General features: G+C 64.3%; 104 protein-coding genes and 1 pseudogene (2 of these 105 only partly in view). 47 read left to right on the top strand and 58 right to left on the bottom strand.

All coding sequences use genetic code 11. From position 1 onward, the window contains the following. Positions 1 to 129: the start of a hypothetical protein gene (locus HGB41_RS00575; RefSeq protein ID WP_171079995.1), read on the bottom strand. Its footprint begins 129 nt before the window's first position; the window shows 129 of its 258 coding nt (coding positions 1-129); its start codon is at positions 127 to 129; its stop codon lies off the left edge, out of view. Between the two features lie 14 nt (positions 130 to 143). Next, positions 144 to 920: a DNA/RNA non-specific endonuclease gene (locus HGB41_RS00580; protein ID WP_171079997.1), complete on the bottom strand. Its 777-nt coding sequence runs from the start codon at positions 918 to 920 to the stop codon at positions 144 to 146. Positions 921 to 1,149: 229 nt separating this feature from the next. Here HGB41_RS00580 and HGB41_RS00585 point away from each other — a divergent pair, with 229 nt between their 5' ends. The 4 genes from HGB41_RS00585 (at position 1,150) to HGB41_RS00600 (ending at position 2,384) form a co-directional block, all read left to right on the top strand. Continuing rightward, positions 1,150 to 1,503, top strand: a complete 354-nt coding sequence (locus tag HGB41_RS00585) for a hypothetical protein (RefSeq protein ID WP_371868400.1) — start codon at positions 1,150 to 1,152, stop codon at positions 1,501 to 1,503. Beyond that, positions 1,503 to 1,760: a DUF5985 family protein gene (locus HGB41_RS00590; RefSeq protein ID WP_171080001.1), complete on the top strand. Its 258-nt coding sequence runs from the start codon at positions 1,503 to 1,505 to the stop codon at positions 1,758 to 1,760. Before HGB41_RS00585 ends, HGB41_RS00590 begins: the two co-directional genes overlap by 1 nt. A gap of 4 nt (positions 1,761 to 1,764) precedes the next feature. Then, positions 1,765 to 2,046 (top strand): DUF5985 family protein, encoded by a 282-nt coding sequence (locus tag HGB41_RS00595; protein ID WP_171080003.1) that lies wholly within the window; start codon positions 1,765 to 1,767, stop codon positions 2,044 to 2,046. Positions 2,047 to 2,111: 65 nt separating this feature from the next. Beyond that, complete coding sequence (locus tag HGB41_RS00600; protein WP_171080006.1) at positions 2,112 to 2,384, top strand: hypothetical protein; 273 nt, start codon at positions 2,112 to 2,114, stop codon at positions 2,382 to 2,384. 51 nt (positions 2,385 to 2,435) lie between these two features. On the opposite strand, the gene HGB41_RS00605 is transcribed toward HGB41_RS00600, so the two are convergent. Together HGB41_RS00605 and HGB41_RS00610 are read right to left on the bottom strand one after the other, a co-directional pair. Next, positions 2,436 to 3,269 (bottom strand): phytanoyl-CoA dioxygenase family protein, encoded by an 834-nt coding sequence (locus HGB41_RS00605; RefSeq protein WP_171080013.1) that lies wholly within the window; start codon positions 3,267 to 3,269, stop codon positions 2,436 to 2,438. A gap of 126 nt (positions 3,270 to 3,395) precedes the next feature. Then, the gene (locus tag HGB41_RS00610) at positions 3,396 to 3,821 is read right to left on the bottom strand and encodes an NUDIX hydrolase (protein ID WP_171080015.1); all 426 of its coding nucleotides are present in this window, start codon (positions 3,819 to 3,821) and stop codon (positions 3,396 to 3,398) included. Positions 3,822 to 4,021: 200 nt separating this feature from the next. On the opposite strand from HGB41_RS00610, the gene HGB41_RS00615 reads away from it, so the two are divergent. Both HGB41_RS00615 and HGB41_RS00620 read left to right on the top strand, forming a co-directional pair. Then, positions 4,022 to 4,261 (top strand): hypothetical protein, encoded by a 240-nt coding sequence (locus HGB41_RS00615; RefSeq protein ID WP_171080017.1) that lies wholly within the window; start codon positions 4,022 to 4,024, stop codon positions 4,259 to 4,261. Positions 4,262 to 4,279: 18 nt separating this feature from the next. After that, on the top strand, positions 4,280 to 4,582 hold the full coding sequence (locus tag HGB41_RS00620; protein ID WP_171080019.1) for a hypothetical protein: 303 nt from the start codon (positions 4,280 to 4,282) through the stop codon (positions 4,580 to 4,582). A gap of 142 nt (positions 4,583 to 4,724) precedes the next feature. On the opposite strand, the gene HGB41_RS00625 is transcribed toward HGB41_RS00620, so the two are convergent. Both HGB41_RS00625 and HGB41_RS00630 read right to left on the bottom strand, forming a co-directional pair. Then, complete coding sequence (locus HGB41_RS00625; protein ID WP_171080021.1) at positions 4,725 to 5,918, bottom strand: glycosyltransferase; 1,194 nt, start codon at positions 5,916 to 5,918, stop codon at positions 4,725 to 4,727. Between the two features lie 441 nt (positions 5,919 to 6,359). Further along, positions 6,360 to 7,583, bottom strand: a complete 1,224-nt coding sequence (locus HGB41_RS00630) for a DUF2863 family protein (protein ID WP_171080023.1) — start codon at positions 7,581 to 7,583, stop codon at positions 6,360 to 6,362. Positions 7,584 to 7,745: 162 nt separating this feature from the next. Between HGB41_RS00630 and HGB41_RS00635 the strand changes: the two genes are divergently transcribed. Beyond that, positions 7,746 to 9,038 carry an NCS2 family permease gene (locus HGB41_RS00635; RefSeq protein WP_171080025.1) on the top strand — a complete coding sequence of 431 codons (1,293 nt, stop codon included), beginning with the start codon at positions 7,746 to 7,748 and terminating at the stop codon, positions 9,036 to 9,038. A gap of 133 nt (positions 9,039 to 9,171) precedes the next feature. Further along, a complete protein-coding gene (locus tag HGB41_RS00640) occupies positions 9,172 to 9,981 on the top strand; it encodes a DUF481 domain-containing protein (protein WP_308788903.1) in 810 nt (269 codons plus the stop codon). A 17-nt stretch (positions 9,982 to 9,998) separates the two neighbouring features. Here HGB41_RS00640 and HGB41_RS00645 read toward each other — a convergent pair whose 3' ends face one another. From HGB41_RS00645 to HGB41_RS00655, 3 genes are all read right to left on the bottom strand, one after another. Then, a complete protein-coding gene (locus HGB41_RS00645; protein ID WP_371868402.1) occupies positions 9,999 to 11,303 on the bottom strand; it encodes an aspartyl/asparaginyl beta-hydroxylase domain-containing protein in 1,305 nt (434 codons plus the stop codon). 73 nt (positions 11,304 to 11,376) lie between these two features. Then, positions 11,377 to 12,681 (bottom strand): MFS transporter, encoded by a 1,305-nt coding sequence (locus HGB41_RS00650; RefSeq protein ID WP_171080031.1) that lies wholly within the window; start codon positions 12,679 to 12,681, stop codon positions 11,377 to 11,379. Next, entirely contained in the window at positions 12,678 to 12,992 is a 315-nt protein-coding gene (locus HGB41_RS00655) for a thioredoxin family protein (protein WP_171080033.1), read from the bottom strand. The genes HGB41_RS00650 and HGB41_RS00655 overlap by 4 nt, the downstream gene beginning before the upstream one ends. A 193-nt stretch (positions 12,993 to 13,185) precedes the next feature. On the opposite strand from HGB41_RS00655, the gene HGB41_RS00660 reads away from it, so the two are divergent. The 4 genes from HGB41_RS00660 (at position 13,186) to HGB41_RS00675 (ending at position 17,361) form a co-directional block, all read left to right on the top strand. Beyond that, positions 13,186 to 13,365 carry a DUF3606 domain-containing protein gene (locus HGB41_RS00660; RefSeq protein ID WP_171080036.1) on the top strand — a complete coding sequence of 60 codons (180 nt, stop codon included), beginning with the start codon at positions 13,186 to 13,188 and terminating at the stop codon, positions 13,363 to 13,365. A 203-nt stretch (positions 13,366 to 13,568) separates the two neighbouring features. Beyond that, positions 13,569 to 14,720: a mechanosensitive ion channel family protein gene (locus HGB41_RS00665; protein ID WP_229422635.1), complete on the top strand. Its 1,152-nt coding sequence runs from the start codon at positions 13,569 to 13,571 to the stop codon at positions 14,718 to 14,720. A 170-nt stretch (positions 14,721 to 14,890) separates the two neighbouring features. Further along, complete coding sequence (locus tag HGB41_RS00670; RefSeq protein WP_171080041.1) at positions 14,891 to 16,741, top strand: sensor histidine kinase; 1,851 nt, start codon at positions 14,891 to 14,893, stop codon at positions 16,739 to 16,741. Positions 16,742 to 16,812: 71 nt separating this feature from the next. After that, entirely contained in the window at positions 16,813 to 17,361 is a 549-nt protein-coding gene (locus tag HGB41_RS00675) for a M23 family metallopeptidase (protein ID WP_171080043.1), read from the top strand. Positions 17,362 to 17,749: 388 nt separating this feature from the next. Here HGB41_RS00675 and HGB41_RS00680 read toward each other — a convergent pair whose 3' ends face one another. Together HGB41_RS00680 and HGB41_RS00685 are read right to left on the bottom strand one after the other, a co-directional pair. Continuing rightward, the gene (locus tag HGB41_RS00680; protein WP_171080052.1) at positions 17,750 to 20,209 is read right to left on the bottom strand and encodes a penicillin-binding protein 1A; all 2,460 of its coding nucleotides are present in this window, start codon (positions 20,207 to 20,209) and stop codon (positions 17,750 to 17,752) included. A 141-nt stretch (positions 20,210 to 20,350) separates the two neighbouring features. After that, complete coding sequence (locus HGB41_RS00685) at positions 20,351 to 23,170, bottom strand: bifunctional diguanylate cyclase/phosphodiesterase (RefSeq protein WP_229422636.1); 2,820 nt, start codon at positions 23,168 to 23,170, stop codon at positions 20,351 to 20,353. Between the two features lie 107 nt (positions 23,171 to 23,277). On the opposite strand from HGB41_RS00685, the gene HGB41_RS00690 reads away from it, so the two are divergent. After that, on the top strand, positions 23,278 to 23,793 hold the full coding sequence (locus HGB41_RS00690; RefSeq protein ID WP_229422638.1) for a MarR family winged helix-turn-helix transcriptional regulator: 516 nt from the start codon (positions 23,278 to 23,280) through the stop codon (positions 23,791 to 23,793). A gap of 7 nt (positions 23,794 to 23,800) precedes the next feature. Here the strand turns inward: HGB41_RS00690 and HGB41_RS00695 are convergent, their stop codons facing one another. Next, positions 23,801 to 24,232 carry a hypothetical protein gene (locus HGB41_RS00695; RefSeq protein WP_171080054.1) on the bottom strand — a complete coding sequence of 144 codons (432 nt, stop codon included), beginning with the start codon at positions 24,230 to 24,232 and terminating at the stop codon, positions 23,801 to 23,803. Between the two features lie 111 nt (positions 24,233 to 24,343). Further along, a complete protein-coding gene (locus HGB41_RS00700; protein WP_171080056.1) occupies positions 24,344 to 25,210 on the bottom strand; it encodes a YbdK family carboxylate-amine ligase in 867 nt (288 codons plus the stop codon). 191 nt (positions 25,211 to 25,401) lie between these two features. Here HGB41_RS00700 and HGB41_RS00705 point away from each other — a divergent pair, with 191 nt between their 5' ends. After that, a complete protein-coding gene (locus HGB41_RS00705; protein ID WP_171080058.1) occupies positions 25,402 to 26,160 on the top strand; it encodes a ZIP family metal transporter in 759 nt (252 codons plus the stop codon). Between the two features lie 6 nt (positions 26,161 to 26,166). Here the strand turns inward: HGB41_RS00705 and HGB41_RS00710 are convergent, their stop codons facing one another. From HGB41_RS00710 to cyoA, 12 genes are all read right to left on the bottom strand, one after another. Next, positions 26,167 to 26,640: a helix-turn-helix domain-containing protein gene (locus HGB41_RS00710; RefSeq protein WP_171080060.1), complete on the bottom strand. Its 474-nt coding sequence runs from the start codon at positions 26,638 to 26,640 to the stop codon at positions 26,167 to 26,169. A 136-nt stretch (positions 26,641 to 26,776) separates the two neighbouring features. Beyond that, the gene (locus HGB41_RS00715; RefSeq protein WP_229422640.1) at positions 26,777 to 27,442 is read right to left on the bottom strand and encodes an MOSC domain-containing protein; all 666 of its coding nucleotides are present in this window, start codon (positions 27,440 to 27,442) and stop codon (positions 26,777 to 26,779) included. Further along, positions 27,423 to 27,797, bottom strand: coding sequence for a DUF6404 family protein (locus HGB41_RS00720; RefSeq protein WP_171080062.1), 375 nt, complete (start codon positions 27,795 to 27,797; stop codon positions 27,423 to 27,425). The genes HGB41_RS00715 and HGB41_RS00720 overlap by 20 nt, the downstream gene beginning before the upstream one ends. A gap of 57 nt (positions 27,798 to 27,854) precedes the next feature. Further along, complete coding sequence (locus tag HGB41_RS00725) at positions 27,855 to 29,891, bottom strand: LTA synthase family protein (protein ID WP_171080064.1); 2,037 nt, start codon at positions 29,889 to 29,891, stop codon at positions 27,855 to 27,857. 110 nt (positions 29,892 to 30,001) lie between these two features. After that, on the bottom strand, positions 30,002 to 30,379 hold the full coding sequence (locus HGB41_RS00730) for a c-type cytochrome (protein ID WP_171080066.1): 378 nt from the start codon (positions 30,377 to 30,379) through the stop codon (positions 30,002 to 30,004). 2 nt (positions 30,380 to 30,381) lie between these two features. Continuing rightward, complete coding sequence (locus tag HGB41_RS00735; protein WP_171080068.1) at positions 30,382 to 30,924, bottom strand: response regulator transcription factor; 543 nt, start codon at positions 30,922 to 30,924, stop codon at positions 30,382 to 30,384. After that, complete coding sequence (locus HGB41_RS00740) at positions 30,921 to 32,258, bottom strand: ATP-binding protein (protein WP_171080070.1); 1,338 nt, start codon at positions 32,256 to 32,258, stop codon at positions 30,921 to 30,923. The genes HGB41_RS00735 and HGB41_RS00740 overlap by 4 nt, the downstream gene beginning before the upstream one ends. Before the next feature lie 17 nt (positions 32,259 to 32,275). Continuing rightward, complete coding sequence (locus HGB41_RS00745) at positions 32,276 to 33,049, bottom strand: SURF1 family protein (RefSeq protein ID WP_229422642.1); 774 nt, start codon at positions 33,047 to 33,049, stop codon at positions 32,276 to 32,278. Between the two features lie 29 nt (positions 33,050 to 33,078). Continuing rightward, positions 33,079 to 33,480 carry a cytochrome o ubiquinol oxidase subunit IV gene (gene cyoD, locus HGB41_RS00750; protein WP_171080072.1) on the bottom strand — a complete coding sequence of 134 codons (402 nt, stop codon included), beginning with the start codon at positions 33,478 to 33,480 and terminating at the stop codon, positions 33,079 to 33,081. Further along, positions 33,477 to 34,115: a cytochrome o ubiquinol oxidase subunit III gene (gene cyoC / locus HGB41_RS00755; protein WP_171080074.1), complete on the bottom strand. Its 639-nt coding sequence runs from the start codon at positions 34,113 to 34,115 to the stop codon at positions 33,477 to 33,479. The genes cyoD and cyoC overlap by 4 nt, the downstream gene beginning before the upstream one ends. After that, on the bottom strand, positions 34,108 to 36,111 hold the full coding sequence (cyoB, locus tag HGB41_RS00760) for a cytochrome o ubiquinol oxidase subunit I (protein WP_171080076.1): 2,004 nt from the start codon (positions 36,109 to 36,111) through the stop codon (positions 34,108 to 34,110). Before cyoB ends, cyoC begins: the two co-directional genes overlap by 8 nt. Positions 36,112 to 36,113: 2 nt before the next feature. Then, the gene (gene cyoA / locus HGB41_RS00765; RefSeq protein ID WP_171080077.1) at positions 36,114 to 37,136 is read right to left on the bottom strand and encodes a ubiquinol oxidase subunit II; all 1,023 of its coding nucleotides are present in this window, start codon (positions 37,134 to 37,136) and stop codon (positions 36,114 to 36,116) included. A 186-nt stretch (positions 37,137 to 37,322) separates the two neighbouring features. Between cyoA and HGB41_RS00770 the strand changes: the two genes are divergently transcribed. Together HGB41_RS00770 and HGB41_RS00775 are read left to right on the top strand one after the other, a co-directional pair. Next, positions 37,323 to 38,666: an MFS transporter gene (locus HGB41_RS00770; RefSeq protein WP_171080079.1), complete on the top strand. Its 1,344-nt coding sequence runs from the start codon at positions 37,323 to 37,325 to the stop codon at positions 38,664 to 38,666. A gap of 561 nt (positions 38,667 to 39,227) precedes the next feature. Further along, positions 39,228 to 40,478, top strand: a complete 1,251-nt coding sequence (locus HGB41_RS00775; RefSeq protein WP_171080081.1) for a lipopolysaccharide biosynthesis protein — start codon at positions 39,228 to 39,230, stop codon at positions 40,476 to 40,478. A 14-nt stretch (positions 40,479 to 40,492) separates the two neighbouring features. Here HGB41_RS00775 and HGB41_RS00780 read toward each other — a convergent pair whose 3' ends face one another. Both HGB41_RS00780 and HGB41_RS00785 read right to left on the bottom strand, forming a co-directional pair. Then, on the bottom strand, positions 40,493 to 41,416 hold the full coding sequence (locus HGB41_RS00780) for a ZIP family metal transporter (protein WP_171080083.1): 924 nt from the start codon (positions 41,414 to 41,416) through the stop codon (positions 40,493 to 40,495). Between the two features lie 64 nt (positions 41,417 to 41,480). Beyond that, positions 41,481 to 42,503, bottom strand: coding sequence for a manganese catalase family protein (locus HGB41_RS00785; RefSeq protein ID WP_171080085.1), 1,023 nt, complete (start codon positions 42,501 to 42,503; stop codon positions 41,481 to 41,483). A gap of 325 nt (positions 42,504 to 42,828) precedes the next feature. On the opposite strand from HGB41_RS00785, the gene HGB41_RS00790 reads away from it, so the two are divergent. Then, positions 42,829 to 43,425, top strand: a complete 597-nt coding sequence (locus tag HGB41_RS00790) for a hemerythrin domain-containing protein (RefSeq protein ID WP_171080088.1) — start codon at positions 42,829 to 42,831, stop codon at positions 43,423 to 43,425. A gap of 336 nt (positions 43,426 to 43,761) precedes the next feature. On the opposite strand, the gene HGB41_RS00795 is transcribed toward HGB41_RS00790, so the two are convergent. From HGB41_RS00795 to HGB41_RS00815, 5 genes are all read right to left on the bottom strand, one after another. Next, positions 43,762 to 44,631, bottom strand: coding sequence for a patatin-like phospholipase family protein (locus HGB41_RS00795; RefSeq protein WP_229422644.1), 870 nt, complete (start codon positions 44,629 to 44,631; stop codon positions 43,762 to 43,764). 239 nt (positions 44,632 to 44,870) lie between these two features. Beyond that, entirely contained in the window at positions 44,871 to 45,608 is a 738-nt protein-coding gene (locus HGB41_RS00800) for an LrgB family protein (RefSeq protein ID WP_171081838.1), read from the bottom strand. Continuing rightward, on the bottom strand, positions 45,601 to 45,951 hold the full coding sequence (locus HGB41_RS00805) for a CidA/LrgA family protein (protein ID WP_171080090.1): 351 nt from the start codon (positions 45,949 to 45,951) through the stop codon (positions 45,601 to 45,603). Before HGB41_RS00805 ends, HGB41_RS00800 begins: the two co-directional genes overlap by 8 nt. A gap of 258 nt (positions 45,952 to 46,209) precedes the next feature. Continuing rightward, complete coding sequence (gene hppD / locus HGB41_RS00810; protein ID WP_171080092.1) at positions 46,210 to 47,298, bottom strand: 4-hydroxyphenylpyruvate dioxygenase; 1,089 nt, start codon at positions 47,296 to 47,298, stop codon at positions 46,210 to 46,212. Between the two features lie 64 nt (positions 47,299 to 47,362). Further along, positions 47,363 to 48,268 (bottom strand): LysR family transcriptional regulator, encoded by a 906-nt coding sequence (locus tag HGB41_RS00815; protein WP_171080095.1) that lies wholly within the window; start codon positions 48,266 to 48,268, stop codon positions 47,363 to 47,365. 162 nt (positions 48,269 to 48,430) lie between these two features. Between HGB41_RS00815 and hmgA the strand changes: the two genes are divergently transcribed. Next, positions 48,431 to 49,738 (top strand): homogentisate 1,2-dioxygenase, encoded by a 1,308-nt coding sequence (gene hmgA / locus HGB41_RS00820; protein WP_171080097.1) that lies wholly within the window; start codon positions 48,431 to 48,433, stop codon positions 49,736 to 49,738. Positions 49,739 to 49,761: 23 nt separating this feature from the next. On the opposite strand, the gene HGB41_RS00825 is transcribed toward hmgA, so the two are convergent. Beyond that, positions 49,762 to 51,705 (bottom strand): metallophosphoesterase family protein, encoded by a 1,944-nt coding sequence (locus HGB41_RS00825; protein ID WP_171081840.1) that lies wholly within the window; start codon positions 51,703 to 51,705, stop codon positions 49,762 to 49,764. Between the two features lie 326 nt (positions 51,706 to 52,031). On the opposite strand from HGB41_RS00825, the gene HGB41_RS00830 reads away from it, so the two are divergent. The 7 genes from HGB41_RS00830 to HGB41_RS00860 all read left to right on the top strand — a co-directional run bounded on the left by HGB41_RS00830 (position 52,032) and on the right by HGB41_RS00860 (position 61,301). Beyond that, complete coding sequence (locus HGB41_RS00830; protein ID WP_171080100.1) at positions 52,032 to 53,204, top strand: FIST signal transduction protein; 1,173 nt, start codon at positions 52,032 to 52,034, stop codon at positions 53,202 to 53,204. A 7-nt stretch (positions 53,205 to 53,211) separates the two neighbouring features. Then, positions 53,212 to 54,891 (top strand): hybrid sensor histidine kinase/response regulator, encoded by a 1,680-nt coding sequence (locus HGB41_RS00835; protein WP_171080102.1) that lies wholly within the window; start codon positions 53,212 to 53,214, stop codon positions 54,889 to 54,891. Between the two features lie 414 nt (positions 54,892 to 55,305). Next, a complete protein-coding gene (locus HGB41_RS00840) occupies positions 55,306 to 55,548 on the top strand; it encodes a hypothetical protein (protein ID WP_171080104.1) in 243 nt (80 codons plus the stop codon). 200 nt (positions 55,549 to 55,748) lie between these two features. After that, positions 55,749 to 57,071: a hemolysin family protein gene (locus HGB41_RS00845; protein ID WP_267874151.1), complete on the top strand. Its 1,323-nt coding sequence runs from the start codon at positions 55,749 to 55,751 to the stop codon at positions 57,069 to 57,071. A 56-nt stretch (positions 57,072 to 57,127) separates the two neighbouring features. Then, positions 57,128 to 57,934, top strand: a complete 807-nt coding sequence (locus tag HGB41_RS00850; RefSeq protein ID WP_171080108.1) for a redoxin family protein — start codon at positions 57,128 to 57,130, stop codon at positions 57,932 to 57,934. A 72-nt stretch (positions 57,935 to 58,006) separates the two neighbouring features. Next, positions 58,007 to 58,708, top strand: a complete 702-nt coding sequence (locus HGB41_RS00855) for an MBL fold metallo-hydrolase (RefSeq protein WP_171080111.1) — start codon at positions 58,007 to 58,009, stop codon at positions 58,706 to 58,708. A 301-nt stretch (positions 58,709 to 59,009) separates the two neighbouring features. Next, the gene (locus HGB41_RS00860) at positions 59,010 to 61,301 is read left to right on the top strand and encodes a putative bifunctional diguanylate cyclase/phosphodiesterase (RefSeq protein ID WP_171080113.1); all 2,292 of its coding nucleotides are present in this window, start codon (positions 59,010 to 59,012) and stop codon (positions 61,299 to 61,301) included. Between the two features lie 9 nt (positions 61,302 to 61,310). Here HGB41_RS00860 and HGB41_RS00865 read toward each other — a convergent pair whose 3' ends face one another. The 3 genes from HGB41_RS00865 to HGB41_RS00875 all read right to left on the bottom strand — a co-directional run bounded on the left by HGB41_RS00865 (position 61,311) and on the right by HGB41_RS00875 (position 62,260). Continuing rightward, positions 61,311 to 61,598 (bottom strand): hypothetical protein, encoded by a 288-nt coding sequence (locus tag HGB41_RS00865; protein ID WP_171080116.1) that lies wholly within the window; start codon positions 61,596 to 61,598, stop codon positions 61,311 to 61,313. Positions 61,599 to 61,613: 15 nt separating this feature from the next. Beyond that, positions 61,614 to 61,823 carry a hypothetical protein gene (locus tag HGB41_RS00870; RefSeq protein WP_171080118.1) on the bottom strand — a complete coding sequence of 70 codons (210 nt, stop codon included), beginning with the start codon at positions 61,821 to 61,823 and terminating at the stop codon, positions 61,614 to 61,616. Between the two features lie 101 nt (positions 61,824 to 61,924). Further along, positions 61,925 to 62,260, bottom strand: coding sequence for a hypothetical protein (locus HGB41_RS00875; protein ID WP_229422648.1), 336 nt, complete (start codon positions 62,258 to 62,260; stop codon positions 61,925 to 61,927). A 106-nt stretch (positions 62,261 to 62,366) separates the two neighbouring features. Here HGB41_RS00875 and HGB41_RS00880 point away from each other — a divergent pair, with 106 nt between their 5' ends. Then, the gene (locus HGB41_RS00880) at positions 62,367 to 62,807 is read left to right on the top strand and encodes a secondary thiamine-phosphate synthase enzyme YjbQ (protein ID WP_212760784.1); all 441 of its coding nucleotides are present in this window, start codon (positions 62,367 to 62,369) and stop codon (positions 62,805 to 62,807) included. Positions 62,808 to 63,157: 350 nt separating this feature from the next. Here HGB41_RS00880 and HGB41_RS00885 read toward each other — a convergent pair whose 3' ends face one another. The 4 genes from HGB41_RS00885 to HGB41_RS00900 form a co-directional block, all read right to left on the bottom strand. After that, the gene (locus HGB41_RS00885) at positions 63,158 to 63,340 is read right to left on the bottom strand and encodes a hypothetical protein (protein WP_171080120.1); all 183 of its coding nucleotides are present in this window, start codon (positions 63,338 to 63,340) and stop codon (positions 63,158 to 63,160) included. After that, positions 63,337 to 65,760: a heavy metal translocating P-type ATPase gene (locus HGB41_RS00890; protein WP_171080122.1), complete on the bottom strand. Its 2,424-nt coding sequence runs from the start codon at positions 65,758 to 65,760 to the stop codon at positions 63,337 to 63,339. The genes HGB41_RS00885 and HGB41_RS00890 overlap by 4 nt, the downstream gene beginning before the upstream one ends. 75 nt (positions 65,761 to 65,835) lie before the next feature. Further along, the gene (gene fdx / locus HGB41_RS00895) at positions 65,836 to 66,174 is read right to left on the bottom strand and encodes an ISC system 2Fe-2S type ferredoxin (RefSeq protein WP_171080123.1); all 339 of its coding nucleotides are present in this window, start codon (positions 66,172 to 66,174) and stop codon (positions 65,836 to 65,838) included. 521 nt (positions 66,175 to 66,695) lie between these two features. Further along, the gene (locus HGB41_RS00900; RefSeq protein ID WP_229422650.1) at positions 66,696 to 67,112 is read right to left on the bottom strand and encodes a DUF305 domain-containing protein; all 417 of its coding nucleotides are present in this window, start codon (positions 67,110 to 67,112) and stop codon (positions 66,696 to 66,698) included. Between the two features lie 1,142 nt (positions 67,113 to 68,254). Between HGB41_RS00900 and HGB41_RS00905 the strand changes: the two genes are divergently transcribed. The 9 genes from HGB41_RS00905 (at position 68,255) to cueR (ending at position 76,781) form a co-directional block, all read left to right on the top strand. Next, entirely contained in the window at positions 68,255 to 69,673 is a 1,419-nt protein-coding gene (locus tag HGB41_RS00905) for a TolC family protein (protein WP_229422652.1), read from the top strand. Between the two features lie 18 nt (positions 69,674 to 69,691). Further along, on the top strand, positions 69,692 to 71,083 hold the full coding sequence (locus HGB41_RS00910; RefSeq protein WP_171080125.1) for a multicopper oxidase family protein: 1,392 nt from the start codon (positions 69,692 to 69,694) through the stop codon (positions 71,081 to 71,083). A gap of 22 nt (positions 71,084 to 71,105) precedes the next feature. Continuing rightward, complete coding sequence (locus HGB41_RS00915; protein WP_171080127.1) at positions 71,106 to 71,549, top strand: DUF411 domain-containing protein; 444 nt, start codon at positions 71,106 to 71,108, stop codon at positions 71,547 to 71,549. Between the two features lie 32 nt (positions 71,550 to 71,581). Beyond that, the gene (locus HGB41_RS00920; RefSeq protein WP_171080129.1) at positions 71,582 to 71,938 is read left to right on the top strand and encodes a copper-binding protein; all 357 of its coding nucleotides are present in this window, start codon (positions 71,582 to 71,584) and stop codon (positions 71,936 to 71,938) included. Between the two features lie 66 nt (positions 71,939 to 72,004). Next, the gene (gene copC, locus HGB41_RS00925; RefSeq protein ID WP_171080131.1) at positions 72,005 to 72,370 is read left to right on the top strand and encodes a copper homeostasis periplasmic binding protein CopC; all 366 of its coding nucleotides are present in this window, start codon (positions 72,005 to 72,007) and stop codon (positions 72,368 to 72,370) included. 1 nt (position 72,371) lies between these two features. Then, positions 72,372 to 73,310, top strand: coding sequence for a CopD family protein (locus tag HGB41_RS00930; RefSeq protein ID WP_171080133.1), 939 nt, complete (start codon positions 72,372 to 72,374; stop codon positions 73,308 to 73,310). A 25-nt stretch (positions 73,311 to 73,335) separates the two neighbouring features. Next, the gene (locus HGB41_RS00935; protein ID WP_171080136.1) at positions 73,336 to 73,779 is read left to right on the top strand and encodes a YybH family protein; all 444 of its coding nucleotides are present in this window, start codon (positions 73,336 to 73,338) and stop codon (positions 73,777 to 73,779) included. Between the two features lie 177 nt (positions 73,780 to 73,956). Beyond that, positions 73,957 to 76,383 carry a heavy metal translocating P-type ATPase gene (locus tag HGB41_RS00940; protein WP_171080138.1) on the top strand — a complete coding sequence of 809 codons (2,427 nt, stop codon included), beginning with the start codon at positions 73,957 to 73,959 and terminating at the stop codon, positions 76,381 to 76,383. Beyond that, entirely contained in the window at positions 76,380 to 76,781 is a 402-nt protein-coding gene (gene cueR, locus HGB41_RS00945; protein WP_171080140.1) for a Cu(I)-responsive transcriptional regulator, read from the top strand. Before HGB41_RS00940 ends, cueR begins: the two co-directional genes overlap by 4 nt. A 165-nt stretch (positions 76,782 to 76,946) precedes the next feature. Here the strand turns inward: cueR and arsH are convergent, their stop codons facing one another. The 10 genes from arsH to HGB41_RS00995 form a co-directional block, all read right to left on the bottom strand. Then, positions 76,947 to 77,660 carry an arsenical resistance protein ArsH gene (arsH, locus tag HGB41_RS00950; protein WP_171080142.1) on the bottom strand — a complete coding sequence of 238 codons (714 nt, stop codon included), beginning with the start codon at positions 77,658 to 77,660 and terminating at the stop codon, positions 76,947 to 76,949. Positions 77,661 to 77,663: 3 nt separating this feature from the next. Continuing rightward, on the bottom strand, positions 77,664 to 78,386 hold the full coding sequence (locus tag HGB41_RS00955; protein ID WP_171080144.1) for an MIP/aquaporin family protein: 723 nt from the start codon (positions 78,384 to 78,386) through the stop codon (positions 77,664 to 77,666). A gap of 10 nt (positions 78,387 to 78,396) precedes the next feature. Further along, positions 78,397 to 78,876 (bottom strand): arsenate reductase ArsC, encoded by a 480-nt coding sequence (locus HGB41_RS00960; protein ID WP_171080146.1) that lies wholly within the window; start codon positions 78,874 to 78,876, stop codon positions 78,397 to 78,399. A gap of 25 nt (positions 78,877 to 78,901) precedes the next feature. Next, positions 78,902 to 79,246 (bottom strand): ArsR/SmtB family transcription factor, encoded by a 345-nt coding sequence (locus HGB41_RS00965; protein WP_171080148.1) that lies wholly within the window; start codon positions 79,244 to 79,246, stop codon positions 78,902 to 78,904. An 89-nt stretch (positions 79,247 to 79,335) separates the two neighbouring features. Further along, positions 79,336 to 79,845, bottom strand: a complete 510-nt coding sequence (locus HGB41_RS00970; RefSeq protein WP_171080150.1) for an arsenate reductase ArsC — start codon at positions 79,843 to 79,845, stop codon at positions 79,336 to 79,338. 10 nt (positions 79,846 to 79,855) lie between these two features. Then, positions 79,856 to 80,380, bottom strand: a complete 525-nt coding sequence (locus tag HGB41_RS00975; RefSeq protein ID WP_171080152.1) for an arsenate reductase ArsC — start codon at positions 80,378 to 80,380, stop codon at positions 79,856 to 79,858. A gap of 520 nt (positions 80,381 to 80,900) precedes the next feature. After that, positions 80,901 to 81,107, bottom strand: a complete 207-nt coding sequence (locus HGB41_RS00980; RefSeq protein WP_171080154.1) for a heavy-metal-associated domain-containing protein — start codon at positions 81,105 to 81,107, stop codon at positions 80,901 to 80,903. 118 nt (positions 81,108 to 81,225) lie between these two features. Next, on the bottom strand, positions 81,226 to 83,028 hold the full coding sequence (locus HGB41_RS00985; RefSeq protein ID WP_171080157.1) for a 2Fe-2S iron-sulfur cluster-binding protein: 1,803 nt from the start codon (positions 83,026 to 83,028) through the stop codon (positions 81,226 to 81,228). Continuing rightward, complete coding sequence (locus tag HGB41_RS00990) at positions 83,025 to 83,717, bottom strand: PepSY domain-containing protein (protein WP_171080160.1); 693 nt, start codon at positions 83,715 to 83,717, stop codon at positions 83,025 to 83,027. Before HGB41_RS00990 ends, HGB41_RS00985 begins: the two co-directional genes overlap by 4 nt. A 91-nt stretch (positions 83,718 to 83,808) precedes the next feature. Beyond that, positions 83,809 to 86,517 (bottom strand): TonB-dependent receptor, encoded by a 2,709-nt coding sequence (locus HGB41_RS00995; RefSeq protein WP_171080162.1) that lies wholly within the window; start codon positions 86,515 to 86,517, stop codon positions 83,809 to 83,811. A 1,319-nt stretch (positions 86,518 to 87,836) separates the two neighbouring features. Between HGB41_RS00995 and HGB41_RS01000 the strand changes: the two genes are divergently transcribed. The 3 genes from HGB41_RS01000 to HGB41_RS01010 all read left to right on the top strand — a co-directional run bounded on the left by HGB41_RS01000 (position 87,837) and on the right by HGB41_RS01010 (position 91,486). Continuing rightward, the gene (locus tag HGB41_RS01000; protein ID WP_171080164.1) at positions 87,837 to 88,202 is read left to right on the top strand and encodes a hypothetical protein; all 366 of its coding nucleotides are present in this window, start codon (positions 87,837 to 87,839) and stop codon (positions 88,200 to 88,202) included. A 101-nt stretch (positions 88,203 to 88,303) separates the two neighbouring features. Further along, positions 88,304 to 89,269, top strand: coding sequence for a retroviral-like aspartic protease family protein (locus tag HGB41_RS01005; RefSeq protein ID WP_171080166.1), 966 nt, complete (start codon positions 88,304 to 88,306; stop codon positions 89,267 to 89,269). 834 nt (positions 89,270 to 90,103) lie between these two features. Then, entirely contained in the window at positions 90,104 to 91,486 is a 1,383-nt protein-coding gene (locus tag HGB41_RS01010) for an amino acid permease (protein ID WP_171080168.1), read from the top strand. 6 nt (positions 91,487 to 91,492) lie between these two features. On the opposite strand, the gene HGB41_RS01015 is transcribed toward HGB41_RS01010, so the two are convergent. Continuing rightward, positions 91,493 to 93,082, bottom strand: coding sequence for an EAL domain-containing protein (locus HGB41_RS01015; RefSeq protein ID WP_171080170.1), 1,590 nt, complete (start codon positions 93,080 to 93,082; stop codon positions 91,493 to 91,495). Between the two features lie 231 nt (positions 93,083 to 93,313). Here HGB41_RS01015 and HGB41_RS01020 point away from each other — a divergent pair, with 231 nt between their 5' ends. The 5 genes from HGB41_RS01020 (at position 93,314) to HGB41_RS01040 (ending at position 99,128) form a co-directional block, all read left to right on the top strand. Further along, complete coding sequence (locus HGB41_RS01020; RefSeq protein WP_171080172.1) at positions 93,314 to 94,546, top strand: 3-methyl-2-oxobutanoate dehydrogenase (2-methylpropanoyl-transferring) subunit alpha; 1,233 nt, start codon at positions 93,314 to 93,316, stop codon at positions 94,544 to 94,546. A 38-nt stretch (positions 94,547 to 94,584) separates the two neighbouring features. Next, positions 94,585 to 95,598, top strand: coding sequence for an alpha-ketoacid dehydrogenase subunit beta (locus HGB41_RS01025; RefSeq protein ID WP_212760819.1), 1,014 nt, complete (start codon positions 94,585 to 94,587; stop codon positions 95,596 to 95,598). A gap of 2 nt (positions 95,599 to 95,600) precedes the next feature. Then, entirely contained in the window at positions 95,601 to 96,941 is a 1,341-nt protein-coding gene (locus tag HGB41_RS01030) for a dihydrolipoamide acetyltransferase family protein (protein ID WP_171080177.1), read from the top strand. A gap of 7 nt (positions 96,942 to 96,948) precedes the next feature. Then, on the top strand, positions 96,949 to 98,361 hold the full coding sequence (lpdA, locus tag HGB41_RS01035; RefSeq protein ID WP_171080181.1) for a dihydrolipoyl dehydrogenase: 1,413 nt from the start codon (positions 96,949 to 96,951) through the stop codon (positions 98,359 to 98,361). A gap of 260 nt (positions 98,362 to 98,621) precedes the next feature. Further along, complete coding sequence (locus HGB41_RS01040; RefSeq protein ID WP_171080183.1) at positions 98,622 to 99,128, top strand: outer membrane beta-barrel protein; 507 nt, start codon at positions 98,622 to 98,624, stop codon at positions 99,126 to 99,128. 74 nt (positions 99,129 to 99,202) lie between these two features. On the opposite strand, the gene HGB41_RS01045 is transcribed toward HGB41_RS01040, so the two are convergent. From HGB41_RS01045 to HGB41_RS24000, 4 genes and pseudogenes are all read right to left on the bottom strand, one after another. After that, positions 99,203 to 99,844, bottom strand: coding sequence for a TetR/AcrR family transcriptional regulator (locus HGB41_RS01045; protein ID WP_171080185.1), 642 nt, complete (start codon positions 99,842 to 99,844; stop codon positions 99,203 to 99,205). Between the two features lie 252 nt (positions 99,845 to 100,096). Then, positions 100,097 to 100,468 (bottom strand): hypothetical protein, encoded by a 372-nt coding sequence (locus tag HGB41_RS01050; protein WP_171080187.1) that lies wholly within the window; start codon positions 100,466 to 100,468, stop codon positions 100,097 to 100,099. A gap of 91 nt (positions 100,469 to 100,559) precedes the next feature. Continuing rightward, positions 100,560 to 100,691: a hypothetical protein gene (locus HGB41_RS23685; RefSeq protein ID WP_267874153.1), complete on the bottom strand. Its 132-nt coding sequence runs from the start codon at positions 100,689 to 100,691 to the stop codon at positions 100,560 to 100,562. Positions 100,692 to 100,824: 133 nt separating this feature from the next. Continuing rightward, a pseudogene (locus HGB41_RS24000) lies at positions 100,825 to 101,076 on the bottom strand (response regulator); the annotation flags it as partial. A gap of 102 nt (positions 101,077 to 101,178) precedes the next feature. On the opposite strand from HGB41_RS24000, the gene HGB41_RS01055 reads away from it, so the two are divergent. Next, on the top strand, positions 101,179 to 101,751 hold the full coding sequence (locus HGB41_RS01055; protein ID WP_171080189.1) for an NAD(P)H-dependent oxidoreductase: 573 nt from the start codon (positions 101,179 to 101,181) through the stop codon (positions 101,749 to 101,751). Next, on the top strand, positions 101,741 to 103,540 hold the full coding sequence (gene kefC / locus HGB41_RS01060) for a glutathione-regulated potassium-efflux system protein KefC (RefSeq protein WP_171080192.1): 1,800 nt from the start codon (positions 101,741 to 101,743) through the stop codon (positions 103,538 to 103,540). The genes HGB41_RS01055 and kefC overlap by 11 nt, the downstream gene beginning before the upstream one ends. Positions 103,541 to 103,567: 27 nt before the next feature. Here kefC and HGB41_RS01065 read toward each other — a convergent pair whose 3' ends face one another. Then, a complete protein-coding gene (locus tag HGB41_RS01065; protein ID WP_171080194.1) occupies positions 103,568 to 104,746 on the bottom strand; it encodes a GGDEF domain-containing protein in 1,179 nt (392 codons plus the stop codon). 295 nt (positions 104,747 to 105,041) lie between these two features. Here HGB41_RS01065 and HGB41_RS01070 point away from each other — a divergent pair, with 295 nt between their 5' ends. After that, the gene (locus tag HGB41_RS01070; RefSeq protein ID WP_171080197.1) at positions 105,042 to 107,846 is read left to right on the top strand and encodes a bifunctional diguanylate cyclase/phosphodiesterase; all 2,805 of its coding nucleotides are present in this window, start codon (positions 105,042 to 105,044) and stop codon (positions 107,844 to 107,846) included. Positions 107,847 to 108,408: 562 nt separating this feature from the next. Beyond that, a complete protein-coding gene (locus tag HGB41_RS01075) occupies positions 108,409 to 109,398 on the top strand; it encodes an alpha/beta hydrolase (protein ID WP_171080199.1) in 990 nt (329 codons plus the stop codon). A gap of 3 nt (positions 109,399 to 109,401) precedes the next feature. Here the strand turns inward: HGB41_RS01075 and HGB41_RS01080 are convergent, their stop codons facing one another. Then, positions 109,402 to 110,367 carry a glycoside hydrolase family 43 protein gene (locus HGB41_RS01080; protein ID WP_171080201.1) on the bottom strand — a complete coding sequence of 322 codons (966 nt, stop codon included), beginning with the start codon at positions 110,365 to 110,367 and terminating at the stop codon, positions 109,402 to 109,404. A 203-nt stretch (positions 110,368 to 110,570) separates the two neighbouring features. Next, positions 110,571 to 113,222: the 3' portion of a TonB-dependent receptor gene (locus HGB41_RS01085; protein WP_171080205.1), read on the bottom strand. The gene runs 165 nt beyond the window's last position; 2,652 of the gene's 2,817 nt are visible here — the last part of the coding sequence; its start codon lies off the right edge, out of view; its stop codon occupies positions 110,571 to 110,573.

Below are 113,222 nucleotides of genomic sequence, written 5' to 3' on the forward strand. Positions count from 1 at the left end.
CTTATCGGCGGTCAGGTCGACGTCGCCCGACACCGTGATGCGGTCGATGCGGTTCTCCAGCATCAGGTTGCCGATCTCGAGGACATCGGCTTCATTGGCATAGGGAGTAAAGTTTTTTTTGCGGGTCATCTCGGCTCCATGGGTCAGTGTCGGTTCTTGCGCTGGCGGATTTTCGGCAGCGCAAGCATACGCTCCTTCTGCCGCTGCGTCAGCGAGGGCAGCAGCTCGATGCCGACGATGCGCTCCAGCTCGGCCACTGGAATCACCTGGATCGGCGCGTCGCCCCGGTTCTCGACGAACCAGGCAGCCGCCGCTTTCTGACGCGGGCTGTACACCACCTTGTAGAGGTGGCTCGGCACCAGCACGTTGCCGACCTTGCGCAAATTCGCCCCCAGGAAAGCGGGGCCGGTGATCACGTAGAGCGCGCCCTCCTTCTTTGCCATCTTGCGCACCGCGCCTTCGATCGGCGCCCAGATGTGGCGGTTATGATCGCGGTCTTGCGGCACCATGTTCGCGAGCGAAAAGCTCTCGCGCTGGGCGCGGCGGTCGGGCATGTCGCCGTTCGGCGCCAGGTGGCCGCGGTCCAGCCCGCTGCGCGCATAGTCGGACAGCTCGGCGCGCTGGGCGCGCGGAAGGCGCGGCTCGGCATGGAAGGCATTGTCGCGCTCGAGCCCCTGGGCGGCTTCGAGGTTATCGGCCTGCAGGTATTCCGCGGACCAGAGCGCGGTGCGCGTGACGCCGGAATGCATGACGCCGAACACGTCGTAGCACAGCTCGCGTGTCGCAACCGCCAGCTTCTGGTTGCGGATCTCGGGCACGCGGCCGTCGAGGTAATGGGAGGGGCAGCCGGCGCCATGGGCGGCGGCGGAGAGCAGCAAGGCCGCGGCGAGGCCAACGCGGGCCAGGAAAGAACGAAGCATGATGTGCGAAAGACAGGGAAACAAGCCGCATTGTATCCGAGTGCCTTTGAGGGGCGTCAAACAGCTGGTTGCGGTTAATCCACCGACGCGCGCACAATTGAATGCCTTTCCGCTAAGAATGGTCTAGAATCCTGACTCCTTCGCTAAAGATTCCTTTGGGAAATTACATTGCACCCGAATGGACCGCCCACCAATCCCTGAGGACCTGCGCCGTTTCGTTCTGACGAGCGTGCCCTCCGTGCCCTTCCTGGAAGCGCTGCTCTTATTGCGCGCCAGCCCCGACCAGCGGTGGACCGGGGAGACGCTGGCTGGGCGCCTATACATCAGCGAACGCACGGCCCAGGCCTTGCTCGACGACCTGTGCCGGGCCGCGATGGCCCAGCCGTGCGGATCCCGGGATGCGCACAAGCGGATGCATACTTACTGCTATGCGCCGGCCTCGGAGGCGCTGCGCGAACGTATCGACGTGCTCGCCGACCTGTATGCCCGGCACCTGGTCGACATTACCCACCTGATCCACTCCACCCTCGACCGCAAGGCGCAGCAATTTGCCGACGCGTTCCGCTTGCGCAAGGAACCTTAATGGGCGCACTCATCTATACCCTGTGTATGCTGACCTCGCTGGCCTGTACCTGGCTGCTGTTTGCCAGTTACCGCCGCACCCGCTACCGCCTCCTGTTCTGGAGCGGCCTGTGTTTCGCGGTCATGACCTTCAATAACCTGTTCCTGGTATTCGACAAGATTATCTTCCCGAATGTCGATTTCATGCCGCTGCGCCTGGGCAGCGCCCTGGTGGCCTGCCTGCTGCTGTTGTACGGCCTGATCTACGAAAAGGAGTGAGCCGATGAGCCAGATGATGTACGGCGCGATCTCGATGGCATCGCTGACCATCGCCCTGTTCTTCCTGCGCTTCTGGCGCAGCTCGGGCGACCGTTTCTTCATGTATTTCGCCCTGTCCTTCTTCATCGAGGGCCTGCACCGGATCTATTCGGCGGTGCTGAACGAGACCGGCGAGGATTCGCCGCTGCACTACCTGATCCGCCTGCTTGCTTACGGCCTGATCCTGTGGGCGATCCTGGAAAAGAACCTGCCGCAGAAGGACCGGCGCAAGGATGACGGGAGCTAGCGTGCGCCCGGCGGCCGGGTGCGGCGCGATAATGGGTCATGAAAAACCGTCAACAGGAGGACAGCATGGCCACACCGAACCAGCCGCAAGACAAACAGGACCCGGCAGTTACCAACCCCGTCGCAGGCGGCGGTCAGGAGATGCGCTCCGATAACCTGCTCCCGGGCGAAGAAGGCGCCGAAGACGGCCGCTTCGACGTCGCCGAAGAAGTCAGCCTCGACCAGCATTCCGACGAAGCGCGCCGGGTTGGCCAGGCGCCGGCAAACGGCATCGCCGATTCGCTTCCCGACGCCCTCAAGACGCCCGTCCCTTCGCAGCAAGTTCCCGACAAGTCCTGAACCCGCCGGCGCCGTCGATCCGGCGCCGCCCCTCATCCCGCTACCTAGGGCTCACGACATCGTCACGCCCATCTTCAGTCCTTCGATGGTGTGGGCCTGCTGGATCGGCTCGAGCCGCTCCACCACCCTGCAGCTCAGGTGTTCGCGCACCACGGGCGGCAGGCTGTCGTGGAAGGCACGCGATATCTGCAGGTCGTGGCGGATGGCGTTGGTCGCATCCGGCGCATCGGCTCCCACCACCAGCACCGGGCGCGAGCGGTTCGACTGGTTGGCGGTGCCGCGGTGGATGGTCAGTGCCGAGCGGGCCGAAATATCGCCCATCTTCGGCATCTTGCGCTCTGCCAGCGCATCGTAGCGCGGCCACAGCGACGGGTCCGGGAACATCGGGTCGCCGCCGAACAGGTCCCACTGGGTGCCCGGTGCGATCTCGAACGGACCCATGTCCTCGGTGACGTCGACGGTGGTGATGTTGAAGGCGAGCGAACTCAGGCGCCGGCCGCGCGCGGTCTCGGGCGGCGAAGCGAAGTCGCGGTGCCAGGGCTGGTGCATGGCGCCCGGCCCTGGCACGTCGAAGCCGACTTCGACCAGCCGGTAGTCCGGCCCCAGCACCGCGCTGCACACCGCCACCACCCATGGATGGCTGGCGATGGCGACGAAACCGCGCAGGCGTTCCGGATGCACTTCGACGTAGAAGCGGTTCGGGCCGCGGTTGAGCGCCCCGCCAGGCCGCGCCTGGGCTTCGCGGAACAGCAGGTCGATATCCGCCCCGAGCTCTTCGATCAGGCTCCGCTCGAAGGCGCCGCGACAGGCAATGATGCCGTCGCCGTAGATGCCGCGCATGATGTCGGCTAGGTCGTAGCCGGTGGCGGGCAGTAAGCTAGTCATTGTTCTTCCTCCAGTACAGGGTTGCGGTGCGCGCGCCGCAGGATGTCGTCCACAGCACGATTACAGCGGGCCATACTAGCGGCATTCGCCGGCCGGTGGCGCGAGGCCGCGAGAACCTGTCCGGCCCTACCAGGCGATCCCCATCAGTACCTCTCCCATGCGCGGCCAGCACAGGCCGCGCACCTCGTCTCGCGACGCCCAGCGGTAGCCGTCCATCTCCGGCGTCGGCACGCCCGTCACGTGGTGCGGGAAGGTGGTGCTGCAATGCAGGTGCGCCAGGCTTTCGAGCCCGGGGCCGGATTCCACCATGAACAGGTGCAGCCGCTTGTCGCGCCGGTAGGAGAAGGGACCGAGGTCGCGGAAGTGCGACGGCGCGAAAGCCAGCCCGGCCTCCTCGCGTAGCTCGCGCATCGCCGCCTCCAGCTCGGTTTCGCCCGGGTCGAGCATGCCTTTCGGGATGTCCCATTTGTGCGTGTGCGTCACGTGGCACAGCAGCAGCTCGCGGCGCGGGTTGATGACCAGGGTGCCACAGGACAGGGTGTGCTTCGCCATGCAAGGGTGCCCTCGGAGGGCGCTGGTTGAGGCCGCGGGTGCCGGTGCGTGCCGATGGGCCAATGTATCGGCGCATGTGCCTGACTGTCAACTGTGCGCGGCGTGCGCGCCCCGGACCGCACACTGTCCGATGTCGTCGTGCCGGAACGGGAGCAAGGGATGGAGTTTTTTACTGAACAATAACGAGCCGGAAAGCTGGGATGCTGGCGCCGGGCGTCTGTTTCGGCGCGACGGCCGCCATGTATTTCGTCCGGACCCTGGCCCTGCGCCGCCTGGGCGACCTGTCGCGCCGCACCGTAAGGCGAGTTGACGACCTGGTGGTCAGGATGCTGCACAAGACCTACCTGGTTTGCCTGCTGGCGATCGGCGTCTACCTGGGCAGCATCTTCGTGGCGATGCCGGAGCACTGGCGCCTCGTGGTGTCGCGGGTGGTCGCCTAAGGGACCAACGAAGCACGGGTGACGGCGATTCCCGGCATCGTGCGCGAGATCATCGCGGCGCGCAGCGACGTCGGCTTCGGGCGCGCGCATTTCTTCCGCTACGGCGACTGGTCGCTCGATTTCGAAGTCATCTACCACTTCAAGAGCCCGGACTACATCCTGCACATGGATGCCAGCAGGACATCCTGCTGCAGGTCTATCGCGCCTTCCAGCGCGAGGAAATCCAGTTTGCGCATCCGTTCTCGGTGGTGCGCGTCGCCGGAGCCGGCGATCCGGCCGGCGGCTGGCCGCCGCTGCCGGCCGGAAGCGGCAGCACGCTGAGGCATTGAGCGGCCAAAAGACGAACAGCAGATGCAGGCGCAAAAAACACGGCGGCGCATCTTCGGAAGATGCGCCGCCGTGCAGTCGCCAGTCAGCGGGCACCCTGCCCCGCTGGCCGCTTACCTGGTGTGTCCGCCGAGCGTCAGGCGGTTTTCGCGACCGGCAGCGGGGCCGCCTTGGCTGCCGCGATTTCCGGCGCCACGGTTTCGGTCTTGCCCGCACGGAGGCGCTGCGCCGTGTTGCTCGGGACGGCGCTGGTGATCAGCTCGTGCATCTTGGTCGCGGTACGGTCCCACGAGGTGCCGGCCACCACTTCGCGCATGCGCCTGGCCATGGCCTGGCGCTCGGTGTCGCTCATGGCGAGCTGGCGCTCGCAGGCGGCGATGTACTGCTCCGGCGTGTCGGCGATGGCCACCACGTCGCCATACGGCACCACCACGTCGGTGATCGGGGTCGAAACCGACGGCAGTTCGGCCGCCATGTATTCGAGCACCTTGGTCGGGCTGATGAACTTGGTCGAATCGTTCATCGCGAACGGCAGCAGGCAGACATCCCAGCCGGCCAGGAACTGCGGCAGCTGGTCATAGGTGCGCTGGCCCATGTAGTGCACGTTCGGCTGCTTCGGCAGCGTCGCCGGGTCGATCTTCACGACCGGGCCGACCAGCACGATCTGCCATTCAGGATGGGCATCGGCCATGCTCGAGACCAGGTCCACGTCGAAACGCTCGTCGATCACGCCGTAGAAACCGAGGCGCGGGCCGGCGATATGGGCCTGGTCAGGGTGCGAGATGTCGCGGTCCTGGGCCTGGCGGAAGTGCTTGGCGTCGACGCTGGACGAGAAGCAATGGGCGTTCGCATGGCGGTCGCGCTTGGACTGGTACAGGCTCGGGCCGCCGGTGAAGACGACATCGGCCATGTTCAGCAGTGCACTTTCGCGTTGCAGCAGCTGTTTCGGCGAATTCTTGAACATCGCGAGTTCGTCCATGCAGTCATAGACGATCTTCGATGGGTTCAGGCCCTGCAGCAGCGGCAGCGCCATCGGGGTGTAGAACCAGACCACCGGTTGCTCGCCGCCCGGGACGAGGTCGGCCAGCATGGCCTGCAGGGTCGGGATCTGGTCGTCGTGGAAGCCCGGCGCATGGATCGGGGTATGCGGCTGGCACACGGTGATGTTCGGGGCGGCGGCGGTCTTCTTCATGAAGGCCTGGCCTTCGGTATACACCGGTTCCTCGACAAACACGATATCGTAGTGTTCCGCCAGACGGGTCATCAGGTGCTGGGGACGCTGAAAGACGAAGTCCCAACGAAGGTGGCAAAACACGATCAAGGTCGGCATATTCAATTCCTTTTCGCCTTTGTGGCGCTCTAGTTGTTTGGGAATGCCTGGCAGATTTCTCTCTCGATGCCAGTCTCGGGCCGGGCGTGGAGCCGACCGTACCCGGAGATCGTAACATGCAATTTTTCTAATTTTTTTGATTTATGCACTACAACATTTATACAGAGAAATGTTGCAGCGGGGCGCGATTCCGCCCCTCATAGGAGAGAGTCCACTGCCGGGCACACGCGTGTAGGGGCGCTCCTACAGAAAAACAGGAAATTCAACTACGATTTGTTGTCGAATTTTCTAGCGTGCCCAAGTATAAAACGCCCCCGGAGCCGCGTATCGCGACCGGGGGTTCATTCGGCAGGAGGGGTGGCAGCGGCGCCGGCATATGGCGTGTGCTGCAGAGCACAAAATAGTGTAGGAAAAAGGAGGGCCGGATGGCCACCGCCGGTATCAATCGGCGCGGTACGGGTCCGCACCTTCCGCGTGGCCATCCGGGCTGAATCCGGTCGCTACCGAGACTCCTTCCAGCCCGAAGGACAGCAGCGCATCGCAAAGGTTGTCGATTTCGGCGCCCAGGTCGGCCGCCAGGTCGACCGGCACCTCCACGCTGCCCCAAGGCGTCCCGCCATCCAGGGCATACAGGTTGACCCGCAGGACGATATGCTCGCCGGCGTCGATCGGCGCCACCGCCGCATGCACCTGGTCGGCCTCGAGCCCTTTGGCCGCCAGCGTACGCGCCACTTCCGACAGGGTGCCCAGGGTGGTCAGTTCGGCCACGCCCTGCTCCTTGGCGCCGTAGAACAGGTCCTGGTAGAGGAAATCGACGTGCAGGGCTTCCGGGTCGCCCGCGAGGCAGCGCCGCACCAATGGTGCGACCTCGACCGTCCAGGCGCGGTAGCGCTCCTGGCGCGCCGAATACCAGGCGTCGGCAGTGGCTTCGTCTTTCGGGACAGCGTAGAAGGGATCGTTCGCGCGCTTGAGCGAGAAGCCGAGCAGGAAGCGCAGCTCGATCGCCGATTCGTCGGGGGCGAAGCGCTCGCCGGTCCAGCCGCGGATGCTCGCTTCGATGGTGGGCGCCGGCTGCAGCTTCTTCTCCAGCAGCGAGGCGGCCGCCTCGCGCAGCATCTCGTGCAGGGTCGAGAACGCGATATGGTCGATCTCGGCCAGGTCGTAGGCGTGCTGGATCAGCACCACCCGGGCCTCCTTGCCTTCCAGTCCGGCGGCCTGGAAGCTCGCCGACAAGGCTTCGAAGGCGCCGGCGTCCTGGAAGGTCTGCTGCGCCACCAGTCCGCCGGTGCTGCGCACGAACAGCGGCACCAGGAAGGCGTCGATTTCGTACTCGTTGCCGTCGTCGCGGCGCAGGCGCAGGGTCGCGGCTTCTTCCTCGATGCGCCCGCGCAGCAGGCGGCAGGCTTCGGGGTCGGTATAGCGCGCATGCTCGATCGCCTCGTACAGCACGTCGTCGCGCTTCTTGCGCAGCAACTTGCGCACCGCCGCCAGCAGTTCGGCGTCGCGGTCGCCATCCGGCCCCGGCCCGGGGCCCGGCACTTCCTCCTGCTCGGCGATGGCGAGCGCCAGCTCGGCCAGTTCGTTGGCCTGGGAGCCGGCGTCCTCCTCGCGCGGATTGTGCGGATTATTCGAAGTACGGGGCAGCGGGCGCTTATTCTTTGGCATGGCGGCGTGTCGGTAATGAATGAACCGCCATGTTAGCGCATTGGCATGCAGGGCAGCAGCCATATTGGGCGCCTGGCGGGGCAAGGGAACCCATCCGCGTGCACGCCCGCCCCGGCGGGCCGGTGTTATGCTTCAGTCAAAACAACCACGGAGCCCATCGCGATGCTCGACAAATTCTTCAAGCTCACCCAGAGCGGCACGGATGTGCGCACCGAACTGCTGGCCGGGCTGACCACCTTCCTGACGATGGTCTACATCATCTTCGTGAACCCCTCGATCCTGGGCGACGCCGGCATGCCCAGGGAAGCCGTGTTCGTCGCAACCTGCCTGGTGGCCGCCCTGGGTACCGCCGTGATGGGCCTGTACGCCAACTACCCGATCGCGATGGCGCCCGGCATGGGCCTGAACGCCTATTTCGCCTATGCCGTCGTGCTGGGCATGGGGATCGCGTGGCAGGCGGCGCTGGGCGCGGTGTTCATCTCCGGCTGCCTGTTCATCCTGGTCTCGGTGCTGGGCTTGCGCGGCATGATCGTCAACGGCATCCCGCGCTCGATGCGGGTCGCTATTACCGTCGGCCTGGGCATGTTCCTGGCCCTGATCGCACTGAAGAACGCCGGCATCGTGGTGGCCAGTCCGGCCACGCTGGTGAAAGCGGGCGACCTGCACCAGCCGCCAGCCATCATGGCGGTCATCGGCTTCTTCGCCATCGTCGCCCTCGACCGCCTGCGCGTCAAAGGCGCGATCCTGATCGGCATCGTGCTGGTCACGGTGCTGTCCTTTTTCTTCGGGGGGAATACGTATAAAGGCATTTTCTCGGCGCCGCCATCGATCGACCCGACCCTGCTGCAGCTAGACATCCCGGGGGCGCTGGCCGCCGGCATCCTGAACGTGGTGCTGGTGTTCTTTTTAGTGGAGCTGTTCGACGCCACCGGCACCCTGATGGGCGTGGCGCGCCGCGCCGGCCTGCTGGTCGAGGGCAAGATGGACCGACTGAATAAGGCCCTGCTGGCCGACAGCGGCGCCATCGTGGCGGGCAGCCTGCTGGGCACCTCGAGCACCACCGCCTACCTGGAAAGCGCCTCCGGCGTCCAGGCCGGCGGGCGCACCGGCCTCACCGCGGTCACCGTGGCGGTGCTGTTCCTGGCCTGCCTGTTCATCGCGCCGCTGGCCGGGGTGGTGCCCGCCTATGCCACCGCGCCGGCCCTGCTGTTCGTGGCCTGCCTGATGCTGGGCGACCTGGGCGACGTCGACTGGAGCGACTCCACCGAGAGCATCCCGGCCGCGGTCACGGCGCTGACCATGCCCTTCACCTTCTCGATCGCCGAAGGCATCGCCTTCGGCTTCATCACCTATGCGGTGCTCAAGCTGCTGACGGGACGCGCGCGCGAAGTGGCGCCGGTGGTGTGGGTGATCGCCGCGCTGTTCACTTTCAAGATCGTCTATATCGGAACCTGAGCGGCGCCCGAGGGCGGCGTAGTGTAACGTGGCCCTTATATCGCGGCAATTGTGTCGGAAAGCATCGTTTCGCGCTGCCTTTGGGATACAATGTCGGGCATCCTGCAAGCGCCTTCAATGGCAACCGATGCCCATGAAATCATTCAACTCCCTTGCGAAAACCCTGGCGCTGGCCCTGTGCGCCGTCCACGGCGCGGCCCAGGCCGAGCCCGACCTGCCCATGGTCGGCAACGTCCACGCCCCCCTGAGCGTGGCGCTGCCCGAGATTCCCGAAGGCGGCTGGTTCACCTCGGCCGAGCTGGGCGCCATCACGACGTCCGGCAATACCAGCGGCACCTCGATCACTGGAAAGATCGACGCCCGCCACGAAACCGCCAACTGGAGCCATGAGTTCGTGGTCAGCGGCTTCTTCAAGGAAGACGAGTACGAGGACGACGAGGGGAATGTCGAAAAAAGCAAGTCGGCGGAACGCTTCGCCGCCTCGGCCAAGGCTTCGCTGAAGCTGCTCGGCGAAGGCAAGCGCGCCTTCATCCTGGGTTCGCACGTCAACGACCGCTTCGGCGCCTATACGCGCTATTCGTCGGTGTCGGTCGGCCACGGCTCGAACTGGTTCAACACCGGCGACAAATCGCTCGACGTCGAGATTGGCCCGGGTTATTTCGCGGGCGAGCGCGCCACCGGCGACGACGAGAGCGGCCTGACGGTGCGCGGCGCGGCGCAGTTCCGCTGGCGGGTCAGCCCTTCGGCGTATTTCGCCCAGAGCGTCAGCGTCGAGAAAGGCACCTCGAATACCCACTCGGTGGCCGAGACCTCGCTCAGCACCAAGATCAATTCGACGATGCAGATGAAAGCCGGCTTCAGCGCCCGCAACGACACCAGCGTCCCGGCTGGCAAGAAGAACACCGATACCCAGACCTCGCTGACGATGGTCTATTCGTTCTAGGCCCTTACAACTGCGGGTTATAGCTGAAATCCGCCGGCCGTCTGCGTGAACGCGTTGATGCCGGCGCTCATGGCCGTGACCATCGCGCGTTCGGCCTGCGACAGCCCCGGGTGCCAGATGTCGAAGATCAGGACCACGCGCATTTGCTCGCTATTGTTCCAGGCTTCGTGTTCGATGGTGTCGTCGAATACCCAGGCCTTGCCCTCCTCCCACAGCCGCGTATCGTTCCCGACCCGGAAGCCGCAATCGGCCGGCACAATCAGCGGCAAATGGGTCACCAGGCGCACGTTGCTCACGCCGGTGTGCGGCGGGATCTTAGTCCGCGGTTTCAATACCGAAAACATCGCGCTCGGCGTGCGTCCCGGCTGGTCCGGCTGCGGCGCGCCGCCCAGCACGGCCATCGTGCGCGGGCAGCGTCCGGCATTGCCGGCTACCGGCTCGCCATTGTCGATCAGGCGGAAGGCATTCCAGCTCGGCGAGCGGTTCAGTTCCGCCCATTGGGCCAGCGGCTGGTCGTCACCATAATTGATATACGGCGAGAAGCCCTCGCTGGATCCCATCACGGCCAGGAATTCGTCGCGGATGGCGCCGGTGGCGGCCTCGAAGGCATCCAGCCAGGGAAAATCCGCGCGCTCGAAGAAGCTGACCGGGGCCAGGCCCTGGTAATGGAACATGGCCGGCTGCGAGTCGTAGCGGCGCTTGCGGCCAACCATGACGTCGAGCGAATCGCGGAAACGCCCCAGGTTTTCACCATCGAGCGCCTTCAGGTGCGGCGCCAGGAAATCGTCCAGGTAGCTGCCGAATTCGCGACTGTAGGCTTCGTGCCAGGCCAGCGCCTCGCGCACGGCCGGCTGCAGGTCCGGCGCCAGCGACTGCAGCGGCGGCGCCACCGCCGCCACCGCGGCACAGGCCGCGGCCGCGGCCTGGCGCTTGCCCTGGCGGATGTACAGGCGGCTGCGCATCAGCAGCGCGACCAGGTCGTAGGCGTCGACCGTCAATGCGCCGCGAATCGCGGCTTCCTCGCCGGTGTCGTCCCCCATCGCCAGGCAGACCACCGCCAGGTTCAGCCATTGCTGGACATCGCGCCCATCGACTGCCACCAGGCGTTCGAGCAGGATGCGCGCCTGCGCCCTGTCGCCGGCCTGGAAGGCTGCATGCGACAGTGAACGCAAGGCGCGCGGATGGTCGGGCGCCTGGGCAAGGATGCTTTGCCACAAGCGGTTGGCGCGCTGGGCATCGCCTCGTGCGCCCGCCTGCAGCGCCTCGCGTTCGAGCGCCGCAACCTGGACGGCTTCTCCCTGCCTGTTATTTGCCTGCTGCACGGGACTCCCGGAATGTAAGTACGAGCCAAACATTCTGGTGCAGGCATATGCATATTGGCAAGCAGTATTTACTTCAGGCCATTTTCTGCTGAAGCTTGCCCTTGCTTCCTCCTTTGCCGATCAGCAGCAGTGCGAACAGGCTGAGCAGTGCGGCGGCGGACAGGTAGTAACCGACCCAGGGCAGGCCGTAATTGGTCGCCAGCCAGGTCGCCGCATAGGGCGCGAGCGAAGCGCCCAGGATGCCGGCCAGGTTGAAGGTGAGCGAGGCGCCGGTGTAGCGCACCTCGGGCGGGAACAGCTCGGCCAGCAGGGTTCCCAGCGGGCCGTAGGTGAAACCCACCAGGCACATCCCGAGGATCATGAAGGCGCCGACCGCCATCAAGGTGCCGGCGCCGAACAACGGACCGAATAGCAGGCCGAACAGGGCAATCGCCGCACTGACCAGTATCATCGCGGCGCGCCGGCCGTACCGGTCCGCCAGCAGCGCCGAGGGCGGGATGGTCAGGCCGAAGAACACCACCGCGACCAGCTGCATGGTCAGGAATTGCTGGCGCGAGAAGCCCAGTTTGGTCGTGCCCCAGCTCAGGGCGAACACCGTCATCAGGTAGAACACGACGAAGGTCGAGACCGCGATGATGGTGCCGAGCACCAGGGCGCGGCGGTGCTCGCCCAATACCGCCAGCACCGGCACTTTCACCCGCTCGTTACGGTCCAGCACCTTCTGGAAATCCGGGGTCTCGGTGATCTTCAGGCGCACGTACAGGCCGACGATGACCAGCAGCGCGCTGGCCAGGAAGGGAATGCGCCAGCCGTAGCTGAAGAAATCGGCGTCGCTCATCAGCTGGCCCAGCAGCAGGAAGGTGCCGCCCGACAGGAAGAAGCCGATCGGTGCGCCCAGCTGGGGGAACATGCCGTACCAGGCGCGCTTGCCGGGCGGGGCGTTCTCGGTGGCGAGCAGCACCGCCCCGCCCCACTCGCCGCCGAGGCCAAGGCCCTGGCCGAAGCGGCACAGCGCCAGCAGCAGCGGCGCCGCGGTGCCGATCGAGGCATAGGTCGGCAGCAGGCCGATCAGCACCGTCGAGATGCCCATGGTGAGCAGCGCCGCGACCAAAGTCGCTTTACGCCCGACGCGGTCGCCGAAGTGGCCGAACACGGCCGAGCCCACCGGGCGCGCGAAAAAGGCAATGGCGAAGGTCGCCAGCGACTGCAGGGTGGCGGCGGCCGGGTCGGCTGCCGGGAAGAACAGCCGCGGGAAGACCAGTACCGCGGCAGTAGCATAAATATAGAAGTCGTAGAACTCGATGGTGGTGCCGATCAGGCTCGCAAACAGGACAGTGCGCGGCTTGTTGGCGGGGACATGCGGTGCAGCTGCCGTCATGCTGCACCGGCCTGTGCCAGCGCCACGCGCACTTCGTCGCTGGAGACCGGACGCACCACGCGCGCGACTTCCTGGCCGTCTTTCAGCACGACCACGGTCGGCCAGAGCTTGACGCGGAACGAGCGCCCCAGCGCGCGGCCGGGGCCATCTTCGACCTTCACGTGGCGCAGCTCGCCACCGCGCAGGGCCTCGTCGATCAGCGGCTCTGCGGCGCGGCAGTAGCCGCACCAGTTGGTGCCGAAATCGAGCACGGTGGTGCCGGGCAGCGCATCGATGGCGCTGCGTTCGGGCTGGGCGGTGTCGTAAGTCATCAGGATGGTCCTCAATAATGCCGATATGGCAAGCGTACCTCAAAACCCCGTCGCGGAGCCAGTCCCCGGCGCAGCCCCGGCAGGCTCTCCCACCCTGGGGCGTGCAAAAAATGCAAGCAAAAGGTGAAATGCCTAACTGACCATCGCCCGGGCGGCTGGCATAGTCGGGTTGAACCCGTCAACAGGAGCCAACATGTCCGACAATCTGCAAAAAGCCGGTGCACAAGATCGCAGCCGCATCAACGTGCACGAAGAGTGGGAAGTCCGCTATTGGACCGAAGCGCTGGGCGTCAGCAAGGAGCAGCTCGAAGACGCCGTCAAGCAGGTGGGCCCGGTCGCCGACAAGGTCCGCGAGCACCTGAAACGCCGTTGATTCTCGCCTCGCGGTGACTGGCCCGGGCGTCGCCCGGGTCGATTCCCCGTAACGCCCGCCTGCGGCAAGCGCCGCAGGTGCTCCAGCAGCACTGAATCTGGTACGGCCGCCTCCGTGCGCCGCCTGCCGCCTGCCCTCGCATTGAGCCGTCTCTCGCGTCCGGCATGTGCTGCTTGCGCCGGCCCATCCGAAAGGAGCCTGGTTTGAATAGAATCACCGTCTTTTTCCAGTCCCTCGATATTTCCCTGGCCAATGGCCTGTTCGCCCTCGGCGCCGCCATCGGCAGCTTCGTGCTGATGCATGCCGCGCTGATGCTCTTCCGCAAGCGCCTCGGCAAGCTCAGCGAAGAATGCCAGCACCGCCCGTTCGCCCAGGTCCTCATCAAGACGCTGGCGCGCACCGGCACCTTCGCCATCTTCGCCACCGCCATCCTGATCGGCCTGTCCGTGCTCGACCTGCCCGAGCCCTGGAATGCGCGCATCAGCCACCTGTGGTTCTTCACGCTCGGCATCCAGATCGCAATGTTCCTGCACCGTGCCGTGAAAGTCGGCTCGCGCAGCTATTTCCTGAAGCACAAGCGCGGCGGCGTCGACCAGCAGGTGACGGTCGCGCATACCGTCGTCATCTGGCTGCTGCAGACGACCGTGTGGGTGGTGTTCGTGCTGGCACTGCTGTCCAACCTGGGCATCAATGTCACCACCTTCGTTGCCAGCCTCGGCATCGGCGGCGTGGCCATCGCGCTGGCCGTGCAAAACATCCTGGGCGATTTGTTCGCCTCGATGTCGATCGCCGTCGACAAGCCCTTCGAGGTCGGCGACTCGATCACGGTCGACAAGATTTCCGGCACCGTGGAGCACGTCGGCCTGAAGTCGACCCGGCTGCGCGCGATCGGCGGCGAACAGATCATCATCTCGAACGCGGAACTGCTGCGCCAGACGGTGTTCAACTTCCGGCGCATGACGACGCGCCGCATCCAGTTCACGCTGCGTGCCAGCCCCGGCACGCCGCGCGAACTGGCGGCCCAGGTTCCCGACCGGGTGCGCGAGATCGTCGGCAAGCACGACAAGGCCAGGTTCGACCGGGCCCACCTCAAGACCGTGGACCAGAACTGGATCGAGTACGAGATTGTCTACACCATGCTCGACACCGACTACAGCCTGTACATGGATACCCAGCAGGCGATCAACCTCGACCTCATGGTCATGTTCGACGAACTGGGGATCTCGACGGCGCCGCGCCCGCAGCACGTGCTGTTGCAGGATGCCGCGGCCCCGGGCGACGTGCGTGGCGAGCAGCAGCCCGCGGCCAACGAATATGCGTCGGCTGCGCTGCGCCCGCGCTTCGTCAACCCTTGAGCGGAAACCACGGACGGCACGCCGATTTCCTGACCCGGCCTTGCCGTACCGGAGAGCGGCGGGCGCATAAGAAATCCTTTCCGCACGGAGAAAGGAGCTGTTAAGCTTGCGTATATTGCCATTTTACAATTGCGGCAGCTTTCTTCGCGATCCGACACCGTCACGCCAGCATGAAGACCCGTACCTACCTGTTCCTGATGGCTGCCGCTATCCTGGCCCCAGTGATCCTGGTGTTCTGGATCGGCGTATCAATGCTGCTGGACTGGGAACGCGAGTCGCGCATCCACCGCGTGCAGGAAACGGCGCGCGCCACCGCCCTATTGGTGGACCGGGAGATCGCGGTGGCCGAGGCGCTGCTGCGCACGATTGCCAATTCCGAAAGCCTCGGCGAACAGAACTATCCGCGCGTCTACCGCCTGGCGCACCGGATCAATGCATCCGATCCGCTGTCGTGGACCACCATGGTCGATGAAGCGGGAGTGCCGATCTTCAATACCCTGGTGCCGTATGGCAGCGTCTTGCGCGGGTCCGGCGCCGGTTATGCCGGCGAGGTGCTCGGAAACGGGAAGACCCGTGTGTCAGGCTATTTCTTCGGCCCGATGGCGCAGCGCCCGGTGGTGTCGGTCGACGTACCCTCGCCGCCCGGCAAGGCGCGCCGCTATGTCGTCAGCCAGATTTTCGACGCCCGCTATTTCGAACGCGTGTTCACCAACCGCGCGCTGGAGCCGACCTGGCTGGTCGGAATCTTCGACGCCAAGGGAGTTACCATCGCCCGCAACCGCCACGGCGCCAGCGCGAGCGGCAAGCCGATGCATCCCGAGATGCGCGCGGCGACCCAGCATGCGGGCAACGGCGTGCTGCGCCACACGACCCACGAAGGCCTCGAGGTCTACGGCGTCTACACGCGCTCGGCGGTCAGCGGCTGGAGCGTCGTGATCGGCGTGCCGGTGGCCGACATCGAATCGGCCGCGCGCACCGCCGCCACTTACGCGACCCTGGCGCTGATCCTCCTGATGGGCCTGGCCATCTTCATCGCGGTCTTCCTCGGCAACAAACTGTCGGCCGCCTTGCAGCAGGCCGGTAGTGTCGCCAATTCGCTGGCACGCGGCGCCATCGCCAATCCGCGTCCCACCAAGGTCGAGGAAGTCGACGCCCTGCTGGAAGGCCTGCATTTCACCAGCCAGGCCCTGTCGCGCGAAAGCGCGGCGCGCCAGGCGTTGCAGGACGAACGCGAGCAGTTGCTGGTGAGCGAACAGCGTGCCCGCCGCGTGGCCGAGGCGCAGAGCAGCGCCAAGGACGGCTTCCTGGCCATGCTCGGCCATGAGCTGCGCAACCCGCTGGCGGCGATCTCCGGCGCCATGAGCGTGCTGGAGATACCCAACCTGAAACCGGAACTCGCGGCCAATGCGCGCGAGATCAGCCGCCGCCAGATGCGCCACCTGACCCGCATCGTGGACGACCTGCTGGACGTACAGCGCATCTTGTCCGGCAAGATCGTCCTGCAGAGCGCTCCGGTGGACCTGGGCGAGGTGCTGCGCAGCTGCGTCGAAGCCAAGCGCCTGGTCGATGCGGGCGAACACGACTGGGAGGTCGCCATCGAAGCCGCCTGGGTCGAAGGCGACCGCACCCGGCTCGAGCAAATCGTCGACAACCTGCTGCACAACGCCATCAAGTACACGCCGGCGGGCGGCAGCATCGGTGTGCGCTGCCGGCTTGACGCCGGACAGGTCGTCCTCGAGGTCAGCGACACCGGCATCGGCATCGCGCCCGAGCTGCTGCCGCTGATCTTCGACGTGCTGGTGCAGGGCCCGACCAGCATCGACCGCGCCCAGGGCGGCCTCGGGCTCGGCCTGGCCCTGGTCAAGGAACTGACCGCGCTGCATGGCGGCAAGGTGTCGGTGCACAGCGAGGGGCGCGGGAAGGGCTGCCGGTTTACGCTGGAGTTCCCGCTGCGCGTGTCCCCTGCGCCTGGGCAGGAACTGCCGTCACAAGCCGGCAAAACCAGCCTCGACCCCGCCTGAACCTGTAAATCCCGGGATTCGCCCTTACCTGTTGCGTATTGATTTACTCCGCGATCACGTCGCGTCGAACCATGCGGACCTTCCTGCGCAGCCTCCTGATCGCCGTTTTCCTGATCGCCGCCTGGGGCCTGCTCGGTCCCTGGCTGCGCCATGGGCTGTACGCCATGCGCCTGGCCTCGATGCCGGCGCCGACGGCCCTGGCCATGCCGGTCGACGGCGTGCGCCCGAAGGGCTTGCGGGATACCTGGCATGCGCAGCGCGGCGGTGGGCGCCGCCACGAGGGCATCGACATCTTCGCCAAGCGCGGCACGCCGGTGCTGGCGGCCACCGAAGGCATCGTGCTGCGGACCGGGACCAACCGCCTGGGCGGACAGGTGGTATGGATGCTGGGGCCGGGCGGCCAGCGCCATTACTATGCCCACCTCGACGGTTTCTCGGACGTGGTGGCCGGAATGCGGGTCGAGGAAGGCCGGGTGCTGGGCTATGTGGGCAATACGGGGAATGCGGCAAGCACCCCGCCGCACCTGCATTACGGGGTGTATGGGGTGGAGGGGGCGGTGAATCCGTATCCGTTGCTGCGGGGTGGACCTGGGCGAGGACCGGCTGACGCTACGCGCTAGCGGTGCTTACCGAACTTGGATTCCGGCCTTGGCCCAATGCTAGTCAGTTAGTACGAAATGTAGGGTGGGCAGGGTAGTTCAGTCCAGTGGACTGAACTACCCCACGCAGTGATAGTTGCAAGGTAAACCGCTGCACAGGCTGCAGCACGGCGGTTTGAACGCGTGGGCAAGGTAATTCAGGCCAATGGCCTGAATGACGAATTGCTCACCCTACGAGTCGACAGCGGGTTTTAAGTGACTGGCATTGGGCCTTGGCCGGATTGACGTGCCACTGACTGTGATATGAGAAGGCCTCACTATAACCACAAGCTGTAAAAACGTCATCCCCCCACACTGGGGGAAACGACTTCCGGCGCAGGCCGGAACCCAAGTCAAGTCAGCATCAAGATCAGATAATCTCGTTCTCGCCCGTCGGCGGAGGCGGGATCACTTCAGGCAGTGGCGGAGGCTCCTGTTCCTGGTCCTCGACCTCGATCTCCGGCTCGGGCTGCGGCTCCTGCTGCTGGTCGATGGCCGGGTCCTCGACCTCCTCGAACTGCAGGTCGCCCGGCCCTTCCTCGAATTCTTCGTCGGGCTCCTCGATTGGGCGCGGGGCCGGGGCGACGCGCGCGCCGGGCAGCAGCGCGTTCGGATCGAGCTTGCCGGCCTCGATGGCGCCGCGCATGAAGTCGCCCACCAGCAGCAGCGCGTTGTGGCCGCCCTGCCCCCAGTAGCTGCTGCGCATGGTCACGCGGTTGTCGTTGAAGCCCACCCAGGCGCCGGTCACCAGGTTCGGGTGCATCAGGATGAACCAGCCGTCGGTATTGTTCTGGGTGGTGCCGGTCTTGCCGGCCACGTCGCCATACAGGCCGAAGCGGTAGCGCACGCCGCCGCCGGTGCCGCGGTTGACCACGCCGCGCAGCATGTCGATCAGGTTCAGGGCCGAGGCCTGCGACAGCGCCCGTTCCGGTGCATCCGGCACGAAGTCGGCAACCAGCTTGCCTTCGCGGTCGGTGATGCGGCGCACGAACACCGGCTTGCGGTATTCGCCTTGCGCCGCAATGGTGCTGTAGGTGCTGACCATTTCCAGCAAGGTCACCGGGCTGGTGCCCAGCGCCAGCGAAGGCACCTGTTCCAGTTTGCTCTGGCGGATGCCCATGCCTTGGGCCAGGCTGACGATCGGGCTCAATCCGACTTCCTGCATCACCTGCGCGGTGATGGTGTTCTTAGAGAACACCAGGCCGTCGCGCATGCTCATCATGGCGCCGCTGCTGCCGTTCATGTCGGTCGGGCGCCAGGCCTTGCCCGGACCGACGCGGATGTCCTGCACCGAATCGCGATAGGTCTGGTCGGGCGAGATGCCGCGTTCCAGCGCGGCCGCGTAGACGATCGGCTTGAAGGTGGAACCCGGCTGGCGCGAGGCCTGCACCACGTGGTCGAACTGGTCGCGCTCGAAACTGCGGCTGCCGATCCAGGCGCGCACTTCGCCGGTATTCGGGTCCATCGCGACGAAGCCCGCCTCGAGGCGCGACTTGGCGCTTTTCAGTTCGGCCATGAACTTGCGGTCGCCCTTCAGGCGCTTGAGCGCCGCGGCGGGCACTTCGCCGTCTTCCACCGCGCGCCGGTAGTCGCCGGATTCGCGCACGAAGGCGTCCAGTTCGCGCGGGTGCGAGGCCCAGTAATACGAGAACGGATTGACCTCGTTGCGCATCGAGGTGTACATGCCGCTCGAGGTGGAGCGCGGCATGCTCGATGCCGCCCATTCGACGTCGGCCACCGCCTGCAGCGTGTTGGCCTGGCGTTCCACCGCGCGCTGGGCCGCCTCCTGCAAGCCCTGGTCGAGCGTGGTGTGCACCACCAGCCCGTCGAGCTGCAGGTCGTAGTCGTTTTCGTCGGCCCAGTCCTGCAGCCATTTGCGCACGTGGGCGGTGAAATGGCTGTCCTTGCCGCTGCGGTCGCTCAGGCGCGCGAAGCGCACCCGCAGCGGACGTTTCGAAAGTAGCCGGTAGCGCTCTTCGCTGAAGGCGCCGTGACGGGCCATCTGCGACAGCACCACGTTGCGGCGCAGCTTTGAGCGTTCCGGGTTGGCCACCGGGTTGTAGTAGTGGGTGCCCTTGAGCATGCCGACCAGGGTCGCCGATTCCAGCACGTCCAGCTTCAGCGCCGGCTTGCCGAAATAGGTACGCGCGGCCATCTCGATGCCGTAGGCGTTGTACAGGAAAGGGACGGTGTTGAGGTAGGCCTCGAGGATCTCGGTCTTGCTATAGGTGTTCTCGATCTTGATCGCCGTGATCAGCTCTTTCATCTTGCGGTTGATGCTGCGCGCGCGGCCGATCTCCTGCGGGAACATGTTGCGTGCCAGCTGCTGGGTGATGGTCGAGCCGCCCTGCGAATCGCCCTTCAGGGTGGCCACCAGGGCGCCGCCGATGCGCTTGAAGTCGACGCCGTGGTGGTCGTAGAAGCGGTGATCCTCGGTCGAGATCAGGGCCTTGACCACGTGCGGCGACACCTGCGACAGCTTGATGCGCTCCTGCAGGCCCTTCTCGAAGCTGCCGAGCTCCTTGCCGTCGGCGGACAGGATGATGCTCGGGCGCGCGGTACGGGCCTGGTGCAGGTCGTCGATGCCGGGCGTGAGCGGGATCAGGATAACCAGGTAGAGGAAGAAGACGCTCAGGCCGGCGGCCAGCGTCCACAGCCCGACCAGGGCGACCTGCTCGATGCGCGGCCGGTCGCGCAGCCTGGCAGCAGCCAGCGAATAGCCGCTGCGGGCGCGGTTTCCGGCTCCCTCGAACAGGCGCTGTCCATGCTGCTTGAGCCCCGCGCGCGGCGTACTGACCTGCTGGGTGTCGGTCTTCTCGTCCTGGTCCACTATATAGATCCTTGCTGCCTGTTACAGATGGTGAGCATTGCGTAGGCAGCAAGTATAGCTGACGGATGTCAAAACGCCGATGCCGGCTGTGTGGTGGGGTCTGCTTGCCCCGCCGGCAGCATGCGACGCGTCCCGCCTAGCTCAGGCGTGCTCCGGCGTCGGCTCCATCCATCCCATGCGCAGCAGGGGCTCGACGTCCTCCACCCTGCCGGGACGGCCGTAGATGTGGCCTTGGACCTCGTCGCAGCCGCAGCCGCGAAGGTAGTCGAGCTGGGCGAGGGTTTCGACGCCTTCGGCGATCACGTGCATGCGCAGTCCGTGCGCAAGCGAGATGATGGCGTCGACCATGGCCGCGCCGTCCGGGCTGCCGACGATGTCGCGCACGAAGGACTGGTCGATCTTGAGCACGTCCACCGGGAAGCGCTTGAGGTAGGCCAGGCTCGAATAGCCCGTGCCGAAATCGTCGATCGACAGGGTCACGCCCATGGCCTTCAGGCAGCGCATGGTGTCGATCGCCGATTCGACGTCGGCCATCATCATGCTCTCGGTGAGTTCGATCTCGAGCGAGTCGGCGCCCAGGCCGGTCTCGTCCAGCACCCGCTGCACGGTCTGCACCAGGTCGGGTTCGGAAAACTGGCGCGCCGACAGGTTGACGCCCACCCGCAGCGGGCCGAAGCCGGCGCGCTGCCAGTGCTGGTTTTGGCGGCAGGCGGTGCGCAGCACCCAGGCCCCGATCGGCACGATCAGGCCGGTCTCCTCGGCCAGCGCGATGAAGCGGTCGGGCCGCACCGTGCCCAGGTGCGGGTGGCGCCAGCGGATCAGGGCCTCGGTGCCGACCACGCGCCCGCTGCCCAGGTCCACCTGGGGCTGGAAATAGAGCTCGAACTGGTCGTTGCGCAGGGCCCCGCGCAAGGCGCCTTCTAGGGCCAGGCGGTCGGTGGCGTGCGCATTCATGTGCGGGGCGTAGAACTGCACGCCGTTGCGGCCGGTCTCCTTGGCGCGATACATCGCCACCTCGGCGTGCTTGACCAGGGTTTCCGGGTCCTCGCCGTCGACCGGATAGCCGGCCACCCCGGCACTGGAGCCGAACACCAGCACCTGGTCGTGGATCGGCATCGGCTCGGCGATGGCGTCGCGCACCGCCTGCACCTGGGTCGCGGCCTGGCGTTCGTCGAGGCAGCCGCACAGCACCAGCACGAAGTCGTCGCCGCCCGTGCGCGCGGCGGTGTCGGCCTGGCGCATGGCGCCGGCGATGCGGGCCGCGATGGCGCGCAGCGCATCGTCGCCGAGGCGACGCCCGAGCGTGTCGTTGATCAGCTTGAAGTGATCGATGTCGAGCGCCACCGTCCACACCGGATTGCCGTTCGCTACGGCGATAGCGCGCTCGATGCGGTCGGACAGCAGCGCGCGGTTGGCCAGGCCGGTAAGCGTGTCGTAGCGCGCCCTGTGCGCCAGCTCGGCCTCGTAGCGCTTGGCCATCGTGACGTCATAGGTGGTCACCACGAAATGCTCGGTGCGGCCGTATTCGTCATTCACCGGTGCGAGATAGACCTCGCTCACCAGTTCACGCCCGTCGCGCGCGGCCTGGCGCACCAGCGCGTGGCCCTTGCGGCATTCGTAGAGCGCCTGGCGCAGCTCTTCCAGGCCGGGCTCGTCGCTGCCCTGGCGCGCCAGCGTCGCCAGCGGCATGCCCACCAGCTCGCCCTCGCCATAGCCGAGGGTGCGTTCGCAGGACGGGTTCGCGTATTCGATCGGGTAGCCGGGCCGGGTGGCGCTGATCATGAGGATGGGGTTGGCCGCGGCCTCGATCGCGCGCTGGTGCAGGCGCAGCGCGCCGGCGGTCATGGCCAGGTCGGCGGTGCGCCGTTCGACCAGCGATTCGATGCGTCGGGTGCGCGCGCCGCGCTGCTGCACCAGCCAGCCAGCGGCGCCGCTCAGGAACAGCCCGTATCCAAGGATGGACAGCGAGCCGGCCTGGGTGTCCAGGCGACGCGTCAGGCGCTGCGTCTCCATTTCCCAGCGGGTGCCGGCCACGTCGAAGCTGCGCGTGATGGTGGCGGGCCCGCCGCCGAACCAGCGCTCCAACGGCGACAGCGGGGCCGGCGCGCCCGGATGGCGGAACACGGCCACGCGCCGGCCGTCGCCGGTGTAGCCGTACAGGGTCAGCGTGTAGTCGCCCATGCTCAGCAGGCGCCCCGCATGCAGGCTGCCGCCGACCAGCAGCGCGGCGTCGAGCACCACCGTGGTGCAGCCGAGCGTCGCCCGCCAGCGTCCGGTTTCGCTGGAAAGGTCGGCGCCGCCACGGTACACCGGCATCGTGACCAGCACGCCGCGCAGGGAGCCGTCACCCTGCACCAGGCGCAGCAAGGGGCTGGCGGTCGGCAGTCCGGTGTCGATCGCCTGCTGGGTAAACTGGCGCTGCTGCGGATTGGACCAGGCATCGTAGCCATACACCGGGGCATTGGACGCAATGGGGACGATGTAGTCGGCGACCAGGTAGCGCTCGCGCGGCGCCGCGGGAACCAGGCCGCCCGGCCCGCGCTCGCGGATGACAAAGCCGGGCCAGTAGCGCCGGCGTTCGGCTTCGAAGGCCGGGCGTTCGGCGGCGCTCACGAAGCGGTGGTATTCAAGCGCGAGCAGGTAGCCGTTGCGCGTCGTGAGCGGCTGGGCGAAGGCATCGAAGGCATCGCGCGAGATGGCGCCGCCGTTGGCGGCGAACAGCAGGTTCAGCGAACGCAGGTCGGACACGGCCTCGGAGAATGCGCGCGTGACCGCTGCGGTGCGCACCGCGGTGCGCTGGCTGAAATCGGCGCGCGCGCTGTCGGCCTCCAACTGGCGGGCCACGCCGAACAGGACGGCTGTCAACGCAAGCCCGGCCAGGAAGGTTGCCACGGCGGCGCGCGACACCATATGCCGGCGCCGCAAGAGCGGTTCTGCCAGCAGCCGATTCATGGAACCCATGCTAGCGCAAGTCGGCGCGCGACGCGCCACGATACGCGCGCGCAAACGCCGGGCCCGCTGCAACGCGGCAACAGCGTTTCCGCTATCATGCGCGGATGCCCGCCCCTATGCCAAACCTTATGCCCGACAACACGCCGGACCTGCAGGCCGCGTCCGCCGCCGACGACGCCTCATCCATGCGCGTCCTGCGCCAGTTCCGTATCGTCTTCAATGCGGTCAAGACCCATTTCCGTCAGGTCGAACGCGAGGCCGGGTTGGGCGGCGCGCAACTATGGGCATTGTCGGTCATCGAACGCCAGCCCGGCATCGGCGCCACCGGGCTGGCACGCGAGCTCGACATCCACCAGTCCACCGCCAGCAACCTGGTGCGCGGCCTGGTCGAGCGCGGCTACGTCGTCGCCGCCCGCGAAGGTGTCGACCGGCGCAATGTGGCATTGCGCGTCCTGCCTGCCGGAACGGCGGTCCTGCGCAGCGCCCCGCTGCCCTTCGCCGGCGTGCTCCCGGGCGCGCTCGCCAGCCTCGATGCGGCGACACTGGCGCGGATGGAGCAGGACCTGGACCGGCTGATCAAGGTGCTCGATGCCGATCCCGAGGGCGGCAAGGTGCCGCTGGCCCAGCTCTAGCGGTGACTCAGGCCCGGCGTGCGCCGAGCCGCCAGCCGAGCCACGCCATCGGGAAATAGGCCAGCACCAGGTCGAGCGCCTCGAACCACAGCGGCGCGGGCAGCATGGCCGCCGCGCCGACCCCGCCGGCAAAGAACATCGCCCCGATCACCATGGCGAAAGTGAACGGCCTGCTGCCCGCGATGCGCGCTGCCACCGCCGCGCCCACCAGCGTGCCGAGGGCATGCGCCAGGAACGGAATCAGGAAGTGGCGGGGCTCGAACAGATGCATCGTAGCCTGCAAGCCTTCCATGGTGGCGACGTCCCCGCCCGTGGGCGGCGGGATCAAGTGCCCGCTCAGGTTGACGAGTCCCATGTTGACGATACTGCCGATGGCGAAGCCGGCGATCACCGCCAGCAGGTTCTTCAGGACCGGAGACCGGTGTGCGCTTGCTTCCATTTGTTCTGGCTCCCATGGTGAACATGGCAGGATTGCCATCCAGCCGAGTCTACCGATCGGGCGGATTTGTGTCTACCACGCAATAATCAAGGCCGGATTCGTGCGCTGGGATCAGGAATCGCTGTCGAACAGCTCGCTGGCCACCCGCGCCAGGTCGTTCATGCCGCCGCCGGACGCAAGGTGGCTGCGCAGCCAGCCGGCCTGGCCACCGTCCTGGATCAGGGCCTCGATGACGGTACAGGCTTCGCCAAACCCGGGGTCGACCGAGCGCCGCGCCAGGCGCGCCAGGTCGGCCCGGATCACTTGCGCAATCGGCACCGGCACGCCGGTTTCGGGATCGATCCAGCTGCCTTCGACGCCGTCGCGCGCGGCATTGAAGCGGCTCCAGGCATACAGTTCACGGCTGCCGTTGGATGGCCACTGTCCCGGCTGCGCCGCGAACTCGAGGCACAGTTCGCGCGCATAGCAGGCCAGCGCCGCGGCATAGACGGGCTTGAGCGGGGTGTCGAGCACGCGCAGCTCGATGGTGCCGTATTCGGGCTTGGGCCGCACGTCCCAGTAAAAATCCTTGATGCTGTTGACGATGCCGAAACCTGCCAGCCGGTCGAAATAGGCGCGGAAATCCTGCCAGCTGCGCAGTTCGTGCGGCTGGATGCCGCTCATCGGGAAAGCGCCCACCAGGTTGCTGCGCGAACTGCAGAAGCCCGAGACCTCGCCCTGCCAGCACGGCGAGTTGCTCGACAGGGCCACGAACAGCGGCGCGCACAGCCGCACCGCCTCGTCTGCCGACCCGGCGCCGATGTGCACGTGCATGCCGAACACGGTAAACAGTTTGGCCAGGTAGCCGTACTTGCGCTCGGACTCGACATAGCGCTCCTTCGGATAGATGCGCTGCTCGTTCCAGCGCTGGAACGGGTGCGCCACGCCGCCGGAAATCGCGGCGCCGACCTCGAAGGCGGCGCGCTGCACCCGCCTCATTGCTGATCGGGCACCGCGCAGCTGCAGGCCGGCGCCACGCAACTATAATGGACTAGAAATGCCTCGAAGGAAACCATCTTTGTACCAATGTATGGACCCGTGCGCGGGGCGTGGCGCCAGCCACGGTTGCCTTTCACCCTCGTGCGGGAGGCGCCCGGGTTATCATCAAGGCAATTGACTCGGGAGATTTAATGACTGGATTGCCAGTGTGGCTGCAGGCCGGATTCTGGGGACTGGTAGCGGGTGGCGCGCTGCTGCTGGGAGCGTACGCCGGCTACCGTTTCAAGGTGCCGCAGCGCCTGATTGCCGCCATCATGGCCTTCGGCAGCGGCGTCCTGATCTCGGCGCTCTCGTTCGAGCTGATGGAGCACGCCTTCCACACCGGCGGCTTCGCCCCGACCGCCACCGGCTTCCTCGGCGGCGCCGTCGTGTACACGCTCGCGAACTGGGCGCTGTCGCACCGCGGCGCGCGTCACCGCAAGCGTTCCGGATGCCAGCCGCCCGCACACGAGAACGGCGGCAGCGCCACCGCGATCGCCGTCGGCGCCCTGCTCGACGGCATTCCCGAATCGATCGTCATCGGGCTGTCGATGCTGGGCGGGAGCGGCGTGAGCACCGTCGCCGTGGCCGCGATCTTCCTGTCGAATATTCCCGAGGGATTATCGAGTGCGGCCGGCATGAAGCAGTCCGGCCGGACGCCGCATTACATCTTCGGGATCTGGGGCGGCATTGCGCTCGCATCAAGCGTGGCCGCCCTGCTCGGCTATTCGGTATTCCGCCATTTCTCGCCGCAGGTCGTGGCGGCCACCACGGCAGTGGCGGCGGGCGGCGTGCTGGCGATGCTGGTCGACACCATGATCCCGGAAGCCTTCGAGGAAACCCACGATTTTGCCGGCCTGATTACCGTGACCGGCTTCCTCGCAGCCTTTGCACTCAGCAAGCTGGGGTGACGCGGCTCAGAGCGGGCGTTTCAGGAGTTTCTCGACATAGGCCCGTTCCCATTGTCCATCGAAATACCGGTCGAACACGAAGATCCGCAGTGTATGGGCCAGCAGCCCGATACCCCAGAATAAGCTGAGGCCGACAAACCATAATGTTTGCGGGTTGGTGAACAGGTTGATGGCGATGCATCCGGCATTTGCCGCCAGGTAGATCAAGAGGTGCAGGTAGTAGTCGCGCACGCGCCGTGCCTTCCTGAATGCGATGCGTTCCTGGCTGGACTGCGTGCTGGGGGTTTGTTCCGTCATGGCTTCCTCCGATACGAGAGTTGAGAAATCGACTTCAAAGACCGCAGCGAGCGACTTGATCGATTCCACGCTTCCGGCATGGCCGGACTCTATGCGTTGCACGGTACGCGCACTCAAGCCACTGGCATCGGCCAGTTGCTGCTGCGACCAGCCCCGTTGGAGGCGCATTTTTTGAATCGACATGGTGATCTCCTTTTGCGGAAAGCCCAGGATGGATTAACTGGACAAGCTTGCCTACGACAGGGGCAGGACACGGGCACGACAGGGACACGACAAGGGCAGGACAGGAGTGCGGCAGGAGCGCAAAGCGCGCACTCCCCTAGATAAACAGCCCGGTGCCGGCCCAACGCGGCAGCGACGGCGCCGCGCTGGCGGCAACCGCCCTGCCCGCATACACCGGACCCAGTTTCGCAAGCAGGCGCGGGAAGGCGCGGCAATAGCTGGACTGGATGCCTGCAAGCCGGGCGAGGTCGCGGTAAGCGACGGCCATACCGTCCGGCACGGCATCGAGCACCTGCACGACCCGCTCGCGCCAGTCGTCCGACCAGGCAGGCATCCGGCGGCCAAGGTCCTCGATGGCGTCGCCCGGCCGGACTGTGCCGCCGGAGAGAACGCGCGCCAGCATCCCGCGGTGCGTCCGCACGCGCGCCGCCAGGCCCGGGCGCTGCAGGTCGAGCTGGCCGCAGGCTTCGCACTGGAACATCAGGCGCAGCGTCACCTCGGGCCCGACTTGCAGGACGGTGCCGGAGGTGAGCAGCGAAGTATCGAGGTCGACCAGCAGGTTTTCGCGCAAGGCGTGCGGCGCCAGCGCGAGGGAATCGTAGATGCCTGCGCCGGCCAGCAGCAGCTGGCGCGGCGAGTGCGGGTCGGCGTGCCTGTCGCCGGCCAGTCCGGTCCCGGCAAGGGCCAGCGCGATGTCGACGCGCCGGGGAATGGACGATCCCGCCGGGCGGATGGCCAGCGCTTCAAGCGTCCCGGCCGGCATGCGGGGTAGCCAGCGACTCCCAGGTCGGCAACTTGTGCTTTTTCCGGTAGTAGACCAGGTAGCAGGCCATCGACAGGCCGAAGAACAGGCCGGTCAGGAGCGCCACGAGCACTGCCCCTGGCACGCTCAAGCCCTCGCTGCGCCAACGCCAGAACCACATCGCGAGACCCCAGCAAGGCGCGAACCAGGCAGCACTCAGGAAAATCACGCGCCAGGAGGATTCGAAAGGAAACGGCCGCAGCTTGCAGCCCAGCGCGCGCAGCACCAGGGCATACGGCGGCTCCGCGGCGCGGCGCGGCACCCCCTTGCGGTTCAATACTGCTTTGGCGCGCTGGCGTTGTTCTTCGAAGTCCATGGCGGGCGGGATTGGTAAAGAAGCACCAATCTTACCACCAGCCGCAGGCCTGGAAACTCAAGGATTTCCACCCCTGGCCAAACGCAGCCGGGTCACTGCAGGCTGCAGGCGGTAGACCTGCTCGCGATACAGCAGCGAAGGCAGCATGACATGGGCCATCGCCTTCGCGGCCTGCCTGGGGTCGGCCGCGCGGGTGCGGGGATCGAGTTCGCCGGTGGCGGCAGCGTAATCCGCCTGCACGGGCGCCTGTCCCGGCCGCAGGATCGTGGCCGATGTCCCTTCGAGCCAGGCGAACACCTGGTCGAACTGCATCATTGCCCGTCCCGGCGTCGTGCTGTCCCGCGCAAAATCGCGGCCGATCATGGGGTGTTCGCTCGACACGCCCAGCAGAGACAGCAAGGTCGGGCCCAGGTCGACCTGGCTCGCGATGGCCTTGATCTGCTTCGGCTGGATGTCCGCACCGAGGATCAGCCCGGGGATATGGAATTTCTTGATCGGCACCAGGCTGTTGCCATAGACCCGGTTATCGTGGTCGGCCACGATCAGGAAGACCGTGTCCTTCCAGTAGGGCTGCTTCTTCGCTGCGCGGATGAATTTCCCGAGCGCGAAATCGGCATACTTGACCGCGTTGTTGACCGTCTGCTTTTGCGGGTCGTGCAGGGTGATTTTCCCGTCCGGGAATTCAAACGGTTCGTGGTTGGACGAAGTGAAAATCAGGCTGAAGAAGGGCTTCTTTGCGGCGTGCAGGTCGGCCAGGCGTTCGAGCGATTTGTCGAACAGGTCTTCGTCGGATGCACCCCAGCTGCCGGTGAAGGCGGGGCGCATTTCCGCGCTGTCGACGATTTTCTTGAATCCGTTCCCGGTAAAGAAGCTGCGCATATTGTCGAAATGCGCCTCGCCGCCGTAGACGAATTCGGTGTGATAGCCCTCTTGTCCAAGGCCGGCGGCCAGCGTGTAGAAGCCCTGCTGGGCCAGCGACAGCTTGACCACGCTGCGTGCGGGCGTGGGCAGGTAACCTGCGACCACGGCTTCGATGCCGCGCACCGAGCGCGTCCCGGTGGCATACAGCTGCTCGAACCACCATCCTTCGTGCCTGAGCTTTTCGAGTTCGGGAGTAACAGGCAAGCCGCCGAGCGATTCGACGAAGGTCGCGCCCAGGCTTTCCTGCAGGATGATCACCAGGTTGAGTGGCCGGTCGCGCGTGACCGCCGCTTGCTGGCGGTGCAGCGTCGGCAAGCCCGGGGTGGAGAAGTCCGCGCCGTGCAGCCAGGGTGCGGATCGTATTTCGTCGATCACCCGCGCGCGTGGCACGCTCCCGTAGATCTCGGACGACACCGCCTCGTTGCGCATCGACCCCATGGCAGCCAGCACCGACCAGCCAGAGTTGATGACCAGGGAGTTCACCAGCGCGTCGCCGGTAAGGGCGAACATGGCAGGGTTGGCTGGGCGGTGTCCCGTCGTCGAGCGCACCTGCACCAGCAGCGCGAGGCAGAGCAGCGGCCAGGCCAGCAGGAGCTTACGCGAAGGCCACATCCGGGTCGCCGCCGCGGCATGACGCAGCAGGAGGAAGAATGCAGCGCCCAGGATGACGGTCAGGCCAATGCCGATGACCAGCGCAGCCCGGAAACCATTCCACAAGGTGGCGAACACTTCGCGCGGATAGGCCAGGTATTCGATGAACAGCCGGTTCGGGCGGACGTCGTACTGCAGGATGAACTGGGGCGACGACAGTTCCATGAACAGGACGGTGACCAGGGCAAAGCTGCCCCACGCCACCATTGCCCCGGTCCAGAACCTGGCCATCGACCGGTGGGCGGCGAAGGGCGCCAGCAACAGCGGGATCGCCGCGAAATACCCGAGCAGGATCAGGTCGGCACGCACGCCCTGGACGAAGACGGCGGCGGCCATGCCGGTCGCCTCGACCCGGTCCCACTGCCAAATGACCAGGGCAGCGCGGGACAGCGACAGCAGCACGAGGCCGATCAGCAGCACCTGCAGGATGGTGGCATAGGGCCCGGCCCACCGGGTCACGCGTGCGAGGCGCGCCGCACAGGATTGCAATGCGACGCTGGCGCCTGAAGCTGAACCGACCATATACCCCTGTGTTATTCGAAACGGCAGGGGCTGATGCTAAACGGGTAATCGTCGCCGCGACGTTAGGGCGATGTTAAGAAAGCGTTAACGCCGCGCCGCGATCCGGACCGTCAAGGCTTCCCGGTCTTGAACGAACGCAGGTAGGCCAGCAGGTCGGCAATCTGCCGCTCGTTGCCGATGCCCCAGAAGCGCATCTTGTTGCCGGGGACGACCGCGTCCGGGTCGCGCAGGAAAGCAGCCAGGTTCTGTTCGGTCCATACGAAGCCGGCCCGTTTCATCGCCGGCGAATAGGCGAAGTCCGGCACTGCGCCCGCGCGGCGGCCGACGATGCCATTGAGCTGGGGGCCGAAATTGCTGCGCGCGGTGGGGCCGACCTGGTGGCAGTTGGCGCAGCGCTTGAAGGCCAGTCTTCCAGCGGCGAGCGGATCGGCCGCCTGCGCATGCGGCATTGCAGCGAGCAAGGAGAGTGATAGCACGAGCGCGCGCATGGCTACTTCACCCGCTGCTTCTCGAGCTTGCGCGCCAGCGTGCGGCGGTGCAGCCCGAGGCGGCGCGCGGCTTCCGAAATATTGAAATCGGTTTCCGCCAGCACGGCGTGAATGCGCTCCCATTCGAGCGTCTTGATCGAGGTCGAGCGCGCGGTCAGCTCCACCTCGGCGTTGCCGGCGACATGGCCGAAGGCAGCCTCGATATCGTCGGTATTCGACGGCTTGGCCAGGTATTGCACCGCACCGAGCTTGATCGCCTCGACCGCGGTGGCGATGCTGGCAAAGCCGGTGAGCACGACAATCAGCATCTCCGGGTCGTGCTCGTGCAGCAGCTGGACGCAGGCCAGCCCCGAGGTATTTCCCTTGAGCTTGAGGTCGACCACGGCATAGCCCGGCGAATGCGAGGCCAGCAGCACGGCTGCTTCATCCAGTCCATGCGCGACCAGCACGCGGTAGCCGCGCCGCTCGAAGGAGCGGTTCAGGGTGCGCGCAAAGGCCTCGTCGTCTTCGATGATGAGCAGGAGGCGATCTGGAGTGTCGGTCAAAGGCGGTCCTTTTCGAGTTCAATGCTGGACAGCGGCAAGGTGAGCGTCACCTGCGCCCCGCCCTCCGCCCGGTTGACGGCGACCACCGAGCCGCCCAGCTTGCGCACCACGTTCACCGCCAGGAACAGGCCCAGGCCGTGGCCCGGCTGGGCCTTGGTCGACTGGTAGGGCTTGCCGATCTGGCCCAGCATGGCAGGCGCGAAGCCGGGGCCGCGGTCAGTGACGACCACGTACAGCACGCCGTCCACGATGCTGGCGTCCAGCCCGACCCAGCCGGGCGAGGCCTCGAGCGCGTTGTCGAGCAGGTTGTCGATGGTCTGCTTCAGCGCCGAATCCGAGGCCACCGGCAGGTCGTCCTGGATGCGGTTATTGTACTGGAAACTGCGCGCCGGGCGGCTCGCCTGCCACGACGCGACCAGGCCATCGAGGAAGCTCTTGACCGTCGTGCGCACCGCCGATTCGCCACGCGCCTCACCGGCCGACAGCAGGATGCCGCTGACGATCGACTTGCAGCGCTGGAGCTGGGTCTGCATCTCGGTGATTTCCTCCAGCAGGCCGGGGTCGCTGCGAAATTGCGGCATGCGCTTCCAGTCGCCCAGGATCACCGACACGGTGGCCAGCGGCGTGCCCAGTTCGTGCGCGGCGCCCGAAGCCAGCAGGCCCATACGCACGATGTGCTCTTCTTCCACCGCGTGCTGGCGCAGCGATGCCAGTTGCGCCGCCTTCTGGCGCAGGGTGTCGGAAATACGCGAGATGAACATCACCAGCAGCGCCGCATCGAGCGCGAAGCACACCAGCAGGCCCTGGATGTACAGGCTGGAGATGCCGCGCGCATGATCGAAAGGCAGTGCCAGCGGCTGCGCGTACATGGCCAGGCCGGCCATGCAGCCGATCGTGACCGCCACGATGGACCAGGTCCAGAACACCTCCAGCAGCACGGCCGACAGGATCACCTGCAGCAGGTAGAGGAAAGCGAAGGGGTTGGTGATGCCCCCCGACAGGTAGAGCAGCACGGTCAGGCTGGCCACGTCCACCAGCAGGGCCATGAACATTTCGCCGTTCGATACCGGGCGGCGTTCGTGCCAGCGCAGGTGGCTGGCGATGTTGAAGGCGATCAGGCAGGCCAGCACCTGCAGCATGTGCACCAGGGGCAGCTGGATCCCGAAGACCAGGATGGCCGCGGCGATGGTGGTGACCTGGCCGATGACGGCGATCCAGCGCAGCTCGATCAGCTGCAACATGTTCTTGTGGCCGGCCGCGAACTCCACGTTGGCGGCAGCCGCCTGCGGCGACGAGCGCGCCGCCTTGGCGAAGAAATCGAGGGGGGATTGCATCGATGCCCGTTGTTGGATCAGTCGTCGGTCAGCCTGGCGCCATGCCGGCGCACCCACCACCAGGCACCGAGCACCATCACGGCCAAAGCATACCAAGTCAGGGCATATATGAGGTGGTTATTCTGAAAAGCGATCACGGTCAGGCCCCCGACGGCGCGCTCGGGGGCGCCAGGCGGGTCCTGGTTCTTGCCGGCGTCGACGAAGTACGGTGCGACGTTTGCAAGCCCGCGCGCCTGTGCCAGCAAGGCCACGTCGCGCGAATACCAGCGGTTGCCGGCGGGGTCGTTCTCGCGCAGGAAGCCGCCGCCCGGCTCGCTGATGCGCAGCAGCCCGGTGATCGTGAGCTTCTCACCGCCCTGCCCTGCACACGGATTGGCCGAGGCACGCCTGGCCGCATAGGTCCCGGGCTTGTTGTCCGCGGCGGGAATGAAGCCGCGGTTGATGAAGACAATGTGGCCCTCGGTCGTGCAGAACGGCGTGAGCAGCCAGAAGCCCGCGCCAAGCTCGCTGAGGGCTTGCACGGGGGTGGTGAATTGGTAGAGGTAGTGGCCGACCAGGCGTACGCGCCGGTATTCGTCGGCAGCCTTGGACAGTTGCGCCCAGCGCGCCGCAGGGGGTGCGGCGGCGGGCAGCGCATGCACGCGTGCGTCGACGCGGGCAATCAGGTCAAGTTTCCATTGCAGGCGCATGACCTGCCAGGTTCCCAGGCCTGCAAACAGCACGGCCAGCAGCAGGGCCACCACGACCACCACGCGGCGCGCAAGGGCGCTGCGGGGTTGGTGGTGGGGCATTCCTGGTTGCTGGCCGCGCTGGTCCTGCATCACGGCATGTCGTGGGTGCCGTGGGTGGTATCGCTGGCGCCGCCCATGGCCGGCATCATGTTGGCGTTCATGTGGTACATGACCCAGATGGAGCCAGACATCACGATCACCAGCAGCACGATGGTCAGGATCAGCGCCATCATGTTCCAACCGTCCTCGGACTTCGAGTTCAGGTGGAGAAAGTAGATCATCTGCACGACCACCTGCACCGCGGCGAAAGCCAGGATCACGATGCGCGCCGTGTTCGGCGGCAGCACGTTGCCCATCACCAGCCAGAACGGGATCGCGGTCAGGACCAGCGACAGCACGAAGCCGATCGCGTAGTCCTTCGCGCTGTAATGGGTCACGTAGGTATCGTGGCCATCGTGGTTGTGGCCGTGTTCGTGGTGTTGCACGCTCATGGCAGCACTCCCAGCAGGTAGACAAAGGTAAACACGCCGATCCAGACGACGTCCAGGAAGTGCCAGAACAGCGACAGGCACTGCAGGCGACGGAAGTTCTCGCCGGTGAGGCCATGCTTTTTCAGCTGGACCATCAGCGTCACCAGCCACACGAAGCCGAACAGCACGTGCAGGCCGTGGGTGCCGACCAGCGCGAAGAACGAGGTCAGGAAGCCGCTGCGCTGAGGACCTGCGCCCTCGTGGATCAGGTGGTAGAACTCGTAGATCTCGAGCGACAGGAAGGCCAGGCCGAGCAGGCCGGTCACGCCCATCCAGAGGATGGTCTTGCCGGTGTTTTTCGCCTGCGCCGAGATCATCGCGAAGCCGAAGGTGATCGACGACATCAGCAGGAAGGCGGTATTCACCGCGATCAGCGATAGGTCGAACAGTTCGGCGCCGCTTGGACCGCCGGCGTAGTTACGGCCCAGCACCGCATAGGTGGCAAACAGGGACGCGAAGATGAGGCAATCGCTCATCAGGTAGATCCAGAAGCCCAGCAGGGTGCCGTTCTCCGGGTGGTGCTCGCGCACCAGGTAGCGCGCGGTCACCTCATCGGCGCTCAGGGCGCCGGGCATAGATGCTTTAAGTTCAGACATGGCTTTCCAGCAGACGGGTATGCGCTTCCTCGGTACGGGTCACTTCTTCCGCCGAGATGTAGTAATCGCGCTTGTAGTTGAAGGTGTGGACGATGATCGCGGCCATCATGGCAACAAAGGAGACCGCGGTCAGCAGCCACATGTGCCAGATGACGGCAAAGCCCACCACCATGGCCAGCGCGGAGATCACGAAACCGGCCCAGGTGTTGCTTGGCATGTGGATCGCCACATAGTCCTTCAGCGGACGCTGGTAGCCGTTCTTCTTCATGTCGGCGAAGGTGTCGTTGTCGTGCACGATCGGCGTGAATGCGAAGTTGTAGTCGGCCGGCGGCGAGGTGGTCGCCCATTCCAGCGTGCGGCCATCCCATGGGTCGCCGGTGACGTCGCGCAGCTTGGCGCGGTCTTTGTACGTGAACACGATCTGCAGGATCAGCGCGCCGATACCGCCGGCGATCATCAGGGTGCCGAAGAACGAGATCTGGAACAGCCACTGGATCGACGGATCCTCGAAATGGCTCACGCGGCGGGTCACGCCCATGAAGCCCAGGATGTACGGCGGGGTGAAGGCGACCCAGAAGCCGATCGACCACAGCCAGAACGAGACCTTGCCCCAGAACTGGTTCAGCCTCACGCCGAACATTTTTGGTGCCCAGTAGTTGAAGCCGGCGAACAGGCCGAACAGGACGCCGCCGATGATCACGTTGTGGAAGTGGGCGATCAGGAACAGCGAGTTGTGCAGCACGAAGTCGGCCGCAGGAATTGCCAGCATCACGCCGGTCATGCCGCCGACGGTGAAGGTCAGCATGAACGACACGGTCCACATCATTGGCAGCTCGAAGCGGATACGGCCGCGGTACATCGTGAACAGCCAGTTGAAGATCTTGGCGCCGGTCGGGATCGAGATGATCATCGTCGTGATGCCGAAGAACGAATTGACGCTGGCGCCCGAACCCATGGTGAAGAAGTGGTGCAGCCACACCAGGTAGGACAGGATCATGATCACGACGGTGGCGTACACCATCGAGGTATAGCCGAACAGGCGCTTGCCGCAGAAGGTCGAAACGACTTCCGAGAAGATGCCGAAGGCCGGCAGCACCAGGATGTAGACCTCGGGGTGGCCCCAGATCCAGATCAGGTTCACGTACATCATGGCGTTGCCGCCCTTGTCGTTCGTGAAGAAATTGGTGTCGAACAGGCGGTCCATGCCCAGCATGCCCAGCACGGCGGTCAGGATCGGGAAGGACATCACGATCAGGATGTTGGTGCACAGCGAGGTCCAGACGAAGACTGGCATCTTCATCAGGCCCATGCCCGGTGCGCGCATCTTGACGATGGTGACGATCAGGTTCACGCCTGACAGCAGCGTGCCGACGCCGGCAATCTGCAGCGACCAGATGTAGTAGTCCACGCCCACGCCGGGGCTGGCGAGGATGCCAGACAGCGGCGGATAGGCCAGCCAGCCGGTACGGGCGAATTCACCCACAAACAGCGAGGCCATCACGAGCACGGCGCCCATGGTGGTCATCCAGAACGAGAAGTTGTTCAGGAACGGGAAGGCCACGTCGCGCGCGCCGATCTGGAGCGGCACCACGTAGTTCATCAGGCCCGTCACGAACGGCATCGCCACGAAGAAGATCATGATCACGCCGTGGGCGGTGAAGATCTGGTCGTAGTGGTCCGGCGGCAGGAAGCCGTGGTTGGAACCGAAGGCGAACGCCTGCTGGGCGCGCATCATCAGCGCATCGGCGAAGCCGCGCAGGAACATGATCAGGCCCAGGATCATGTACATGATGCCGATTTTCTTGTGGTCGATACTGGTGATCCAGTTGTTCCACAGGCCGCCCCACTGGCGGAAGTAGGTGATCAGGGCCACCAGGCCCAGGCCACCCACGATCACGCCGGCGAAGGTCGCCAGCAGGATCGGCTCATGGAAGGGAATCGCGTCCCAGCTGAGCCGACCGAAGATAAGCTTCGTCAGGTCGAATGAGTCTTGCATGATTACTTTTTCACAATAGTGTTAAGAGCGCTGCCGGGGACCGGCGTGACGCAGACTTCCGCTTCCGCCATCTGGGCGGCGCCCGACTTCGGCAGCTGCTTGATCGCGGCGGCGACCTGGGCGCGCTTGTGGTCCTCCAGCATCTGCTCGTTCATGCAGGGAGTGCCGTCGGCCACGCAACGGTTCAGGATGCGGTTGAACAGGGCCGGCTCGACCGAGCCGTAATGACGCACCGGTTCGCGCGAGGTCGGTTTTTCGAGCTCCAGGTAGTCGGCGCGGTTCAGCGCAACTGGATTGGCCTTCATCTTTGCCACCCAGGCGTCGAACTCGGCGGCGGTGACGCCCTTGTAGCCGAATTTCATGTGCGAGAAGCCTTCGCCGCTGAAGTTGGTCGACCGGCCTTCGTAGTCGCCGGTCTTGTTCAGCACGGCGTTCAGGGTGGTCTCCATGCTCGGCATCGCGTAGATCATGCCGGCCAGGGTCGGGATGTAGAAGGCGTTCATCACGGTCGAGGCGGTGATCTTGAAGCGGATCGGGGTGTCGATCGGCGTGACCAGCTCGTTGACCGAAGCGATGCCCTGCTCCGGATAGATGAACAGCCACTTCCAGTCCAGCGCCACCACCTGCACCTCGATCGGCTTGGTCGATGCGGCGATCGGGCGATTGGCGTCGATGCGGTCGAGCGGACGGTAGGGATCGAGCTTGTGGGTCGAGACCCAGGTGATCAGGCCCAGCACGATGATGATCAGGAGCGGTGCGCCCCAGATCACCAGCTCGAGCTTGGTCGAGTGATCCCAGTCCGGCTCGTATTTGGCGTTGGCGCTCTTGCGGTAGCGCCAGGCAAACAGGACGATCAGAATCATCACCGGGACGACGATGATCAACATCAGCAGGACCGAGACCGTGATCAGGTCGGCTTGCTGTCTTGCAATATCGCCGTTGGGATTCATCACTACCGTGTTGCAGCCGGCCAGCGCTGAAAGCAGGAGTAAAGGGAGTCCGCGGCGGACAATTTTAGGAATCATGCTAGGTATCTAACGTTACATGGGAATAAGAACATGCTACTGTACTGCCAACGGCCTACGGGAACCATTGGACACTTTGTCCCACCCATGCCGTATTGCAATAAATGCATTGCGGTGAATCTGGGCGCTGCGGGCCGGGCAGAGAGCAACAAGAACGAGAATCAGATTCAGGAATCAGGAGAGAATATGCAAAGCACGACCCAGTACGGCGGCGCAGGCGCCGCTCCCATCAGCCACCCCACCAGCGGGGCCCGCAACATCAATGCCCGGGACGGTGAAATCCACCCGGCCGATATCGCCGTCGGCGTGGTCATTGGCCGGGCTTCGGAATATTTCGAATTCTTCGTCTACGCGATCGCGTCGGTGCTGGTTTTTCCAGCGGTGTTTTTCCCGTGGGCCGACCGGCTCGAAGCGACACTATACTCATTTACCGTTTTTGCGTTCGCATTCATCGCGCGCCCGATCGGCACCATCCTGTTCATGGAGATCCAGAAGCGCTACAGCCGCGAGATCAAGCTGACCATCGCCCTGTTCCTGATGGGCACCTGCACTGTTGTTATTTCGTTCATCCCGACCTATGGCCAGATCGGCGCGGCCTCGATCGTGGTGCTCTCGCTGATGCGCATCGGCCAGGGCGTGGCCCAGGGCGGTTCGTGGGACGGCCTGCCGTCGCTGCTGGCCCTCTCCGCCCCCGAAAACAAGCGCGGCTGGTACGCCATGCTGGGCCAGCTCGCCGCCCCGATCGGCTTCCTGATCGCAGCCGGCCTGTTCGCCTTCCTGCTGACCAACCTGTCGCAGGACGATTTCCTGGTCTGGGGCTGGCGCTATCCGTTCTTCTGCGCCTTCATGATCAACGTGGTGGCATTGTTCGCCAGATTGCGCCTGGTCTCCACCAGCGAATACTCGCGCCTGCTGGACTCGCACGAACTCGACCCGGCGCCGGTCGGCGAACTGGTCAAGTCGCAGGGTAGCAACATCGCCATCGGCGCCCTCGCCGCACTGGCCAGCTACGCGCTGTTCCACCTGGTGACCGTGTTCCCGCTGTCCTGGATCCAGCTGTACGACACCCGCCCGATGAACGAATTCCTGCACGTGCAGATGTGGGGCGCGGTGCTGGCCGCACTGGCGATCCTGGCTTCAGGCTATATCGCCGACAAGGTCGGCCGCCGCACCACGCTGGGCACCACGGCGGCGCTGATCGCACTGTTCTCGGCCTTTGTGCCGAGCCTGATGGATGGCGGCGAAACCGGCCAGAACATCTTTATCCTGGTCGGCTTCACCCTGCTCGGCCTGTCCTATGGCCAGGCTGCCGGCGCGGTGACCTCGAACTTCAAGCAGCAATACCGCTACACCGGCGCGGCCCTGACCTCCGACCTGGCCTGGCTGGTCGGCGCGGCCTTTGCCCCGCTGGTCGCCCTCGGCCTGTCGGCACACTATGGCCTGGGCTATGTCAGCCTCTACCTGCTGTCGGGTGCGGTCGGTTCGCTGGCGGCACTGAGCCTGAACCGCAAGCTCGAGATCAAGGACTAAACAAAAGAAAATTGCGGCGCGGCCCCGGGCCGCAGCCGTATGACGCCGGCAGTGCGCAAGCGCTGCCGGCGTTTCTTTTTGTGCAAGGATTTACCCTGCCCCCTTGGCTTTTCAGAGCGCGAATTCGTGCATTTTTTTCACCGGTTCAGGAGCAGGATTTACACGAATTTACACCGCCTCTTGGACGCGGACAAAGGACGCACGGCAGCATCCGATAGCATGTGTTGAAAGGCTGGCGATGCCGGGCAAGTACGGCTTGCTGTTCAGCGGCGCTGTCCTTTTATGCTTCCTTGATGAAACACGTTTGCGTTGCCATAAAAAGTCCTGTTCGTTAACGCCTTATCACAGGTATTCCCGCCAATTTGCACGGAGGCGACGCTGCCACATCCTGCCAGTTACCAGCACTTGCGGCCAGACTCGCCTGAACGCGGCAATGCCTTTGCGGCGACTGCCGGCGCTGCGTCCACGCGCCCGCCCTTGGCAGCGGCCGACGCTACGCAAGCGATACCCGCGACCTGCGCTGGCGCCTGTTGCCGGTAAGGATATGCAGACGGTGCCCTCATGAGCAAGCCACGGTCGGGCTTCTGGAAAAACGTCGTCACGGTGCTGGCCGGGTCGACCGGCGCCCAGGCGGTGCCCCTGCTGGTCGCCCCGCTGCTCACCCGCATGTGCACGCCGGCCGAAATGGGCGCCTTCAGCGTATGGCTCGGCGTGATTGCGGTGGCGTCGATCATCGCCACCCTGCGCCTGGAAGCCGCCATGGTGCTCGACCACGGCAAGGAGCAGCAACGCCTGTGCTTCGGCGTCGTGGCGTACTCGGCAACCCTGCTGGCCCTGATGATGACGGTGTTCACGGTGGCCGCGCGCGCCCTCGGGCTGCCGGCGGTGTGCGGCATGTCCTGGTTCGAACTGCTCACTATCGGCCTGGGCACCTGGCTCACCGCCAGCATGCAGGCGACGCTCGCCTACGCCGCTTCGCACAACCTGTTCGGCAGGGCCGCGAAGGCCAAGGTGTTGCAGGCCGGAACTATCGCACTGGCCCAGGTCGTGCTGCTGTTTACCGGCTTGAACAGCACTGCGCTGATGGCGGGCCAGCTGATCGGGCTCGGCAGTGGGCTGCTGGCGGCGCGGCTGCTGCTGGCGCCACCCCGCCCACGGATCATGCTCAGCCTCGATGAAGAGCAGCGCGCCTACCTCGTCAAGCACCAGGCCTTCTGGCGCTTTTCCCTGCCGTCCAGCCTGCTTAACACCCTGGTAGGGCAATTACCGCTGTTTATGATCGGGTTCCACCATGGCGTGCTGGAGGCCGGCCTGTTCGCGCTGGCCCAGCGCGTGATCAGCGCGCCGACCGCCCTGATCGCGGTCTCGGTGCTGGATGTCTTCAAGCGCGAGGCGGTGCACGAGTTCGAGGCGGTGGGCAACTGCCGCGACATCTACCGCGCCACCTTCAAGGCCTTGCTGGCGCTGGCGCTGGGGCCGGCGCTGGTGCTGCTGCTGTTCGCCCCGCCCTTGTTCGAGTGGATATTCGGCGCCGGCTGGCGCCCGGCGGGCGAACTGGCCCGGCTGCTCGCGCCGCTGTGCTTCCTGAATTTCATTGCCAGCCCGCTGAGCTATGTGTTCTTCATCGCGGGCAAACAGAAGGTGGAGCTGGTGTGGCAGGTCGTGCTGTTCGTCATGACCCTGGGGGTCTTCCTCGCGCCGCTATCGCTGCACGACAGCCTGTATGCGTACACGATCGGCCGCTCGCTGCTGTACCTGGTCTACCTGTTCATGTCGCACCAGTGCTCGCTGCCCAGGCGAGCCGCCGCCTGAACCGTCAGGCCGCCCTAGGCCAGGGCCGTGTCGAGCACCGTCATCAGGATGAAGCCGAACACGAGGGCGATACTGGCCCAGGTGCCGTTGCCGCTCAGGCGCGATTCTGGCACCACGTCGTTGACGATCACAAACAGCATGGCGCCACCTGCGGCAGCCAGGGCAAATGGCAGCATGCCGGCGGCAATGCCGATCAGGGCGACACCGAAGGCCGCCGCGACCGGCTCGATCAGCCCGGAGGCCACGCCCATCCCCACCGCCGTCAGGCGGCCGTAGCCGACCGTGCGCAGGGCCAGCGCCACCACCAGGCCCTCGGGCACGTCCTGGATCGAGATGCCGGTGGTCAGCGCATGGGCCTTTTCGAGGTCGATACCGGCATGGGCGACGCCGATGGCCAGGCCTTCCGGCAGGTTGTGCAGCGCAACCGCCCATACGAACAACCAGGCGCGGCGCAGCGAGATGCCGGCTTCGCCCCCTTCGAGGATGCCTTCGGTATGGATGGCGCGCCCGAGCAGAAGGATGGCGCCGGCGCCGGCCATGATGCCGGCCCCCGCCATCAGGCTGGCCTCCCAGTTGCCGGCGCCGGCCGACTTGGCCGCGGCCAGCGCCGGGATAATCAGTGAAAACGCGGTCGCGCCGAGCATGACGCCGGCGCCGAAACCGAGGAAGCAGTCGTAGGTTCGCTTCGAGAAATTTTGTGCCAGCAAGACCGGCAAGGTGCCGAGCGCGGTGGCCGCGGCGGCAATCGCGCCCCCGACCAGTGCACGGTGCATCTTGGGATTGGCGTTCATGATTTGCTCGGCGAGGCTGCCGAGCAGGACTGCGCAGCCAATGCCGCAGACGAGGAAGCCGACGACATGACGCAAGGACAGCGCGCGCAGGAAAGCGCGGGCCGAAAACAGCTTGTTGCTTGATACCTGTTCTGTACGAAAATTCATGCAATGCCCGGGTAAAAGGCCACGCGCCGCCGCCACCAGCTTCCAGGCGTCGCGCGGCGCTGCCTTACTTCTTCATTGCCTTGGTCGACTTGGCCGTGCCCTTGTCCGACGGCTTGCTCAGGCCAGCGTCATCGAGCGGGCCGCCTCTCGACGCCGTGCTCGGTTCGCCCTGCGCATTTCCGGTCGTCCCGGCCATCGTACCACCACCTGCGGACTGCATGCTCATACCCAGTTCGGCGCCGGTGCGCGGCGACGACATCGGGTCGGACATGGTGCGCATCGCCATTTGCTTGAGGATGTCGATGTCTTCGCCCGGCAGCGCCACTTCGGCCTCGCCCGAGCCTCCGTCCACCGCCTGCTGCTTCTCGCGGTCGGTGACGAAGTCCCAGTCGGCGCCCTGGTTCCAGGGGCCGCGCATCTCGCCCGGGCCCTGCGACATGTTGTAGTACACGCAGGCGTAGCGCGGGTCGGCCGGAATTTTGCCCGGTGGGAAGTTCGGCTCGATCGCGTACAGCGCCTTCTCGAACGACTTCTGGTGCGCGACTTCGCGGGTCATCAGGAAGCCGAGCGCTTCCTTCACGCCCGGGTCGTCGGTGAGGGCAATCAGGCGCTCGTAGACGATCTTGGCGCGCGATTCGGCGGCAATATTGGAACGCAGGTCGGCAGTCGGCTCGGTGATCGAGTCAATATAGGCAGCGGTCCATGGCACCCCGGCCGAATTGACCAGCGGCGTACCCGCGCCATACAGCACCTGGGTGATATGACTGTCGTTGCCGGCGCCGGTGATCGACTTGTACATCTCGGCTTCGCTGTCGACCGCTTCCGACAGGCGGCCCTTGGCGCCTTTGTTCAGCATCGCGACGATGTGGCCGATGATCTCGAGGTGGCTCAGCTCCTCGGTCGCGATATCGAACAGCATGTCCTTGCGGCCCGGATCGTCTTCCGAAACGGCCTGGGTGAAGTAGCGCATCGCCGCTGCCAGCTCGCCCTGCGGGCCGCCGAACTGTTCCAGCATCAGGTTCGCAAGCCCTGGATTCGGCCCACTGACGCGCACCGTATATTGCAGCCGTTTATTGTGTGCAAACATAGACTCATTCCTCCATGGATTGAACACCGGACCCACGCGCATGGCGTGACGCCCATCTGGTAGCTGCCGACGCGGTCGGCAGCGGTATGAGTTCATCTTGGCAGGCAAGTGCAGTCGAGGTAATCAGGTGCTGGCGCGTGCGGCTGTAGGAATAGAGTGACATCTTGTTAATAGGCGTAAAGTTAATTTTAGTCATGGCATGTGTACGTGGATAAGCACGTGCGCCCATGCGCTCCCCACCGACACGGGTACGGCACGCGCGCCTACAGTAAAGCCGGGCCAGCGCGAACTAAGATGTTGGTTGACTGACCACAGGAGACCAACAATGTTTTCTCTTAACAAGCTTAGCCCGACGATCACCAACATGATCCGCTTCGACCACTCGCACGTGATGGTCACTTTCCACCAGTACGAGCGCGACAAGCGCCCGAGCGTCAAGAAGGCCCTGGCCGACACCATCTGCGATGCCCTCGAGATCCACGCCGCACTCGAAGAAGAAATCTTCTATCCGGTGATGCGCCAGCGCGATGCCGGCGAGCCTTTCATGCACAAGGCCGAGCCGGAACACGATGAAATGCGCCGGCTTATTTCCGAACTTCGCCGCACCAGCGGTTCCGACCCGCGCCACGACAAGCTGGTCATGGAACTGATGCGCGATGTGATGCACCACGTGGCGGATGAAGAAACCACCCTGCTGCCGCACGCCGAAGCCATGCTGAGCAAGGATGCGCTGTCCGAACTGGGCGCCCAGATGACCCGTCGCCGCCTCGAACTGGTGGGGCCGAAAGCCGGCAAGCTGGCCAAGAGCCATGCCGTCGGCTTCTCCGGCAGCGGCACCGCGCTGCTGGTCGGGCTGGCCAGCGCCGTCTTCGCCGCCAAGGCCTTCGCACCGAAGAAACCCTGGAAGTCGAACCCGGCCTGAAGCGCCAGGTGGGCCGCCCCTGGCTGAACCCGGCGTGATGCGCCGGGACAGCCGCTCATGGCCGAACCCGGCCCGATGCGCTGGAGCCGCCGCTCATGGCCGAACCCGGCCCGATGCTCTGGAGCCGCCGCTCATGGCCGAACCCGGCCCGATGCTCTGGAGCCGCCGCCCATCGTAGGGTGGGCGGCTCCACCCGAACCCGCAGCACGCCGCGCCGGGTGCGCCGCCCACGCGTTCAGCCAGCTTGCGCGCAGCGGCGACGCTTGCCGTCTGCCGACACCACCTACGGAAACAAGCGACAGGGCAGCCATCCGCTGCTCCGCAACCGTCCTGCATTCACGGCTTGAATACCAGCCCCGGATCCAGCGTCGTCCGCACCCCCACATCCTCGAAATGCGCCTCCAGCCACTGCCCGGCCGCCACTACCCCGCGATCGTGCAGCATCTGCAGGAACCCCATCTCCGAATTGAATTTGCTGGAAATACTGAACTCGCGCAGCGCGTCGAGCGCGCTGATCATGTGCAGCCGCACCGGCGCGAAGCTCATCGATGCCCCCTCCTCCTCATCCGACCCTCCCTGCGTATGCAGCAGCGAATTCACCTCCCGGATAAAACTGATGTTGAAGGCGATTTCGTTTGCGGGATTGCGGATGTCGGCCATGCTGCGCGGTGTCTCCGTGCGCGCGATCGGGTTGATCTGCACCACCAGCAGGTCGGCGGCGCCGCCCTCCTGCACCAGCGGCGCCAGCGGCGGATTCGCCGTATAGCTGCCGTCCCAGTACAGCTCTCCTTCGACCTCGACCGAGGCGAACACGGTCGGCAGGCAGGCGGAGGCGATCACGCGCTGCACGTCGAGCTCCTCACGCCTGAACATCTTGCCCGCACCGCTGTGCAGGTTGGTCGCGCCGATGAAAATTCCCAGCTCTGCGCAGTCGCGCACGCGCTCGAAGTCGATCATCGCGGTCAGGAAATGCCGTAGCGGATTGGTCGTCAGGGGCTGTTCGCGCACCGGCCCGGCCATCGCGCCTGCCATTTCCATCAGCTGGTAAAACGGCGAGTGGCTCATGGTGAAGCCGCCCGCCATGTGGTCGAGCGGCGTGCGCTGCAGCGGACTGAACAAGGCGGTCTGGCCAAGCGCGCGCCAGAAACGATCGAGCGCGCGGCGCGCACCCTCGCGGCCGCCTCCACGCGCAAAGCCATCGGCCACCACGGCAGCATTGATGGCGCCGGCGCTGACGCCCGCTCGTCCTGCAGCAGGCGGTCGAGTACGCCCCAGGTAAAGGCGCCGTAGCTGCCCCCGCCCTGCAGGCCGAGGCTGATTTTTTTCGTGGGTGTTGCCGAGACGTGACTCCTGAAGCGATAGCGGCCGGAATGGCCGCGTTGATGCGTCGAGTCAAGCAATCCAAGGGAAATGACGGCGCGACGCTGCCCCCAGGCACGGCCAGATCAGGCGAGCCAGCCCATCACCAGCGGCACCAGCCAGGGCGCGAGCAGCGCCGTCATGGCGCCGTTCAGGCCCATGGCCAGCCCGGCAAAGGCGCCCATCTCCGCACTGACCTGGAAGGCGCGCGCCGTGCCGACGCCATGCGCGGCCAGCCCGAGCGCGAACCCGCGCGCGGCGTGCGAGCCGACGCCGAGCAGGTCGAACACATAGCGCGCAACGATGGCGCCGAAGATGCCGGTGCCGGCTACCAGCGCCGCCGTCAGCGCCGGGATGCCGCCCAGGCGTTCCGAGACCGCCATCGCAATCGGCGACGTGGCCGACTTGGGCCCGAGCGTGGCCGCCAGTTCCGGCGTGGCGCCCAGCACAACTGCGATCGTCACCGCCGACACGATCGCCGTCACGCAGCCGGCCAGCAGCGCGCAGGCCAGCGGCAGGAACGAGCGCCGCAGGCGAGGCAACTGGCGCACCAGCGGCACCGCCAGCGCCACAGTCGCGGGGCCCAGCAGGAAGTGGACGAACTGGGCGCCGGCAAAATAGCGCCCGTAGGACATGCCGGATACCCAGAGCACCAGTGCGATCAGGCCGATCGCAATCGCCACCGGGTTGGCCAGCGGCGAACCGCCGCACCAGGCGAAGACGCGCTGCGCCGCCAGATAGGCGCACAGGGTCATGGTCAGGCCCAGCAGCGGCGAGGCAGAAAGGTAGACCCAGAATTGGCTGAAGCCGGCGAGATCAGGCATCATGCTCCCTGGTTCCATCGAGGCCGCGCAGCAGCAGGCCGGTGACGGCCAGGGCCAGTACGGTGCTGCCGGCGAGCGAGGCCAGGATGGCGAACCAGTGGCCGCTGCCACTGGCGGCGCTGGCCACGATGCCGACGCCGGCCGGGATGAACAGCAGTGACAGATGCGACAGAAGGGTATTGGCGCCCTGCTCGACCGCGGTCAGCAACGGCGGGTAGGCGACCAGCGCCGCCATCAGCAGCAGCATGCCGGCGACCGGGCCGGGGAGCGGGATGCCGAGCATGAAGACGATGCCTTCGCCGAGGCATTGGAACAGCAGGAGGATGGTGAATGCGGGCAGCATGGGCGCTCCTTGGAAAGAGGCTCAGGATAGCAAATGGCGGAAGGTGCTGGTGTGACGGGGCCGGCGTGCGCCGGTGATGCGGTCGCGGGATGCGACAGAGTTGGGGGAAGCAATGCCAGCGGCATTGCTTCCGCCTGCGCCGGGATGACGTTGATTTATTTTTGAGCTGGGTTACAGCACGATTCTTGTGACGCACTCCAAACCGTCGCCCCGGCGCAGGCCGGCGCCCAATTTGACCTTGCTCGCACCGCCCGAAACTTACGCCTCCGCCGCCGCCCCCGCAATCGCCCCACGGCGCACCTGGTCGCGCTCGATCGACTCGAACAGCGCCTTGAAATTGCCTTCGCCGAAACCGTCGTCGCCCTTGCGCTGGATGAATTCGAAGAACACCGGCCCGAGCTGGGTGGTCGAGAAAATCTGCAGCAGCAGGCGTGGCTTGCCATCCGTGACGCTGCCATCGAGCAGCAGGCCGCGCGATTTCAGTTCGTCGGCGTTCTCGCCGTGGCCGGGAATGCGGCCTTCCAGCATCTCGTAATAGGTTTCCGGCGGGGCAGCCATCAGCGGCACGCCGGCCGCGCGCAGCGAGTCGACGGTCTTCATCAGGTCATCGCTCAGCAGCGCGATATGCTGGATGCCTTCGCCGTTGAACTGCATCAGGAATTCCTCGATCTGGCCGCCGCCCGCCTTGCCTTCTTCGTTCAGCGGGATGCGGATCATGCCGTCCGGCGCCGTCATCGCCTTCGAGGTCAGGCCGGTGTACTCGCCCTTGATGTCGAAGTAGCGGATCTCGCGGAAATTGAACAGCTTCTCGTAGAAATTCGCCCAGAAGGTCATGCGGCCCCGGTAGACATTGTGGGTCAGGTGGTCGATGATCGACAGACCATGGCCCGCCGGGTGGCGGTCGACGCCCTCGATGAATTCGAAGTCGATGTCATAGATCGACTTGCCTTCTTCGAAGCGGTCGATCAGGTAGAGCGGCGCGCCGCCGATGCCCTTGATGGCCGGCAGGCGCAGTTCCATCGGGCCGGTCGGGATCTCGACCGCCTGGGCGCCGAGTTCGAGCGCGCGCGCATAGGCCTTGTGCGCATCCTTCACGCGGAAAGCCATGCCGCAGGCCGACGGGCCGTGTTCGGCGGCGAAATAGGCGGCGTAGCTTTTCGGCTCGTTGTTGATGATGAAGTTGATGCCGCCCTGGCGATACAAGGCAACGGCTTTCGAGCGGTGATTCGCCACCTTGGTGAAACCGAGCTGCGCGAATACCGCTTCGAGCACGCCCGGCGTCGGCGACGCGAACTCGACGAACTCGAAGCCCATCAGGCCCATGGGATTCTCAAACAGGTCTGCCATTTTCTCTTCCTTGTATGTCGTTGGTCAGGCCGGCCGCGTCTCCCGCAGCCGGATCATGCAATCTTCATTCCGCAAATACCTCGGCCAGCAAGCCGCGCAGCCACTGGTTGCCCGGATCCTGGTTGTAGCGCCGGTGCCAGAACACGTTGGTCTGCAGCGGCGGCAGTTCCACCGGCGGCGTGATCCACTCCAGACCAAAGGGCGCCTGGGCCCGCTCGGCCAGCTTCTGCGGCACCGTCACCACCAGGTCGCTGCTGCCCACGATATACGGCACCGAGGTGAAATGCGGCACCCGGAAGCGCACCGATGGTCCCACGCCGGCGCGCTCGAGCAGCGCGTTGATGCGGTCATACGGGCCTTCGGTCGACGCCACCAGCACGTGCCCGGCCTGCACGAAGCGGTCAAGCGTGATCACTCCCTTGCCCAGCGGATGGCCCTTGCGGAACATCGTCACATAGGGCTGGCGGAACAACTGCCGCTGGTAGAGCGCTTCCGATATATCCTCGAACGGGCCGATCGCCAGGTCGACCCGCCCGCCTTCCATGTCTTCCTTCAGCGCCACCGCACCGGCGCGCACCGAGCTGATTTCCACCAGCGGCGAAAGCAGGCGGCAGCGTTCGATCAGCGGCGGCATGAAATATATCTCGCCCACGTCGGTCATCGCCAGCACGAAGCGCCTGCTGCTGGTGGCCGGATCGAAGCGGCTGCGCTGGTTCAGCGCCAGGGCCACCTGGGCCATTGCCACGCCGATCGGCTCGGCCATCTGCGTCGCCAGCGGCGTGGGCTGCATGCCGGTGGCGGTGCGCACGAACAGCTCGTCCCCGAAAGCGCGCCGCAACCGCGCCAGCGCATTGCTCACCGCCGACTGGCTCAACCCAAGCCGCCTGGCCGCCGCGGAGATCTGGCGCTCCCGGTAGACTTCCTGGAAGACCGACAGCAGGTTCAGGTCGATGGTGTGCGGTTCGATCATGGCTTTACCGTCCGTTGCGCATTGTGGGCGCGGGCATCGCGCAGGAATAGCAGTATTTAGCTGGTGAATAGTCTACATTTCGATATTCATCTCGTAAAGTACTGCGGATTCTTCTACAGTAGCCAGCGATACGTCACACCACTATCCCCAGGAGATACCAGCATGAGCCAGCCTACCGGCTTCCAGTCGGCTTATTTGAGTGGATTCGGCAACGAGTTCGCCACCGAGGCCTTGCCCGGCGCCCTGCCGCGGCACCGCAACTCGCCGCAGCGCGTGGCCTATGGGTTGTACGCCGAACAGATGTCCGGTACCGCTTTTACGGCGCCGCGCAGCCACAACCGCCGCTCCTGGCTGTACCGGATTCGCCCCGCCGCCGTCCACGGCGCCTTCCAGGCCATGGATGCGGGCCGCATTGTCTCCCGCTTCGACTCCCCGGCCCCGCCCGACCAGCTGCGCTGGAGCCCCCTGCCGATGCCGGATGCCCCGCTTGACTTCATCGACGGCTGGGTCACCATGGCCGGCAACGGTTCGCCCGAATCGATGAGCGGCTGCGCGATCCACCTGTACGCCGCCAACCGGTCGATGGAAGGCCGCTATTTCTACAGCGCCGACGGCGAACTGCTGGTGGTGCCCCAGCTCGGGCGCCTGGAGATCCATACCGAGCTTGGCCTCTTGGCAGTCGAGCCGCAGGAAATCGCGGTGATCCCGCGCGGGATGCGTTTCAGGGTGGCGCTGCCGGACGGCGAAGCGCGCGGCTATATCTGCGAGAACTTCGGCGCCCTGCTCCAGCTGCCGGACCTGGGCCCGCTCGGCTCGAACGGCCTGGCCAACCCGCGCGACTTCCTCACTCCCGTGGCCCGTTACGAAGACCTCGAAGGCGACTTCGAGCTGGTGGCCAAGTTCTGCGGCGGCCTGTGGAAGGCCGCTATCGACCATTCGCCGCTCGACGTGGTGGCCTGGCACGGCAACTACGCGCCGTATAAATACGACCTGCGCCATTTCAACACCATCGGCACGATCAGCTACGACCATCCGGACCCGTCGATCTTCCTGGTGCTGCATGCGCCGAGCGACACCCCGGGCGTGTCCACGCTTGATTTCGTGATCTTCCCGCCGCGCTGGCTGGCCGGCGAAGACACCTTCCGCCCGCCCTGGTTCCACCGCAACGTCGCCAGCGAGTTCATGGGCCTGGTCCACGGCGCCTACGACGCCAAGGCCGATGGCTTCAATCCCGGCGGCGCCAGTCTGCACAACTGCATGAGCGGGCACGGGCCCGATGCAGCCACCTTCGACAAGGCGAGCAGCAGCGACACCTCCCGGCCGCACAAGGTAGCGGACACCATGGCTTTCATGTTCGAGACCCGCCACGTGATCGTGCCGACGCCCTACGCGCTGGCATCCCCGCAGCGCCAGGCCGACTACCAGCAGTGCTGGGCCGGTATCCGCAAGAATTTCCGGCTGGAGCCTTAGCGCGCCAACGGAGGCTTCTGCGATCAGTGCTTCGCCACCGGCTGCTCGGCGACCGCCGCAGGGGATGCGCCCTGCTCCGGGGCCAGGAACCGGGTCGACGGCCGGCCGTCGGCGTTGTGCTGCACGATGCGGGTTGGCCGCCCTTGCGCGTCGAGCCACACCTGGCCGATGCCGGCGCCGTTCCAGACCCGCTCCCCATTCCGACGCGCGTCGGGCAGGTGCGGCGTGAAGACGAGGTCGCGGCGCTGGGTGAACCAGTTCAGCGGCGAGCGCGGGGAATACAGCCAGCGATTGAGGCGATCGAGCCAGTCGAGCAGGCGGCGCGGGAATTCGTTCTTGATGCCGCTGCTGGTGATCTGCCAGATATGCGGCCCGCGCTCCGAGTCGCGCACCTCGACATCGTAAGCAAACGAGTAGTGCACATCCCCCGACAGCACCACGTAATTGCCCGGGGTGCGTGAATGGCGGAAGATATTGAGCATGCTGCTGGCCGCGCCGCGATGCGCCATCCAGTTCTCGGCGTCGACGGTCAAGGCGAGGCCGGCGAAGGTGGCGACCCGTTGCACCACCTCGATCAGCTTGACCCCGAACATTGGCGTCGGCGAGACGATGACGGCGGCGGTTTCGTCCAGCAGCTCGTGCTGCAGCTCGGTCAGCGACTCCCAATCCATCAGGCCCGAGGGATGGCCGGGCCGGCGCCGGTTGCGCCAGCGGCGGGTGCGGGTATCGAGGACGATGATCGTGGGTTTGGTCCGGACGACGAAATGCCACTGGCGGAAAGACAGCAGGCGCTCGACCAGCGCGTCCTGCAAAGGCGCATCCAGGCCATCATCGGCAGAGGCCGTGGCAGCCAGCGCCGCCATCTCGTCCAGCGCGGAACCGAATGCATCGGGGCGGTTGCCCCAGCCCTGGCACAGCATGTAGGCGATCAGCGCATTACCCACGATGCGGCGCGAGAACGGGTGCTCGTAGACTGTGGTTTCCCACTTGGCCGACAGGTTCCAGTCGTCGGTGATGTCATGGTCGTCGAAGATCATCAGGGTCTGCACGTGCGCCAGCAGTCGCGCGCACCTGGGAAGATCGCGATGAAAGCCCGCCAGCGCCTCTGACTCGCCCCGCCAGCGTTTTGCATGCCTCGGCTCCAGAGGGGGCGCCGGCGCATCCGCCACCAGCTGCCATGGCACGGGCGACCAGACCAGCAGGTACATGGCCATCACCTCGGCCAGGGTGACCAGGTGGTTGTGGGCATTGGCCGTGGTGAAGATCGGCTTTTCGCTGCCGCCAAAAAAACGATCGCGCAGCGCATCGTTGGACCTGAACGCAGGCAGTAGCTCTTCGCGCCGGTAGTAACCGGCCGGATGGCGGAACAAAGCCTCGCTGTCTGCGACCACCGCGCCTTCGAGCGTTTCGCCATACAGCCCCAAGCGCCGGACCAGCGCGTGGATCGCCGCCAGCATCGGACCCGCCACATCGTCGGCATACACCTGGTCACCGCACAGCATGAGCATGGCGGGCCGCTCGTCGGCCCGTTCGACGAGATCCGCCACCAAGGCGTCGGCGCGCGCCAGGCCGTCAGGCGCGGGATGATGCGGCTTGCGGCAGGAACCATACAGGATATTGTCGCTGCGGCTGCGCAGCACCAGGTTCGGCCGCGCCGCCCCGTGATGCAGCAGGTGCGGCGCCCAGTGCGCGATGCCGGATTCAAGGCCATCGCCCTGCATGACGAGCAGGTCGTACTCGATGATTGTGTCCTGCGGCAGCGGCTCCGGCAGCGCGACATCGATCAGGTGCACGCAGGCGTGGCGGCCGACGCGTATCACGCGACAGCGGCCTGCGTGCAGGGGCAAGCGCCGCGGCGCGCCTGCCCTCGGCGCCAGCACCAGGGTCAGGTCGAGCGGCGCGCTGCCGACCAGCCACAGCACCAGGCGGCCCGGCTCGAGACGGCGCAGGATGGGACCGGCAAGCACGGGCGGCAGGCCATCAAGGGCAGGAGGCTGGATCAATCTGGTGCGCTGTGCTGGTTGGATGAACCGACCAGTGTAGCAGACGCGCCGGAGGGCTCGAGCACGCAAGCGGCGCATTCGCGGGCCATTTGCCTGGAATAAAGCGGCGGATTGAGCGTTGCAGCTCTACGGTCGAGCGGTGGAACTCCTTAACAATTTTAATGGCGCATGACACATATTTGCTAAAATTTCTATAATGCAGTATTTTACACAAGGGACGACGTAGGCTTTCTTATCGCTATCCTCTCCGCAAGATACTGTCCGTCGCTCATCTTCTTCATAGGTTTTACATGGCAAACACGATAGTGGCAGTCAGTCACACATCCCTCTGCGTGCCTGACGCCGCAGGCCGGGCGCTCGCCGACTCGATACTTCCGAAATTAGATGGTGGCCGTCCCGATGTGCTGATCGTGTTCGCCTCGCCCGAATTTGATTTCCAGCCACTGTTGGTCGCACTTGACACCGCATGCCAGCCGCGCCTGCTGGTTGGCTGCTCTTCAGCGGGGGAATTCTCTGGCTGCGCCACAGGAAACGCTTCGGTGTCCGTCATGGCAATCCGGTCAGACGATATCCTGTTCCGGGCTCGGCTGGGCACTGGCATTTGCAGCAATTCCAGCGGTGCAATCGACCAGGTCATGCCTGTCTTTACCGGCAGTGAGCATCCGGACTTCCCTTACCGTAACGCGCTGGTGTTGACCGATGCGCTCGCGGGCTATGTGGACGAGATCATCCATGAAATGATGGTCCGCACCAGCGGCACCTACCAGTTGTTTGGGGGTGGGGCTGCAGACGATGCCAAGTTTCATAAAACCCATGTATTCATCGGCGACGAGGCGCATACGGATGCGATCGTCGTGCTGGAAATGCTGTCGAAAAAGCCCATCGGCCTTGGCGTGCGCCATGGCTGGCAACCAAGCGGACCCGCCCTACGCGTCACCGAAGCCCAGGGCAACCGCTTGGTCAGCCTGAATGCCGCGCCTGCGGTGGAAGTGTTCGAAGAGCACGCGCAAGCAACCGGCCAGAGCTTCGATCGCGCCGACCCGCTCCCGTTCTTCCTTCACAACGTGATCGGCATCGAAACCGGCGATGGGTATAAGCTTCGTGTACCGCTTTCCCTCAACGAGGACGGCTCGATTTCATGTGCCGCCGAGGTACCGGTCGGGGCCACGGTCCATATCATGGTAACCGACGAGGCTTGCGCGTTCGACGCGGCGCGCCTGGCGTCGCAGGCGGCGCTCGACGGCCTGGAGGGTGGCCAACACGCTGGCTCCCTGCTGTTTGACTGCGCCGCGACGCGGCTTCGCCTGGGACGCAAGTTCGGGGACGAACTGGAAGCAGTGGCGGCGACGCTCGGTTCCGAGAATTTCGCAGGATGCAATACGTACGGCCAGATTGCGCGGAGCACCGGGCAATTTAGCGGGTTCCACAATTGTACTGCCGTCGTCTGCGCAATCCCGCTCTGAGTGCACGATGATTCCGTTTGAGCTGGTGTCCATCTTCATTGACCTGCAGGGGCCGGACGAGAGGCTTGCCGCAACCGACAGGCTTGCGCGTTACGCCGGCGTTGCGCAGGTCCTGGTATTCAGCAAGGACGCCGAGCTCGGGATATTCTTGCCGGCGCTGGGGCTGCCCCAGACACTCCGCTGCGGCCGGCGCTGGCAGGCCTTCCTGCAGCATTGTGCAGATGCCGGTAACGCCCACTCGTCCCTGCCTTCGGCCGGGAACGAGTCGGATCTGCCTGCCTGGGGCCATTGTGATTCCACAGGTACTGCGATCGTCGTCTTCCTCGGGACACAACCTGAAGCGCCGGTGCGCGCTGCCATCGCCGCCCTGTTGCCTCTCCTGAGCGCCAAGCTGGCCGGTGAACGGTCCGAGCTGGCCGCCGCCGGCCTCGCCGCAGCCGCGCGCGACAGCAACCGGCGCGCCAGCCAACTCAATAATGCCCTGGATGCGAGCCGCCGCGAGCTGCAGGCAGCCTACCAGCTCGTCGAAAACGAACTGGTGTCGCGGCGCGAGGCCGAGGCGAGGCTGCGCGACACGGACCGCCGCAAGGATGAATTCCTGGCGATGCTGGCGCACGAACTGCGCAACCCGTTGGCGCCAATCGGGATGGCAGCCCAGATCCTGCGGGTGGGGACGGTAACGCCTGCGCGCCTGAAGCAGACCTGCGAGATTATCGACCGCCAGATAGGCCACATGACCAGTTTGCTGGACGACCTGCTTGACGTCTCACGCGTTACGGGCGGACTGGTGGCATTGGCGCAGGAACGGCATGAGATGGGCGGGATCGTGCGCGATGCGGTGGAACAGGCGCGACCGCTGGTTGACATGCGCCGCCAGCGCTTGTCGCTCACGCTGTCCGCGCAAGCTGCGCAGGTGGTCGGTGATGGGACCCGGCTTGTCCAGATCCTCACCAACCTGCTTAACAACGCGAGCAAGTACACCCCGCAGGGCGGCGTCATCGAGCTGGAACTGACGCAGGACGCGACAATGGTGCACATTGTCGTGCGCGACAACGGAATCGGCATCGACGCCGCCCTGTTGCCCCATGTTTTCGACCTGTTCGTCCAGGGCGAGCGCTCGCCGGACCGGGCCCAGGGCGGCCTCGGGCTCGGGCTGGCCCTTGTCAGGGCCTTGGTCGAGCGGCACGGGGGCAGCGTCAGTGCGGCCAGTAGAGGGCCTGGCTCCGGCAGCGAGTTCACCCTCAGGCTGCCGCTGGCGCAAGGCGCCGAACCAGTGCCGGCAGCGCGCGAGCCGGGCGGCGCGGCCTGCGAACGCGGAATGGACATACTGATCGTCGACGACAATGCCGATGCGGCCGACATGCTGTCGATGTTCCTCAGCACGGTTGGTCACCAGCTTCGTGTGGCCTACGAAGGAAGCAGTGCGCTGGCGCTGGCGGCGCAGGCTCCGCCGGATATCCTGTTGCTTGATATTGGCTTGCCCGACATCGACGGCTACGAGGTGGCCCGGCAAGTACGCGCGCTGCCGCAGGCTGCCCACGCGACGCTGATCGCGCTGACCGGCTACGGCCAGCCGGCAGACCGCGAACGCTCGATCGCTGCTGGCTTCAACCATCACCTTACCAAACCTGTGGACGCCGCCGCGCTGCTGCGCCTGCTTGCGACCGTGTCGAAACAAACCGCCTGATCAGTCGCGTCCAGGGCAGGCCTGAGGATTCATGCGCTAACGCTGTCCAAAGAACCAGCCGATCGGGATCGAACTTGCGTTCCGATTGCAAGCTGCGTAAACGCTCGACGACATCGGGCGTTATCGACAGTTTGTAATCATTTGGTTTCAGCGATTCGTCCACTAGCGCCGGCTGCAACGCACCCGCGGTTTGCAATATACGTGGCCCTTTGTTCCCGGCCTATCGCGGCAACCAGATTGGCAAAATCTTCATCTTGTATGGTTTACAACTGGGACATTTTGTCTCGATGTATGGAGATCGCTTTTAAGTAGAATGGCTCGGCACGTGCACCAACACCATTCTTGCATGGCAGTCGCTGGCGTTTTCTCCTCTCTCATCTGCATTCAGAAAATCACCTGGAAGTACTCAACATCATGGATTGGTTCCCAATAGTCGCCGGTACGTTCAAGGCTCTCGCTTTAGGCACGGGTATGTTCTTCGCTATCAAGTGGCATTACGATCAAGGGAAGAAGTCGCAGGATAAGGAGGAAGAGTCGCGCGCGGTGCTGCGCGCGGCCGGCAAGGTGGCCGCAGTCTTCGTGCTATCGCTTCTGGGCTTGGGTCTCGTCACCTTCGTCATTATCAGCAGACTTAGCCTGGACCTGAGCTTGCCATGATGGCAAAGAATTGATCCGCTTCACAGCTGTTTCCCTGGCATGTGTAATTGCCGCTGGATGCCAGAAAATTAGCCTTTTGTCATGATCGTGCGGCGCACTTTGCTTCCCACAGGCTATGATATGCCGTGCGCCATGCCGGCGTGCCCGGACACGGCCCGGTTTGCCCGCGAAAGGCCTGTGCGCCAGTGTTGACCGACATATTGATCATCTCCGTCCTGATCCTCATGAACGGGGTGTTCGCCATGAGCGAGTTGGCGCTGGTGTCGGCCAAGCGCATGCGCCTGGAACGGCGCGCCGAAGAAGGCAGCCTCGGGGCACGCGCCGCGCTCCGGCTGGCCGACGATCCCAGCCACTTCCTGTCGACGGTGCAGGTCGGGATCACCCTGATCGGCATTTTCAACGGTGCGTTCGGCGAGGCCTCCCTGGTCAGCCACCTCGCGCCCCACCTCGACGGCCTGCCCGGCATCGGCCCGTATGCGCGCGAAGTCGCACTCGCCATCGTCGTCCTGGTCATCACGGTCGCCTCGATCATCTTCGGCGAACTCGTGCCCAAGCGGATCGCGATGGCCTACCCGGAAGTGGTGGCCACCCTGATCGCCCAGCCGCTGCGCATGCTGTCGGTGATGATGTCTCCCTTCGTCAAGTTGCTGTCCCTGAGCACCAATGCGATCGTGCGCCTGATCGGCATCCACGAGGCCAAGGAAGAAGCGCCGACCGAAGAAGACATCGCCGGCATCATCAAGGAAGGCGCCAACACCGGCGTGTTCGAGAAGACCGAATACGACATCGTTTCGCGCGCCCTGCGCCTGGACGACCAGCACCTGAAATCCCTGATGACGCCGCGCGTCGACCTGGTGATCCTCGACCTCGCCGACGAGCGCACCGCCAACCTCGAGACCATCGTGTCGCAGCCCTACAGCCGCTTCCCGGTCTGCCGCGGCGACCGTTCCCACATCCTGGGCTATGTGCTGGCGCGCGACCTGCTGGCGCAGGCGGTGCGGGTCGGTTCGATCGATGCGATCGACATCGACGGCGCGGTGCAGGAGCTGCTCTACGTGCCCGAGACGGTGGGCGCCATGGTGCTGCTCGAGATGTTCAAGAAGAACCGCGCCGAGCTGGCCCTGATCGTCGACGAATACGGCGACATCCAGGGCATGGTCACGCTCAGCGACATCATGAGCGCGCTGGTGGGCGACGTCGCGGTGGGCGGAGAAGAACACAATGCCGATGCGGTGCAGCGCCAGGACGGCAGCTGGCTGCTCGATGGCGGCGTCTCGCTCGACCGCTTCCGCGACCTGCTCGAGACCAATGCCGCGTTCCCCGGCGAAGACAGCGGCGCCTACCACACGCTGGCCGGTTTCCTGCTCTACCAGCTCGGCTACATCCCGAAGGCCGCCGACCTGGTCGACTGGGCGGGCTTCCGCTTCGAAGTGATGGACATGGACGGCAACCGGATCGACCGCATCATGGTGTCGCGCCAGGAGCCGCCATCCGGCTCGGACGCGGAGCCCGAACTGGATTAATCTTCCGATAAGATATTTGCGGTATGCTCCCGCCAACTCAACAGCGGGAGCATGTGGTGGACGTCGTCAAACTCGGACCGGTGGTACTTCCCGTCGCCACCCTGCTGGTGCTGGCATCGATCCTGCTCGCCAATGCCGTCACCGACTGGTACCGTCGGCGCCGCGGCCTCGACGCCGGCCCCCTGCTGTGGAAGATAATCATCGCCGGCTTCCTGGCTGCGCGCGCGGTGTTCGTGCTGCGCCACCACGACATCTTCCTGGCCAATCCGCTGGCCGTGCTGGATATCCGCGACGGCGGCTTCGACCGTTCGGTCGGCATCATCGTCGCCTGCGCGATCGCCGCCGAACTGACGCGCCGCCACGCCCACCTGCGCCGCCCGCTGCTGGCCGCGACCATGGCCGGCGCCGCGCTCTGGTTCGGCGGCACCATGCTCAACGCGGCCTTCGCCCCGCCGCAGGCGCCGCTCCCCGACCTGATGGTGCGCCGCCTCGACGGCAGCGAGCTTGCGCTGCGCAGCTTCCAGGGCAAGCCGCTGGTGGTCAACCTGTGGGCCACCTGGTGCCCGCCCTGCCGGCGCGAGATGCCGGCGCTGCGCGCCGCGCAGCGGGCCAATCCGGATGTGGCCTTTGTCTTCGTCAACCAGGGCGAGTCGGCGGCGGCGGTGGCGCAGTTCATGGCGGCGCAAGGCCTGGCAATGGCGAACGTGGTGACCGACCCGGCCGCACAGCTGGCGGCGCGCACCAACTCGCCGGGCTACCCGACCACGCTGTTCTACGATGCGCGCGGGGTGCTGCAGTCGCGCCATGCGGGCGAACTGTCCGAGGCGAGCCTGAGGGAGAAGCTGGACGCCATGGGGCGCTGAAGATTACGGTGCCCTGCTGCTTCCCACCGGCCCCGGCCTGTGGTAAAACATCGCGCGCACCCAGGAGCCCCCATGCAAGCCACCCCGATCCAGCTGTTCGATGCCGAGTCCTGCACCTACACCTACATCCTGTCCTCACCCGACGACCGCGATGCGGTGATCATCGACCCGGTCGACCGCCACTGGCAGCGCGACCTGGCCCATATCGAGCGCCTCGGGCTGAAGCTCACCCACATACTCGAAACCCACGCCCACGCCGACCACGTCACCTCGGCCGGCAAGCTGCGGGCGCTGACTGGCGCCAAGGCCTGCGTGCCGAGCGGCTGCGGGATTGCGCCCGCCGAAATCCAGCTCGATGACGGTGACCTGGTCCGCTTTGGGGGGCGCGAGCACATCGCGGTGATCCACACGCCGGGCCACACGGCGGGAAGCATGTGCTATCTCTGGCGCGGCAACCTGTTCACCGGCGACACCCTGCTGGTGGACGGCTGCGGGCGCACCGACTTCCAGGGCGGCAGCGCCGGTGCGCTCTACGACAGCGTCACCGGCAAACTGTTCGCGCTGGACGACGCCACCCGGGTCTGGCCAGGCCACGACTACAAGGGCCAGTCGGTGTCCTCGATCGGCTGGGAGAAGCGCCACAACGCGCGCCTGGCAGGGTGTTCGCGCCTTGAGTTCATCGCCCTGATGGCGGCGCTGGACCTGCCGCGCCCCAGGCTGATGGACGTGGCGCTGCCGGCCAACCGCACACTGGGCCTCGGCCACGGCGTGTAACCGCCAGTTAAAAAAAGTGGGCAGGCTCGCCTGAACCGGGTTATGCTTTGCCGTTCCCTGCGCCAACGCCGGGGCGATGCCGGACAGCGCCCCTGGTACACCGGGCACGACTCCCTACCTGCAAGCCCCCGTCACACGCCTGCACGCCCACGCCCCCGCACTGCGCACGAAAGCTACATAAAACAACAGCACCCGCATGCCGTATGACAAGGAACGCGTCCTTACGGTATAATATTTCCTTTAATCAATTGTTAGTGCGCAGTAGTAACTTTCATAAAGCAATGCGTACCAAGGCCGCTATATGAAACAGTTCTACGACATCGCGCAATGGCGCATCCGGATCTTCTCGTCGCTGATGTCGACCGTGCTCGTGCTCGGCACGATCGCCGCGGTTCCCAGCGCGACCCTGGCCTTGACCCAGGGCATGTGGGAAATCGCCGTGATGGACGCCGTCGCATTGAGCTGGATCTTCGCGATCTGGTGGTACGACCGCATTCCCTACACCGTGCGGGTCCTGAATTTCCTCACAGTGATGTTTATGGTGGGCATCGGCCTGATGATCACCGTCGGCGCCGTCAGCCAGATTTTTTTGATGGGCCCGCCCGTGCTGGCGGTCATCCTGCTCGGCACCCGGCAGGCGCTCGCCGCCCTCATCCTCAGTGCCGCCATCATCCTCGGCCTCAGCCTGTCCGGCCACGCCCAGCTGGTGGTCAAGGGCATGGGCGAGGACAGCCTGCTGCCCTCGCTGATCGTCACCCTGAATTACCTGTGCGTGGGCGCGCTCATCACGATCACTTGCGGCACCCTGCTCAAGGGCCTGTCGCAGACCCTGGGCGAGGTGCAGGGTTTCGCCGAGTCGCTCGAAGCCAAGCAGGAAAAGCTGCACGAACTGAACGCCGAGCTGCGCCTGACCTCGGCGGCAGTGGCGCGCCTGAACGACCTGGTGATCATTGCGCAGGCGGTCGACGAGCCCGGCGCCAACCAGCCGATCATCTTCGCCAACGAGGCCTTCGAACGCCGGACCGGCTACAGCCGCGACGAGATCGTCGGGCAGAGCATGCGCATCCTGCACGGCCCGGAAACCGATCCGCGCGAGCTCGAGCGCATCCTGAGGGCGGTGGACCGGAACGAGTCCGTCACCGCCGAACTGATCAACTATACGAAGTCCGGCGAGCCGTTCTGGGTCCAGATGGAATTGGTGCCGTTTGCCAGCGAGGCTGGCCGCTATACGCACTGGGTCGCCGTCGGCCGCGACGTCACCGAGCGCCGCAATTCGGATACGAAGATCCACCGCCTGGCCTTCTACGACGTGCTGACCGGCCTGCCGAACCGGCGCCTGCTGACCGAACGCCTCGACACCCTGGTCGCCGCACGCAATGCCACGGGCGTGCTGGGTGCGGTGCTGTTCATCGACCTCGATAACTTCAAGTACGTCAACGATGCCCGTGGCCACGCCACCGGCGACGCCCTGCTCAAGCACGCCGCCGCACGCCTCGGTTCGGTGGTCCGCAAGCGCGACACCGTGGCGCGCCTGGGCGGCGACGAATTCGTGATCCTGCTGAACGACCTGGGCGAGGACCCGGACGCCGCCACCGATTCCGCCCTGGCCGTGGCCGGCAAGGTGCTTGCCGCGCTCGGCGAAGAAGTGACCATCGATGACCACGCCTACCGCTCGACCGGCAGCGTCGGCGTGGCGCTGCCGCTGCTGGCCGGCCATACCGCCCACGACCTGCTGCGCGAAGCCGATACCGCGATGTACCAGGCCAAGGCCAGCGGGCGGAATAGCGTGGCCCTGTTCGAGACCAATATGCTGGCCGAAGCCGAACGCAAGCTGACCCTGGAGCGCGACCTCGCTTCCGCGCTCGCGAACGGCGAACTGGCGATGCACCTGCAACTGCAGGTCGACAGCAACGAGCAGCCGGTCGGGGCCGAGCTCCTGATGCGCTGGCGCCGCGCCGACGGCGTGCTGGTACCGCCGGACGTGTTCATCCCGATCGCCGAGTCGAGCGGCCTGATCGTCCCACTCGGGAACTGGGTGCTGCGCGAAGCCTGCGCGTCATGGTTCCGCCTGGAGGCGGCCGGCCACCCGATCCCGCTTTCGATCAACGTCAGCCCGGCGCAGTTCCGCCAGCCCGACTTCGTCGACGGCGTGCGCGCGATCCTGCGCGAGACCGGCACCCCGGCCACCCAGCTGATCTTCGAGGTCACCGAAGGGCTGCTGGTGCAGGACCTGGACGAGACTATCTCGCGCATGCACGAACTGGCCGCCCTCGGCATCCGCTTCTCGATCGACGATTTCGGCACCGGCTATTCGAACCTGGCCTACCTGAAGAAGATGCCGCTGTATGAACTCAAGATCGACAAGAGCTTCATCCGCGACACGCCGAACGATGTCAACGGCACTGCGATCGTGCAGTCGATCCTGGCCATGGCCGAGCACCTCGGCCTGCGCGTGGTGGCCGAAGGCATCGAGACGGCCCAGCAAGCCCAGTACCTCGCCGAAAACGGCAGCCCGTGCATGCAGGGCTATTTGTTCTCGCGCCCGGCGCCACTGGACGAAGTGCTGGCCCAGCTCGCCGACCAGGCGGCTTGAGTACAAGCCTCACCTGCAAGCCCGCAGCGTCACACCTGGGTCTTTTGCGCGCAAGGCGAGGAATTCCTTTCCCCTGTCCGTCAGCTCGATGTGTTCGGGCAGGACGCCGCCTTCCTCGAACTGCCTGAGGTCGTCCAGTCCCTCCAGCGGCGGCTTGTAGCGGATATACCCCAGGCATTCGAGGTAGGCGAGTTCACGCAGGAAGGACGACCGGACCTTTAAATGGCCATACGGCCTGCCCGAGCCCAGATTTTCCAGGTGCAGGAAGGTCTTGTCGCCCATCGACAGCAGGAACAACCGGTCGAGGCGCTCCTATTCCTCCTTGACTTTTCGCTCCAGGAACTCGATCTTCGCCCCGAACATTTCGGCGCCTTTGATATGGAAGTTCTTGACGCAGAAGGGGATCAGCCATGGCGCGGCGGCGATGAACAGGAGCACGATGAAGGATTCGCTGAAGAGATCCTCTTCGACATAATGTCCTGTCGCAATGAGCAACACGGCCAGGCTGAACAGGATCTTCATGGAAGGACTCCCTTGCGCCAGGGATGGACCGGCGATGAAGCCAGGCCAGGCCAGGCCAGGCAGGCCTCACCCTGCCCCGGCTACCGGGATTTCGACCCGATTTATCCGCCTTGGTTCGGGACGGACGGTTGCGACAGGGCTCCCGCATGCAATTGATCAGCACCCGATTTCAGGCCGTGGCCTGGCAGGAACTGGTCGGACACTGTCAGGATCGCATACAGGTTGCGCTTGAGCTCATCGGCCGGCAGTTCGCCCTCCCTGATTGCGGTCTGCAGCAAGTGCAGGGCCATGTCCGCGAGCAGGATGCGTTGCTTGTCGCTCCAGCCGGGACCACCGCGCGTGGCCGCATGCTGTCGATAGGCCGCCTCCGTCAGGTCGTGCGCCCTGCGGCCCAAGGCGCCGATCTCATTCCTGGTCGTTTCATCGATCATCGTCATTCCTGTCCAGGGGCGCCCGCGCCGGCCCATCCGGCGGCAGGAGCCCATCAGCCAAAGTGTAGCCCAGGCACCCGGACCGAAGCGAGAGGCGAATGCATGGATAATCATGGCCTCACCATCGACCGGGAACATCGCCTTGGCACACCAGACCATCCTCGAATTTTCCACCCCAGGACGCGGCACTCGCGACATCACCGATGCGGTGGCTGCGGTGGTGCGCGACTCCGGCGTGCAGTGCGGCCTGGCCCAAGTCTTCGCCCAGCACACCAGCTGCTCGCTGCTGATCACCGAAAACGCCGATCCCGACGTACCGGTGGATCTCGAAACCGTGCTGGCGCGGCTCGCGCCGGACGCCGACCCAGCCTACCGCCACGACGCCGAGGGGCCGGACGACATGGCCGCCCACGTGCGCAACATGCTCACCGGTTCCAGCCTGAGCGTGCCGGTGGGCGGCGCGCGCCTGCTGCTCGGCACCTGGCAAGGCATCTACCTGTACGAGCACCGGACCGCGCCGCACCGGCGCCGCGTGGTGGTGACGGTCATGTAGCGCCCGTTGGCATATGTATCCATTTGTCGTGGACAGCGCGGGCAGCGCTGGGCGTAAGAGCCAGTAATGCTGCGGCAAGCAATGGAGCAATAGTCCGGTTCATTGTCATCCCTACTTTAATCAGTGATTGTTCGTCCTTAGCGACGACACCGATTTTAGCCGCACCAAAAGGTAAATGGATCCAGCTTCCGACAGGACGCGCGATTCACCTGAGGAAACGTTGCTGGCGAAGGGTAATCGACTGATTCCCCCCTATTGGCTCAACCATTATCGCTGGATGAGTGGCGGAAGACCTGCGCAGTAAGTAGTGCAAAGGCAGGCATTGTCGCGATGATTCGATAAAGCAACATTCAGCGCTTGACGGCCCTTCCAGTCTTCTTTTTACGCCGGGGATTAAACCCCTTTGCCTGGGTCTTGCGACTGCGACGCTGCTGAATCTTGCCATAAGCAATGAACCCGGCTGCGACAATCCCAAAGATGACCCCGACCAGCACCGTTAAATCGACCATCTCGTCGGTAACAACGAAATTCACGTGATACTTCCCCTTAAGCGTAGTGCGTTGCCGATCACCGAAACCGAGCTCAAGCTCATGGCAAGCGCAGCAATCATTGGCGACAGAAGCTGCCCCGTGAAGGGATAAAGAAGACCTGCAGCCAGCGGAATCCCCATGGCGTTATACACGAAGGCAAAACCTAGATTCTGCCTCATGTTGCGGACGGTCTCCAGCGAAAGAAGTCGCGATCGCGCAATCGCACGCAAGTCGCCCTTGATGAGGGTGACGTGAGCGGAATTGATCGCAACGTCAGTACCGGTACCCATCGCAATCCCGACGTTTGCCTTCGCCAGGGCCGGGGCATCGTTGATGCCATCGCCGGCCATTGCCACGACCTTGCCCTGTTGCTGGAGCCGCTCGACCAGGGCCAGCTTGTCCTGCGGCTTGACCTCTCCGTAGACCTCCGAAATCCCGAGCTTCGCCGCGACGGCTTTCGCCGTGGTCACGCCATCGCCGGTCGCCATCACCACCGTCATGCCGGCGTCGCGCAGGGTCGTTAGGGCTTCCAGCGTCGTCGCCTTGATTGGGTCCGACACGGCGATCAGGCCCGCGAGCTTCCCTTGCAGCGCGAGGTAGATCACGCTTGCACCGAGATGTCGAAGCTCTTCCGCAGCCTTTTGTAGCGGCGTCCAGTCAACGTTCTCGGTATCCATGAGGGCCGTGTTGCCCAATGCAACCCGCTCGCCCTGCACGGTTCCGCGTACCCCGATTCCGCTCGACGATTCGAAGCTTTCGGGCTTGTGCAGCCCTAAACTCCGTCTGCGTGCCTCTGCGACTATCGCGTGTGCCAGCGGATGTTCGCTTCCCTGGTCGATGCTTGCTGCGATCCGTAGAACATCCTCTTCCTGATATCCAGGCGCAGCGATCGCCCGGTCGAACGCCGGCTTTCCCTCCGTGAGCGTGCCCGTTTTGTCGACGATGATCGTATCAACCTTGCGCATTGCTTCGATCGCAGCGGCGTCGCGGAACAGCACACCCTGCGTAGCGGCGCGGCCAGTGGCAGCCATGATCGACATCGGCGTTGCCAGCCCCAAGGCGCACGGGCAGGCAATGATCAATACTGCCACGGCATTCACAAAACCGTAGACCCAGCTGGGCTCCGGTCCGAACAGGCCCCACCCCAATAAAGTGAGCAGTGCAATGGCAGCAACGACGGTCACGAAATAGCCGGCGACTATGTCTGCCAGCCGCTGCATGGGCGCCCGTGAGCGCTGCGCCTGTGCGACCATCTGCACGATTTGCGACAGCATAGTTTGCGATCCTACTCTCTCGGAGCGAATAACAAGACTGCCACTCGTATTGATGGTCGCGCCGATGACCTTGTCGCCCGGCCTCTTTGTCACCGGCATCGGCTCGCCAGTAAGCATGGCTTCGTCCACGGCACTTTCGCCCTCCAGGACCACTCCATCGGCTGGCACCTTCTCACCAGGCCTGACCCGCAGCGAGTCGCCGATGTGGACATGCGAAAGCTCGATGTCTTCTTCGGTGCCGTCGGCACGAATCCGCCTGGCTGTTTTCGGCGCAAGTCCCAGCAAGGATTTGATCGCCGCCGACGTTTGCGAACGCGCGCGTAGTTCGAGGATCTGACCAAGCAGGGTTAGCGAAACGATGACGGCGGCGGCCTCGTAATAGACACCGATGCGGCCGTGCATCGCAAAGTTCGCCGGGAACAGGCCTGGCAAAAGGGTCGCAACCAGGCTGTATCCATATGCCGCAGCGACCCCAGTGCTGATCAAGGTCCACATGTTGGGGCTGCGATTTCTGAAAGACTGCGCGCCACGGACAAAGAAGGGCCATCCGGCCCACAGGACGACTGGCGTGCTGAGCACGAACTCGATCCAGCTCTGGTAGGCAAGCCCCCCTCTGAATATCCGGTGCCCTGCCATTGCCATGACGGTGACGACCACGGTCAGCGGAAGCGTCCACCAGAAACGGAGGCGGAAATCCACAAGCTCGGGGTTCTCTCCATCCTCCAGCAATGGCAACATAGGCTCAAGCGACATCCCGCATATCGGGCAATTGCCTGGCGCAGCTTGCTGGACTTCGGGATGCATTGGGCAGGTATAAATCGTCCCTGCAGGCGCCTCCAGCATGACAGCAGGAGCGCTTTTCTCTATATGGCTGGCGGGGTTGGCGCGAAACTTGTCCATGCACTTCAGGCTACAGAAGTGATACAGGACTCCTTCGTGCTCGATGCGGCGATCCGCCCGGTCGGCAACGCTCATGCCGCACACCGGATCGGTAACGGACTTTTCTAGTAATGCCGAGGCTTGATGCTCAGCTGTGCCTGCAGTGTCCATGGTAACGAGCCCGGCCGGTGCAAGGTCGTGCTCATGCGAATGGTGGCAATCGTGACCGTTGTGCTGGTGACCGGAAGGCTTTTGCCTTTCATCTTTCATGACAGCTCCAGTAAAAACGCTTGCAATTGAAGTGCGCGTTCCGCTTGTCAAATGACGCCTGCGCTCGTTCGCGGCCTAACCGTTTTCCTTCGCGTGATTCAAGGAATACCGTGGGATCTCGACGGTAAGATCCGTGTTTGCGAGAATCGCCTGACACGACAAGCGGGACAAGCGCTCGACGCCCCATGCACGGTCGAGCATATCCTCTTCGTCTTCGGTCGCTTGCTCGAGAGACGCGTATCCCTCACGCACCACGAGATGGCATGTCGTGCATGCGCCGACCTTGCCACACGCATGATCAATGTCGATTCCACTCGCCAGCAGAGCATCGCAGATGCTCGCGCCAGGAGCGGCTTCGAACGATGTTCCGTCAGGAGCACAGAGAGGATGCGGAAGTACGGTAATCCTAGGCATTCATGCCATCCTTGCCCAAGCCAGGGCTTCGGTAGCGACAAAACAGACACCCGTCAGCAGGTCCGCTCGTTCGGTAGGGCGCGCCTTGGCCAGCGCTGGCAGAGGTGGCTTCGTCTGGCCCGGCCAATGCGGTCTCCAGGGCGCCTATAGGAAGCAAGGCGCTGGGCTTGCCGCGGAATTCCGCCTCCTCCAGCGCGAGGGTTTTCTCATATTTACGGGAGTGCATGAATAAATCTCCAGTGGGTTGACAAATCCACTGTAAACCTTCCAACAATTGAAAGGTCAAGCTGATTTTTTCATGGAGCAGCGATGTGCACTTGCAGCCAGTCGCTGCTCTGATTCATCGGAGACGAAGACGTTCTCCTCCACCGTTGGGCTGTCGGCACAGCAGCGTTGAAGGAGAATTGATCTCGTGATACGCCTTAGGTAAAGCTCGGAGCCGGACCGCTTATCGAGATGGCGGACAGATGCCGCGGTACTGCCGCCGCGGCCCCGAGTAGGGTGAGTACGGATTGGGAAAGTTATTTGGCCGGTGCTGGATGCTTTGCCAGCCACTGGTCGAGCTTTTTAATTTCCTTCGTCTGGTCCGAGATGATCTTCTTGGCCATTGCCTGCATTTGCGGATCCTTGCCATGTTTGAGCTGCGCTTTTGCCATGTCGATCCCGGCCTGGTGGTGCGATCGCATCATCGTGGCGAAGTCATGGTCATGGTTGCCACTCATCTGCATGCTGGACATCTTCTGGTGCATGGCCTGCATGGACTGCATCATCTCGTGCCCAGGCATGTCATGCCCTGCATGGCCAGCCTGCGCCGTTTGGCCGGCCGCCACGCCATGTTGCGCGTGTTGCTCCGACTGCGCCATCGAATTTGCTGACACACCAAAGACAAGTGCAGCTGCACTGGCCATGAGAGCAATACGGGTTTGTATTTTCGTCATGTTCCTCTCCTTGTACTAATTGATCACTGAGCGGCGCCGAATAACGGGAGCCACGCGTCGAGTGCCGATTTTGGACGGAATCCGACGGTGCATGCTGTGCGCTGACGCACCCTGTATGTACATCTTCGCAAGTCAGCGTACCCACATTACCTTCGCATGCCGTTTTTGCTAGACCGGCGCCTGACTTTAGTCAGCCTTAAGGCAATTCCACGCCAAAATCTGTCGTGCTATACTCGCCGCACCTATGAACCGCGCACTCAAGACATTTCTGGTTTGGCTACTGTTGGCCGTGCTTCCGCTCCACGCGGTTGCAGGCAGCCGTATGTCGTGCGGCCCGGTTCACACGCAATCCGGCGGGGGTTCGGTCGTTGCTAGCGCGCAGGCCGACAAGCATGTAGCCGATGCGCACGCTCATCACGAAAACGAGCATGCAAACCAAGCGCATGACTCCGCGGTCGATACCGACTCGGCAGACTCCAAGGCCGGAAAAAAGCAACATTCCACCTGCAGCGCCTGCTCCGCGTTCTGCCTGGGCGCCGTTGCGCCACCCTCCACTCATCTCGCTGTCCCGGCTTTCGATGGCTCTAATGCAGTCATCGTTGCACCTGCGGCCTTCGCCGTAGGCTTCATCCAGGACGGCCCTCAGCGCCCTCCCAGGCACCATTCCGCCTAAATCCAGCAAGAGCTGACCCGCTGTTTCAATGCGGTTGTCATCGCTCTTGAGCACTCGAGCGTGCCCCTGCACGCCCTGTCACCGATTTTGAGGATTGACCATGACCTCCAAGCTATTGGCTGCCGCTATTGGCGCCCTGTTGGTCCTGCCGATGTACGCGCAGGCCCAGCAATCCCGACCGTTGGCAGACCCTGCCGACGCCGCTGCGGCAGTCCCGCCGACCGTGTACGAATCGGTCATCGCCAGGTCTTTGCCTGCTCCGCAGGAGGCCCAGACGCCTGACAAATCCTGGCGTGCGGCAAACAATACCGTCGCCGGCGCGCCGGGTCACGCAGGACATGCGGTTCACAGTAGCGAACCGAAGCTCCAGGGTCATGCACCAGCGACGGCACCGTCATCTCCTTCAGCGGCTTCCAAACCGGCCCCTGCTCCTGTCGACCATAGCAAACATCATTAAGGCGGACACATAATGACAATAAAGCCTTCTATCCCCACATTTCGTGCCATCGCGGCAGGCGCCATGGTCCTTGCGTTGAGTGGTTGTGCGACGTTCTCGAAGGACGGCGGCTTGGATGCGGTCTCAGCCTTGACCGCCGAGCGTACAGGCCAGGATGTTCGCCTCCCCAAGGCTAATGCTGACGGCGCGGCCATTCAGGACGAGCTGAACCAGTTGCTGAAGCAGCCGCTCAGCCCCGACAGCGCCGTACGCATTGCCCTGATCAACAACCGTGGCCTGCGCGCATCGCTCGCCGAACTGGGTGTCGCCGAGACTGACCTGGTGCAGGCCGGCCGCATGGCTAACCCCGGGTTCAGTTTCAGCCGCATGTCCGGTGGCGGCGAGACCGAGATCGAGCGCAGCGTCATGTTTGACCTCGTCGGATTGTTGACGATTCCGATCCGCCGCGATATCGAGTCGCGGCGCTTCGAGAGTGCCAAGCTGGTTGCCGCAACCGAAGCAGTCCGCCTGGCGGCGGATACCCGCAAGGCCTGGTTCAATGCCGTCGCCGCAGGGCAGTCTGCACGCTACGCAGAACAGGTGCGTGAGGCAGCCGAGGCAAGCGCCGAACTGGCGCAGCGCATGGCGAAAGTTGGAAACTTCAGTGCCCTCGACAAAGCGCGCGAGCAGGCATTCTCGGCGGAGGCCGCAACCCAGCTTGCCCGCGCCCGGCACAACGCGACGGCTGCCCGTGAGCAGCTTGCAAGGCTGATGGGCGTATGGGGAGAGAACACCGCGTTCCAACTTCCCGACCGGCTTCCAGATCTTCCGGCCGCGCCGCGTGAGGCGGGCAATATCGAGTCGCTCGCCATGCAGCAGCGTCTTGACGTCCGGATGGCGAAGCTCAGCACCGAATCGACCGCGCGCGCCTTGGGCTTGAGCAAAGCGACCGGCGTCATTAACGTCCTTGATGCGGGCTACGTCAACTCAAGCAAATCGGGTTCGCCGCGAGAAAACGGTTACGAGATCGAGCTTTCCCTGCCGATTTTCGATTGGGGAGGCGCACGTGTGGCAAAGGCCGAGGCGATCTACATGCAGTCGGTTCACCGAACCGCCAACACCGCCACGCTTGCCCGTTCGCAGGTACGCGAAGCCTACTCCGCTTACCGCACTACCTACGACGTCGCCAGGCAGCATCGCGACGAACTGGTCCCCTTGCGGAAAAAGATCTCTGAAGAAACTCTGCTCCGCTACAACGGCATGCTCATGAGCGTCTTCGAACTGCTGGCCGACGCACGCGCACAGATCGCGGGCGTGAATGCGGCAATCGACGCCCAGCGTGACTATTGGATCGCAGAAACCGACCTGCAGGCCGCCATTAGCGGAACTGGCGGTTCGTCGATCTCTACGGCTTCCACCGCCGCTTCACCCGAAGCCGCTGCAGAACATTAAACAAGGAATAGATTGACCATGAGCTCTCGTCGCGATTTTTTCACTGGTGCCGCCGCCTTGGTAGGCGCTGGATTAGTAACCCGTGCCGGCGCCGCCACCCTCCCGGAAGCGCCGATCATGACCAGCGCGGCTACGCAGCCGCCACCGCCGCCACCGAACGGCCGGCCGTATAACCCGGTCGTCACCCTGAACGGATGGTCCCTGCCGTGGCGCATGAACAATGGCGTCAAGGAGTTTCACCTGATCGCCGAACCTGTCGTGCGCGAGATTGCACCCGGCATGAAAGCCAACCTGTGGGGCTACAACGGTCAGAGTCCAGGGCCGACCATCGAGGTAGTCGAGGGTGACCGCGTGCGTATCTTCGTAACCAACAAACTGCCGGAGCACACCAGCATCCACTGGCATGGCCAGCGGCTGCCGAACGGCATGGACGGCGTCACAGGCCTGAACCAGCCGGGCATACAGCCGGGCAAGACCTTCGTCTACGAGTTCGTAGCTCGCCGGCCCGGGACTTTCATGTACCACCCACATGCCGACGAAATGGTGCAGATGGCCATGGGGATGATGGGCTTTTGGGTGACCCACCCGAAAAATCCTGCCCACCACAAGGTCGATAGGGATTTCGTCTTCCTCCTGAATGCCTACGATATCGAGCCCGGCAGCTACACGCCGCGGGTCAACGAGATGCTCGACTTTAATATCTGGACCTTCAATAGCCGCGTGTTCCCGGGCATCGACACAATGAATGTTCGCCAAGGCGACCGTGTGCGCATCCGCACCGGCAATTTGACGATGACTAACCACCCGATCCATCTGCACGGCCATGAGTTCGAGGTCACCGGGACCGACGGCGGGTGGACCCGTCCCGAGTCGCGCTGGCCGGAGGTAACAACCGACGTTGCGGTGGGCCAGATGCGCGCGATTGAATTTATCGCGGACGAGCCAGGCGACTGGGCCTTCCATTGCCACAAGTCGCACCACACGATGAACGCGATGGGCCATGACGTGCCAACGCTCATCGGGGTGGACCACCGCGGTGTGGCCGAAAAGATTACGAAGCTCGTTCCCGACTATATGGTCATGGGCGACAAGGGCGGTTCGATGGGCGACATGGAAATGCCGCTCCCGGAAAACACCCTGCCGATGATGACCGGCCAAGGACCTTTCGGTGGGGTCGAGATGGGCGGAATGTTCACCGTCCTGAAGGTGCGCAAGGACCAGAAGGCAGGCAACTACAAGGATCCTGGCTGGTACAAGCACCCTGCCGGCACTGTCGCCTACGAGTGGAAAGGCGAGCCACCGAGCGCCGTGCGAAGCAATACCGCGGGTGGTCAGGCGATGCCTGCTACGCAGGCCGCAGATGTCGAAGTAACCGTACGTAAGCCTACTGGCCACAAGGGCCATCACTAACTACAGTGCGAAAGGACTGGTCATGATCCGACGATTACTTAGCCGTGCATCGCTCGCTGTTGCCCTGGGTGTTCCAGTGGCCGCGTTGGCGGCGGCCCCTGTCATCGCCGTATTCAAAAGTGAGTCGTGCGGCTGCTGCAGCGTGTGGGTAGAGCATTTGAAAGCAAATGGCTTTGCCACCCGCGTTGCCAATGTCGACAACCCTTCCGACTACCGCGAACGTGGCGGGATTCCGAATCAACTCGGTTCGTGTCACACCGGCATGGTGCAAGGGTATGCGATCGAAGGGCACGTACCGGCCAGCGACATCAAGCGCCTGCTCAATGAAAAGCCGAAGGCAAAAGGCCTCGCAGTCCCGGCGATGCCGCTTGGTTCACCTGGCATGGAAGGACCACGCAAGGATCCGTTCGATGTCCTGCTGGTGAATGCCAACGGCAGCACCAGTGCTTACAAGCGCTACAACTGAACATTATTTCTTCACCAACGAAAGGAATCACCATGAACGCATTTTCGAAACTGACTTTCGCAATCGCACTGGCAGCGGCAGCGTCCGTCGCTACTGCCCAGAATGGTGCGCACGCCAGCCACGGCGGACACAATGCGCACGCGGGCCACCAGGCTACGGCGGCAGCCGAGCTGACGGAAGGCGAAGTCAAGAAGATCGACAAGGAGGCAGGAAAAATCACGCTGCGCCACGGCGAGCTGAAGAACCTGAACATGGCTGCGATGAGCATGGTATTCCGCGCAAAGGAGCCAGCGATGCTCGACCAGGTAAAGGTCGGTGACAAGGTGAAGTTCGCGGCTGACCGTGTCAATGGCGCCATCACGATCGTCCAGCTCCAGGCGGCCCAGTAATTTCATCCCTTTGAACCGAGGCTCTGCGCGCCGCAAGGCGTCTGCAAGCCTCAACAGGAGAATCGCATGAAAGCCAACATGCTTTGCGCCGTCGCCATGGCGGCATCTGCGCTTGTCTTCAGTTCGGCGGCGTCCGCGCACGCAAAGCTTGAATCCTCGTCGCCACAGGCAAACGCTGTTGTCAGTCCCGCGCCGACACAGGTACGGCTGCAGTTTAGCGAGCAGCTTGAGCTGCCGTTCAGCAAAGTGAAGCTGGTCGACGAGAAAGGCCTTGTCATAGAGGCTACCAGGACGGCCCTCGATAGTGCTAATCCCAAGGTACTCGTAGCAACTGTCCCGGCTTTGCACGCTGGCGCCTGGAGCGTCCAATGGTCCACCGTCACCCGCGACGGTCACAAGGTGAAGGGCCGGTACGACTTCAAGGTGAAGTGACATGGAAGCGGATCTCGCATTCGCGCAACGCCTCGTCACGGTCACCTTAAACTTGTCGGTTGCGGTTCTGGTCGGCGGGAGCGCTGCGCATATCTGGCTGCGCAGCGCGCGCTCGGCGTGGGGAACGGCCCTGGTCCCGCGCCTGCGGACGGTCTCGCTTGTCGGATTGACAGCCGCTGTGGCGGCGTATGTGGCGGTGCTCTGGCTTGAAGCGGCGTCAATGGCAGAGGTTCCGGTAAGCGAAGCCTTCCCGGCTGTGCAGTCCGTTATCACGGCCACGCACTACGGGCTAGCCTGGATGATTGGTGCGGCCGCCTTGCTTGTCGCGGGGCTTACTTTCCGAACCGGTCCTGGCGCACGGCTACGGGCTGCGACACCGCTGGTCCGCGTAGCCGCTCTCGGCATATTTCTCTACTCCCGCAGCATGGTAAGCCATGCAGGCGCTGGCGGCGATTTTACCTGGGCGGTGCTGATCGACTGGATCCATCTTGTCCTGATCAGCATGTGGGTGGGCGAGGTCATCGTCGCAGGCCTGGTTACGCTGCGCAGCCAGCCTGAGTGGGAATCGAAGAACCGTGCCGAATGTGCACGTTTTGTTGCGTCCCTTTCGACGTCGGCAACCGTCGCACTGGTCGGCATTTTCGTTACCGGGATCCTGAGTGCATGGCGGGGGCTGGGGAGCATCGGCGACGCTTTCGGCAATCCCTACGGAACCACCCTGTTCATCAAGGTCGGGCTGGTGCTGAGCGCGGCGGCGCTTGGCGGACTTAACCGTTTCGTCGTCATGCCGAAACTGCTGGCCCAACTGCGCATGCCTAAGCCGGATGGCAGCGCCGGCCGCAAGTTTGCACGCGTTCTCCAGGTCGAAGCGTGCATCCTGGTAGCAGCGCTCGTTGCAGCAGCCTTTCTCAGTTCAACCCCACCGCCTACGGCGTCGTGAGGATTTTTACCTTAAAGGAATAAGCATGAAAAAGAAAAGTGTTCCGGGTCTCTTCCTGGCAGCTGCGCTCTTCGCAGTATCCTCAACCGGCCTGGCTGCGTCACCTAAAGAGGCGCTTGCGACCTTTCACGATGCCCTTACGAGCGGCGACAAGACGAAGGCACTCAGCCTGCTAGCCCCCGACATCGCGATCTACGAGTCCGGCTACGTCGAGCGCTCACGTGACGAATACGCGCATCATCATCTCGGCGGCGACATGGAGTTCGCAAAAACCTCGACCCGCAAGGTGCTGAAGCAGACCGAGCGCATCGACGGCAACACGGCCGTGGTGTGGGAAGAAACCGAAACCACGGGTACTTCCAAGGGAAAGCCGTTGCACGTCCTTGGGACGGGAACCGCAGTCCTCGAGAGGAAGGGCGATACCTGGGCGATTGTGCACGTGCACTGGTCCTCACGAAAGGCCAAGTAGCCTGAGTCGGCGTTGCTACCGCTCCCCTGCCCCCGGCGGGTCAGCTCCTTGCTCAGTCTATTCGCCGGCCCTAGCGGTCGGCAGATCGGCGCCGCAGTCCTCTGTAGACCTTACGAATAATGCTTGACCTTGACATCGTTGGAAGGTCCATCCTGTATAACATTACTGGAGAAACCAATGAATACTGTAATCGCACCTGGACCGGTGCTAGCTGTCCATACGTTCAAAGTCGAGGGGATGACCTGCGCATCCTGCGTGGGCCGTGTTGAAAAGGCGCTGGAATCCGTCGTCCGCGTGGAGAGCGCCAGCATTAACCTGGCTACCGAAAAAGCCACTGTTCAAGCGGCGCCCGACGTCAGCATCGACATGCTGACCGCTGCTGTGGAGAAGGCGGGTTATGAAGTCCCGCGGGATACAGTCGTGCTTTCGATTTCCGGAATGACCTGTGCCTCGTGCGTCGCACGAGTAGAACGTGCGCTCATGAAGATTCCTGGTGTGACGCACGCCTCAGTGAATCTCGCTACCGAGAAAGCGCAGATAACTGCAATCAGCGTGCCGATCGAGCGGTTGATTGCCGTCGTGGAGACAGCCGGCTACGACGCGGCATTGCCTGTGGATGCCGCTGCAACGGAGAGTAAGCCTAATTCCAGGCTACCAGCATGGTGGCCCGTGGCTGTATCGGCATTGCTGAGTCTGCCACTTGTGGTCCCGATGCTGGGCATGCCGTTTGACTACCACTGGAATCTGCCCGGCTGGCTGCAGTTGGTATTGGCGACGCCCGTGCAATTCTGGCTGGGTGCCCGCTTCTACAAAGCTGGCTGGAAGGCGCTACTTGCCCGTTCGGGCAATATGGACCTGCTGGTCGCCATCGGTACCAGTGCTGCGTATGCGCTCTCAGTCTACCTGCTGGTCACACACGGTGACCACGAAGGCATGGGCCACCTCTATTTCGAATCATCGGCTGTCGTGATCACCCTGGTCCTGCTGGGTAAATGGCTGGAAGCGCGTGCCAAGCACCAGACCGTCGCCGCACTCCGGGCGCTCGAGTCCCTGCGGGCAAGCGAGGCGATCGTCCGCAGAAATGGCCAGGACCTTGTCGTTCCGGTGGCGCAGGTGCGCCTTGGGGATGAAGTCATCGTGCGCCCCGGAGACCGGGTTCCCGTGGACGGGACGGTCGTCGAAGGCAGCAGTCACCTCGACGAATCCTTGTTGACCGGCGAAAGCCTGCCCGTGACGAAAACCGTCGGCGACGCCGTGACTGGCGGCGCCGTCAACGCCGAGGGCATGCTCATCCTGCGGACAACCGCCGTCGGCAGCGACACCATGCTTTCGAATATCATCAAGCTCGTCGAGGATGCGCAGGCAGTGAAGGCGCCAATCCAGCGGCTCGTCGACAAGGTGAGTGCTGTATTCGTTCCTGTTGTCCTCGTCATCTCCGTGGTGACCTTCTTTGCCTGGGGGCTGCTGACCGGCGACTGGCAGCAAGCCTTGCTCAACGCGGTGGCGGTACAGGTCATCGCCTGCCCGTGCGCGCTTGGACTCGCGACGCCGACCTCCATCATGGCCGGTACCGGCGTCGCGGCGCGCTACGGCATCCTGATCAAGGATGCGGAAGCACTCGAGATTGCTCATGCAGTCGACATCGTCGCTTTCGATAAAACCGGGACGCTCACGGAAGGCCGCCCTGCCGTGGTGGCGATCGAAGCGATCGCGCGCTCCGAGCGCGAGGTGCTCGAGCTCGCGCAGGCTGTTCAGCAATACAGCGATCACCCGCTTGCAAAGGCTGTCCAGGCTGAGGCAACGCGCCAGGGAGTCTCGCCACGTGCGGTATCGGCAGCACAAGCGCTTCCCGGGCGCGGCGTCAGAGCAGATACCAACGGCACGACTGTGTTCCTTGGTAATCGAAGGCTGTTACACGAAATCGGACTGGAGACGACCGGCCTGGAATACGCGGCAAGACTGCACGAGAGCGCTGGACGCACCGTATCGTGGCTCGCCTTAAAGAAGGGTGATGCCTGCGAGCTGGCTGGACTCCTGTCATTCGGCGATACCCTGAAGCCCTCTGCCAAAGCGGCAGTCGAGCGTCTGCGCGAGATTGGTGTCTCGTCAGTAATGCTGACAGGCGATAATTCTGGCAGCGCGCGAGCGGTCGCTTCCGCTGTGGGCATCAGCGATTTTCACGCTGAAGTACTCCCTGCGGCGAAGGCAAATCTCGTCGCAACCCTGAAAGCCAATGGCAAAACGGTGGCGATGGTAGGCGACGGCATCAACGATGCACCGGCGCTTGCCTCGGCCGACGTCGGCATCGCGATGTCGACCGGCACGGACGTGGCCATGCATACCGCCGGGATCACGTTGATGCGTGGTGACCCTATTCTGATAGCCGATGCTATCGACATCTCCAGGAAGACTTACCGCAAGATCCAGCAGAACCTTGGCTGGGCATTCATCTACAACGTGGTTGGGATCCCACTCGCCGCCATGGGATACCTGAGCCCCGTCATCGCCGGCGCTGCCATGGCCTTCTCGAGCGTGTGCGTCGTGACAAATGCGCTCCTGCTGCGCCGTTGGAGACCCACATTGTCTAATGGAGCAAAGCCATGAACATCGGACAGACCGCGGACGCATCGGGCGTGACTGCCAAGATGATTCGCTATTATGAAAGTATCGACCTCATTCCGGCAGCCAGCCGGACTGGTTCCGGCTACCGTCAGTACACGGAAAAGGACGTGCAAACGCTCCGGTTCATCAAGCGCTCGCGGGACCTCGGGTTTTCGATCGAGCGCATCAGGAGCCTGCTCAACCTATGGCAGGATCGCGGCCGGCAGAGTGCCGATGTGAAGCGGCTGGCCTTGGGATACATCGCCGAACTGGAGGACGACATCCGGAAGCTGCAATCGATCCGCGACCAGTTACAACACGTTGCCAGCAACTGCCATGGGGACGGCACACCGGATTGTCCGATCCTTGATGACCTCGCCTGCAGCCCCACAAGTACTTGACGCGGCCTGCCCGGCCCGGCTGGCCTGCTCTTAGTTCCATTCATTAACGCGACTAAACAACGAAAAAAGGTTACTAACTCGGTCTAGGGAAGATCCTCTTCCCAATGCCGTCCGGGTACACTGTTCCGATGGACTTCCGCTTTCGGCCAAAACCGGACATTCGCGTTAAGGTTTTTGAATGTGCTGTTCTATTGCTTTTTGTGCTTGTTCGTTTCGTTCACTGTAACGATCAGTGAGATAGTCACTGCGGCCACGCATCAGTAGCGTGATTTTAAACAGCTCTTCCATCACGTCAACGACACGGTCATAGTAGGCCGAAGGGCGCATGCGTCCTTCGTCATCGAACTCCTTGTACGCCATTGGCACCGAAGACTGGTTCGGAATTGTGAACATGCGCATCCATCGTCCAAGAAGGCGTAGGGTATTTACTACATTGAACGATTGCGACCCGCCGCACACCTGCATGACCGCCAGCGTGCGGCCCTGGCTTGGACGTATCGATCCCATTTCCAATGGCACCCAGTCGATCTGGTTTTTCAATACCGCTGTGATCGCGCCGTGTCGCTCCGGACTACACCACACCTGTCCTTCCGACCAAAGGAACAGATCGCGCAACTCAGCCACTTTCGGATGTGTTTCGGACACGCTGCCGACCAGGGGCATATCCATTGGATCAAAGATTCTTACCTCGGCACCAAAGTGCTCCAGAATGCGCGCTGCTTCGTAGGTAAGAAAGCGGCTGAAGGACCGATCGCGTAGCGAACCGTACAGCATCAGGATGCGCGGTGGATGCGATAGGTCGCAGGTAGGCGTCAGCTTGTCGGCGCTGGGAATATCAAGCAACTCAGGCTTGATGTTGGGTAGGTCAGGAATGGCCATAAATCAGTTAGTTGTGCGTTGATCGGCGAAGTCACTCGGCGCGACCGTCCCGCCGACTGTGGCATTTGCAGGTGGTGCCGGATACAACCAGGTAAAGAGCAAGGTCGCGGCCACGGCGCCGGCAAGCTGGGCCAGGATGAACCCGGGTGCATCGACCGGACGGATGCCGGCAAAGGTATCGCTGGCGGCGCGCGCCAGGGTGACGGCCGGATTGGCAAACGACGTCGACGCCGTGAACCAGTAGGCAGCCGTGATATAGGAAGCTACGGCAAACGGGGTGATGCTCGGCCGGCTCCGGGAGCAGCCAATGATCACGCCAATCAGTCCAAACGTGGCGACGAATTCACTCAACCATTGCGAGCCACCGGTACGTACATGTTCGGATGCGAAGAAAAGCTGTTCACCGAACATTGCATGGGCCGTGGCCACACCGGCAAATGCGCCGCCGACTTGCACCGCCAAGTAGGGCAGGATGTCCGTAGTTGAGATGTTCTTCTGCCACGCTTCGGAGAGCGTTACCACCGGATTGAAATGGGCGCCAGAAATCGTACCGAACATCAGTATCAACGCTACTAAGCCAGCTCCAGTGGCAATCGTGTTGGCCAGCAGGGCAACGGCGACATTGCCGCCTGCAAGGCGTTCGGCCATGATCCCCGAACCCACCACCACCGCCAGCAGCAGGGCAGTGCCCACGCCTTCGGCCACCAATCGTCGTGCGAACGTCATGCCGATCTCCTTAGCCCGGGATAGTGCCGATGCGATCCAATTCCGGTTTCAACCGGGCCTGATCATTTTTCAGCTCGTCAAGCGGCAAGGCCAGGAAGGCCTCGATGCGTGCACGCAAAGTGCAGTACGCCTGCTCGAATGCGACGTTGATCTCTTCCTCTGTGCCGACGACATGGCTTGGGTCTTCTACACCCCAGTGCGTACGCAGTACCGGACCAAGATAGGCCGGGCAGGTTTCGCCAGCCGCACTTGCGCAGACAGTGACGACCACGTCTGGCGTGACAGGCAGGTCGTCCCAGGATTTGCTGTAGTAACCCTCGGTAGAGATGCCTTTGCGCGCTAACAAGGCAAGCGCCTTGTCGTTCAGCTTGCCTGCCGGCTGACTGCCGGCACTGATTGCATGCAAGCCGGCAGGAGCAAGGTGGTTGAAAACTGCTTCACTGATGAGAGAGCGGCAGGAGTTACCAGTACAGAGGAAAAGTATGTTCACGGAATGCCTTTAGTAGAAAAGTAAATCAGTTTGTGCCGCGGGTAATAGCGCTGTTACGGGAGGCACTGGTCGCAGGCGCACAAGGATTGCCGCCGCAGCAGTTATCGGTGAGGAAGCCCAGCAAGGCGTTCATCGTGTCGAAATTTGCGGAGTAGATGATGAAACGGCCGTCCTGACGTGGGACCACCAGACCAGCATGCGACAGCTCTTTCAGGTGGAAAGAAAGCGAGGACGGCGGCACGTTGAGCAGTTCGGCGATCTTGGTTGCTGGCAGCCCGGCCGGGCCTGCCTGGACCAACAGACGGTATGCAGCGAGCCGAGACTCTTGGGCCAGTGCAGCCAAGGCTGCGATTGCCGGTTTGGTGTCCATTAGATTTGCTCTTATATTTGATATTTCTAGTATCTTCGAATTAAGTCGGATGCCCCAAGCTGTTATGCGCGACGTGTTGGGACACTGCTTTACAGCTTCCTCGTGGCAATCGCCCGAACGGCGACACGGCGTACGGAATCATCCTCAAGCCAGTTCAGGGGCAACGCAATGAGCTGTTCAACGCGCTTTCTGATCTGTTCGAAAACCTGCCTGAAAGCTTCTTGCTTTTCGCTTTGGCTACCAGAAACTTGTGCCGGGTCTGGGTAACCCCAATGCGCGGTAGTTGGATGCCCAGGCCAATGTGGGCATGCTTCCCCGGCCGCGCTGTCGCACACGGTAATGATGAAGTCCATGTGAGGCGCACTAGGTTGCGCGAAATCGAGCCAGCCCTTACTGTGCATTGCGTCCACCAGAAAGCTCGAATCGAACTGCTTTATCTGCTGGATTGCAAAAGAATTAACGACACCAGTCGGACGACTTCCTGCGGAATATGCTTTGAAGCGCCCCCTGCCAAGCACGGTCAAAAGTGCTTCCGACATGATGCTGCGCGATGAGTTCCCGGTACAAAGGAAGAGAACGTTGTAGACCTTGCCTGTCATCGTTTGACCGTCAAGGTGACGCGTTGTTAAGCCTTGAATCCGGGCCGACAATCGCGCTCAGCTCTTCCTCGATCGCCATGCGCGAAAGCTTCTCAAATGGCAGCATCGCAAAGATATCCAGGCGGTTTTTGATCTCACGGCAAACCCTGCTGAACAGCTGCCGCTGCTCCTGCTCACCACCTACAAATGTTGCAGGATCTTGGAAGCTCCAATGGGCCGTGATTGGATGCCCTGGCCAACGCGGGCAAACCTCTCCAGCAGCCCTGTCACACACCGTGATCACAAAGTGCATGTGGGGTGCGTCGGTAGCAGCGAACTCGTCCCAGCTCTTGCTGCGTAGGTCGCTGCTTGGAAAGCCAAGTCGCTCGATTGACTCCATCGCCAGTGGATGGACAGAGCCTGTGGGATGGCTCCCTGCGCTGTACGCGTGGAACCGGCCGGCACCGATCGCATTCAGGATTGCTTCGGCGATTATGCTGCGCGACGAGTTGCCAGTACACAAGAAAAGCACGTTAAAGGTTGAGGTCTCAGCCATGCCAGCTCCGATTGTTAGAAAATAAAGCTACATTTCTAAATATATCGAATCTTTTTTACAGCTTGATGACATCCACGTATGTCTGCTTAGGGTTGAGGGTGGGTGGCTTGCCCCGGCTATGCCCCGCGCATTGACTGTACTGCTTACACCGCTTGAGCCCAGACTACTTTCCATTCTTTCGGACCAGTTCATGCAGCGACGCGAACCAACCAACTCAACCCTCACGTCCCCCTTCTCTGGATGTTTTTCACGATATGGACTGAGTCTGGCCTCCCTACGCCGTACGGCGTCGCCAACGAGAGCGACCTCGCGGCACCCAGTCGTCCTATTCGATGTGAAACGTGACCCTGTCGTGTTCGTACGGTGGCCCAGTCGTCGTTTCACCTGATGCAACTGGGGCACTGTCCGATTGCCGATAACGTTCTTAAGTGAAATCGACACCTGCTCGGCCATAGCACCGACACATCGAAGCCGTACGAAACGATGCGCCGGAGCCAATGATGTGCTCCGACGCCGATTGTCAGACAGTAGCGCTCGCCGTTACAGGATACCCGGCGTCCCCGATAGCCGCCTTCACCATTTCCAGGCTTGCCTGGCTATCGATACGGACCTTCTTGCTCGCAAGGTCCACTTCGACCTTGGCGCCGGCATCGACAGCTTGCACGGATTTCGTTACGCTGCGAGCGCATCCTCCGCAGCTCATGCCTTCAACCTGAAGCTCATACATAACATGTCCTTCCGAAGTGAATGAGATCTCAATGTAGACCTTACAGCGATTGGAAGGTCAAGCGTTATCTGCCAGGCTTGGCGCAACCACACACCCGGGCACAAGTGCCGGGGGTCGTTCAGATCTTGAAGTCGTCATAGGCGATGTTTTCATCGCTCACTCCCAGACTGCGCAGCATCGTCCGCGTCGCCGCCAGCATGGCCGGCGGACCGCAGACATAGAATTCCAGCGAGCGAACGTCGGGATGCGTACGCAACAGGCCGTCCACAATGGCGTCGTGCACTAGCTCACGTCGCCCACCCTCCTCACCCGCGTCATCCGACAGCACCAGATGCCAGTGGAAGTTCGGGTGCTTCGAAGCGAATCCCTGCATCTCGTCCACGTACGGCGCATCGCGCCGGCTGCGCGCCCCGTACCAGAAGTGCAGTGGTTCCGTAGCGCCATTCACCAGCAGGTCGTGGACCATTGCACGCAGCGGCGCCATCCCCGCGCCGCCGCCAATAAACACCTTTTCTCGTCCCCCTGGTTTCAGTGCAAAATCGCCAAACGGTCCACTGAACTGCACCTCGTCTCCGGCCTTGAGCGTGTACATATAGCCTGAGCCCCTGCCAGGGCGTTCCCCTGGCATGAAGCGCACCAGGAAGGTCAGTTGCCCGCTAGCGCACTCCACCGGTACCGAGACCGAATACGACCTGCGCACCGGCGCGTCGTTTGCCAGCACTGCCAGCGAACCTGCGGCGCGCCAATCCTCCCGGTGATCCTCCGGTATGTCGACATGGCTGGCGTCGCGTGCGTATGCCGGCACGTGGATCTGGACGTACGAACCCGGACGGCATCCCACGGCTCCGTGAGGACTCACCGTGACCTCCCTCAGGAACGGCGTCACCGATTTCACGCTGGTCACAACGCCAGTCCGTTCAGCCGACAGTGCAGCGGCGTCGCCGACGTCGATGTCGAGGCTGCGCGTAACTGGAAGGTTGCAGGCCAGCCGGTAGCCGGCTGCGAGCTTTTGTGGCGACAGCAGCGCACGGTCGGCGCCAGTTGGTTCCGGCACGTGGCCAACGCAGCGAACCTCGCACAGTCCACAGCTCTGCCCGCCGCCGCAGTTTGAGGGCAGCTGTACCCCAGAGCGTGCCAGCGCCTGGAACACGGTGTCACCCTGGACCGCATCGACTGCGCGCTGCATCGCGCCATGTTTGTCGACCAGGTTGACGGTACGGTTTCTGCGCCACCTGCTTGGGACAAACTCGGCGAGCCGTACACTGGTGAACAACAGCCAGACACCGGTCAGGGCCATCCATAGCCCGCCGATTGCGCTAGAAACCAGCAGCGGATTATTGAAATTGGTCCGCTCGGTGTAATCCATGATGTGGAGCATCCAGAACAGGTCGAACAGGCGCCACGTGCTGTTCCTGTGTTCGAGCACCGCCCCGGACTTGCTGGATACGTACACGGACGTCTCGTCCGCATCGTCGAAGTCGACACGCCAGACAGGCTCCTTGTGTGCACGTGTCTCCAGGGTAAAGTTCAGCAGGCGCGGCGTACCGGCCCTGCCGGTCCCGGAATAGGATGCCCGGGCGATGTCCGCCGCCAGGCTGGTATCGATCGCGACGGCCTTCCCATCTGCGGCGCCTACCATCCAGCTGCGCTTGTCGTTCTGCAGCCGGTAGATAGGCCGATCGAGCAGCCACGCGGAGCTGATCGTCATGACGCTTTCCCGGCTGGTCGCCAGCACCGCATCCGTCGTCAGTACGTCACGGGGCCATGCCGGCGGCGCCGGCGGCTTGATGCGGAATTCACGTCCCTGCACCTTCTTCGCGTCGAGCAGGCTCATGACGACACCGCTCGACATCCACAGCACGAACTGGATCGCCAGGATCAGTCCCACCCACTTGTGCAGGCGCCGCATCCAATGGCTCATGCCTTCTTCCTCCTGTTGAAACTGTAGAAGAGCAGCCATGCGCCACTGAGGGCGAACAGCAAGCCCGTGATCGAGGCCGTACGCAGCAGCGTGTTGTTCACGTCCTCGCGCTCTTCATAGTCCATGATATGGAACATCCAGAGGAAATCGAACCACCGCCAGAGTTCATGGCGCCTGGCGACGAGATCGCCGGTATGCGGCGAGAAGTACAGCGTCGTCAGGCCCGGTTCGTCGTAATGGACCGCCCATAAGGGCACGGGCCGGGAACCAAGCTCCTGGGGCGCCTTCGTTACCCATTCCACACCCTTGATGCTTCCCTCGCCGACATAGGCGGCGTCGGCAAGCGCAATGATCTTGTCGCGGTCCAGCGGGCTGAGCTTCTCGCCACTGGTCGCATCCACCAAGATGGCCTGTTGACCCTGCTTGATCTCGTAGACCTCCGTCCCGAGCAGGTTCTTCATGCGAATGGATGTAATGCCCGGGTAGGCCTCGTGCAGGTGTGACGCCGCCATGCGCTTGGCTGAGGGAAGGAGCCGTTCGGTTGGAACATGGGCCAGATGGTCGCCGTGAATGACTTCAAGCGGGACCACGACCATGTAGAGGCCACTGATCATCCAGAACAGCGCCTGCACCCCGATGACGAGCCCGATCCATTTATGGGCGCGCCGCACCCAGAAAGCTGATTGCATAGTTGTCGTGAATAAGTTGAGTTACCCGGCTACCCGGGCGGACCGCCGCGCAGGATACACGCTGAACGGCCGCCAGGGATTCATCGCATGCTTAGAACCTGTAGCCAAGGCGGGCGTACCAGCGACGCCCCAACAGGTCGTAGGTCATGGTATCGGTATTGCCATCCGTCCAGCTCTGGATGTACGGGGCACGCTTGTCGAACAGGTTATCGACGCCGAACGAAATCGCCATCGCCTGGTTGAATGCGTACTTCACGCTCGCGTTATGGTAAGCAATGCTCGGTGCGCGCGCGCCGATATCGGTTGGCGCGGCATTGATGTCGTCAGCCTTGCCGATGTACTGGACGGTATAGGATCCGGACCATGGGCCGTTGGACGTCGTCAGGGATGCCGTCGACCTCCACTTGGCGTAGCTGCCACGACCGCCCGTGATTTTGCCTCCATATTCGATGACCTCGCCACCGGGGAACGGTGTCACGTCGAACCGGTTCAGACGGGAGACGTCCGCGGTGAGGGAGGACGACCATCCGAAGAGGTTGAAATCAACCATTGCGCCGAAGTCCAGGCCCGCGACCTTTTGCTGTGCCGCGTTCTCCGGCTGCGACGACAGGAAGTTGATTTCGCCGGTACGTGGATCGCGAGTGAAGCTCGATGGCCCGCAGAAGATATGCGCCAGGCCCGGCGAGTTGTAGCACACCGACAGTTTGGTCGAGCCTGGAACGGTCTCGATGGCGTTATCGATCTCGATATTGAAGTAGTCCAACGTCAGGGTCAGCGCCTTCGAAGGTGTCCACACCAAACCGACTGTGAAAGTATCCGCTTCTTCCGGCTTCAGGTTCTGGTTGCCGCCGCCTGTCGTCAAGATCGACGGGCCGAATTGCCTGAATCCGACAGGAACGCCGGAAGCCTGGCAGTTCTTGTAAACCGCTGAATTCGGATCGAGCGTGTTCCAGTTGTTGCACGGGTCGGTCGTCGTCAGGTTACCCTCGGAAACGCCGCCGAAAAGCTCGGGGACGTTCGGGACACGGAATGCGGTCGACCGGTTTGCACGGGCCTTCAGCGCAGGAATCACCTGCCAGTCCAGGCCCAGCTTGTACGTGGCCTGGGAGCCGAACAGGCTGTAGTCGGAATAACGGGCTGCGGCATTCATGGTCAGCGACTGCACAAACGGCAGCTTCGCCAGCAATGGAACAGACAGCTCGGCGAACACCTCGCGCGCGCTATATTCGCCGGCGATCGGATCCATGGCATTCGTGTTGGCCGCACCTGAAACGATCAGGCTATCGGGGTCGCGCCACCCCTTCTCACGGCGGTACTCGAAGCCGGATGCAAAGCCAACCGGGCCGGCTGGCAGCGAAAACAGCTCGCCACTGATGCTCGCGTTGAAGCTCTTTTGATCGTTGCCGCCGTGATCACGTGTCGTGAAGTGAATATATTCCAGCACCGCCGGGCTCAAGTTCCCGTACCCAAGGTAATTGCCGCAGGGAGCGGCAGTCGGGCTGGTTCCGCAGGTCGAAGCGTTGAGGGTTGCGTCAACGCGGTCGAGGTTGATGATATTCGTCATCCCGTCTACGCCAGTGTTCCGCCCCCAGTTAACGGACGCCGACCAATCCCATTTCTCGCCGATCGGGCCCTTCAGGCCAGCGACGATGCGGAAGGTGTTGGTCTCTTGGAAGAAGTTGCGTGGCCCTACCTCGGCAACCCGGCGCCGCTCAAGTGTCAGGTTTTGCCCGGTCGGGTTGGTCGGATGGTTTGCAGCAATTTCAATCGGGCGATACACGCCGATCGCTCCTGGCGTTGCCAGTTGCTCCGACTGCCGGTTGGTGAACATGAGTTCGCTGAACAGGTCCACCTTGTCGGTTAGGCGCATGTTGCCGAAGGCACTGACGCCGACGCGCTTGATTGGATTGACCGCGTTCAGGAACGGATTGCTGTTGTAGGCGTGCTTGGCCGCATTGTAAGTCTCGAAGCCCCGCGGGTTCCCGTTCGGATCCTGGTTGAAATTCACCCGCCTGCCGTCTGCCAGTCGGGCCCGCCCACCGATTGTCGACGAACTTCCAGAGCAGACCAGTTCACCCTCGTCTTCGAACAATGAGCAAGGTGCGCGCGAGGCCAGGTTAACCGGGCCGCTTTCCGAATAGTTCAGCGACGCCATCAGCGTTCCGCGTTCACTCTTGGTACCCCACACGAGATCCGCAGACTTTTCGTCGCCGTCGCCGCGCTCCGTCTTGCCATACCTGACAGAAGCTTCGACACCGTCGAACGCCTTCTTGGTGATGATGTTGACGACGCCGGCCACCGCGTCCGCGCCATAGATCGCCGATGCGCCGTCCTTCAGCACCTCAATGCGCTCGATCATCGCAACGGGAATCATGTTCAGGTCGACCGAGCTGTTCGCGCCCGTGCCGCCCGACACGACGCGGCGTCCGTTTAGTAGAACCAGGGTGCGATCGATGCCGAGGCCACGCAGGTTGACCTGGGTGGTTCCGTAGCCATTACTGGTCCAGTAAGCACTGGTCTGGTTTCCTGCCGTACCCGCAGACGACGGAAGCCGCTGAAGTAGCGTCTCAATCGAGATCGCGCCGGAACGCTGGATGGTATCCGCATCGATCACGGTAACGGGCCCGACGCCGGATAGCTGTTCCTGCCGCAAGTTGATCCGGCTGCCAGTAATCTGGACCCGTTCCATCCCGGTCGCCTGGGTGTTTTCGCTGGTAGCGGGCTGCTGTGCGTGGGCGCCTTGCTGCAGGACCAGCAGTGCGAGCGCGGCTGTCGTTCTTGGGACGTATTTGTGAACCATTTACCCTCCAGTTTTTTTTATGAAGCTAGGGACTGTGCGACCGGCAGACTCATCACGGTACATAGCGGGGAAACAAATCTTGCATTGCTTGTCTATACAATTTGCAGTGCTTTCAATTTAGCGGGATTTTCTTTCATTGGCAATAAACATCTATTTTTACAACACATGACCATATAAAGTTTAGGAGCGAGCGAAAACGCCAACGCAAATTCACATTAGCGCTATCAAGGCTTTCTGCAAAACCTACTCTTAAGTCGTCCCGTTGATACTCAGCAGGTGATGATGGACGCGGAAACGCCCGCCCCTACAGTGGAGAGCCACAGGGACACGACTCAGTTGTGAGATCTGATTTGTGTGAACGCCTGCCTGGCCGGACGACTATTCGTACAAGCTCAAGCGCAGGCACGAGACGGTCTCCCGGCAATCAGGAACGCATCGCCGGCGCTAGCCACAAAAGGATTACGCCGCGATTGACATCGCAGTGCGTGGAGGTCGTTCGATCCGGGCGGGAACGTGCCCGGTAATTGAAGAGGAGGAAAATTGCAGGGCAGTGCTGACGGCTTCTTCGACCGCGGTCACGGCCATCACAGGTGGTGGCGCAAAGGCACCGATGGAGCAGCTTGCACAGGTGCCACAACCGGAACGCGCGTGCGAGCCGTCATCGTCGCAGTCTTGATCCGGCGATGGGGCGCTCTGCACCGGAGCTGCAGCGTGCTCGTGCCCACCATCGTGTGCAGCTACGCTATCTATCCGTTCCAACTGCATCGCGTCGGGTGCGTTGGCTTCGACAGTGAGCAGCTGATGCACCATACCGCACTCGACCCTCGCTACTCCCGCGATGCTCTGCAACGGCAGGGAAACGAAAAGAAGGCACAACAAAAAAGATCGTAGCCTAGAGCGCATATGGTCAATGTAGCATGCTCTTGGGGAAGAGTGCACGCATTTCATAATGCCAGTACGTCCGTTTCGAATCGGTCGGATGCTACCTCCAGCCACGACCTTATCAACGGGAGCGTACAAGACTCGCGTCTTCGAGACCCGAAGATTAAACTAGCGCAGGCTTATGGCTGGAATGGCATTGACACCGTAAACTTCAGCCCGATGCGACGCTCCTTCCCATCACTGTTCCACTACTTTGCGCTGGTCCTTGGCGCCACCTGCCGCGCATAATCGGCGGCTAGCCGCTGCAAACTGGCATGATTTCTTGTCAATTGTGAGTTTTGTTGAATTTCGCTGCCACTCCCGGGTGCTATGCTCGCGACCTTTCGTGGCCGGCATACCGCCGGTACGCAGCTGAAACCGCAGTCGAAACCGACCGAATGACACCCAAGAACACCCTGTGGGCGCTGCTGGCGCTCATGCTGGCCAGCGGCATGGCCAAAGCCCTGTACGCCGCCGCCCATATGCAGATGCCGGCCTGGTGGATCCTCCTCACCGCCTTCCTGCTGAACTTCCTGCCGTATTACTGGTACCGCCAGGACAGCGAGGCGCGCATGTTCCGTCGCTCGCGCTGGATGAACACCTTCGTGGTCGGCATCGGTCCGGTCGGCATACCCGTCTACCTGTTCCGCAGCCGCGAAAAAGGCAGGCGCCTGCGCTCGCTGGCGCGGATGTCCGGCTTCGTGCTGGCCATGATGGGTGCGACCATCGTTGGCGCGATTGCCTTCTTCGTGATGCCCGGCTGACGGGACCGGACGCCTCTTATGTGAAGCGGGTAATTTTCTCGCAAGCCTTACCGGGGCGCCAGCCGTCGCTACAATCCCTGCACCTCTACCATCGGATCGCCATGAACACACCTCTACCCGCCCGTGTCGCCCGCCGCCCTGGTTTTGCCATGCTCGCCGCCCTCCTCCTGCCTGCGGCGGTATCGGCCCAGGCCTTGCCGGCCGGCTGCGACATCGGGCCGGTAGCCACGCTGCCGCTCAGCTTCCGCGGCGACAGCGTGCCGATTGCCGAAGCGCGCATCAACGGCAAGCCGGTGCCCGCGCTGGTCGACACCGGAGGCCAGCATGCGACCTTGCTGGACAAGGCCACGCTGGAAAGCGCGGGCATCAAGGTGATCAGCTCCGAGACCAATTACGCGGGCGTCTATGTGCTGAACGCCCTGATCGAGCATATCGCCATCGGTCCGACCGAGTTCAAGAAGTCCTGGTTCGCGGTCGACGACCTGGCAAAAGAAGAAGTGGGCGCCAGGATCGGCGCCAACTACCTGTTCCGTACCGACGTCGAGTTCGCACTGCAAGACCGCTACCTGAAGTTCTACAAGCCGAGCGGCTGCCTGCGCGCCCCGCTGGCCTACTGGGACAAGACGGCGCCATCGGTGTCCTTCCGGATCCACCCGCAGAAAAAAGACCTGCGGCCCTTCTTCACAGTGCGGATCAACGGCGCGGACGTCAGTGCTGTCATCTCGACCACCACCGAGCACTCCTACCTGGACCTGTTCACGGCCAAGCGCATGGGACTCACCCCGGACTCGCCTGGCGCCGTCCGTGGCGGATCGGGCCTGAAATGGAACGACCGCGACCAGGCGTTCTGGACGGTGCCGTTGCCGCAGTTGTCGATCGGCGCCCTGCAGGTGAAGGACTTCAGCCTGCGCCTGGTGAACATGGAGCGCTCCGGTGAAATGCTGGTGCTGGGCACCGACTTCCTGAAGCGCCACCGCATCTATGTCGCCATGAGCCAGAACCGGATTTATTTCAGCCCGGTGACCGCGCCGGCGCCGGACGCACAGGCCGCAACGGCCGCACCCTGAATGCCGGGTGGGCTGCAGCTTCGATAGAAAGGCGCCGCGGCGCCCAATGCCGTTCACGCACGAGCCGTTAACTACCCGTAGGGTGGGCAAATTCTTTGCCCACGCGTTCAAATCACATTTCTGCAGCCTGCGCGCCGGTTTGTATTGCAACTATCACCACGCGGACATTTGTCATCCCGGGCATTGCCCGGAACTTCCCCGGCAACCTTACGCTTATCTGAACAGCATTAGCGATAGTTGCAATATGAGCCGGCGCACGGACTGCAGCACCGTCGTTTGAACGCGTGGGCAAGGTAATTCAGGCCAGTGGCCAAATGCCGGTCAATTAGTCAAAATCGTAGGGTGGGCGGCTTGTAATCTGGTCCACCGGACCAGATTACCCCACGCGGTGATAGTTGCAGTATGAGCCGGCGCGCAGGCTGCAGCACCGTCGTTTGAACGCGTGGGCAAGGTAATTCAGGGCAATGCCCTGAATTACGAATTGCCCACCCTACGAGCACCTGGCGGCTCTTAAGTGATCGGCACTACCCTGCCGCGCAGGCTCGCGCCGCCATTCCGGCTTAGCCGGTAAGCTATTCCCATCGCGGCGTGCAAGCGCCGCCAAACCCTATGGAGAACAACATGCGCAAGATGATCATGATGGCAATTGCAGGCTTCCTCTGGAAGAAATTCGGCGGCAAATCGATGAAGCGTCCGGGCTACCCACGGAATAGCCGCGGCTTCTAAGCGTCACACCGGACGGCACGGCCAAGGTTTTCGCCCGCCGCGCCGTCCTTGCAGTAGAATCGCTGGCTTTAAGGCAACTGTTTGCCTTCGACACCTTGAGGTCCAGCGATGAACGAGCCCCAGCACCTACCGAGTAACGAGCTCAAGCGCGGGCTCAAGAACCGCCACATCCAGCTGATCGCCCTCGGCGGCGCCATCGGCACCGGACTCTTCCTGGGCGTTGCCCAGACCATCCAGATGGCAGGCCCTTCGGCGCTGCTGGGCTATGCCTTCGCCGGCCTGATCGCCTTCCTTATCATGCGCCAGATGGGCGAGATGATCGTCGATGAACCGGTCGCCGGCTCCTTCGGCTATTTCGCCACCAAATACGGTAGCCCGGTGGCCGGCTTCATGTCGGGCTGGAACTACTGGGTCATGTACATCCTGGTCAGCATGGCCGAACTGTCGGCGCTCGGCATCTATGTCCAGTACTGGTTCCCCGAGATTCCCACCTGGATGTCGGCGCTCGGCTTTTTTGTGCTCGTCAACCTGCTCAGCCTGATGAACGTGAAGGCCTTCGGCGAGCTCGAATTCTGGTTCTCGATCATCAAGGTGGCGGCCGTGGTCGGCATGATCGTGTTCGGCTGCTACCTTCTCATCAGCGACACGGCCGGCCCGCAGGCCGGCGTCTCGAACCTGTGGCGCCACGGCGGCTTCTTCCCGAGCGGCTTCGCCGGGCTGGCGCTGTCGATGGCGGTGATCATGTTCTCGTTCGGCGGCCTGGAAATGATCGGCATCACCGCCGCCGAGGCCGACAATCCAGGCCGCACCATCCCGCGCGCCATCAACCAGGCCATCTGGCGCATCGCCATCTTCTATGTCGGCGCGCTGGCCGTGCTGCTGATGCTGTATCCATGGACCAAGGTCGCCCTCGGCGGCAGCCCCTTCGTGCTGATCTTCGCCGCGCTCGACAGCAATGTGGTCGCCAATATCCTCAACCTGGTGGTGCTGACGGCCGCACTGTCGGTATACAACGGCTGCGTGTATGCCAATAGCCGCATGCTGTTCGGCCTGGCCGAACAGGGCAATGCGCCGCGCGCCCTGCTGCGGGTCGACCGCCGCGGCGTGCCGCTGGCGGCGCTGGCGGTGTCTGCAGTTGCCACCGGCATCTGCATCTGCATCAACTACTTCCTGCCGCGCGAAGCCTTCGGCATGCTGATGGGCCTGGCCGTGGCCGCCCTGGTCATCAACTGGGGCATGATCTGCTGGAGCCACCTGCGCTTCCGCCGCTACAAGGAAAGCACCGGCCAGGCCACCGCTTTCCGCAGTCCGCTGTTCCCGCTGACCAATTACCTCTGCCTGGCCTTCCTGGCCGGCATCGTGGTAGTGATGTACCTGACCCCTGGCCTGCAGGTGTCGGTGTTCATGATCCCGGCATGGCTGCTGCTGCTCGGCCTTGGGTATTGGCTGCGCCAGCGTCGTGCCGGGATGGCGCGTACCGCGCCTGTCTGACCCGCCTCAGCCGGCCTGCGCAAAACTGGCCGCTGACTCTTCCATTTCCTCAAGCTGCCGCACGATCTCGGCGAAGGGCACCGACTTGCCGTACAGCCAGCCCTGCCCATATTGCACCCCGTGCTTGCGCAGGAAGTCCGCTTGCGCCTGGCTCTCGATGCCTTCGGCAATCATCTGCAGGCCGAGGTCGTTCGCCATGCGGATGATGTGCTGCACGACCTGACTGGTCGGTGCGCCGGTGCCGATCGCCTCGATGAAACTGCGGTCGATCTTCAGGTAGTCGACCTCGAGCGACTCGAGGTAGGACAGGCTCGAGTAGCCAGTGCCGAAATCGTCGATTGCCACCGCAAAACCGTGGCGGCGCAAGGCGCCGGTGGTCTGGCGCGCCACGACCGGGTCGAGCATGCCGCGCTCGGTGACTTCCACGATGATGTTCCCGGGCGCGGCCTGGACGCCGCGCAAGGTCGTCCGCAAGTTGTCCAGGAAGCCGCTGGAATGGAAGTCCGCCGGCGCGACATTGATCCCGATGTGGAACTGCGGATGTGCCGACAGCCAGGCGCCGGTGTCGCGTGCCACCATCTCGAGCAATTGCTGGGTAAGGCGCACGATCAGGCCGTTCTGCTCGGCGATGGGGATGAACAGGTCGGGCATGACGATCTCGCCGGTCGGCCGGCGCCAGCGCATCAGCGCCTCGACCCCGACCCAGCGGCCAGTGCGCAGATCCACCAGCGGCTGGTACTCCAGGAAGAATTCCTTGCGGCGCAGGGCGGTCTTGACGGCCACAGGCAAAGACATCTGCTGCCGCCCGAGATAAAGGATAGCCAGCGTCAGCACCACGCCTGCGACCAGCCCGGCCGGCACGAGTCGAGTGGATACTTCGGCCGAGCGGCCGTTCAGGTAATGCACCGGCAGCGCGGCGACGCCGACGGTCCGGTAGCGCTCCGAGCGTACCAGCGCCACCAGGTAAGCGCCGTCGACGAAGACGGCTTGCGTCGAGCCGAGCCGCTTGATCCAGCGGGTGTCAATATAGCCGCGCGCGATGATCGGCACCGGGTTGTCCAGCGACAGCACGGCCAGCGCCACGTCCGGCTCGCTCTTGGCGGTGTCGATGGCCAGGCGCTTGTGCAGGATGGCGGCGAATCCGTCCCTGCCGATCACGATGAACGAATCCCTGGGCGCGAACGGGAAGCGCACGTTGCGCCGGATCTCGGCGCCGCCGTCCGTCACGTAGTCGACCGGACCCAGCTCGAGCACGCCTGAAGGCCCGGCAATCGAGGAGCACAGCATGCGATCGCCCACGACATGGCCGATCGCCTGGATATAACTCGAGGCCAGGTCGATCTGGCGCATGACGTCGATGCTCCCGGGCGCACACGGTGCCGCCTTGTGCCCGGCCACGAGCCGGCCGACCGCGGAGAGCACCTGGTCCCCGGTCTCGTCCGCCCGCATCGTGACGTCGCGCGCATAGCCGAGCGCATGCGCACTTTCGGCCTTGAACGCCTGCCGCTCGGACTCTTCGATGGCGACCCAGATCGGAAGCCCGATGCCGGCGATGGCCACCAGCAGCGTCATGAGTACGGCGATGGTTTTTTTCATTGTTCCCTGCGGCGCGGCATGGGTTGGGCCGCAAGCTGCAGTCCATACTACCGCTACCCGCCACGCGCAGCAAACGCCACCGTGGCCTGTACCGCCCCTGCCACGGCAAAATTCCCCTACGGCATTTTTATGCTGCATAGCGTCATGAAAATAGTTGGCCGGCGCCGCCGTGCAGGGGGCAGTTCGCCTTATCATGCTTGCCGCAAGTCACCTTACAAAGGGGTAGCGTTTATGAGTCAGAGTAAGCCTCTGTCGCTGCATGTACCGGAGCCTACCGGCCGCCCGGGCTGCAAGACCGATTTTTCGTATCTCCAATTGAGCCCGGCTGGCGCCGTCCCGCGCCCGCCGGTCGATGTCGCGCCGATCGACACCGGCGCCATCGCCTCGTCCCTGATCAGCGTGCTCGACGCCGACGGCAATGCCGTCGGCCCGTGGGCGCCCGAGCCCGACCGCGAACTGTTCCGCTTCGGCCTGCGCACCATGATGAAGACCCGCATCTTCGATGCGCGCATGGTGATCGCCCAACGCCAGAAGAAGATGTCCTTCTATATGATCTCGCTCGGCGAGGAAGCCCTCGGCACCGCCCAGGCCCTGGCGCTGCAGGACGGCGACATGCACTTCCCGACCTACCGCCAGCAAAGCCTGCTGTTCGCCAAGCAGGTGCCGCTGGTCGAGATGATCTGCCAGCTGCTGTCGAACGAGCGCGACCCGCTCAAGGGCCGCCAGCTGCCGGTAATGTATTCGGTGCGCCGCGCCGGCTTCTTCACCATTTCCGGCAACCTCGCCACCCAGTATCCGCAAGCCGTCGGCTGGGCCATGGCCTCGGCCATCAAGGGCGACACCAAGATCGCTTCGGCCTGGATCGGCGACGGCGCCACCGCCGAATCCGATTTTTCCACCGCCCTCACCTTTGCCCACGTCTACCGCGCGCCGGTGATCCTGAACGTGGTCAACAACCAGTGGGCGATCTCGACCTTCCAGGCGATTGCAGGCGGCGAGAGCGTCACTTTCGCTACTCGCGGGATCGGCAGCGGCATCGCTTCGCTGCGTGTGGACGGCAACGACTTCCTGGCGGTGTTGTCGGCCTCGCGCTGGGCCGCCGAACGCGCGCGCAGCAACCTCGGCCCGGCCCTGATCGAATGGGTCACCTACCGCGCCGGCCCGCACTCGACCTCGGACGACCCGGGCCGCTACCGGCCGGCGGACGACGTCTCGCGCTTCCCGCTGGGCGACCCGATCGCCCGCCTGCGCAAGCACCTGACGAATCTTGGCTGGTGGTCGGACGAAGAGAACGACGCCGTGCAGGCCGAGCTGGAGGCGGAAATCCTTGCGGCCCAGAAGGAAGCCGAAAGCTACGGCATCCTGGGCGACGAGCGCGCGCCGAGCGCCGCGACGATGTTCGAGGATGTCTATAAAGAGATGCCGGAGCACCTGCGCCGGCAGCGTCAGGAACTGGGAGTATGACAATGGCACGCGACGAACAAGATAAAAGCGTGGCCACGATGCCGATGACCATGATCCAGGCGCTGCGTTCGGCCATGGATGTCATGATGGAGCGCGACGACAACGTGGTGGTGTACGGCCAGGACGTCGGCTATTTCGGCGGCGTGTTCCGCGTCACCGATGGTCTTCAGGCGAAATACGGCACCTCCCGCGTCTTCGATGCGCCGATTTCCGAAGGCGGCATCGTGGGTACGGCAGTCGGCATGGCGGCCTATGGCCTGCGGCCGGTGGTCGAGATCCAGTTTGCCGACTATTTCTATCCGGCGACCGACCAGATCGTGTCGGAGGCCGCGCGCCTGCGCTACCGCTCGGCCGGCGAATTCACCGCCTCGATGGTGATCCGCATGCCGTGCGGCGGCGGCATCTGGGGCGGCCAGACCCACAGCCAGAGTCCGGAAGCCTTCTTCACCCACGTCTGTGGGCTGCGCACCGTGATGCCGTCCAATCCCTACGACGCCAAGGGCCTGCTCATCGCGTCGATCGAAAACGACGACCCGGTGATCTTCCTGGAGCCGAAGCGCCTGTACAACGGCCCCTTCGACGGCCACCATGATCGTCCGGTCGTGCCCTGGTCCGGCCAGGCGCTGGGCAACGTCCCGACCGGGCATTACACCGTGGACCTCGACAAGGCTTCCATCGTCCGCCCGGGTAACGACGTCACCGTGCTGGCCTACGGCACCATGGTCTGGGTGTCGGAAGCGGCGGCGCGCGAGAGCGGCGTCGATGCCGAAGTGATCGACCTGCGCAGCATCTGGCCGCTCGACCTCGACACCATCGTGAAATCGGTGCAGAAGACCGGCCGCTGCGTGATCGTGCATGAGGCAACGAAAACCAGCGGCTTCGGCGCGGAACTGTCGGCGCTGGTGCAGGAACACTGCTTCTACCACCTGGAGGCGCCGATCGAGCGCGTCGCCGGCTGGGACACCCCTTACCCGCATGCGCAGGAGTGGGCTTATTTCCCGGGGCCGGACCGCGTCGCGGCGGCCCTGAAACGCGCGATGGAGGGTCAATAAACATGGGCATTCACGTTATCAAGATGCCGGACCTCGGTGAAGGCATTGCGGAAGTCGAAGTCGTGGCCTGGCACGTCCAGCCCGGCGACACCGTCAAGGAAGACCAGGTGCTGGCCGACGTCATGACCGACAAGGCGACGGTCGAGATCCCGTCGCCGGTGGCGGGCACCATCACTAGCCTGGGCGGCGCGATCGGCCAGGCGATGGCAGTCGGCGCAGAGCTGATCCGCCTCGAAGTGGCGGGTGCCGGTAACTACTCCGGGGACAAGGCGAAGCAGGAGCCGGTGAAGTCGGCGGCGTCGAAAGCGCCGGCCGAAGAAGTCGGCGAGCCACAGCTGGAAGCGGTCGCGCAGGCGGAAGCATCCGCACCTGCTGCGCGTGCACCAGCCGCTGCTGCTGCACCGGCGCAGCAGAAACCGCAGCAGAAGGCGCACCAGCACGCCCCAAGCATGCGCGCCGAAGGCGACAAGCCCCATGCCGCACCGGCCGTGCGCCAGCGCGCCTGGGACCTCGGGATCGAACTGCAGTTCGTGCACGGCAGCGGCCCGGCCGGCCGCATCACCCACGCCGACCTCGACGAACACGTGGCGGGACGGCGCCAGGGCGGCAATGGCGGCGGCAGCGACAACCGCTATGCGATGCTGGAGGGCGAACACGCCACGCCGATCATCGGCCTGCGCCGCAAGATCGCCGAGAAAATGCAGGAAGCCAAGCGCCAGATCCCGCACTTCACCTATGTAGAAGAAATCGACGTCACCGAGCTGGAACTGCTGCGCGCCCAGCTCAACGCACGCTATGGAGCAGATCGCGGCAAGCTCACCCTGCTGCCGCTGGTGATGCGCGCCGTGGTGCTGTCGATCCGCGCCTTCCCGATGATGAATGCGCGCTACGACGACGAAGCCAACCTGCTCACCCGCTACGACCCGGTCCACCTGGGTATCGCGACCCAGACCGAGGCCGGGCTGATGGTGCCGGTGGTGCGCCATGCCGAAGCACGCGATCCCTGGGCCAGTTCGGCGGAAGTCGCCCGCCTTGCCGATGCGGCCCGCACCGGCAAGGCCACGCGCGACGAGCTGACCGGCTCGACCATCACCATCACCAGCCTGGGTCCATTGGGCGGCATCGTCACCACCCCGGTCATCAACCGGCCGGAAGTGGCGATCATCGGCACCAACCGCATCGTCGACCGTCCGGTGATCCGCGACGGCGCCATGGTCGCGCGCAAGATGATGAATTTGTCGTCTTCGTTCGACCATCGCGTGATCGACGGCCAGGTGGCGGCGAAGTTCGTGCAGGCCATCCGCGGCTATCTCGAAACCCCGGCCACCATCTTCGTGGAGTAAGGAAGGCATGGAGACTCTCAATACAACCCTCTTGATCATCGGCGGCGGTCCCGGTGGCTATGTGGCCGGCATCCGTGCCGGCCAGCTCGGCGTGCAGACCATCCTGGTCGAAGGTGCCCAGCCGGGCGGCACTTGCCTGAACATCGGCTGCATCCCGTCCAAGGCGCTGATCCATGCGGCCGACGAATTCTGCAAGGCGCGCAGCTATGCGGCGGAGACTTCGCCGCTGGGTATCACCGGTTCGGACCCGCGCATCGACCTCGATCGCACCGTGGCCTGGAAGGACGGCATCGTCAAGAAGCTGACCGGCGGCGTCGGCGCCCTGCTCAAGAAGAACGGCGTCAAGCTGGTGAACGGCTGGGCGACGATTTTGGACGGCAAGACGGTTGAAGTCACGCCCGAAGGCAGCAGCGAACCCACGGTGCGCATCCGCTGCGAGCACATGCTGCTGGCCAGCGGGTCGGTTCCGGTCGAACTGCCCTTCATGCCTTTCGGCGGCCAGGTGATCTCGTCCACCGAAGCGCTGTCGCCCGATGGCGTACCGGAACGCCTGGTGGTGGTGGGCGCCGGCTATATCGGCCTCGAACTGGGCACCGCTTACCGCAAGCTGGGTGCGCAGGTGACGGTGGTGGAAGCCGCCGACCGCATCCTGCCGGCCTACGATGCGGACCTGGTGAAACCGGTGGCGTCCGCGCTGGCACGCCTGGGCGTCGAACTGCGCCTGGCCACCTCGGTGCTGGGCATGGACGACAGCGATGGGCAAACGCGGGTGCGCATCCGCGATGCCTCCGGCGTCGAATCGCTCCTTGACGCAGATCGCGTGCTGGTGGCGGTCGGCCGCAAGCCTGCCACGGTCGGCTGGGGCCTGGAAAACCTGATGCTCGACATGGATGGCCGCGCCATCAAGGTCGACAACCAGTGCCGCACCTCGATGCGCAATGTGTGGGCGATCGGCGACCTCGCCGGCGAGCCGATGCTGGCGCACCGCGCGATGGCGCAGGGCGAAATGGTGGCCGACATCGTCTCGGGCAAGCGCCGTCATTTCGAACCGGCGGCAATTCCGGCGGTGTGCTTTACCGATCCAGAAATCGTGGTGGTCGGGATGTCGCCGCTTGATGCCGACAAGGCCGGGGTGGAGGTCATCACGGCCAACTTCCCGTTCAGCGCCAACGGCCGCGCGATGACCATCGAAAGCACGGATGGCTTCGTGCGCGTGGTGGCGCGCAAGAGCGACCACCGCATCGTCGGCTGGCAGGCCGTGGGCGGCGCCGTGTCCGAACTGGCGGCGGGCTTCACCCAGTCGATCGAGCTGGGCGCCCAGCTGGAAGACATCGCCGGCACCATCCACGCCCACCCGACCCTGGGTGAGGCGGTGCAGGAAGCCGCCCTGCGCGCGCTGGGCCACGCCCTGCATATCTGACGTTCCTCCGCTGCCGTCCGTCCGGGCGGCAGCATTTCCTTTTTCCTCGTCCGCCAACCCGGCAGGCCTCCCACGTCGCCCCCGCAATTCGAATTCGGCATTTCGCCTTTGAAGCCTTATGTCATATGCATAAATCGGCTTTTCTCAAAAGATTATTGCACCACACGATAGAATTGCCGAATTTGCGAACGCGGCGCGCGTGTGCAATAATCGCGCCCCTTGCGAAGTTCGCAAGATAAAAACAGAAAAGGTTCTACATTATGTTCAAGAAAATCGCAGCAGCCGCAGCCCTCGTCATCGCTTCGTCGTCGGCCTTCGCCGCGCAACCGCAGACCTTCTACGCAGGCGTGGACGCCGGCGCAACGGAACTGGACGACGTGTCGGGCAACGGCACCAGCGTTGGCGCTTTCGTCGGCTACACCTTCGTGCAGAACCTTGCGATCGAAGCCAGCTACCGCCGCCTGGGCCGCCTGAACTTCCGCGAGTTTGGCTACTCCGGCAAGGTCGACCTGGACCAGGCCGCCGTGTCGGTCGTCGGCACCCTGCCACTGGGCGGCAATTTCAGCCTGCTGGGCCGCCTCGGCTACAACCACATCGAAGCCGATGCCAAGGTCAATGGTTTCAGCGGCAGCGAATCGACTTCGGGCGCCTTGGTGGGCCTGGGCGTCGCCTACGCCTTCACCCCAGCCGTCTCGGCACGCCTGGAACTGCAAAAGCCGGCCAGCGACACCACCAACCTGAGCGTTGGCGTCGCCTTCCAGTTCTAAGCAAGTTCGTTGATGCGCTGCCCTGGGCAGCGCAGGCGGAATGAAAATGGCCCGGCTCGCACCGGGCCATTTTTTTATGCGGCGGAGAGTGTGGCCCGTGGACGGCGCGCCGTCGCCAGCACGGCGCCAAGCGTGAGCGCCGAATCGGCGACGGCATCGATCTCGGGCAGGTAGCCATCCTCGATCCAGCGCAGCGCAATGTGGATCACGCCGCCGACCACGCCGGCCTGCAGCAGTTCATCGTGCGGCGCGCCGGGGGGCGCCGCGATACGGGCGACTTCGCGCCCGATCGCGCGCAGTGCCCCGTCGAAAGCCAGGTCGACCGCGCGGCTCACGCCCCGGATCTCGACCAGGAAGACGCGCGCCGATTGCGGTTCGCGCTGCAGGGCCGCGAAATAGGCATGCAGCATGGCGCGCGAGCGCGCGATGCGCCCGCGGCCGGCGTCCTCGGCGGCGCGCGTGATCTCGCCCAATACCGAGTAGGCCACGGCATTGAAGGAATCGATCAGCAGCGCTTCGCTATTGGCGAACGATTCGTAGAAATAGCGTTCGGTCAGGCCGGCCTGCTCGCAGACTGCCTTGACAGTGGCCTGGTGGTAGCCGCGCTCGCCATAGACGGCAATCGCGGCAGCCATCAGCCGCGAGCGGCGCTCGGCGCGCCTTTCGTCCTGCGACAGTCCCCGGTAGGAACGCGTGGTGGTCAGCTCAGCTTTCATGGCGACATTCTACACAGAAACTTATCATTAATATTTGACAATGTAGAGTGTCAGTATCTGGCGAGGTAGGACCGCGCTGCCGCAGCGCCGCGAGGCAATGCGCCTGACGGCTGACAGCGTCAACGCGCTGCTACAGCCGGTACTGGCCAGGCGAGTGATCCGCGGCCACTCCCCGGACGCAAGAAAGCGCCGGGGTGCATGCACACACCCGGCGCCGGCGCTAGTGCGCCCTTATCGCAACAAGGCCGAGCGTCAGCCGCCAGACTCCTTGTTGCTGCGGCCCGCTGCCGGCTTGTCCTGGCTCTCCGGCCCCTGCTGGCCCTGCGCGCCCGACTGGCGGTTGCCTGCCCCGCTGCCGGAGCGGCTGGCAATGCCTTCCATGCCGGTCTGAATCTCGCCGCTGAAGCTGCCGCCCGCGAAACCCTGCTCGGCTTCCTGCTCAGCGGTATTGCCGGCTAGCAGGTCGTCGGTCCGGCTATCGCGCTGCTCCGCACCTTGCTGGTCGAGCTTGCCGGCATCCCCGGTCCCGCCGGCCCCCATGCTGCCTGCACTGCTGGTGCCGTTCTTGGTGACCTGGTCGTAGTTGCGCCCTTTGGCGTTCTTTCCATCGCTTTGCATCGACATGCTTGCCTCCCTCGTTCTGTGGATTCAGGAGACCATGATAGACCCGTGCGGGGCGCGCACGAATAGGCCCGGGCCGGCGCCGGTTGTAGGATCAGGCCGCCCGGGCCCCGTCCGCCGGCGCCAGTTGTCCCAACGCCTGCACCAGGCCCTGCAGGTCGTAGGGCTTGCGCAGCACCACCGCATCCGGCCAGTTCGCCACTTCCCCGGTGCCCGAGGTGCTCAAGCAGGGCCGCGGTGTTGGCGCGGATGTCGGCCTCGTCTTCGACCAGCACGATGCTGAGGCCTTGGGAGGCGAACGCCGTCTGCGGCTGCGGCGGCGGCGGCGGCAAGACAAGGTGCTGTCGTTTCCCGTTACCGAGCACCTGGCGGATGCGGCGCGCCAGCCGTTCTCGTGTGTACGGCTTGCCCAACAGTTCCACGCCGGGGTCGAGCCGTCCGCCATGCACGATCGAGTTTTCGGTATAGCCCGAGGTGAACAGCACCGCCAGGTTCGGCAGGTGCCCGCGCGCAATGCGCGCCAGTTCCGGGCTGCGCAAGGTGCCTGGCATGACCACGTCGGTGAACAGCAAGTCGATCGGCACGCCGCTCTCGACGACTGCCAGCGCGCTGGCGGAACACAGTGTGGACTGTCATTACGCGCCGAAGACATGACTTACTATTTTCACAATGTACAATCGATGCACCCGTTCCAGAACCCGCCAGGATTGCCCATGACTTCCGACCTCCACGCCCTGGTCGTCTTTGCCGACCCGTCGCTGCACCGCTCGCGCATCAGCCGCCGTGTCGCCGACGCGCTCAGGCAACTGCCCGGCGTGGTGGTGCAGGACCTGTACCAGCTCTATCCCGATTTCTACATCGACGTGCGGCGCCAGCGCGAACTGGTCAAGGCCGCGCCGCTGGTGGTATTCGTGTTCCAGTTCGGCTGGTATGCCATGCCGGCGCTGCTCAAGGAGTGGTTCGATACCGTCATCAAGCCCGAGTGGGCGCTCGACCAACCGGGGCCGCTGGCGGGCAAGGCCGCCTGGGCGGCGGTGGCCTGCACCGGCGCCTCGGCCGACTACCGTCCCGGCGGCATCCACGGAAGGCCGCTGCTGGACTTCCTGGCGCCGCTCGAACAGGCAAGCCGCAGCTGCGGCATGCGCTGGCTCGACCCGCACGTGTTCTATGGCGCCGACGCGACCGACCCGGACGCCGCCACCCGCCATGCGGCGCAGCTGCAGGCGCAGCTCGCGCTCCATGCCGGCATCGACGCCCACACTGCAGGAGCCGCACATGGAGCATAGCCTCCTCCTCAATGCACTGGTCTACCTGGCCGCCGCCGTCATCGCGGTGCCCATCGCCAAGCGCCTCGGCCTGGGCGCGGTGCTCGGCTACCTGCTGGCCGGGATCGCGATCGGCCCCTGGGGGCTGGCCCTGATCCGCGAGGTCGAGACCATCCTGCATTTCTCGGAATTCGGCGTGGTGCTGCTGCTGTTCGTGATCGGCCTCGAACTCGAGCCGACCCGCCTGTGGGCGCTGCGCCGCTCGATTTTTGGCTGGGGCTCGGCGCAGGTAGCGGGCGTCACCCTGCTCCTGCTGTTGGCCGCGCTGCTGGCGGGGTATGGCTGGAAAACCGCGCTGATCGCCGCGCTCGGGCTGTCGCTGTCGTCCACCGCGATCGCCCTCACCACCATGCAGGAACGCAACCTGATCCCGACCCCGGCCGGCCAGGCCGGTTTTTCGATCCTGCTGTTCCAGGACATCGCTGCGATCCCGATGATCGCGCTGGTGCCGGTGCTGGGCGTGCCCGACTCGCATCCGGATGCCGGCTGGATGGGCGTGCTCAAGGCGGTCGCCGTGATCGGCGGCCTGGTGGTGGCGGGACGCTACCTGGTGCGGCCGGTACTGCGCTACATCGCCAGCACCGGCATGCGCGAGATCTTCACCGCCTTTGCGCTGCTGCTGATCATCTCGATCGCCCTGCTGATGGATTCGGTCGGCATGTCGATGGCGCTGGGCGCCTTCATGGCCGGCGTGCTGCTGGCCGATTCAGAATACCGCCACGCGCTCGAAACCGACCTCGAACCCTTCAAGGGCCTGCTGCTTGGGCTGTTCTTCATCGCGGTCGGCATGTCGGTGGACTTCGGCGTCTTCCTGGCCCGGCCGGTGCTGATCATCCTGGCGGCGCTGGCCTTCCTCGCCATCAAGCTGTTCGTGCTGTGGGCGCTGGCGGGCCCCTTCGGCATGAGCGGGCGCCAGCGCGTGCTGTTTGCCTTCCTGCTGTCGCAGGGCGGCGAGTTTGCCTTCGTCGTCTTCGGCGCGGCCGCCACCGCCAGGGTGTTCGACGAGCAGACCGCATCGATGCTGGTGGTGATCGTGGCGCTGTCGATGATGGCCACGCCGCTGCTGCTGATCCTGTACGACCGCGTCCTCGAACCGCGCTGGCAACGCCGCAACCAGCGCGAGACCGATGCCATCGACGCCAACCAGGGTCACGTGATCATCGCCGGATTCGGGCGCTTCGGCCAGATCGTCGGCCGCCTGCTGCACGCCAACCAGGTGCCGCTGACCATGCTGGACCACGACCCCGACCAGATCGACACCCTGCGCGAATTCGGCTTCAAGGTGTTCTACGGCGACGCCACCCGCACCGACCTGCTGCACGCCGCCGGCGCGGCCCATGCACGGGCGCTGGTGCTGTCGGTCGACGGCATCGAGGACAGCCTCAAGCTCGCCAGCGCGGTACGCAAGGAATTCCCGGACCTCCCGATCCTGGCGCGGGCCCGCAACGTGACCCACTACTACCAGCTGATGGACCTGGGCGTCACGATCGTGGAACGGGAAACCTTCGAATCGGCCCTGATGCTGGGCCGGCGCACCATGGAGGAGCTGGGCTTCGGCGCGTATTTTGCGCGCCAGGCCGCGATGCGCTTCCGCGAACACAATATCCAGAGCGTGCTCGAGGTCTACCCGTATTACAAGGACCGCGAACAGTATGTCTCGATGGCGCGGCGCGCGCGCCAGGAGCTGCATGCCATGTTCGAGCGCGACTTCGTGGCCATGAAGCGCGACCGCGACGAAGAGCGGGAGTAGCGCCGGCGCCCTGGCGGGAACGGACTCTTACCTGGCCGAGGAAACGTCGAACAGCCCCCCATCCGGCGCCGCTGCCATCACGCGGTTGCGGCCGCCGCGTTTTGCGCGGTAGAGCTGGGCGTCGGCCAGTGCGATCAGCTTCTGGACGTCGAGCGCCGTGCCCGCTTCGTTCAGCGCGACCCCGACACTGGCCGTGCAGCCCTGGGCCAGCCCGGGCAGCACGGCGGTGGCGGCTTCAAATTGCTGGCGTATCGTTTCGGCCAGTTCGACCAGGGCCCGGGGCGTCGCCGCCTCGGCGACCAGGCAGAACTCCTCGCCGCCCCAGCGCGAGGCCGTCGTCCTGCCGTCATCCAGCGCGCGCAGGACTGCGCCCATGGCGGCGATGACCTGGTCTCCGGTTTCATGCCCGTGGGTGTCGTTGACCTTCTTGAACTCGTCGATGTCGAGCAGGAGGATGCCGACGGCGCTGTGCTCGTCGTCGTGCCGCGCCAGCAGGAGGTCGAATTTCCTGCGGATGCCGCGCCTGTTGAGCAAACCGGTCAGCACGTCCTGGTCGGCCGCGGCACTCACCTCCGACACCAGCCGCAGCATGATCAACAGCATCAGCATCGAATTCCCGATGACGGCGCTGAGCAGGGCGCCGGCCCAGCTGATGGTGTTGGCAATCGGGAGCTGCGGTGCGCCGTAATCGAAGGTCAGGGAACTGCTGGCGACCAGCCCGCCCTGCGCGAGCGCAGTGAGCCCCTGCAGGCTTGCCACGGTACCGGCCACGAAAAAGACCCTGCGTGAAAACGTATCCGGATAGCGGAACATGATCCAGGCCGAGGCGAGGTTGAACACCGCCTGGTAGGCGCAGAGGGTACCGATGCGCCAGGCCGTATGCGGGTACACAAAGGTGAAGCCGACGGTAAGGGCGACCGCTACAGCGGCCGATGCCGGCAGGAGCAGCCGGCCGTGGGAATGCCGGCAGAAGTCCAGCGTCCCGGTCAGCATATAAGCCTGCCCGATGCCGAACGGGATATTGAAGAGCAACGAGGCCCACTGCCAGTGGTCAATCGTGCGCGGGCCGTCGAGCACGGTCGCAAAGCCGATGGCCAGGCACCCGACGGCCCAATACCTGACCCCGGCGATCTGGCGCGCCAGCGCACCGAGCGCGAAAAACATCGCGCTGGCGGCCAGCGACACCAGGCCCAATACAGTTGTCAATGTTGGCTCGTCGATCGTCATCGCCGAATGATCCTGAAAATGCCGGCTTTCCCATTTCTACCGGCCTTGAGCCAGTATGCAACAGGTGCGCCTTTCCGCCCGCTACGTTGACAACCGCATCAGGCTATTCATGTCGTCCTGCCATTACCAGGTGTCGTGAGCGGTCCACACCTGTCGTAATTTCGCGAAGCGAGGCCTGTTTCCGTGCGGGAATTGTTATACTTGCACACGCGCGCTTGTCACATGTGCGCTCCCGTCCACCCGCAGCGGCCGCCCCGCCACAATCGCCATTATCGTGAACACCACTGTTTCCTCGCCGGACGGGACTGCCCTGCTCGCTGCAGAGAATTCCGCCCTGATCGACAATGCGCTCGACCTGATGGTCGTGCTCGACGCCAACGGCCGCTTCCAGCGCGCCAATGCGGCCTCGCGCGCGCTGCTCGGCTATGGCCCGGACGAACTCATCGGACTCCATTACAACGACATCGTCCATCCCGACCAGCACGGACTGGCGCTGGCGCTGGAGGCAAGCCTGCGCAAGGTCCACCCGGAGCAGTCGAATGTCGCCGTGCGCCTGCGCCGCAAGGACGGGCGGGTGGTCCTGATGTCGCTGTCGGCGCGCTGGTCCGACCAGCACCAGCGCATGTTCCTGACCGCGCGCGACATCACCGAACAGCAGCAGGCGCGCCGGGCGCTCCAGCGGTCCGAGGCGGCGCTGGGCGGCATGCTTGAGAGCATCGGCGACGCCTTCTTTGCGGTCGACAGCGCATGGCGCATCACTTACGCCAACCGCAAGGCGGGCGAGTTCGTCGGCGTCAACGCGGGCACCGCCATCGGGCGCCCCTTGCTCGAGGTCGCACCCGACCTGGAGCATTCGGAGGCACTGCCCCGCTACGTGCGTGCGATGGAAACACGCCAGCCCGACACCTTCGAGCTTTACTGGGCACCGCACGCGCTGTGGATCGAAGTGCGCGTCTACCCGAACGACGACGGCATCTCGGTCTATTTCCACGGCATCTCCGCCAAGCGCGAAGCGGAACAGGCGTTGCGCAAGAGCGAGCAGCGCTTCCGCAACCTGTTCAACCAGGCCGGCGACAGTGTCATGATTGTGGATGGCGCCCTGCGCATCGTGTCGGTGAACGACCAGGCCTGCACCCGCTTCGGCTATGCGCGCGACGAATTCCTGGGGCGGCCGGTCACCGAGATGAACCTGGGCATGCCTGGCGGGCACGCCGTACTGGCCGGCCTGCGTGCCGGCCAGCCGCAGCTGCTGCGCATGGACAAGCTGTGCCGCGATGGCAGCACCTTCCCTGCCGAAGTCCAGATCTCGCGCTTCGACGACGAGGGCGAGGAATTCTTCCTGGCCGTGATCCGCGACCTGAGCGACCGCGAACACGCCGAGCGCCAGCTGCGGGAAAGCGAGCAGCGCTTCCGCGAGGTGATCGAAATGACGCCGGCCGGCTACCTGGTGGCCAGCCCGGATGGCGCGCTGCGCGACGTCAATCCGGCCCTGTGCGCGCTGTCAGGTTATCCGCGCGAGATGCTGCTGGCGCTGCGCCTGCACGAACTATTCGTCTCCTTCCCGCTGGCGACACTCGGCGAAGGTGGCAATGGCGGCGACGGCCCATCCGTCGTGCAGGATATGGAAGCCGTGCTGCGGCACCGCAACGGCTTCCACATCCACGTCCTGTTCAACGGCAGCATCAAGCGCAGCGAAGACGGCACCCCGCTCTCGCTGACCGGGCTGATGACCGACATCACCGGGCGCAAGGCGGCCGAGAGCCGCCTGCAGCAGCTGGCGACCCACGACACCCTCACCGGGCTGCCCAACCGCGCCCTGCTGGGCGAGCGCGTGCAGCAGATGCTCGACGCCTGCGCCTATGGCGGCGCAGTGGCGGTGATGTTCCTCGACCTCGACCGCTTCAAGGAAGTCAACGACTCGTTCGGGCACGAGATGGGCGACGTGCTGCTGTGCGAGGTGGCCACGCGCCTGCGCCGGGTGATCCGCCCGACCGACATCGTCGCGCGCCTGGGCGGGGACGAGTTCGTGGTGGCCGGCTACTGCGCCACCGGCCAGGCCGCGGCTGCGCGCATCGCCGACAAGCTGCTCGGCGTGCTGACCGCGCCGATCACGGTCGGAGGCCATGACGTGATCGTCGGCGCCTCGATCGGCATCAGCATGTTCCCGCAGGATGCCCAGACCCGCGAGATGCTGTTCCAGACCGCCGACACCGCGATGTACCGCGCCAAGGGCGCGGGACGCAACCGCTACCGCTTCTTCGAGCCGGAGATGACGGTCGCCTCCCAGGTGCGCATGGCGCTGGAAGTGTCGCTGCGCCCGGCGCTCGCCCGCGGCGAGTTCGAGCTGCATTACCAGCCCCGCATCGAGCTGGCCGGCATGGCGCTGGTGGGCATGGAAGCGCTGATCCGCTGGAACCACCCCGAGCGCGGCCGCGTATCGCCCCAGCAGTTCATCGCGATCGCCGAGGAGACCGGCCTGATCGTCGATATCGGCCGCTGGGTGCTGCTGGAAGCCTGCACCCGGACGCGCCGGCTGATGGACGAGTTCGGGCGGCCGGTCGCGGTATCGGTCAACGTCTCGGCACGCCAGCTGGCACAGCCGGCCTTCGTGGACGAAGTGCGCACCGTACTGGCGCGCACCGGCCTGCCGCCCGAATGCCTCGAACTGGAGCTGACCGAAAGCGCGCTGATCGAGGACATCGAGCACACCGCCTCGATGCTGCGTGAACTCAAGCGCCTCGGCATCAGCCTGGCGGTGGACGATTTCGGCACCGGCTTTTCCAGCCTGGCCTATTTGCGGCGTTTCCCGATCGACGTCCTCAAGCTCGACCGCTCCTTCGTGCTGCAGCAGGACCAGGATGTCTCGACCTTCGACTTCATCAAGGCTTTCGTGGACATGGCGCACGCCCTGAACATGGCGGTTGTGGCCGAAGGCGTGGAAACCGGGGAGGTGCTGGACCTGCTGCGCGCGGCGCGCTGCGACCAGGCGCAGGGCTATTACCTGGCGCGGCCGATGACGCTGTCGGAACTGCGCAGCGTGATCGAAGCAAGCGGCGCACCAAAGGCGGTAACGCGCTGAACCGTCAAGCCTTATTGTTGCGGCGTCGGCCAAATCCCGAGGAAAGCGCAAAACCGGGGTCAGCATGGACAGGTCGCTTGATTTGTAAGAATTAACGACGTCAAGCCTCAGCGGTACTGAAGGGACAGCCTCCGAATCTACCGATTGGTATTGTTTCCCCTGCCGGTCACACGAGAACCAACCGGTATCGTTGTACGATGCGCCATCGGGTTCAAGCATGGATGGCGTATGAAGGCGGAGCTTGCGGTCTTGGGTGCTGGCTGGCCGGAACAAATCTTGCGCACGCCCGGCGAGCAGTGCCACTGCCATTTCCCCGGGTCGATGACAAGCGCCCAGCGCGTCGGGTTCATGGAGGCAACCGCGCCGCAGGTCCGGGGCGTGCTGACCAGCGGGACCATCGGCATGATGCAGCCACCGCCGCACTTTTCCCATCGCCCCATGTCGGCAGCTTCACGGTCGAGGCAAGGCGGGCAACGGGCGAGCTGGCGGTCGGCAACCTGATGGCGCATTTCGCAGGCAAGCCAGCGCTGACATCGGTCGGCAGCTAGCAAGGAAGCCGCCGATGCCGATGCCCGTCGACGCCCGCATGCTGGACGACCTGCGCCGCTTCAACCGCAAGCTGGCCCTGGCGCCGCGCGTGCGCTACCGCCACCGGATCACGCCCCTTCTCGGCCAGGCGCTGCTGCGACTGACGCAGGTCGGGGCCGACGCCAAGCTGCGCCGCAAGGGAGTGCGCGTGGAATCCCGCATGGCCGATGCCGACGATGTGCAAGTGCCCCTTCGTGTGCTTTGGCCCGCCGGGTCGCCGCGCGGCGTCGTGCTCGACATCCATGGGGGCGGCTGGGTGATCGGCAATCCGGAGATGAACGATGCGCTCAACGCGGCCATCGTCCGGGCCTGCGATGTCGTGGTGGTGTCGGTCGGCTACCGGCTGGCCACCGAAGCGCCGATCGCGTCGATGATCGATGACTGCCTTGCCGCGCTCACCTGGCTGCTGGAAGACCAGCTGCGCGGCTGCGCAGGCTTGCCCGCGGTGGTGCTCGGGGAATCGGCCGGCGCCCACCTGGCTGCGGCGACCCTGCTGAAGCTCAAGGCCCGCCCCGCGCTGCTGCGCCGCATCCAAGGCGCGGTGCTGTATTACGGTGTGTTCGACATGGCCGGGAGCCCCAGCGTGCGCACTGCCGGACCCGATACGCTGGTGCTGGACGGACCCGCCATGCTCCCCGCCCTGCGCCTGCTCACGCCGGGCTTGGATGAAGCGCAGCGGCGCGCCCCGCCGTTGTCGCCGCTGTTCGGGGATTTGAACGGCATGCCGCCCGTCCTGATGTTCACGGGCGGGCGCGATCCGCTGCGCGACGATACGCTCGGCATGGCACGGCGCTGGGCCGAACATGCCGACGTCGAACTGGTCGACCTGCCGGAAGCGCCGCATGGCCTGATCCACTTTCCAACGGCGATGGGGCGCGCGGCCTGCGCGCATACCCACGCCTGGATCAATGCACGGTTGGCACAGGCGCAAGGCAGCCAGGCCTTGCAGGCCAACGCGCGCTAGGCGCTACACCACCAGCCCCGCAGGGGCCGGCTGCCGCGTGAAGGTCGGCCCGTTGGTCGTCGGCCGGTTGCCGTTCCACACCAGCTGGTCGATGCACATGCGGCGCCCGGTCATGGCCGTATCCCAGGCGTGATAGACGATCCAGTCCTGGCTGCCGTCGGGCGACTTCGTAAAGGAATTGTGGCCCGGACCGATTACCTGTCCCGGGCGCGAGCTCATGACCAGGGCCGCTTCGCTGCCGTCGGGCCGGCTGAAGGGCCCGAGCGGATGGTCGGCCGCCACATAGCTCACGCCATAGTTTTCCTTTTCCCAGGCCCCGCCGCTATAGAAGCAGTAATACTTCCCGCCGTGGACCAGCACCGAGGCGCCTTCGACCGTATGCCAATCGTAGACGGCGTCGTACATCGCCCGCCCCTTCTTGAACAAATGCCAGTCGGCATGCGGGCGCGCCACCGTAGCTGGCTGGCCGGCCAGCCGGTCCATCGCCAGCAGTCGGTCGACCACGATGCCGGTGCCGATGCGGTGGTCATCCTCGAATTCGAGGAAGTCGACGCAGTAGTACAGGTACCACTGGCCATCCTGGTCGCGGAAGGGATGGGCGTCGATCGAGAACGGCTGGTCGGGCACCAGCAGCACCCCGCGATCCTGGAACGGGCCGACCGGGTTGTCCGACACCGCCACGCGCAGCTTGTGGTTCTTGCCCTCGCTGTCGCCGGACGAGTAATACAGCCAGAACTTGCCTTCATTGAAGGCGACTTCGGGCGCCCAGAAGTGGTCCTCTCCGGCCACCGACAAGGCATAGCCGGCGCGGTGCCAGTCCACGAGGTCGTTCGAGACCAGCACCGGGAAGCGCCCGCCCCCCGGGCCGTCCGGGGCGGTGCCGTAGGCGAAATACCGCCCTTCGTGTTTCAGCACGAAGGGATCGGCCATGATTTCCGGGAATACCGGATTGCTGTAGGACTTTTGCATTACATCTTCCTTGCTTGAACATTGCTGCGAGGTGCGGGTGCCGTTGGTCGGGCTCCCCGCCAACGATTGCACCAGTCACCTTGGAGCAGTCCGTCAATCGTAGGGTGGGCAGAATCTGCCCACCCTACGGTTCTCACTATTCACCCGCGCAGGCCTTACGTCGACTTCACCCGCGCAGGCCTTACGCCGACTTCACCCGCGCATCACATCTGGTAGCGCAGGCTGAGCCCATACGTCGTCGGGTTATAGCGGATATCGCGCGGACGGATCGGGTCGCCCAGGTAGCTCTCGTAGTGCTCCTTGGTCAGGTTGACTGCATCGAGGTGCAGCGACAGGTTCTTGCTCAGCGCGTAGCCGATGCTCAGGTCGACGTAAGTCGATTCCTTCACATAACGGTCCTGGCCGAAGCGCGGTTCGGCGATCTGCTCGACGTACTTGCCGCGGCGGGTGGCCGCCAGACGCCCGGTCCAGCCACTATGCTCGTACAGCAGCGCGAAGTTGAAGCTCTGGCGCGCCACGCCGACCATCTCGGTGGTGGTGAAGGCGCCGCTGTTCAGCGAGGTACGGGTCTGGTTCTCGCCGTCGATCCAGGTGTAATTGAACTGCGCACCCAGGCCGCTCCAGGCGCCCGGAAGGAAGTCGAAGAACTTCTGGATGCCGAATTCCGCGCCGCGCAGCTTGCCCTTGCCGGAGTTTTGCGGGCGGTTGACCCGATAGTTCACGCCGTTGATGGTTTCGTTCTGCTCGAAGTTCTGCAGGTAGCCGTCGATATCGCGGTGGAACAGGGCGATCTGGGCGAAGCCGTTGTCCTTGAAGTAGTACTCCAGGGTGGCGTCGCTGTTGATCGACTCGGTCGGCGCCAGTTCCGGGTTGCCGGAAGACCCGGTGCCCGGGGCGTTGACGGTAGGCGGAATCAGGGACAGCGCAGGATTGAGCTGCGAGAATTCGGGCCGCGTGATGGTCTTGCCGACGCTCAGGTGCGACTGCAGGCGGTCGGTCCAGTTGACCACCGCAGACACGTTCGGCAGGAAGTTGGTCTCGTCGCTGTCCTCGCTGATCGCTGTCACGGTGTCGCCGATGCGCTGGTTGCCCTCGAGCTTGCGATCGACCTTCACCAAGCGCCCGCCGATGTTGCCGGTCATGCCGATGGACCCCAGCGCGGCCTTCCAGCGCGCGCCCAGGTGCAGGGTGGCGGTGCGTTCCTCTTGCTCGAACAGGCGCATCGGGTCGTCCGGCACCCGGCCCAGGGGCTGGCCATAGAAGGCGCGCACGGTGTCGGCCTGGTGAATCAGGAACTCGCGCGACGGGGTATACCACGGGCCGGCGAGGCGGTCCAGGCCCGGCACCAGGTTCTGGAAGCTGGGGCCAAAGGCGCCGATCGGGGTCGGGCGCACGCTGGTCCTCAAGTCGTTGGCACGCTCCCCGCCATGGAAGCTGACCTCGCGCGAGGACAGGCGAATGCCGCCGGTCAGCGCGGTGATAAAGCTGTCGCCACCAAGGCGGTACACGGCATCGGTGCGGAACTGGGCCTGCTCGCCGCGCGATTCGCCCCAATTCTGCACCATCCCGCGCAGCACGAACTGGCTCGGGTCGCGCAGGGCCGCGCCGGAGGTCGGTGTGGTGATGGTGTTGTAGCCGCCATGGCCGTCGCGCCCGTAGGTGTAGACGGACGAACTGGCGCCCGGGATCTGCTGGTCGACGATGACCGTGTCGTTGATGAAATCCGAGCGCGTGAAGGCCAGGTTGGTGTCCAGCGACAGCGGGCCTTCCCGGTATTTCAGGCCGAAGTTCAGGAAGTGGGTATCGGTGCGCTCCTTGACGCCCCAGGTGCTGGTGGCGGTGTACGGGTCCCAGTCGTAGGGACCGCCGAACTGCGCGGCAGCCGCATTGGCCGACTGGATCGGGCAGATCACGCCCTGCGACGTATTGCAGTAGTCGCCCTGCGGCGCCAGCACAACATTGGTCAGGCGCGGAGTCCAGGTGGCGATGTTCAGGATGTAGTCGACTTCGCTCTCGCCGCGGTAGCCGGTACCGAGGTACTGGGTGCTGAACTCGAGTGATGGGCTGATCTTCCACTGGAAAGCCGCATGCATGCTGCCGCGTTCGCGGTCGCCCGCGTTGTAGATGCCGCCGATGTTGGGCAGCTCGCCCAGGCGGTCGCCGGCGCGCAGCGGCGCGATCGGCTGGTCGTCGTTCAGGCGGGTGGCGGTGCCGTCCGGGCTGACCGAGAAGATGCGGTCGGGGCGATCCACCCATTGCACCGGGAAGGTCCAGCTGTCCTTGTTGTAGGCGATGTCGACCAGCACGCCCATTTCGCCCACGCCGGTCGCCCAGCGCTTGCTCAGCAACAGGCCGCCGCCCGGGTTATTGTTCTTTTTGCTGCCTTCGCTGCCCTCGACCTGGCTGCGCCGGTTTTCCACGAAGCCGGTGACGGTATAGCCCTTGAAGTCGAAGGGCGCGCGCAGGCGGATGTTGACCGCCCCGGCGATGCCGCCCTCGAACTGGTTGGCAGTGGCCGACTTGTATACGTCCAGGCCCGCGATCGACTGCACCGGCAAGTCCTGGTAGGACAGGCGGCGGCCGGTGCCGGTAAACAGCTCGTTGCCGTCGATGGTCGTCGCCACGTCGGGCAGGCCGCGAATGATCACGGTATTGGTCTCGCCACGGTCGCGGCCCACCTGCACGCCGGCGATGCGCTGCAGGGCGTCGCCTGCGGCGCGGTCCGGGAACTTGCCGATGTCGTCGGCATTGATCGAATCGACCACTTGCTCGGCGTCGCGCTTGATCTGTTCGGCCGAGCGGATGCTGCTGCGGATGCCGGTCACCTGCACCGTGGCGACCGTGCCGGCCGGCGC

It is taken from the genome of Telluria aromaticivorans (assembly GCF_013003915.1).
In the GTDB taxonomy this organism is placed as follows: Bacteria; Pseudomonadota; Gammaproteobacteria; order Burkholderiales; family Burkholderiaceae_D; genus Telluria; species Telluria aromaticivorans.

What these genes read in the sequence shown, in the direction of transcription:
- HGB41_RS00580 (WP_171079997.1), bottom strand. Translation starts at nt 920, where the DNA reads ATGCTTCGTTCTTTCCTGGCCCGCGTTGGCCTCGCCGCGGCCTTGCTG.
- HGB41_RS00590 (WP_171080001.1), top strand. Translation starts at nt 1,503, where the DNA reads ATGGGCGCACTCATCTATACCCTGTGTATGCTGACCTCGCTGGCCTGT.
- HGB41_RS00595 (WP_171080003.1), top strand. Translation starts at nt 1,765, where the DNA reads ATGAGCCAGATGATGTACGGCGCGATCTCGATGGCATCGCTGACCATC.
- HGB41_RS00600 (WP_171080006.1), top strand. Translation starts at nt 2,112, where the DNA reads ATGGCCACACCGAACCAGCCGCAAGACAAACAGGACCCGGCAGTTACC.
- HGB41_RS00605 (WP_171080013.1), bottom strand. Translation starts at nt 3,269, where the DNA reads ATGACTAGCTTACTGCCCGCCACCGGCTACGACCTAGCCGACATCATG.
- HGB41_RS00610 (WP_171080015.1), bottom strand. Translation starts at nt 3,821, where the DNA reads ATGGCGAAGCACACCCTGTCCTGTGGCACCCTGGTCATCAACCCGCGC.
- HGB41_RS00615 (WP_171080017.1), top strand. Translation starts at nt 4,022, where the DNA reads ATGCTGGCGCCGGGCGTCTGTTTCGGCGCGACGGCCGCCATGTATTTC.
- HGB41_RS00625 (WP_171080021.1), bottom strand. Translation starts at nt 5,918, where the DNA reads ATGCCGACCTTGATCGTGTTTTGCCACCTTCGTTGGGACTTCGTCTTT.
- HGB41_RS00630 (WP_171080023.1), bottom strand. Translation starts at nt 7,583, where the DNA reads ATGCCAAAGAATAAGCGCCCGCTGCCCCGTACTTCGAATAATCCGCAC.
- HGB41_RS00635 (WP_171080025.1), top strand. Translation starts at nt 7,746, where the DNA reads ATGCTCGACAAATTCTTCAAGCTCACCCAGAGCGGCACGGATGTGCGC.
- HGB41_RS00640 (WP_308788903.1), top strand. Translation starts at nt 9,172, where the DNA reads ATGAAATCATTCAACTCCCTTGCGAAAACCCTGGCGCTGGCCCTGTGC.
- HGB41_RS00650 (WP_171080031.1), bottom strand. Translation starts at nt 12,681, where the DNA reads ATGACGGCAGCTGCACCGCATGTCCCCGCCAACAAGCCGCGCACTGTC.
- HGB41_RS00655 (WP_171080033.1), bottom strand. Translation starts at nt 12,992, where the DNA reads ATGACTTACGACACCGCCCAGCCCGAACGCAGCGCCATCGATGCGCTG.
- HGB41_RS00660 (WP_171080036.1), top strand. Translation starts at nt 13,186, where the DNA reads ATGTCCGACAATCTGCAAAAAGCCGGTGCACAAGATCGCAGCCGCATC.
- HGB41_RS00670 (WP_171080041.1), top strand. Translation starts at nt 14,891, where the DNA reads ATGAAGACCCGTACCTACCTGTTCCTGATGGCTGCCGCTATCCTGGCC.
- HGB41_RS00675 (WP_171080043.1), top strand. Translation starts at nt 16,813, where the DNA reads ATGCGGACCTTCCTGCGCAGCCTCCTGATCGCCGTTTTCCTGATCGCC.
- HGB41_RS00685 (WP_229422636.1), bottom strand. Translation starts at nt 23,170, where the DNA reads ATGGGTTCCATGAATCGGCTGCTGGCAGAACCGCTCTTGCGGCGCCGG.
- HGB41_RS00690 (WP_229422638.1), top strand. Translation starts at nt 23,278, where the DNA reads ATGCCAAACCTTATGCCCGACAACACGCCGGACCTGCAGGCCGCGTCC.
- HGB41_RS00695 (WP_171080054.1), bottom strand. Translation starts at nt 24,232, where the DNA reads ATGGAAGCAAGCGCACACCGGTCTCCGGTCCTGAAGAACCTGCTGGCG.
- HGB41_RS00700 (WP_171080056.1), bottom strand. Translation starts at nt 25,210, where the DNA reads ATGAGGCGGGTGCAGCGCGCCGCCTTCGAGGTCGGCGCCGCGATTTCC.
- HGB41_RS00705 (WP_171080058.1), top strand. Translation starts at nt 25,402, where the DNA reads ATGACTGGATTGCCAGTGTGGCTGCAGGCCGGATTCTGGGGACTGGTA.
- HGB41_RS00710 (WP_171080060.1), bottom strand. Translation starts at nt 26,640, where the DNA reads ATGTCGATTCAAAAAATGCGCCTCCAACGGGGCTGGTCGCAGCAGCAA.
- HGB41_RS00715 (WP_229422640.1), bottom strand. Translation starts at nt 27,442, where the DNA reads ATGCCGGCCGGGACGCTTGAAGCGCTGGCCATCCGCCCGGCGGGATCG.
- HGB41_RS00720 (WP_171080062.1), bottom strand. Translation starts at nt 27,797, where the DNA reads ATGGACTTCGAAGAACAACGCCAGCGCGCCAAAGCAGTATTGAACCGC.
- HGB41_RS00725 (WP_171080064.1), bottom strand. Translation starts at nt 29,891, where the DNA reads ATGGTCGGTTCAGCTTCAGGCGCCAGCGTCGCATTGCAATCCTGTGCG.
- HGB41_RS00730 (WP_171080066.1), bottom strand. Translation starts at nt 30,379, where the DNA reads ATGCGCGCGCTCGTGCTATCACTCTCCTTGCTCGCTGCAATGCCGCAT.
- HGB41_RS00740 (WP_171080070.1), bottom strand. Translation starts at nt 32,258, where the DNA reads ATGCAATCCCCCCTCGATTTCTTCGCCAAGGCGGCGCGCTCGTCGCCG.
- HGB41_RS00745 (WP_229422642.1), bottom strand. Translation starts at nt 33,049, where the DNA reads ATGCCCCACCACCAACCCCGCAGCGCCCTTGCGCGCCGCGTGGTGGTC.
- cyoD (WP_171080072.1), bottom strand. Translation starts at nt 33,480, where the DNA reads ATGAGCGTGCAACACCACGAACACGGCCACAACCACGATGGCCACGAT.
- cyoC (WP_171080074.1), bottom strand. Translation starts at nt 34,115, where the DNA reads ATGTCTGAACTTAAAGCATCTATGCCCGGCGCCCTGAGCGCCGATGAG.
- cyoB (WP_171080076.1), bottom strand. Translation starts at nt 36,111, where the DNA reads ATGCAAGACTCATTCGACCTGACGAAGCTTATCTTCGGTCGGCTCAGC.
- cyoA (WP_171080077.1), bottom strand. Translation starts at nt 37,136, where the DNA reads ATGATTCCTAAAATTGTCCGCCGCGGACTCCCTTTACTCCTGCTTTCA.
- HGB41_RS00770 (WP_171080079.1), top strand. Translation starts at nt 37,323, where the DNA reads ATGCAAAGCACGACCCAGTACGGCGGCGCAGGCGCCGCTCCCATCAGC.
- HGB41_RS00775 (WP_171080081.1), top strand. Translation starts at nt 39,228, where the DNA reads ATGAGCAAGCCACGGTCGGGCTTCTGGAAAAACGTCGTCACGGTGCTG.
- HGB41_RS00780 (WP_171080083.1), bottom strand. Translation starts at nt 41,416, where the DNA reads ATGAATTTTCGTACAGAACAGGTATCAAGCAACAAGCTGTTTTCGGCC.
- HGB41_RS00785 (WP_171080085.1), bottom strand. Translation starts at nt 42,503, where the DNA reads ATGTTTGCACACAATAAACGGCTGCAATATACGGTGCGCGTCAGTGGG.
- HGB41_RS00790 (WP_171080088.1), top strand. Translation starts at nt 42,829, where the DNA reads ATGTTTTCTCTTAACAAGCTTAGCCCGACGATCACCAACATGATCCGC.
- HGB41_RS00800 (WP_171081838.1), bottom strand. Translation starts at nt 45,608, where the DNA reads ATGCCTGATCTCGCCGGCTTCAGCCAATTCTGGGTCTACCTTTCTGCC.
- HGB41_RS00805 (WP_171080090.1), bottom strand. Translation starts at nt 45,951, where the DNA reads ATGCTGCCCGCATTCACCATCCTCCTGCTGTTCCAATGCCTCGGCGAA.
- hppD (WP_171080092.1), bottom strand. Translation starts at nt 47,298, where the DNA reads ATGGCAGACCTGTTTGAGAATCCCATGGGCCTGATGGGCTTCGAGTTC.
- HGB41_RS00815 (WP_171080095.1), bottom strand. Translation starts at nt 48,268, where the DNA reads ATGATCGAACCGCACACCATCGACCTGAACCTGCTGTCGGTCTTCCAG.
- hmgA (WP_171080097.1), top strand. Translation starts at nt 48,431, where the DNA reads ATGAGCCAGCCTACCGGCTTCCAGTCGGCTTATTTGAGTGGATTCGGC.
- HGB41_RS00830 (WP_171080100.1), top strand. Translation starts at nt 52,032, where the DNA reads ATGGCAAACACGATAGTGGCAGTCAGTCACACATCCCTCTGCGTGCCT.
- HGB41_RS00835 (WP_171080102.1), top strand. Translation starts at nt 53,212, where the DNA reads ATGATTCCGTTTGAGCTGGTGTCCATCTTCATTGACCTGCAGGGGCCG.
- HGB41_RS00840 (WP_171080104.1), top strand. Translation starts at nt 55,306, where the DNA reads ATGGATTGGTTCCCAATAGTCGCCGGTACGTTCAAGGCTCTCGCTTTA.
- HGB41_RS00855 (WP_171080111.1), top strand. Translation starts at nt 58,007, where the DNA reads ATGCAAGCCACCCCGATCCAGCTGTTCGATGCCGAGTCCTGCACCTAC.
- HGB41_RS00860 (WP_171080113.1), top strand. Translation starts at nt 59,010, where the DNA reads ATGAAACAGTTCTACGACATCGCGCAATGGCGCATCCGGATCTTCTCG.
- HGB41_RS00870 (WP_171080118.1), bottom strand. Translation starts at nt 61,823, where the DNA reads ATGAAGATCCTGTTCAGCCTGGCCGTGTTGCTCATTGCGACAGGACAT.
- HGB41_RS00875 (WP_229422648.1), bottom strand. Translation starts at nt 62,260, where the DNA reads ATGACGATGATCGATGAAACGACCAGGAATGAGATCGGCGCCTTGGGC.
- HGB41_RS00880 (WP_212760784.1), top strand. Translation starts at nt 62,367, where the DNA reads ATGGCCTCACCATCGACCGGGAACATCGCCTTGGCACACCAGACCATC.
- HGB41_RS00890 (WP_171080122.1), bottom strand. Translation starts at nt 65,760, where the DNA reads ATGAAAGATGAAAGGCAAAAGCCTTCCGGTCACCAGCACAACGGTCAC.
- fdx (WP_171080123.1), bottom strand. Translation starts at nt 66,174, where the DNA reads ATGCCTAGGATTACCGTACTTCCGCATCCTCTCTGTGCTCCTGACGGA.
- HGB41_RS00900 (WP_229422650.1), bottom strand. Translation starts at nt 67,112, where the DNA reads ATGACGAAAATACAAACCCGTATTGCTCTCATGGCCAGTGCAGCTGCA.
- HGB41_RS00905 (WP_229422652.1), top strand. Translation starts at nt 68,255, where the DNA reads ATGACAATAAAGCCTTCTATCCCCACATTTCGTGCCATCGCGGCAGGC.
- HGB41_RS00910 (WP_171080125.1), top strand. Translation starts at nt 69,692, where the DNA reads ATGAGCTCTCGTCGCGATTTTTTCACTGGTGCCGCCGCCTTGGTAGGC.
- HGB41_RS00915 (WP_171080127.1), top strand. Translation starts at nt 71,106, where the DNA reads ATGATCCGACGATTACTTAGCCGTGCATCGCTCGCTGTTGCCCTGGGT.
- HGB41_RS00920 (WP_171080129.1), top strand. Translation starts at nt 71,582, where the DNA reads ATGAACGCATTTTCGAAACTGACTTTCGCAATCGCACTGGCAGCGGCA.
- copC (WP_171080131.1), top strand. Translation starts at nt 72,005, where the DNA reads ATGAAAGCCAACATGCTTTGCGCCGTCGCCATGGCGGCATCTGCGCTT.
- HGB41_RS00930 (WP_171080133.1), top strand. Translation starts at nt 72,372, where the DNA reads ATGGAAGCGGATCTCGCATTCGCGCAACGCCTCGTCACGGTCACCTTA.
- HGB41_RS00935 (WP_171080136.1), top strand. Translation starts at nt 73,336, where the DNA reads ATGAAAAAGAAAAGTGTTCCGGGTCTCTTCCTGGCAGCTGCGCTCTTC.
- HGB41_RS00940 (WP_171080138.1), top strand. Translation starts at nt 73,957, where the DNA reads ATGAATACTGTAATCGCACCTGGACCGGTGCTAGCTGTCCATACGTTC.
- cueR (WP_171080140.1), top strand. Translation starts at nt 76,380, where the DNA reads ATGAACATCGGACAGACCGCGGACGCATCGGGCGTGACTGCCAAGATG.
- arsH (WP_171080142.1), bottom strand. Translation starts at nt 77,660, where the DNA reads ATGGCCATTCCTGACCTACCCAACATCAAGCCTGAGTTGCTTGATATT.
- HGB41_RS00955 (WP_171080144.1), bottom strand. Translation starts at nt 78,386, where the DNA reads ATGACGTTCGCACGACGATTGGTGGCCGAAGGCGTGGGCACTGCCCTG.
- HGB41_RS00965 (WP_171080148.1), bottom strand. Translation starts at nt 79,246, where the DNA reads ATGGACACCAAACCGGCAATCGCAGCCTTGGCTGCACTGGCCCAAGAG.
- HGB41_RS00970 (WP_171080150.1), bottom strand. Translation starts at nt 79,845, where the DNA reads ATGACAGGCAAGGTCTACAACGTTCTCTTCCTTTGTACCGGGAACTCA.
- HGB41_RS00975 (WP_171080152.1), bottom strand. Translation starts at nt 80,380, where the DNA reads ATGGCTGAGACCTCAACCTTTAACGTGCTTTTCTTGTGTACTGGCAAC.
- HGB41_RS00980 (WP_171080154.1), bottom strand. Translation starts at nt 81,107, where the DNA reads ATGTATGAGCTTCAGGTTGAAGGCATGAGCTGCGGAGGATGCGCTCGC.
- HGB41_RS00985 (WP_171080157.1), bottom strand. Translation starts at nt 83,028, where the DNA reads ATGAGCCATTGGATGCGGCGCCTGCACAAGTGGGTGGGACTGATCCTG.
- HGB41_RS00990 (WP_171080160.1), bottom strand. Translation starts at nt 83,717, where the DNA reads ATGCAATCAGCTTTCTGGGTGCGGCGCGCCCATAAATGGATCGGGCTC.
- HGB41_RS00995 (WP_171080162.1), bottom strand. Translation starts at nt 86,517, where the DNA reads ATGGTTCACAAATACGTCCCAAGAACGACAGCCGCGCTCGCACTGCTG.
- HGB41_RS01000 (WP_171080164.1), top strand. Translation starts at nt 87,837, where the DNA reads ATGACACCCAAGAACACCCTGTGGGCGCTGCTGGCGCTCATGCTGGCC.
- HGB41_RS01005 (WP_171080166.1), top strand. Translation starts at nt 88,304, where the DNA reads ATGAACACACCTCTACCCGCCCGTGTCGCCCGCCGCCCTGGTTTTGCC.
- HGB41_RS01010 (WP_171080168.1), top strand. Translation starts at nt 90,104, where the DNA reads ATGAACGAGCCCCAGCACCTACCGAGTAACGAGCTCAAGCGCGGGCTC.
- HGB41_RS01015 (WP_171080170.1), bottom strand. Translation starts at nt 93,082, where the DNA reads ATGAAAAAAACCATCGCCGTACTCATGACGCTGCTGGTGGCCATCGCC.
- HGB41_RS01020 (WP_171080172.1), top strand. Translation starts at nt 93,314, where the DNA reads ATGAGTCAGAGTAAGCCTCTGTCGCTGCATGTACCGGAGCCTACCGGC.
- HGB41_RS01025 (WP_212760819.1), top strand. Translation starts at nt 94,585, where the DNA reads ATGCCGATGACCATGATCCAGGCGCTGCGTTCGGCCATGGATGTCATG.
- HGB41_RS01030 (WP_171080177.1), top strand. Translation starts at nt 95,601, where the DNA reads ATGGGCATTCACGTTATCAAGATGCCGGACCTCGGTGAAGGCATTGCG.
- lpdA (WP_171080181.1), top strand. Translation starts at nt 96,949, where the DNA reads ATGGAGACTCTCAATACAACCCTCTTGATCATCGGCGGCGGTCCCGGT.
- HGB41_RS01040 (WP_171080183.1), top strand. Translation starts at nt 98,622, where the DNA reads ATGTTCAAGAAAATCGCAGCAGCCGCAGCCCTCGTCATCGCTTCGTCG.
- HGB41_RS01045 (WP_171080185.1), bottom strand. Translation starts at nt 99,844, where the DNA reads ATGAAAGCTGAGCTGACCACCACGCGTTCCTACCGGGGACTGTCGCAG.
- HGB41_RS01050 (WP_171080187.1), bottom strand. Translation starts at nt 100,468, where the DNA reads ATGTCGATGCAAAGCGATGGAAAGAACGCCAAAGGGCGCAACTACGAC.
- HGB41_RS01055 (WP_171080189.1), top strand. Translation starts at nt 101,179, where the DNA reads ATGACTTCCGACCTCCACGCCCTGGTCGTCTTTGCCGACCCGTCGCTG.
- kefC (WP_171080192.1), top strand. Translation starts at nt 101,741, where the DNA reads ATGGAGCATAGCCTCCTCCTCAATGCACTGGTCTACCTGGCCGCCGCC.
- HGB41_RS01075 (WP_171080199.1), top strand. Translation starts at nt 108,409, where the DNA reads ATGCCGATGCCCGTCGACGCCCGCATGCTGGACGACCTGCGCCGCTTC.
- HGB41_RS01080 (WP_171080201.1), bottom strand. Translation starts at nt 110,367, where the DNA reads ATGCAAAAGTCCTACAGCAATCCGGTATTCCCGGAAATCATGGCCGAT.